Source organism: Opitutus sp. ER46 (genome assembly GCF_003054705.1).
GTDB lineage: Bacteria > Verrucomicrobiota > Verrucomicrobiia > Opitutales > Opitutaceae > ER46.
Genome location: NZ_QAYX01000023.1, coordinates 173,015 through 286,042, shown reverse-complemented (window position 1 = coordinate 286,042; position 113,028 = coordinate 173,015). Strand labels below are relative to the sequence as shown.

Below are 113,028 nucleotides of genomic sequence, written 5' to 3'. Positions count from 1 at the left end.
AGGTGGAGTCGACGGACTTCACGGCACGGGCGGAGGCCGCGTAAAGCTTCAGGTACTCGGCACGGGCGATGGGGGCGAACTCGGCCTCGGTTTTGCCCTGGGTGGTGCCCATCCAGAAGCCGGTGAGGTTGGGCTCATTCCACACCTCGAAGTACCAGCGGCGCACCTCGTCGGCGCCGTAGCGTTCGGTGACGTGCCGGACGAAGGCAGCGACGAATGCCTCCCACTTCGCGTAATCCTTCGGCGGGGTGACGTTGGCCTTGTACCAGAAGATCGTGTGCGGGCCGCTCGCCAGGGCGGACGGCATGAAGCCGAGTTCCACGAACGGCTTTATCCCGATCCGTTGGAGAAAATCGAAGAGCTCGTCGATGTACTGCCAGTTATAGATCGCGCGGCCCTGGGCGTCCTCGCGGTACACGCCCATGTCGTCGCAGAACAGCCCGTGAAAGCGGATGTAGCGAAACCCACAGTCGGCGCGCACCTGCTGGAGCTGTCGTTGCCAGTCGGCACGCAGCCCCTCGTTGGCGCGGCCCGCGCCGACGCAGAGGTTGTACATGCGGTTGAGAGGGTGCGCAGGCTGCGACACGTCCGCCTCGATCCGGCGGACAGCCGCCGGATCGGCGGCGAGGAGTGCAGCAGGGGAAAGCAGGAGCAGCAGCAGGGCGCGGAGCATGGCGGGGGGAGCGGGGTGAGGTAGCGGCGCCGGCGGGCCGAGGCCCGAGCGGACGCTGCCCCGACGAAAGCGCCCCGCCCTCCTCACGTCGAGTCACCTCACGCCGCTGTCCCTCGGTGCACTACGCCGCCACCCCGGGGGACACGTATCTCGGCACGCTACAAAACGACCGCCCCCTTTCGAGGGTGCCTCGCACCCGTCGTCACGGATGCAAGCCGCGGGTCAGACCCAAAATATGTGACGCGGTGACGCCCGTTTGCCTGAGACGGGGCGTCACGGCGTCACATCTCAGTCGGCGCTCATGTGGCCGGAGACGCCGGTGGAGCGCTCGGCTTCGCGGGCCCAGGTGTCGGAACGCTGCTCCACCGGATCGCGCGGCAGCGGCTGGTCGTTGGGCTCGCGGCTGGAGCGCTGGCGCTCGGCCACGCTCTTGCCCTTCTTCGTCGGCGGTCGCGCCACGGGCGACGCTCCCGACGCGGGCTCGCCCGGAAACGGATCGTCGCGCCGAGTGCCCAAGCCGGGGCGGGCTTCATTGGCAAGTCCAGCGTCGCCAGGTGCCTCGGTACGATGGGGAAACGTCTCCGCGGTGGGACGCGATTCGGGTTTGCCCGGCGCACGGTCGGACGAGGGAGGGCGTTGACGTGGCGATTTCATGCGCGGAGAGACCGGTGCCGCGGCCGCCAGTTCGCGCATCGGTTCGGGTGCCCGTCAGACCGGCGCAGTGCCGCGAACGATGGCGAACCGCCGGGCAAAAGGTCGGTGAACCCGAAGCACCTGCCGAAGGTTTTCCGCGACAAGCCACGAGCGCGCTCCTTCGCCCGCGCCGCGAGCGAAGCCAGCGGCGCGTTGACCGACCTTGGGACGCCGGCTTTGCTGCGCCCGTGATCCCACCCAAGCGGCACCTCTCGTATGCGAAAGGCTATCTGGAGCTTGGAATGCTGCGCGACGCCGAGGCCGAGTTGGCCAAGATCCAGGCGCCGCACACGGATGGCCTCGATTATCTTTCGCTCAAGATGGCCGTGCTGCAGGAACAGGCTGACTGGCGCGCGCTCGTGTCGGTCGCAGCCGAGTTTGTCCAACGCGCGCCCGAGGAGCCGGGCGGCTGGGTGACTTGGGCGTACGCCACGCGCCGTGCGCACACGCTCGCCGCGGCCGAGCAGATCTTGCTGGAAGCGGAAACGAGCCACCCGGAAGACGCGACGATCCAGTTCAACCTCGGCTGCTACGCCTGCGTCCGGGGCGATCTCGTCGCCGCCCGAGCGCGAGTCGCCCGCGCGATCGAACTCGATCCGAAGTTCCGCGAAGCCGCCGAAACCGACCCCGACCTCGAGGCCCTGCGGTCGGCATAAAAAGAGGCGCGGCCTTGCGGGCCGCGCCTGAAATGTGTCCTGCCGCGCTCAGCAGCGCTTCGAGAGGACCTGCTTCTCGTAGTCGCGAATCGCCTCGAGCCAGGCCGGGCCGACGGGGGCGTCTTGGCGGCGGCAATACTCGTCCCACACGGCACCGAATGGCAGCGACTTGAGCTCCTCGAGGAGCGCGAGCCGGGCGGTGTTGTCGCCGGCGTTCTCCAGCGCGCGCAGATCGTCCGTCGGCTCGAGCATCGCGAGCAGGAGGGCCTTGATCGCGTTGCGCGTGCCGATCGTCCAGGCCGCGATGCGGTTGATGGAAGCGTCGAAGTAGTCGAGGCCGATGTGCGTGCGCTCGAGGAAGTCACCGCGCACCAGTTCCTCCATGATGCCACGCAGGTGATCATCGAGCAGGACGACGTGGTCGCTGTCCCAACGGACGCCGCGGCTGACGTGGAGCAGCAGCTCGGGGACGTACATGAGCACAGAGCTGATCTTGTCGGTCAGCATTTCCGTCGGATGGAAGTGACCGGCGTCGAGGCAGATCAGCTTCTGGTTCTGCACGGCGTAGCCCAGGTAGAACTCGTGCGAACCGACGACGTAGCTCTCGGAGCCGATGCCGAACAGCTTGCTCTCGACCGCGTCGAGGTGGTGCTTCGGGTTGATCTTCTCCTTGAAGATGGCGTCGAGCGAGTCGGCCAGGCGCTCGCGCGGGGCGAGGCGATCGACGGGCACGTCCTTCATGCCGTCCGGAATCCAGATATTGGTGACGGTGGTGGAGCCGAGCTGCTTGCCCATCGCGGCGCCGATCTTGCGGCAGGCGATGCAGTGCTCGACCCAGAACTTGCGGATGGCCTTGTCCTGGTGCGCGAGCGTGAAGCCGGAGGCGGCCTTGGGATGCGCGAAGCAGGTCGGATTGAAATCGAGGCCCAGGCCGAGCGACTTGGCCCAGTCGATCCAGCTCTGGAACTGTTTCACCGTGATCTCATTTCGCTCCACCTTCTTGCCCGCGAAATCGCCGTAGATGGCGTGCAGGTTCAGCCGGTGTTTGCCGGGGATCAGACGGTACGCGAGTTCGAGATCGGACCGGAGTTCGTCGATCGTCCGCGCCTTGCCCGGGTAATTGCCGGTGGCGGCCAGGCCGCTGCCGGAGAGATCACCGGCGCTTTCGAAGCCGCCGACGTCGTCGCCCTGCCAGCAATGGAGGGAGATCGAAACCTTCGCGAGGCGCTTCATTGCGGCCTCGGTATCGACGCCGAGAGCGGAATAGACGTCCTTTGCGTATGCGTAACCAGTCGAGGGTGCCATGGTCTTGGATGATTTCGTGATGGAGAGAGCGGGGCGGGATAATGGGAGCCGAAACGACGGCGGCGGGAGCGCCGCCTTCGATCCGGCTGCGGAGAGCGATCAGTGGCCGGCCTTCAGGTAGGTGCCGTAGCCGATGATGATGGTGGAGAGAATGAGCGTGGCGATACCGAGCCCGATCAGGGTATGCGCCTTCCGGCTGGAGCCCTTCCACTCGTGGAAGATCCAGCCCCACATGGTGGAGAAGATGATGATGCTGGCCATGTGCAGCGTCCAACTGGCGAACCCGAACTTGCCCATCTGGGTTTCGCCCATCGTGTAGAAGAAGAACTGGAAGTACCACGTGGTGCCGGCCAGGGCGGAAAAGAAGAAGTTGCCAAACCGCGGCACGCGCAGGTCAGCCTCCGCTACGGCGGCGCGCGGCGTGGCGGACGAGCTGCTGGCGCCCTCGCCACCCGAAGCGGTGAGCCCGGCGTGCTCGGGGCGAACGTGCGCGGCGAGGTACTGGTAGCCGGTGCGGTTGCGAATATTGAGGATGACGCACCAGACGAAGTTGGTCGTGAAGCCGCCGAGGAGCACGACCACGAGCTTCGGCAGTCCCGTCCAGATCGGATCGGTGCCGGCTTTCAGCGAGGCCTCGCCGATCGGGTTGCCGGCAGTGAGGGCGAACGCGAAGCACGCGCTCATGATGCCCGAGAACGTCGCGACGATGATGCCCTTCTTGAAGCTGAACTCCGAGATGGCCTTCTTCTTCTCGGCCTCCGGCATCTCGCGCTCCTTGGTCAGACCCGCCAGCGCCGCGACGCCGATGCCCAGCAGGGTGACGGTCACGCCAACGAGCGTGATCTGGCCCGGCGTGGTCGACGCGATCTGGGCCAGCGTCTCCGGTACCGGAATACTCGGGATGAACGCCTTGAAGATCGGCGGCAGCAAGGTGCCGAATGCCGCGCAGTAGCCAAGCGCCACGCCCATGCCGAGCGACATGCCGAGATAGCGCATCGTGAGGCCGAAGGTCAGGCCGCCAAAGCCCCACATGGCACCGAAGAAGTAGGTCCACCACAGGGTGGTCATGCTCTGCTGACCGATCGAACCCCACAGGTCCTTGGTGAGAATGGACGCGAGCAGCGACGGGCAGATGATCCAAGAGAAGAAGCCGCCCACCAGCCAGTAGGTCTCCCAGGACCACTTTTTCACGCCCTTGTACGGGACGTAGAAGGAGCCGGACGCGAGCCCACCTAGCCAGTGGAAGACAACACCAAGGAAGGGATTCATAAGAAAGAAAGGCGTATGGAATGGAGCAAAGTTGCCGGGACCGGAACCAAATTCCGGGTGCGTGGATATGCAGTAGCCAGCGTGCGGCTCCCAAAAGCGGGAGCGACGCTGCGCGTTTGTGGACAGTCTGGCCGCCCCGGCCGCGCGACCCTCCAAGGAGCGTATGAAGGCATCGTGTTGCACCAGCTCCGGCGATCGGCGGGACGCACCCCGGCGGTGGCGCCGCAGTCGTGGCTTGCTCCGCGAGGGTGCCGCCGATGCAGTGCGGGCGATGAACTTCGCGGGCCAGGTCGTCTGGATCACCGGAGCGTCCTCCGGCATCGGCGAGGCGCTCGCGCGGGCGTTTGCCGCCGCCGGCGCGCGCCTGGTGTTGTCCAGCCGCCGCACCGAGGAACTCGAACGCGTGCGTCGCACCTGTGCGCGACCGGAAGAGCACCTGGTGCTGGCCCTCGACCTCGCCCAGCCCGCGACTTTCCCCGCGCTCACGGCCGAGGTTCTCGCCCGCTGCGGCCGGATCGACGTGCTGGTGAACAACGGTGGCGTCTCCCAGCGGGCCAGGGCCATCGACGCCTCCTTTGCGACCGAGCGAGCTTTGATGGACGTGAACTACTTCGGCCCGGTCGCGCTCACCAAGGCCGTCCTGCCCTCCATGCTCGCCCGTCGCTCCGGCCAGGTCGTCGTCGTCAGCAGTGTCATGGGTTACGTCGGCACGCCTGGACGCTCGACCTACGCGGCGGCCAAGCATGCGCTGCACGGATACTTCGACTCGCTTCGCACCGAAGTCTGGCGCGAGGGCATCCACGTGATGATCGCGTGCCCCGGCTACGTGAACACGGCCGTGACCGACAACGCGCTCGGCCCGACTGGCGAGAAGCGAGGCCGCCGTGAGGGCACGCACATCCGCGGGATCGCCCCGGAGAAATGTGCCGCCGCGATCGTGCGTGGCGTGTGGCGGCGGCGGAACGAGGTCCATGTCGGCGGCTGGGAGGTTCTTGGCATTTACCTGCAGCGCTACGTGCCGTGGCTGTACGCCCGCGTGGTGCGGAAGATTCGCTTCTCCGTCGACGACGCGCCGTAACGGGCGCGATCCCGCCGGCTCAGCACGGCAGAGGCAAGGAAAGCCCGGCGGCTTCCGCACTGGTGCGCAACGTCGCCACGGTCGCCGCGTCGCGTTCGACGCTGATCAGGCCGCCGGGAGCGAACTGGACAAGACTGGACCGGGCGGCTGCGATGCGGGGCATGCCCCAGCCGCGAACGAGTTCCCGAGACGGGCGGTGTGACCCGCCGCGGCGAATCGCGTTCTGGACGGCGGCAGCGCTAATCGTCGTCGCAGCGCTGGCCGCCTACCACAACAGCTTTCAGGTGCCGTTCGTGTTCGACGATGAACCAGCGATCCTGGCCAACCCCACGTTGCAGACGCTCCCGGGTGCGTGGGTGCCGCCGCCGGGGAGCCTGACCGTCAGCGGACGGCCACTCCTGAATTTTTCCTTCGCGCTCAACCACGCCGTCAGCGGCACGGCGGTGTGGAGTTACCACGCGCTGAACCTGCTGATTCACGCCACGGCCGGAATCACGCTGTGGTGGGTGGTGGCGCAGACGCTGCGCGGACCGCGGCTCGCGCGCCGCTACGGCGACCGCGCGGAGGGAATTGCGCTCGGTGCGGCGCTGCTCTGGGTCCTGCACCCGCTGCAGACCGAATCCGTCACCTACACGGTGCAGCGGGCGGAATCGCTCTGCGGCCTCTTCGTTCTCCTCACCCTCGCCTGCTTCATTCGCGCGACGCGCACATCGGAACCCGCCCGCGGCTGGCTGGCGGCGGCCGCGGGAAGCGCAATGCTCGGCGTGCTGACCAAGGAGGTCGCGGTCGTCGCACCGCTGCTCGTGCTGCTGTACGAGCGGACCTTCGTCGCCGGCAATTGGCGCGGCGCCTGGGCGGCGCGGCGCTGGTTCTACGCCGCGCTCCTCGCCTCCTGGGTCGTGCTCGGCGCGCTCGTCGTATCGACGCATGGACGCGACGGCACCTTCGATTTCTCGCTCGCCGCCTGGTGGCGCTATGACCTCACGCAGTTTTCCGCGCTGAGCCAGTACCTGCGTCTGGCGGTCTGGCCGGCGCCGCTGACGATCGAATACGGCACGTTCTGGGTCACGCGCGCCATCGACGTGTGGCCGCACGTCCCGGTCGCGGTGGGTTTCATCGTAGCCACCCTCGTCGCGCTGCGACGCTGGCCGATGCTCGGATTCCTTGGCGCGTGGTTTTTCGTGACCCTGGCGCCCAGCAGTCTGCCGCCGGGCACGATCCAGATGATCGTCGAGCATCGGATGTACCTGCCACTCGCAGCGGTAGCGGTGCTGGGTGTGCTCCTGCTCGACGCCGTGCTGGGCGGCCGCCGGGCGTTGTGGCTGGGGCTGGCCGTAGCGGTGGCGCTCGGCGGGCTGACCGCGCGCCGCAACCAGGACTATGCCACGCCGGTGCGGTTGTTTGAGGACACGGTGGCCAAGCGGCCGCAGAATGCGCGAGCCATGGCGCTGCTCGCGGAGTACCTGCGCGTGGAGGGCCAACGCGAGGAGGCGCGCCAGTGGCTCGAACGCTCCCTCGCGATCGATCCGAGTGTCGCCGCCGTGTGGAGCAACCTGGGAGCCGTCAGCCAGGAGCTGGGCGATGCCGCGCGGGCGGCGGAATGCTACGCGGCGGCGGTCGCGCGCAAGCCGGGCGACGCCGACCTGCTCAACAACCTGGGAACGGCACTGGTGCTCGCGGGCCGTTCGAGCGAAGGCATCCGCCGCCTCCAGGAGGCGCAGCGGATCGCGCCCGACTCGTCACGCGTGCTTTTCGGCCTCGCCCACGCGCTGGCCGACGCCGGGCGACTGACGGAGGCGGCGGAGCAGTTTGCGGCGCTGGCAAAGGTGATGCCGGGAAACGTGGCGGTGCATGCAAACCACGGCGCGGTGTTGATGGAGCTCGGACGCCCCGACGAAGCGGCCGCCGCGCTCAGCGCCGCGGTGCAGCTGGCCCCGAACGATGCCGAGCTGCACAACCGGCTGGGCATGGCGCTGGCGCAGAGCGGACATCGTCCGGAGGCGCTCGCGGCGTTTGAAGCGGCGGTGCGGATCAATCCGGCGCACGCCGAGGCCCGGGCGAATGCGCGTCGTCTGAGCGGAGGACGCCAACCCTGACAGGCAGCCGTTCGAGAAGGCCGCGGCCAAGGCGAGGCAAGACGTGCGCCCGCTACTTCGCCTCGCCGATGATCTTCACCTCGCCGATAGTGACGGTGCCCTGTTTGAGTTTCGGCAACGCCGTTTCGACCTGGTCGACATTGCGGCCCACGTAATGCACGGCGACGTCTCCCATGCTTGCCATGGCTTCGCGGAAATTCACCCCAGCCGAGCGCATGTTCAGGTGCAGAGTCCAGAGAACCCGGGGCCGACGGCCAGTCCGATGACGAAGATCGTAGGCGCGAAGCACGATAAAATACCGTTCGTTCTTGAGATCGGATCGAAGCGCCAACTCGGCCGTCGTGATAAAGGGCAGCTCGGAGAGCTGGCGAAGCTGCCGGCTGTAGCCAAGCAACAGGATGGCATTGGCATTGGCCATGTCGCCGCCTAGCTGGTCCGTCAGCCGCTCGGTCTCCTCGAACTCCATGGCGCGCACGGCGTCGTTCGGCAGGTCGGGGTAAAGCGTCAACGCGTCGTGCCCCTCCGGGAGATTGCTGGCGAACATTGCGTCTGTTTCCGAAGGCGGCCGATCAACGCCAGCGTCGGACATAGAAGCATCGAAGTGGTACGTCACCTGCCCGCGCATCTCGGAGGAGGAGATCCGCGGATCGGTGACACCCCAGTGAACCACGATCAGCAGGTCCGCACTTTTGAGGTCGGGCGCGGGGAAGTACTGCTTGCGAGCCAATTCCTGGGCAAGGGGCTCGGCGAGCTGCCGAAAGCTCATGCGTTCGAGCGAGCGGTCGACCGTGGCGCCGGGATAGTAGCGCCCAGGCATAAAGACGTAGGTCTCGCGTACCGGACGGCCGTCCTGGAACTTGCGCGCCGTATAGTCTGCCACCGCAGAGGAGCTCACGATCACGGCGGGATCGCCGAGGCCGGCGCAACCGGTATGGAGAAGCGCGCACGCACTGAACACCAGCCACGTGGCGGCGCGAAGAGTCAGGGGTCTCATCAGCCGTAACCGCATGAGTCGCAGCGACCCATCGCGGTACAGCGACCACAGCGAACGGCCCGCGGTGATGCAACCGGGGGGCCGATCGGACCGTCCGGCAACCGGCTTGCCGGTCTCGGCGAGCGACGGCCGGGCGCGGCCTTCGCTCAGCGCCCCGGCTGGTAGGCTCCGGCGGCGAGCGAGCCGGTCTCGGACCAGCCCGCGTGCTTACGCACGGCCGCAGGGGTCTCGACCGCGACAGGGAAATTTCGGCTGGGCTGCAACTGGCTGAGTTCGGGGCTCCGGAAAACGGCGCCTGCGTCCGTCACCTGAAAGCCATGCTGTTCGTAGGCGGCCTGGGCCGCGCGAAATGCGTCGAGCGAGGAATACTCAGTCGTGCAGTTCTCACCCGGCGTCGGGCTCCAGACGATGAGTGACGCGGCGGGCGAGCCGGCGCGGCGAATGTAGACATTGCCGTCGAGCTGCGTGGGCTGCGGGCGGGTGAGCCGACCGCAGAGCGGCTTGGTTTGCTCGAAGCGCAGCATGGCCTTGGTGAAGTTGGCGTCGGCCACGAGGAGGTTGCCGACGAAGATGTGGCCCTCGCGCTGGTCGACATCGGGACCGGTGGCGGGATGCCAGCCGAAGTGGTCGGCGGCGGCGCTGCGTTCGGTGCGTTCGAAGGAGGCGACGGTATTCAGCAGCGTGTTGTGGTAGGCGTGGACGTTGGAGCTGTTGAGGACGCGGATTCCCTTGTCGCAATCGACGAAGACGTTGCCGGCGCAGATGGCGCCCTTGGAAATCTCGAAGAAGAACCCGTCCTGCACTCCCTGGACCCAGTTGTTGACGAACACGCCGTCGACGTTGCCCACGTCGTACCAGATGCCGTTGGAGTGCGGATGATCGATGACGAGGTTGTCGCGGCAGACGGTGCGGTAGCACTGGTCGAAGATCTTCACCGCCGCCGGGTAGTAGCCGGTCATGGCCTCGATGTTATTGCGGCGGAAAATATTCCTTTCCAGCAGCACGTCGCCGGAGCTCAGCACGTACACGCCCTCGGTGCGGGTGTCGCTGACGAGGCAGTGGCGGATGGTGAGCTTGTCGCCGCGGAAATAGCCGGCGACGCGGGAGCAGAACGTGATGGTGACGTGCTCGAGGGTGGTGCCAACGACATCCTTGCCGAACGTGGCGGGATCGGACAGGCCCTCGGCTTCGCGGCCCTCGATCTCGATCGCGCGGTAGGCGTACTGGGTGAACGTGAGCCCACGAATCGTGGGGCCAAGGTGGTCGGACGCCCGGCCGTGGAGGTCGCCGGTGACGCGGGTGAAGGCGCTGTCGAAGGCGGTGATCTCAACGAGGCGGTGGGTCGGGTCGACGCCGATATAGACCTGTCCGGCCTCGTAATCGATGTAGTAGGAGTTCTCGTTGATAACGCCCTCCCAACCCACGGCGTGCAGGAGTTTTCCATCGACGAACACCATGTCGTTGTTGAAGCGATACAGGGGAGTCTCACGGCCGGAGCGGTCGCGCTGCCACCAGTCGGCCGGCTTCATCGGAAAGAGCGTGGGCCAGGCCGTGCGCCAGAGGCCGTTCTTCTGGGCTTTCCACTCGGTGGCAACGCGCGTGCCCTTGAGCACGGGGCGCTCGGTGCCGTAGGGCTGGAGGGTGATCCCCTGGTTCAGCTTGAGTCCGCCGATGCGATAGGTGCCGCCGCGGAGAATGATGGCGTCGCCCGTGACTGCCCGCGCGAACGCGGTGGCAAGGTCGGTGGGTTCGGCGAGGCTCGCGCCGGAGCCGTGGGCGGATGCGTCGGAGGCCACATAGATGACGTGCGCCGCGTTGGCAGGCACGGCATAATCCTGGTCGAGCGGACCATAGGGCCCGCCGGAGGGCTGGGCGTAGCCGACGGGAGCAAACAACGCGAAGCAGGTGAACGGAAGGGCGCGAAGAACGGAGCGCAGGTTCATGGGCGAGGAATACGGAACGTTGGGCCGCGGAGCAGCCGAGGGGTGGCAAGCCGACAGAACGGCCAGACGGTTCGCCGGGCCGGGAGATGCCGCAACCTGCAGCCCGTGCTAACTAAAGACGATCGCGCTGCGGGCGGAAGGGAGGTGCCGAGGGACGCGGCTTCAGCGCCCCACCCCGCCCCGCTGCCGCGCAAGTTCGCGGGCCAGGTCGAGATTGCGGCGGACCGAGGTGTCGCCGGGCCGCGCCTGGAGCACCTTTTCGTAGTTCGCGATGGCGTCGGCGAGTCGGCCGGTGACGAGCTGGCAGTTGGCAAGATTGTTGCGGGCGGCGACATGGCCCGGATCAAGCCGGAGGCACTCGAGAAATTCCTGCATGGCGGGCTCGAACTGTTGCTGGCGCGCCCGGATGTTGCCGAGGCCGTAATGAGCGGACGCGAGCGTGGCGTCGTGGCGCAGCGCCTCCCGGTAGGAATCCTCAGCGCCGGAAGCGTCGCCCCGGCCGAGCAGGAGATTGCCGAGCGCGAGATGGGCGGCGGCGAGCGTGGGCTTGAGCCGAAGGGCGGCGCGAAACTCGGCCTCGGCCACGGAGGTTTGCCGTTGGAGCTCCTCGATACGCCCCAGATGGAGATGCGCCTCGGCGAGATCCGGGGAGGCGGCGAGCGCCTCCCGCAGCAATCGGGCAGCTTCGGCGTGGAGCCCTTGGTCGATCAACAAGGCCGCGAGGTTAGTCTTCGCCTCGATGTCATCGGGATGGGTCGCGAGTTCGGCACGATACTGGCTGACGGCAGCATCGATGCGCCCGAGCTGCGTCAGCGCGACGGCCAAGTTGACGCGAACGTCAGGGAGGGCCGGGTCAGCGGCGAGCGCGCGTTCAAAGTGCTCAGCCGCCTCGGGCCAGCGCCGCTGCAGCCTGTAGCAGGCGCCGAGATTTGCCTGCGCGTAGGCGTGGTTCGGCTGCAGGCGGATCGCCTCCTTGAATGAGGCAACGGCCTCGTCGCTGCGCCCCGCCAGGAGTTGAGCCCGGCCCAGGTTATTGTGCGCACGCGGATTCAGGGGGCGCTTCGCTACCGTATCCTGCCAGAGCGCCAGCTCAGATCGGTAGGCCTGGTTGCGGGCATGGGTTAGCAGCGTGAAAGCCAGCACGAGCCCGGCGCCGCCGAACGCGAGAATCCGTTGGCCTCGACTGCCCGTCAGCGCTTCGAGGCCAAGGCCCGCCAGCACCATGACTGCGGCCAGCGGAAGATACATCCGGTGTTCGACGATCATCTGCAGCGTGCCGGGAACGAGGGACGTAGGTGCGAGCACCGCCCACGCGAGAGTCGCAATCGCCCCCACGGCAGGATGTCGCCACAAGGCATAGAGCGTCGCGCCGAGGGCGCCGGTGACGAGGAGGAGCGGCCACGCGACATCAATTGCCGAAGCGACGGAGAAGTCGCCGTACTCGAACACGAGTGGGTGCGGCCATATGGCGAGCAAGGCGTAGCGTACCAGCGCGGGCGCCTGCGTGAGGACATAACCGATCCAGCTCACACCGACATCAAACCCGGAGGTGCCACCACGATTCCCTCCCGTGCTCGCCAACAGCACCGCGAGGAACACCCATGCGGTCGCCAACCCGAGGTAGAGGCCGCGACGTGCCCGCCAGGCGCCGGCAAACGAGCCGGCGCCAAACGCGCGGTCGAACAGCAAGACGACGATCGGCGCGGAGACCATATTCTCCTTGGTGCCCATGCCGAGCCAGCAGGCGGCGATGGCTACGGTCTGCCAGACGCGGCGATGAGGTCCTTCGAGGCTGCGCGCGAACGCATAGAGCGTCGTGAGGTAGAACAGGCCCATGAGCGACTCGGCCCGCTGGACGACATACGTGACCGCCTGGGTGTTGAGCGGATGGACGGCCCAGAGCGCGGCGAGCACCGCCGGCAGGAATAGTGTCCGGCTGCGCCCGCATGACGACAGGCCGGGCAGAGCCAGCGCGCGGCGAAGGAGGCCAAACAGGGCGAGCGCTGCCAAGGCGTGGATGGCTAGGTTGGTCGCGTGATAGACGCGAACGTCGAGTCCGCCCGTGGCGTGATTGAGAGCAAATGAGAGATTGAGGACCGGGCGACCGCCGACCGTCTCGCCGCGGCCAGCAGGTGGCGAGATCCAGCGGAAGGAGCCGAAGTCGCGGATTGTCGGGTTGTCGACGATCGAACTCTGGTCATCGAGCACGAACGGGCCGGACAAGGAGTTGGCCCACGCGAGGAAAACCAGCGCAACAATCACAGCCGCGCAGAGCCACGCCTTTAGGGCGGGAGCTGGTTGGGGAAAGGCAGAGAATGACGGTCTATTCACGGGAGATCTGACCGGCGGAGACGCACGGCATAGTGCGGCCGCGCGGCGCAGCGGCGATCCAGAAACAGATCAGCCCCCGGAGAGTAACGTCGCGTCGCCGAATCGTCGCGGTGGGGCGCGCTTGGCCGGGCGCACCAAAGAAAAGCCCCCTCCGGAGGGAGGGGGCTCGAAGTGAGAGCGAACGCTTTGTTCAGCTTAGAACTCGAACGAGGCGGTCAGATTGAACTGACGCGGATCGATGATGCGGTAGCCGTACGGGGAACCGTCGAGGTTCACGCGAACGACGCGCAGTTCGCCACTTTCGAAGACATTGCTGACGTTCAGCTGGACCTTCATCCGCACGCGATCGTTGAAGATCTTGGTGCGATAGCTGACCCACAGGTCCGTGTAGAACTGGGCGTCGTCGTAGATCGGACGAGTCGTATCAGAGATATCGAGCAGGTTGGGCGTAGCGGCGATCGCACCCGAGGCCTTGCCGTAATACCCGATGATCGACTTGTCTTCCCAACGCTCGGCACCGCCCACCCCCCAGCCCTTCAGCTTGCCGCTGTCGAACGTGTAGTTGGTGAGGTAGGACCAGCGATACTTGCGCTGGCCGGGAGACGACTGGCCGTTGAGGTCACGATTCAGCGCATATTGCGGCATGACCACGACATTGTAATAGTTCTGCACGTTGGTCTGCCCGTTCGTGGCGGACGCCAGGACATTCGCGTTGAAGCCATAGCTCGTCCAGAAGTTCGTCAGGTCAACCAGCTCGCCGTTCGCACGGGTGAAGGTCTTGTACTGCTGGTACTGCGGGAGCAGGTAGTCGGCAGCCTTGGCCTTCTGCCAGATCGTGCCGCGCTGGGCATACCAGGCATCGTATTGCTTCTGCACGTTGGAGTATTTGGTGTCCTGCTTGCTGAAGGTCGCTCGCATCGTCCAGTTCCGGGACGGGTTATAGTTGAGCGAGATTTCCATACCCTTGGCCTCGGCATCCTGCGTCGCACGGATCGACTTGCCGTCGTAGTAGAGGTAATCCTGCTGCCAGATTTTTTCTGCGGCGTCCTGAACCTGATTTTCGACCGATTGGTCAAGGGTCTGGCTAAAGAACGTATCGGAGGTCGGATCCATGCCCAGGTTGATCATGGCGATCGTCCGGGCCCATCCGCGGAAGAGCGTCTGGTCCATGTTGATGACCAAGCGGTCAAGAGCCGTCTTGCCGGGCGCGAGCTCGTTCTGGTTGCTCGCCTCGAACCACGACACGCGCGCGAACAGCTTGTTGTCGAAGAGCGCGAACTGGAAGCCGTAGTCCTTGCCGTTGCCCGTGGGCTTCGGCAGCGGCGTGCCAAACGCGTCCACATAGGCACCATCCGGCGCGTTGAAGTTGTCCGACGTATTGTAGCTGAAGCCCAGATCACGAACAAACTGCCAGAAGAGGCTGCCGGAATTCGCACGGTTCTCGATGCTATCCCAGCCGCGGAACGGACGCAGCACGCCGCCAGCAGTGCTGGTGTAGCCGTTCAGGCGCGTCCAATTCTCCCAGCGATTGAAGATCACATCGGTGTTGTACTGGCCGTTAACCCACATCTGCGGGTTCGTCATCGTCGGCATCGTGCTGCCGTCCGGCTGCTTGATCGCGGCCGTGGTGGTATTCCGAAGCTTGAGCACGTCCTTGCGGTAGCCGAACGTGGTGACGAGCCGGTCATTCCAGAGGTAATTCGTGGTTGCGGCACTGACCGTGTTCAGCAGGCGCTGGTTGCGACCGGTGCCTTCACTGCGGGTGAAGTGATCGGTGGTGACGTTGACGTCCTCGAATTGGCCGGTGTCGTAATTGAACACGCGCACGTTGCCATTGTACTTCTCGGCGTTCCATTCGCCCGAGGAGCGGGTCACGGCCCCGTTCGTGGCGCCCTGCGTGCCGAGGTAGTAGAAGCGCTGCACGCCGGTGCCCTGATAGCTCCAGCCGGTCTCGGTCCCGTCGGCATTCTTGTTCTGGTTATTCAGGAAACGGTACTTGCCGGCCGCCGTGGCGGCGTCGACGTACGAGACGCGCTGGCGGTAGTTCGTGGCCATGTACTCGTCGCGCGACCACAGACCGAGAATCTGATGCCGGCCAAGCCACTTCGTCCACCCCGAGTTGCGGGTGAAATCTGGCGTGTAGGCGAGCATCGCGCGGAAGTGGTCGTTGAGCTGGGCGTTGGTGTACCGATCCGGCTCGAAGTCCATGACGTAGGGCATCAGGTACCCTGGGTTCGCGGAGCCGTCCGGCATGTACTTATTGTTGTCGATATAAAGCGTCGACGTGTACTGCTGGGCGACCGTGTAGTTCGACACCGCATCAAAGTCCTCGCGCATCCAGCCGGCAGTCAGGAACAGGTTCTTCGTGATCTCCTGTTCGAGCTCGAGGTTGAGGTTAGTGTTCCGCTCGCGGCCATAGTTGGCTTGGCTGATATTGATGTCGGTCCAGTCGTAAACCGATTGATCCGAGACACCCGCGTACTTGTTGCCGCCGATGATCGCCGCGTTGGGATTGAATGACCAACCGTTGGACTGCACGAAAGCCCGGTCCCAGACGTCCGCGTTAAGCGTGCTGGACCACACCTGGGAAGAGGCCGAGCCAGAACTCGGAATCGCCGTCGCGCTCGCCGCCGGATTGGTGCTGGTGCCCCACGCGGTGCGGTAGGTGGTGTTGTACGGAGAAGAGAACCAGTTCATGAGCTGGCCGCCGTAAATCTGCATTATGCTGCGCGCCGCGTTGGGGTAGCCAACGCCGGGCACATAAAGGATCGACGACGTGTTGGTCATCGCACCGGAGCCAAAGATCGAAACACCATTATAGGTATTCTTGCTGGCGTTCCACTTGGCGGCATCGAAGTCGGAACGCGACTTGATGTAGGCGATCACCTCGGCGGCACGCGGCGAAAGCGAGTTGCTGACGTAGGGGCCAACGACCTCGCCCGTGGAGAGCTTGGTAATCTTCTTATTGAGGGAGTCCCACACCGGTTGGCCGGCGGTCTTCCATTCCGTCACGAAGTCACGCGGGGTGATCGAGTTCGGACGGCGGTTGTCGTTGTTATAGCCCTCAACGCTCGCGCGCAGGATAGTGCGCTCGAACGGCTTGAAGGTCAGGGCGCCGTACTGGCGGCGGGTGCGGTCGTACGACGGCTTGCGCTCGAACTGGCGATCATCGTACAGCAGCGCGCCATAGACCGCCAACTTGTCCTGAATGAGGCTGCGGTTGAACGACAGGCTGGCACGATAGGAACCGTTCTGGTCCGCGCGGACATCAACTCGGTTGGTATTCCGGTTGAGCAGCGCCTGCGCGTTCGTCTGGTTCACGATGCCGGCCGGGCTGCCCATACCGAAAAGCATGGAGTTCGGACCGCGGCTGATTTCGACCGACTGGACGTTGTACGCGTCCATCGGAACCTGGCTGATTGACGGATAGTAGTTGATCGCGCGGCTCGGGGTGCCGATGCCGCGGATACGATTGGCCGTCGCGTTCGTCGAACTCGCAACCGTGCCGCCGTTGGTGCCGCCGGCAATCGTGTCGAGCATGCCGTCGCTCTTTTGCGAGGCGACCGCCGGGGTATACGTCGAGGAACCCTCGGTGTTGAGCTCGTACCGGAACACGTCGTTGATGTCGACAGACGCGGTGTCCTCGAGCTGCTGCTTGGTGATGACGGAGATCGAAGCGCCGAGGTCCGAGATGTTGGTGTTCATCCGGCTACCCGCGAGCGTGTTCTCCGCGAAGTAACCCTTGTCGCGCGAGGCGTCGACCTGGAACGGGCTGAGTTCGATGATATCGCCGGCGCCAGCCTCCGGCTTGGCAGCAGTGGTACTAGCAGCCGGTGCAGCCTGCGCGGCCCGCATGGCCGCCTGTTCGTCCGTATCCAGGACGCCATTGTGGTTGGTGTCGTACTTGGCGAGCGTCGCAGCGTCGACTCCGGGAGCCGTCTGGGCGCGAGCCGGGCTCGTCGCGATTGCCAATCCGGCAAGGGCAACGATCAGCGCCGGATTAACCGGCGGAAGCCATCGATTCGGGTTCATGCGTTGGTCAGGGTTAGGTTTGCGGTGAAAGGTTCACGCCGGGCGATGCGAGCACGTGCAGACGCACGACAGGAACGTAGGCCGGGGTGTACGTGAGGCAGGGGTTCTGAGCGGGATAAACGGATGGTAGGTTTGGCCATGCACCGGGCAAAGGTCATTGTAAACTGACAGTCCGGCGGGCGGCTGACAGAGCCGGACCGCGGTCATTACGCAGGCCCCCGGGGAGGCCTAAACGGCCCCCGTGGCCGGGCGTGAAGTCGCGGTCCGACCGAAGAGAGGACGGCCTGGAAACCGGCCACTTGAGTCGAATCGAACCGGCCGCATTCAACCCCGCGGCCGGTCGCGGCTTCCGCGCGCTTCCGTCTCCAAAAAATGGCTACAGGCGCGCGCCGCGTCCGCCGCCCGTCAGGCGTCCGCCCGCCGACGGCGGGGGGAGGGCTTGACCTGCCCGAGGCGCAGCGCCCCGAAACCGAGCGCCACAAGCGCGGCGCTCACCAGCACGAACCAGTCGCCATGGCGGGCGTAGAAGGTCTGCACGGAGTCCCAGCGCTTGTCGCGATGGACCCGCACGGTGGCCGTACCCCGGAAATAGACGGTGCCCTCGGGGGCGTCCTTGAGCTCAGTATGGATCGCGCCGTCCCGGCCCTTGGTCAGCACGGCTCGGATCGCGCCAAACTCGTCGATCCAGCCGCTCCAGCCGGCATTGCCGCAGCGGATGACCGGCCGCCGAAACTCGACGGCGCGGAGGACCGAATGGGCGGCATGCTGGTAGGCCGCCCCACCCTGCCCGAACCAGCCGTTGTTGGTCAGCACGGTCAGCGCGCTCGCGCCGGACAAGACACTCTCACGAGCCAGTTGCGGGTAAATATCTTCGTAGCAAATCAACGGGCCAAGCAGCACCGGCTGGTCGATCAGATTCACCAGCACGGGCGCGGCATCCAGCCCCGGGGTGAAGTCGTCACCGATCGGCACGACCTTGCGCAACCAGCCCAGGACAGGCTTCAGCGGTACGTATTCTCCGAAGGGCACGAGGTGACGCTTGGCGTACCAGGTTTGCTGCAATCCGAGCTCGGGCGAGACCACGAAGGCGCCGTTGTACCAGCGCGCGTCGGGCTTGCCGCCCTCCTCGATCCCGATGGAACCGAGCAGCACCGGCGCTTTGGCGTCCTTCGCCAGCGACTCCACAAAGGCCTTCATGGACTCGTCGCCGCGCACGGCCCAGGGAGTCGATGCCTCCGGCCAGACAATCAATGAAGGCAGAGTCTTCGCCGCCTGGCCGGTGGTGTCGCGGAGGACGTTGACGATCTCCGGTGCCTTTGTCGGATCCCACTTCACGTTCTGCGGGATGTCGGGCTGGACAAAGGCGATGCGGCCCAGGGTCTCGGTGTAATGGAGCCGGCCGAAGGCGTCCTGGAAGAACATCGCGAGGCAGCCCATGAGCAGGAACAATGCGAGGAAGAACTCCTGGCTGCGCTTGGCGAAGCCGGTGCTTTCCTCCCGCAGGAGGCGATGCGCGTAGGCGGCGAACCCGATGTTCACCGCGACGAGGACGAACGACACGCCGTAGCTGCCGGTGAGCGAGGCGATCTGCAGGATGCTGGGGCGCTGCCATTGGCTGGCCGCCAAGGGCAGCCAGGGGAAGCCGCCCAGGAACCAGGTACGCGTCCACTCGATCAGCACCCATGCGCCGCACAGGCCGAGCATCACCAGCAGGCGCGTCGGCGTTGCCTTGCCATGCATCCGGGGAATCGCCCACCACACCGCCAGGTACCAGGAACCAACCCAGAGTCCAACGAACGGTCCCAGCAGAAACAGTCCGACCCAGGTGACATGGTGTAGCCAGCCCAGGATCAACGTCCACGCGATCATCTGCGCGATGCCGATCGTGAGCGCAAAGGTGCGGAAGGACGGCCGGGTGTAGGCCCAGTACACCCCCGGGAGGAGCATCGCATAGGCGGCCTCCGGCGCGTTGAACGGCGGAAAGGCGACCACCGCGAACACGAGGGTCAGGACGAACACCGCCGCAGCGCCGAGCGGAGCGGAGTGGCGCTGCACAAAGGTCGGCTGCGGCGTGTAAGGGTCGAAGGACGGCGTGGGCGCCGGATCAGAAGCGGGAGGCACGGGAAGGGCTCAGGTTGGCGAAGGCGGATGGCGGACTCCCCGGCACCGCGGACTCGCGCGCCGGCGGGCGGCCGCAGCCGCGCGTCTTCGGGAGGCGGACCGGACCGCGCGTCAGGCGCCGTGGCAGTGTTTGTATTTCTTGCCGCTGCCGCAGGGGCAGGGATCGTTGCGGCCGACCTTGGGCAGCTCGCGCCGGATGGTCACCTTCGGCAACTGGATCTCGGGCTCGCTGGGCTCCGGCAGGGCGGCGGGGCCGCTGCTGGTCACGGTGGTGGTGATCTGCGGTGCCGGCGGCATGGGCGGGCGGGCGGCGGAAATGGCGGCGCTCTCCTCCGGACCGACGGTGCGCGCGCTGCGACTGAGCAGCGCGAGCATGTTCTCGAAGGACTCGAGGTTGGAGGCGGTGCGGAACAGGCCGGTGCAGATCTGCAGCCGGACGTTGTTCATGAGCTCCTCGAAATACTTGTACGCCTCGCTCTTGTACTCCACGAGCGGGTCCTTCTGGCCGTAGCTGCGCAGACCGATCGACCGCCGCAATTCCTCCATCTCGGTGAGATGCTCCTGCCAGTGGTGATCGATGGCGTTGATCACGACATAGCGCTCCATGGAACCGAGCGCCTCCGGGATCTCGACCGATTCCTTCACCGCGTAGGCTTTCCGGATCCGTTCCAGCAGGTTCGCGGCGATCGGCTCGGCATTGTTGCCGGCGAGTTCCTCCACGCGCACGCCGATCGGGAAGTGCTGGTTGACCCAGCCGATGAAGCTCTCGACCGCGACCTTGGTGGGGCCGGACTTGTCGCCAAAGCCGGCAACCTCGAGGCGGTTCAGCAGCTCCTCCTGGATCTGCTCGAAGATGATATCCTTGGGACGCTCGGCGTGGATCGCGCCATTGCGGATCCCGTACACGACCTCGCGCTGCTGGTTCAGCACGTCGTCGTACTGGAGCAGCCGCTTGCGGATCGAGTAGTTCTGCTGCTCGACCTTCTTCTGGGCGCTCTCGATGGAGCGGTTGAGCCACGGGTGCTCGAGCTCCTCGCCCTCCTTCATCGAGCCCTCCATCAGGCGCGACGCGAGGTTGCCCTGCAGGAAGAGACGCATGAGATCGTCTTCGAGCGACAGATAGAACTTGGTGACGCCCGGATCGCCCTGGCGCGAGCAGCGGCCACGCAACTGCCGGTCGATGCGGCGGGACTCGTGCCGTTCGGTGCCGAGCACGTAAAGGCCGCCGAGTTCACGTACACCCTCGCCGAGTTTGATGTCGGTGCCGCGGCCCGCCATGTTGGTGGCGATGGTGACCGCCCCACGCTGGCCGGCGCGGGCGACGATATCCGCCTCCTGCGCGTGGAACTTCGCATTCAGGACGGTGTGGACGATGCCAGTACGCCGCAGCATGCGGGAAAGCACCTCCGACGCTTCCACGCTGGTCGTGCCGACGAGGACGGGCTGGCCGCGTTTGTTGGCGACCTCGATCTCGCGCACGACGGCCGAGTACTTGTCGCGGCGCGTCTTGAAGATGGAGTCGTTCTTGTCGATACGGATGCAGGGTTTGTTCGTCGGGATCACCTGCACCGACAGCCGGTAGATGTCGTTGAACTCCGTCGCCTCCGTCTCCGCCGTGCCCGTCATACCGGCGAGCTTCTCGTACATGCGGAAGTAGTTCTGGATCGTGATCGTGGCATACGTGCGCGTCTCGCGCTCGATGCTGACGTTCTCCTTGGCCTCCACGGCCTGGTGCAGGCCGTCCGACCAGCGGCGGCCGGGCATGACGCGGCCGGTGTTCTCGTCGACGATCATGACCTTGCCGTCCGGGGTGACGACGTATTCGACGTCGCGCTCGTAAAGCGAGTACGCGCGGAGCAATTGCGAGATCGAGTGGATCTCCTCCGAGACGTCGGCGTAGGCGTTCTGGGCGGCCAGCTTCTTGGCCTCGCGCTGTTCGGGCGTGAGCGTCTGGTCCTTCTCCAAATCGCTGAACTCGGTGGCGAGATCCGGCAGCATGAAGGCGTCCGGATTGTCGGGGCGCAGCTTGTTGCGGCCGATTTCGGTAAGGTCGGCCTGGTGCTGGCGCTCGTCGATGACGTAGAGGAGCTCCTCCTTCAGGCGGTACAGCTCGTCCTTGTTCAGGTCGGAGTTGTATTCCGTCTCGGTTTTGTCGAGCAGCTTGCGCCACTCGCCATTTTCCATGAGCCGCAGCAGCTGCTTGTTCTTCGGGTGGCCCATCTTGACCTGCAGCATCTTGCGGGCGGCGAGGTCGCGGTCATCGGGCGTCAGGCCGGGCTTTTCGAGCAACGCCTTGGCCTCAGCGACGATCCGGTTGCAGAGCCGGACCTGGTCATTGACGAGTTGCTCCACGACGGGTTTGAGCCGTGTAAAGGGCTGCTCGCGCTCGATCGGCGCGGGGCCGGAAATGATCAGCGGCGTGCGGGCCTCGTCGACGAGGATGGAGTCGACCTCGTCCACGATGCAGTACCAGTAGTCGCGCTGGACCTGGTCCTCCTTGCGCGTGGCCATGCCGTTGTCGCGCAGGTAGTCGAAGCCGAACTCGCTGGCGGTGCCGTAGGTGATGTCCCGGCCGTACGCCTCGCGGCGCTCGTGCGGCGGCATCTGCTGCTGGATGCAGCCGACGGTGACGCCGAGGAAATTGTAGAGATGGCCCATCCACTCGGAGTCGCGGCGGGCAAGGTAGTCGTTGACGGTGACCAGCTGGGTATTCCGTCGGGTGAGCGCGTTGAGGTAGAGGGGCAGTGTGGCGACGAGCGTCTTGCCTTCACCGGTGGCCATTTCCGAGATGCGCCCCTGGTGGAGGGCGATGCCGCCGATGAGCTGCACGTCAAAATGCACCATGTCCCAGGTGAGCTCGTGCTCGCAGACGATGACCTTGCGCCCGACCATGCGGCGGGCCGCGTTCTTCACCGTGGCAAAGGCCTCGGGCAGGATCTCCTCCAGCGCCGCGCGCTTGTCCGCGGCGGCGGCGATGCGCTCGCGAAACTCATCCGTCTTGGCCCGGAGCTGCTCATCGGTAAGCGACTGGTACTGCTGTTCCAGTTCGTTGATGCGCGCGACCGTCGGGCGGACCTTTTCCAGGAATTTCTTATAATGCCGGCCGGAAAAGCGTTTGAGGATGAACGAGAGCATGAAGGGCGGAGACGTTACCCGCCGCCCCCCCCTTGGCAAACGACAAATGGCCGAACGCCAGCAGAGCGGCCGGAGGCGACAAATCCAGTGCCGCAACGCGCCCTCGCGCCGGCCCAAATTGCGCCCATCCCACCGGCTGCGTCGCTCGGAATGTGGATTTCAGGAGCCGGTGCCGCCAGCCGGCAACGGCCGCGCCGCGGCCGCCAAAACGCCGGCCAAGGTCACACGCGGCCGCGAAAGTAGGCGATGGTACGCCCGAGGCCCTCCTCCAGCGGCACCCGCGGTTCCCAGCCCAACACCTTGCGCGCAAGGCCGATGTCGGGTTGCCGCTGCTTCGGATCATCGGAGGGCAGCGGGCGGTGCACGATCTTCGAACGACCGCCGACCAGCTTGATCGTGAGTTCGGCGAGTTCGAGCATCGTGAACTCCCCCGGGTTGCCCAGGTTCATCGGCCCGACGGTCTCGGTCTGCGCCATGAAGCGCACGAACCCCTCGATAAGGTCGTCCACATAGCAGAACGAACGCGTCTGCTGGCCGTCGCCGTAGACGGTCAGGTCCTGGCCCTGAAGCGCCTGCACGATGAAGTTGGAGACCACGCGGCCGTCGTGCGGGTGCATGCGTGGGCCGTAAGTGTTGAAGATGCGGACGACGCGGATATCGACCTTGTTCTCGCGGTGATAGTCGAAGCACAGCGTCTCGGCGCACCGCTTGCCCTCGTCGTAGCAGGAGCGGCGCCCGATCGGGTTGACGTTGCCCCAGTAGGCCTCGGGCTGCGGATGCACGGTCGGGTCGCCGTACACCTCGCTCGTACTCGCCTGGAGGATACGCGCGCGCACGCGCTTCGCGAGGCCGAGGCAGTTGATGGCGCCCATGACCGAGGTCTTGATCGTCTTGATGGGGTTGTACTGGTAGTGCGGCGGCGAGGCCGGGCATGCCAGGTTGTAGATCTGATCCACTTCGAACTTGAAGGGGTCGATCACGTCGTGCCGGACGAATTCAAAATTCGGATGCGCGAGCAGGTGCGCGATGTTCGCCTTCTGCCCCGTGAAGAGGTTGTCGACACAGACGACTTCATGCCCTTCCCGCACGAGACGGTCGCAGAGATGGGAACCGAGAAAGCCGGCACCGCCGGTGACGAGTATGCGCATGGAGGAAAGTGGTGAGGTAGTTGCAGATCAGTTTCGAGCAAAACAGGCGGCCAACAACAAACGCGGCAAAATGTTCCATTACGACATGCAACTTTTTTTGTGGCGCAAAAGGAACGCCGCGATACCTCCGCGAGTCCCCCGATTCGTTCGGGAAACTAACAAACTATGAACCTGACTAAGAAAACGATGCTCGTCGTCGGCCTCATTGCGGCCACGGCGGGTTATGCTCAACCGGAAACGTCCAATGCCAGTGTCGCGGTGCCGTCCGGCCTTCTCGGCCAGAGCTACACCGAGCTCGGTTACGCTGCGGCGGACGTCCAGGACATGCACAAGGATGTGCACAGCGTCGGCATTGCCGCCAATGTGCCCGTCACTGCGTACCTCGACCTGGGCGCCGGCTACAGCTACAACTGGGTCCGCGGCCTGGCGCATGCCAACACGATCGGTGCGTCCGCGACGGCCTACAAGACCGTCGGCACCGTGAAGCCGTTCGTCGGCGCCGGCGTCGGCTACCGCTGGAACCACGACTCCGACAACAATGAGGACACCATTTGGATGACCTCGGTCGGCGTCGAGATTCCGATGGGCGCCTTCACGCTGACCCCCCGCGTCGTTTATAACGACGACTTCAACAACACCAAGGAAAGCTCCCAATCCTACACCTATGAGGTCGAGGGCAACTACTGGGTGACGAAGACCGCCGCGGTTTACGCCTCGGCCGGCTTCGAGAACGTCCGTAATTCGAACCAGGACGCGATCGTCTATTCGATCGGTGCGCGTCTGAAGTTCTAAGGTCGGATTAAGTCTGAAATCTAACGCCCCCGCCCGGCCCCGCCGGGCGGGTTTTTTTCTGCCCGCCTCCGGCCTGAGAGGAATCCAACTTCCCACTACGACGCCCGGCGCGCGTGCGCCCCGGCCTCATAGCGCGCAATCCACGCGAGGTGCCAGGAGGCATAGTCGCCAGCTTCGATGTGCGCCCGAGCCTGCGCCATCAGGTCGAGGAAGAAGTGGAGATTGTGGATGGTCAGGAGCGTCCCGCTCAGCATCTCGCCCGCGACGGTCAGGTGCCGCAGATAGGCGCGGGAGAAATTCCGGCAGGTGTAGTTGTCCATGCCCTCGACAATGGGGCGAGGATCGGCACGGAACTGCTCGTTGCGGAGGTTGATCGGCCCATCCGGCGTAAAGACCAGTCCGTTGCGCGCCACGCGCGTGGGCATCACGCAATCGAACATGTCGACACCAAGCGCGATCATGCGCAGGAGCTGCGGGGGCGTGCCGAGGCCCATCGTGTAGCGCGGCTTGTCGGCCGGCATGAAGGGCGTGGTGGCCCCCACCTGCTTGAGCATCTCCGGCTCGGGTTCGCCCACGCTCACCCCGCCGACCGCGTAGCCGGGAAAATCGAAGGCGGCCAGAGCCTCGGCCGCCTCGCGCCGCAGGTCATCGAAGGTGGACCCTTGGACGATCGCGAAAACGTGATGGCCGGCCGCCAGAAAGCCGCTTCCGGTCGCGATGTCGCGGCACTGCGCCGCCCAGCGGAGGCTCCGCGCCACCGCCTTGGCGCACGCGTCCCGTTCGCACGGCCAAGGTGGGCACTCGTCGAGCACCATCGCGATGTCGCTGCCAAGATCCTGCTGGATCTTCATCACCTCACGCGGGCCAAGAAAATGCCGCGCGCCATCCAAGTGGGACTGAAACGCCACGCCCGCATCGCTGATGTCGCGTAGCTTCGCCAACGAAAATACCTGGAAGCCACCGCTGTCCGTCAGAATCGGGCCGTTCCAGCCCATGAAGGCATGCAGCCCCCCCAGTTCGCGAATCAGGTCGCTGCCGGGCCGCAGGCTCAGGTGGTAGGTATTCCCGAGGATGATCTGCGCCCCAATCTCACGCAAGTGATTGGGTGTTATCGCCTTCACCGTTCCCTGGGTGCCCACGGGCATGAAGATGGGCGTCTCGATCGTGCCGTGGCGCGTCTGGAGCCGGCCCCGGCGGGCGGCGGTGTTTGTATCGGTCTTGAGCAGCTGGAAATGGGCGGCCATCGCGAGTGCCGACGATGCGGCAGAAGGGAGGAAGACAGAGAGATTTGAAGGATAAAGCCACCGGCGGCGGCGGCGTGCGGCGAATCTGCGCACGCCCTTCCGACCATCAACTGAATCGCCCGCTTTGCGAGTCTAAGCTGTACGCGCTAGATTCCGCCCGCTATCGCTCTACCCTCGTGTCTTAAACCCGGCGTCCCGCCCCACGAAACCCGTGCTGCTCGTCATCGATAACTACGACTCCTTCACCTACAACCTAGTCCAATATTTTGGCCAGTTGGGGGTGGAACAGCGGGTGTACCGAAACGACGAAATCACTCCGGAACAAGCGCTTGCGCTCAACCCCGAACGCGTGCTGATCTCCCCGGGTCCCTGTTCGCCGCGGGAGGCCGGCGTGACCCTCGATATCATCAAGGCATTTGCGGGAAAGAAACCTCTGTTCGGTGTATGCCTAGGCCATCAGTCGATCGGGCATTACTTTGGCGGCAAGGTGGTGCGGGCCGACCGCCTCATGCACGGGAAGACCTCCCCGATCCGGCACCGAGACACCGACGTCTTTCGCGGCATGCCCCAGGGATTTGCCGCCACTCGTTATCACTCGCTCCTGGTGGAGCGCGCCTCGTTCCCGGCTGAGCTCGAGATCACGGCCGAGACGGCCGAAGGCGAAATCATGGGCCTGCGCCATCGCACCCTGCCCATCTGGGGCGTGCAGTTCCACCCGGAATCCATCGCCACCGAAGGCGGCATGCGCATCCTGGAGAACTTCCTGCAGCTCAGCTGATCGGCCCCTCATTCCCACGGCACCAATCCGCCCGCTCAGCGTCTACCTGCAGAATTCCGCTTCATTTTCATGCGCTGCCCGAAATGCACATCGATTGAGGACAAGGTCATCGACTCCCGCATCAGCAAGGAGGGATCGACGATCCGCCGGCGGCGCGAATGCCTTGAGTGCGGCCATCGCTACAGCACGACCGAGACGCTGATCCGCGACGGCATCATCGTCCTGAAACGCGACGGCCGCCGCGAGGACTTTGACCGCGAGAAGCTGGTCCGCGCCGTGCGCGCGGCCTGCCACAAACGGCCGGTCGACCCCGAGCAGATCGCGATGCTGGTCGAGGACGTGATGGATGCGATGGAGGCGCAGTTCGAAAACGAGATTCCCTCCCGCGCGATCGGCGAGGGCGTCATGCAGCGCTTGCGCACCGTCGACCAGGTGGCCTACGTCCGCTTCGCCAGCGTGTATAAGGAGTTCCGTGACGTGACCGAGTTCGTGGACGAAATCAGCTCGCTCGCGAAGACCAAGAAGGAGCTTCCGTAACGCCCCCGCCCGGGCGCCCCGTCCTCCCGATTTTCCGTGGCCCAACGCACCCCCTCCCGGACGAGCGACGACCTGCGCCGGCTCCATTTCATCAACAGCCTCTTCGCCCACGCGACCGGCCACGACCTGTATCTGGCCGAGCAGATCAAGTCCGCGATCACCTTCAGCCTGGCGGAGCTCGAGGCCCAGACCACGGCGCATCCCGAGCTGGCGCAAAAATACGACGCCGCGTTCAACGCCGCGGCCGCGGAACTCCTGACCAAGGTCTTCGCCACGCACCCGCGCCACGGCTTCTATCATTGGGACGCTTCGCTCACGCTGGCTTCCGCCACGCCCCTGTTCACGCGCGCGGAGGTCATGGCCGGGCTGAAGCGGCTCGCCCCCTTCCGCGAATCCACGCTGCTCATCACGAATCTCCGGCACGCGCTGCTCCCACCGAATCGTCGGGCGACGCCGCGCCGCCGGCGTGAGTACGAGGAGGCGCTCGCCTTCATCCGCGATCTCGCCGCCGCCCGCACCGCGCGGAGCGCGAACCTGCAGTTGCTGTTTCTCTAGCCGCGCGCCGGATCGGCGGCCGGAGGCCCGGCGGCACCGCGCACCATTCGGCGTTTGCCGGCGGCAGAAACTTGCGCGTAATGCCCGTCCTGCCATGGCCAAGACCCTCTTCCAGAAAATCATCGACCGGGAGATCCCGGCCAAGATCGAGCACGAGGACGATGTCTGTGTGGTGTTGCACGACATCCAGCCCCAGGCGCCGGTCCACCTGCTGATCGTGCCGAAGCAGCCCATCCCGCGCGTGGCCGAAGCGACCCCGGCGGATCAGGCCACGCTCGGCCACCTGCTGCTGGTGGCCAGCGAAATGGCGAAGAAGCTCAAGCTCGAGCAGGGCTTCCGCCTTGTCGTCAACAACGGCCCGCACGCGTCGGAGTCCGTCCCGCATCTGCACGTACATATGCTGGCCAAGCGGCAGATGGGCTGGCCTCCGGGTTAACCGGCCGCCCGCTTGATTCGGCGCGGCGCCGGCCGGTCCGGCTGCGCCGCGCCAACCAGGCCACTACTTCAGCCAGCGCGCCAGCCAGGCGTGCACTTCGGAGAACCAGAAGCGGCTGTTCTCGCCCTTCAGGATCCAGTGGTTCTCGTCCGGGAACACGATGAGCTTGCTCGGAATCTGCAGCCGCTGGAGGTACGCCCAGTTCTCGTAGGCGTTGTTCGCCGGCACGCGGAAATCATTCTCCCCGACGCTGACGAGGATCGGCGTGATCCACCCGGTCTTCTTGAAGTGATTGCCGACGAGCCGCACGGGATTCTGCTCCCGCCAGATCGGCCCCTGCTCCCAGATGGGGCCGCCGTTGTTCAGTTCGCGATGGTAGATGCTGTCGCTGGTGGACCACTGCGTTTCCAGGTTCACCAGTCCGGCGTGCGAGATGAGGCAGCGGTAACGCGTCGTGGTGGCCTGCATCCAGTTCGCCAGGTGACCGCCATAGCTCGCCCCCGCCGCCGCCTGCCGGGTGGCGTCGATGAACGCGAAGCGGCGGATTGCCTCATCCGCACCCTGGTTGATTTCATCCGCCGGTCCGCGCAGCGGGTCCTGCTGGATCGCCTGGCCGAATGCCTCCGTATAGCCGCTCGAGCCGGAGTAGTTCGTCAAGACCAGCACGTAGCCGGGCGCGGCAAGGAGCTGGTAGTTCCAACGCAGGCCCCACTGGTCCTTGAACTGCGGCGCGGGCCCGCCGTGCATCACGACGAGCAGCGGATATTTCTTCGTCGCGTCGAAGCCGGCCGGGCGCACCAGGAGGTTGTCGATCGGGCGGCCCTGGCGGCTCCGGAAGGCGAAGCGCTCGGGCTTTCCCAGATCCAACTTGGCGAGCGCCTCGTCGTTGAAATGCGTAAGCACGCGCAGGCCGCGTGCCGGGTCGATCCGTACGATCTCTGCCGGCTGCACCGCGCTATCGTACGTGGCGACGAGCGCCTCACCACCGATGCTGAGCGCCCCGAGACACCCCTCCGGGTTCACGGCGTGCGCCTTGATGTCCCCGCCGGCCAGCGGCACGGAGAAGAGTCTCACCTGCACACCGTCTTCCGCGAGGAAGTACACGGTTGCCCCGTCGTCGCTGACGGCGAAACGCCCCGCCGAGAGATCCAGCGTTTGCGTGAGGACCTTCCGGCGCGCCGCGTCGAACGGCCACGGAAAGCTGACGATTCGATTGTGGTGGTACGTCTGGCCATCGCCTCCGGTCTCCATGTTGACGACCAAGGTCCGGCCATCGGGAGTGAACTCGACCTCGCCGTAGCTGTTCGCGTCCTGCGTGAGCGCTTGCGGTTCGCCTCCGTCCGCGGCCACCACGAACATCTGCAGCGGCACGTCGGCGTAGGCGGAACGCTCGCGGGTGGTGGTCGCGCTGAACACCACCGACCGACCGTCGGGCGCCCACGTCGCGGGCAGATCCTCGCCGGAATCGGTCTGGCGACCACCGAAGCCGGTGAGCGCCGCGAGCTTGGTGCGAGCGAGCAGGTCGCGGGCGGGCGCGCCGGCCCGCGCCTCCTGCACAAAGAGGTGGGCGACCTTCTCGTCACGCCAGTGATCCCAATGCTTGATCGGGAAGCCTTCGTAAACGCGCGCGTTGTACTTGCGCTCCTTGAGCGCCTTGGCGGCGGCCTTGTTGGCCGTATCGTCCGTCGCACCAGGATACACTTCGCTGACGAATAGGAGCCGAGTGCCATCCGGGCTCCACTCGGGAGAGCGGGCGCCCGTCGAAAGACGGGTGAGGCGTTCGGCTTCGCCTCCCTGCGCTAGGTTCAATACGTACACCTGCGGCACCTCGTCCGCATCGCGCTTCGCCACGAAGGCGAGGCGGGTGCCATCCGGGCTCCAGCGCGGGCCGGTCTCGCCGGCCTTGGTCTGCGTGAGCCGGCGCGCGGGTGACTGGCCATCGAGCGCGACGATCCAGAGATCAATGCTCAGGTCCTTCGCCTCGTACGCGGGCTGGGTCACGGAGAAGACCGCCCATTTGCCGTCCGGACTGGCGACGGGCGCTCCGACCCGCTTCAGGAGCCAGAGGTCTTCATGGGTAATGGCGCGGCGGGCCGGTTCGGCCGCCCGCACGAAACTCACCACGAGCAGGGCGCCGAGGAAGAGGATGGGGAACTTCATCCCCCGTTTCTGCGGAACCAGCCGGCCGGAATCCAGCGGCAAAACGGCGCTCCGCTCCGGCCGATGCTCACTGGGCCTCGTAGGCCCCGTCGGTCCGCTTCGCGATCAGCCGTTTCAGCTCCAGCATCATCAACGTCGCCGAGATCTGCGCGGACGAGAGGCCGGTCTGCGTTCCCAGCGCGTCCGGCGTGATGATCGCCCCACCCCGGAAACACTCGTACACCCTCGCCTCCTCGGGGTTGAGATTCGGCGGCACGCCAGCGGCAACCTCGCTGCCCTTCTGCGGAATCGGCGACGGCCTGAGACCGTCGAGGTAACTGAGCTCGGAGAGCAGGTCGTCCACGCTCGTCAGCAAGGTGGCGCCATCGCGGATGAGCTGATGGCAACCGGCGCTGGTGCTCTGGTCGATGCGGCCGGGCACGGCAAAGAGCAGGCGCCCCTGCTCACCGGCAAAGCGGGCCGTGATCATCGCGCCGCCGTCGACGTCACTCTCGACCACGATCACGGCCTCGGACATGCCCGCGACGATGCGATTGCGCATGGCGAACGACTGCCGGTCGGCGCGGCGGCCAAAGGGGAACTCCGAGAGCACCGCGCCCTCTGCTTCGATCTTCCGGTACAAGCCAAGGTTCTCCGGCGGGTAGATGATATCGATGCCGGTGCCGACGACGGCGGCGGTTTTTCCGCCCGCGGCAAGCGCGCCCTCGTGCGCCGCGGTGTCGATGCCGCGCGCCAGGCCGCTGACGATGCAGAAGCCGACCTGCGCCAGTTCGATGGCGAGCTTCCTGGCCGTGGCCTGGCCGTACAGCGTGGTGCGGCGCGAACCGATGATGGCCACACAGCGCTGGCCAAGGTCGTACCCCCCGCGGCGATAGAGACCAATCGGCGGATCGTGGATCTCCCGCAGGAGCTTCGGATAGGCCTCATCGCGGGTGGTGATGAAATCGGCGCCACTCTTCGCCATGCGGTCCTCCTCGCGGGCGAGATCAAACTGGGCCGACCAGTTCACCAGCGTGCTGGCAATCACTGCACCGACACCCTTCACGGCCTCGAGGCGCTTGCGATCAGCGGCGAGCACCGCGCGCGGATCGCCGCCCAATTCCGCGAGCAGCCGATTGAGGGTGATCGGCCCGATGTTGGGCAGCGCGTTCAGGATCAGGAACGCCTGTCGCTCGGTGAGCTCGTTGGCCATGGAAGCAAAGGTGACGCCGGCAGGAGTCGTGGCGACTATGTTTTTTTACCCACGCCCTCAATCGCGAGTCGGGTCCTCAGCGGAGCACGGCCCCCAGATAATCGAGCAACCGGGTCGTCTCCACCGCCACGGCACCCTCGGCGCGCGCGAGCGCATCCGCGGCGAGACCATGCCACACCACCGCGCGCGCCGCCGCGAGCAGGGGGTCGTCCCACGGCTGCGCCAACTGCGTGCCGATCATCCCCGCCAGAAGATCGCCACTGCCGCCGCGAGCGAGCACCGGGCCGCCGAAAAAGGAGTGATACACGGGGCCGCCCGCGCAGATCCGCGTAACGGGGCCCTTGGCGACCACCGTCAACCCGGTCTCCTCCGCAAATGTCCGCAGATCCGCCGCGCCTGCAATGCGCGCGAGTTCGCCGGCATGCGGGGTCACCACCCGCGGCGCTAGGCCGCGGCGCGCCCGGACGATCTCCGGCTGCAGCGCGTCGGCATCGATGGCCACTGGGACGGTCGCGCTGGCGACGAGCGATTGCGCCAACGCCAGGGTCTCAGGTTCACGTCCCAATCCCGGGCCGATCACCGCCGCGTCCGCCCGCTCGAGGCGTTCACGCCAGAGGTGCTCGCCCTCGAGGGCGAGGCCGCCGCCCGGCGTCTCCGGCCAGCCCACCCAGATGACCTCGGGAAGCCGGGCGGCAAAGGCCGCGGCCACGGATTCCGGCACGAACGCCGTCACCAGGCCGGCGCCACTGCGGATCGCCGCGTGCGCGCTCATCAGGATGGCCCCCGGGAAACTGCGCGAACCGCCCAGGAGAAAAACGTGGCCGTAGGTGCGCTTGTCGCTGCGCATCGGGCGAAATCGCCGCAGGGGGTCCAGCAGCGCGCCGGTGAGCACCCGATCGGAAGCGTCGGCGGCAGCGCCGCCACGGAAGAAGCCCAAGTCGAGGTAGCGGACGCGTCCCGCGGCTTCGCTCCCAAGCAGCGGCTGCTTCACGCTGCCGGTGGCGTAGGTGAAATCCGCCTGGAAGAGGTCAGCGCTGGGCAGGTCGACCGCCGCGCGCAAGGCGATGGGGAGCGCATTCACCGCCTGCAGGAGCGCGGCGACCTCGGGGGCGATCGGCGGTCGGAACTGAAATCCGAAGACGCCATCGAGGGCGACCGCATAGGCGGCGCCCTGCCTGCCGACCTCGGACGGGGACAAGGTGCCAACGCGCTCGCGGGCCGACTGGGCCAGTTCACGCCACGCGCGCACGGCGAGCGGTCGCAGTCCCCGCGGACCAAAGACAAACACGATGTCAGCCCTCGCGTCGGGGAAGCGCTGCAACAGCTCACCCGCGGCGATCAGCGCGTCGCCGCCATTGTGGCCCTTGCCGACCAGCACAAGCAGACGTACGCCAGCCCGCAGCCCACCGATTTCGCGCAGGTCCTCGACGATGCCTGCGGCCACCGCGGCGCCGGCGTGCTTCATGGCCGCCCACTCCCGAGCCTCGTCGCCGCCGAACAAATCCGACTCGAGTGCCTGCGCCGCGGCGCAGGAGAGAACCGGAGGACACGAGGCAAGGACGGACGGCATGGCGCAAATCTAGTAGCTGCCTGCGCCGGGCGTCAGCTGCGGCACGGTCCCTGTTATGTTGGGCGAAACCGGGACCGACTCCACCCGAGGCTGCACGTTCGGCGGCGTTGGGGGCGGCAACACCACCGTGGGGCGCACGCGCTCCACCGGCCGCTCGCGGCGGCCATGCTCGAGCCATTCGCGGTACTGCGCCTCGGTTTCGGTAAAGCGCAGCGGACATTCCGGCGGCGCCGGCTTTCCGTGACGGAGCGGCACGCCGGTGAGCTGGGGAATGCTTCGGAAGTAGAACGTGCCTTCGATCCGCCGCACCTCATAGAACTCGACGTAATCGCCAACCGCCGCGTTCCAAAGCGCCACCTCCGTGCGGTTGTCATCCCAGACCGCGCCTGAGGACCATTCGGCGAACACCGCCTCGATGGTGGTGAGCGAAGGCACCTCGGGCGGCCGAGCCGGCCGGGCCGGTTCGGCCACAGGCGGGGCGACCACAACCGGACGCGGCGCCGGGGCGGGGGCGCGGCGCGGTAGCGCCCAGACCACCAGTGCGCCGAGAACGAAACCAAGCATCACCCACGAAGGCGTCTTCGAGAGCTGCGCGACCGAGGGACGGGGGGAGAACTCGTCAGCCATGAAGGGAGGAATGCGAGGGTCAGGCCCGGACCAGCGCCGCCACCGCCATGGCGACCGTGTCCGTATGCGAAAGGCTGATATGCACATGCGTCGCACCCACCTGGCGCAGGAGCGCCTCGCCCTGGGCGTCGAGCCGCACGAGCGGCTGGTGGCGGGGCCCGTGATAGATGGAGACGGACCGCCAGCCGAGCTCGGCCCCGATCCCGGTCGAGAAGCACTTGGACACCGCCTCCTTCGCGGCGAAGCGCGCGGCGTAATGTTTGTGCGGGTGCGCCATCTGGGCGCAGTAAGCCCGCTCCTCAGCGGTGAACACGCGCTCGAGGAAACGCTCTCCCTGCCGTTCGAGCACGCCCCGCACGCGTTCAACCTCGATGATGTCCGTCCCGATGCCGATCAGGATGCCGCCGGGAGGAAGGTCGAGGTTCATGGGGGTCGCTGCTTCAGCGCTGTCCGCGCATGCGCGCCTGCATCTCGCGCACCGCCTCGTCGACGCCGGTGAACAGCGCGCGGCTCACGATCGAGTGGCCAATGTTGAGTTCGTGCAGGTGGGGCAGCGTGCGAATCTCGGCGATGTTGACGTAGTTGATGCCGTGGCCCGCGTTGACCGCGAGGCCGAGATCGTGCGCGCGCACCGCCCCGATGCGGAGCCGCTGCAGTTCAGCCGCCCGCCGGGGCGTCCCATACGCGTTGGCATAGGCGCCGGTGTGCAGCTCGATCCACGGCGCGCGCAAGGCGGCGCTGAGCTCAATCTGCGGCTCGTCCGGATCGATGAAGAGGCTGGTGATGATGCCCGCGGCGTTCATGGCATCGACCACGGCCGCAACGCGTTCCCGGTTGCCCACGATATCAAGGCCGCCCTCGGTCGTGACCTCACGACGGTTCTCGGGCACGAGGCAGACTGAATCCGGACGGAGCTTCAGCGCAAAGGCGGTCATCTCGGGCGTGCACGCCATCTCGAGGTTGAGGCGCGTGGCGATCGACTCGCGCAACCGCTGGACGTCGCGCTCCTGGATGTGGCGGCGATCCTCGCGCAAGTGGACAGTGATTCCGTCGGCGCCGGCGCGTTCGGCCGCGAGCGCGAACGTGACCGGATCCGGTTCGATGGCCCCCCCGCAACTGCCGACCTCACGGTAGCGGGCCTGCCGGACGGTCGCACAGTGGTCGATGTTTACGCCGAGGAGGATCATGGGACGGGCAGCATTGGCACAAATCACCGAGGCAGGGAACCCGGAAAATGAATTTGCCAAGCTTCGGAGGATCCCAGCTTGTTAGCCCAAAATCCACCACCTGTGTCGAAACCGCCACCGAAGAGAGAGAACGTCCTGCTGAACCTGCTGTGCAACATCGTCATCCCGACGGTGATCCTGATGAAGTTCAGCACGGACCGTTTCCTAGGGCCACTGTGGGGGCTGCTCGTCGCGCTCGCGTTTCCCTTCGCCTACGGCGTGTACGACCTGCTGGTCCGCCGGAAGACCAACCTGCTCTCGATCCTCGGCTTCATCAGCGTGCTGCTCTCGGGCGGGCTCGGGCTGATGAAGGTCGGCGGGTTGGGTTTCGCAATCAAGGACGCCGCGGTGCCGCTGGTGATCGGGGCGGCCGTGCTGTTGTCCCTGCGCAGCAAGAAGCCCCTGGTCCGCGAGCTGCTCCTGAACGAGCAGATCGTGGACGTGGAGAAGGTGACGGCGGCCCTTGAGGCGCGGCAGACGATGCCGGCCTTCGACCGGCTGCTGCGGAACGCCAGCCTGTGGCTGGCGTTCGCATTCGTGGGCAGCGCGATTCTCAACTTCATCCTCGCGCGCTGGATCCTGCGCAGCCCGCCGGCGACGCCGGAGTTCAACGCCGAGCTGGGCAAGATGCACATCCTCGTCTGGCCGGTGATCGTGATCCCCAGCATGGTCGTCCTCATGTACGTTTTCTGGAAACTCATGCGCGGCCTCAGCGAGCTCACCGGGCTCAGCTCCGACGAGATCTTCCATCCGGAGAAGCCGAAGAGCTGACCGAGGGCAGGAGCCGCTGACGAGAGCGCAAGTTTGCGCGCAGATCTTCGCGCCGCCCACGGCGGTCAGTAATCGCCGGTTACAGCTGAGAGCGGCGTGAACGCCGACATCGCCATCGACGAGCCTCAACTCCGGCGCTGTTCGACGGCCACGACGGCGCCACGTTCGAACGTCACCCGAATCGTGTCGTCGGCGTGAGTGCTGTAGACGTCGGTCGTGACCGGCTCGTGGACGACCATATAGCCGCGCCCGCCCCGCACCGGGATGATCACGCGCCGCCAGCCAACCCAGGCGCGCCCCTCGTATTGCTGCCAGTACGTGCGATAGATCCACAACGTCTGCTCGCCCTGCAGGGTGCGCGTCTCGCGCCGCTCGTCGGGATAGCCGAGGGCGATGTAGACCATGTCCGGCGAGTCGCCGATGCTGATCTGCCCCTGCTGCAACCGCTGCCGGGTGTCGACGGGCAGGCGTTCGTACACCTGCGCCTTTTCCCGCGCCCGGGATTCGAACGTATTGCAGCCCGCCAGTGCGAGCACGGCGGCGAGCAGGAGTCCAATTTTTCCGAAATTCTTGAGCTTCATAGATTCCCTCCTCCAGCGGGAAATTGGACACTCCGCCCGCGGGAAAGTTGCCGCCAGACCGGGGCGGGGAAATACGCAAAACGCCCGGCCCACGAGGCAGGCCGGGCGCAGCTGGACAAATCCGGGAGCGGTTACTTTTCCCCGCGGAGCGCCATGGGCACATACTCGCGCGCGAGTTTGCCCTGATAGATCTGACGTGGGCGGTAAATACGACCCTTCGGATCGGAAGCGACTTCGTGCCAGTTGGCGATGTATCCGGGCGCGCGACCGATCGCGAACATCGTCGTGAACATGCTCATCGGAATGCCGATGGCGCGCATGATGATGCCGGAGTAGAAGTCGACGTTCGGGTACAACTTGCGGGAGATGAAGTAATCGTCGCGGAGCGCGGCCTCCTCGAGGTGCTTGGCGATGGCGAGGAGCGGATCATCGATGCCGAGACGCTTCAGGAGGGTGTCGCAGGCGGCGCCAACGATCTTCGCGCGCGGGTCGAAGTTGCGGTACACCGCGTGGCCGAAACCCATCAGACGCGAGCCCTTCTTGCCCGACTTGGCGGCCTCAATGAACCGCGAGCCGTCGTCGCCATCGTCGTGGATCTGCTGCAGCATCTGCATGACGGCTACGTTCGCGCCGCCGTGGAGCGGACCGGAGAGCGCACTGATGGCCGCCGACATCGACGTGAAAAGATTGGCTTGGCTCGAAGCGACCATGCGTACCGTCGACGTCGAGCAGTTCTGTTCGTGGTCGGCGTGCAACAGGAGCACGAGATTGAGGGCCTTGGAGACCTCAGGCACCGGGATGTAGTCCTGGTAAGGTTCCGAAAACATCATGTGCAGGAAGTTGTCGCAGAACGGCAGTTCCTGCTTTGGAAAAACGAACGGCAGCCCGTGGGTGTAGCGATAGATCATCGCCACCATCGTGCGGATCTTCGAGATCGCCATGCCTGCGGCCAGATCGAAGGTCTTCAGGTCCTTCTCGAAATTGTTCGCCGCGAGTTCCGGATGGTAGGCCGGCAGCGCGGCCACCATCGCCGACAGCATGGCCATCGGGGACGCGTTGGTGGGGAAGCCCTCGAGAATCTTCTGCGCCTGCATCTCGACGGGCGCGTTGCGGCGGAGCAGCTGGCCAAATTCCTTGCGCTGCTTCGGGTTCGGCAGCTCGCCGTAGATGATCAGGTACGCGGTCTCGACGAACTCGCTGTACTGCGCGAGCTGGTCGATGGGATAGCCGCGGTGCCGCAGAATGCCTTTATCACCGTCAAGGTAGGTGATCTGGCTCTCGCAGGAGCCGGTGTTGCCGTAGCCTTGGTCGTAACTGATCAAACCGGTCGTCGCACGCAGGGTTCGCGTGTCGATGGCCTTCTCCCCCTCAGTACCTTCGATGACGGGAAAGGGGTATTCCTTGTCATCCACCTTAAGGATAGCGGACGTGGGCATAGTAGTTCCGGAACGAACTCAGAACGGGGCCACTTGCAAAGGAAAGATGCCGCCAGATCGCCTATTAGAAGAACATCAACATGGAGTTAGGCATATTGATCGGCCGCTAATAGGGCGCGCCCAGAACGCGCACGCGGCGGCCGGGGCGGCCGCGAGAACATGGGAACCGCAAGGCGGCGGGATTAGCCGCGAGTGCACGCGGCGGCGGCAAAATTGCCGTACACGCGCAGCCCGTTCGCCTGGCTCTTCTCCGGGTGGAACTGGGTGGCGAACACACGACCCCGCCCAATCGCCGCACAGAACGCGCCGCCATAGTCACACTCAGCCAATACGAGCGTCGGGTCGGCCGGCACGCAGTGGAAGCTGTGCACAAAATAGAATGAGGGGGCGGCGGGAAGTCCGGCGGCCAACGGCGAATCAGCCTGCATGAACCGCACGGTATTCCAGCCCATGTGCGGAATCTTGTACTCACGCGGGCGCTGGAATCTCACGACCTGGCCCGCGAAAACGCCGAGTCCCTTCACCCCACCCTCCTCCGAGTGCTCGAACAACGCCTGCATGCCGAGGCAAACGCCGAGGAACGGCCGGTCCGCCCGAACCCACTCGCGCACCGCGCCATCGAGCCGGCTCGCGCGTAGCGAGGCCACGCAGTCCCGCAGTGCTCCCACGCCGGGCAAGACGAGTCCGGCCGGACGTGCCTGCTCGAGCTCCGCCGGCGATTGTACGACGACGATGGCCGCGCCCACGGCCTCAAGCGCCTTGGTCACGCTGCGCAAATTGCAGATGCCGGTGTCGATCACGGCGATCCGCGGGCCGGTGCCGATCGGCATAGCGGCGGGATGGCTCGAGAGGGAGGAGGAGGCGTTCATTCGCTCGTACCTGGACGTTCAGCAATCCGCGGCGGAAGGATCGCTCCTCCCGACCGCGCGCCAACGACCGCGGCGCATCGCTAGATTTTGCCTTTTGTCGAAGGAAGCAAATCGGCCGCCCGCGGCTCGATCTGCGTGGCGACGTCGAGCGCACGGGCCAAGCACTTGAAGATCGCCTCAGCGACGTGGTGCGGCTCCTCACCGTACTCGACCTCGACGTGAAGATTGGCCCCCAGCGCGTTGCTGAACGCGCGGCAGAATTCCTTCACGAGGACGATATTGAAGTCGCGCACGAACATGGTCGGCGGCTCCGCGCGGTAGACAAGGTGGGGGCGCCCGCCCACGTCGACCACGACCCGGGCCAGCGACTCGTCCATCGGGAGAATGAAGAACCCGTAGCGCTTGAGGCCGATCTTGTCGCCAAGTGCCTCCTTGAAGGCCTGGCCCAACACGAGGCCCACGTCCTCGACCGAGTGATGGTAGTCCACCTCGACGTCGCCCTTGCAGGTCACATCGAGGTCGAACAAGCCATGCTTCGCGAAGAGCGTGAGCATGTGGTCGAAGAACGGGACGCCGGTATCGATCTTGCCCTGGCCGTGGCCGTCGAGGGCAAGCGTCAGGACAATGTCGGTCTCGGCGGTCTGCCGACGGATGGTGGCCGTCCGGGCCGGAACGCTGGCCCCGGTGGGGCGCGCCGTTTTGCTTATGACTTTTGCCATGCGTCGAGGGTTTGGCTGAGAACGCGCATCTCGGCGTCCGTGCCGACGCTGATGCGCAGGTAGGGAGCGGTCAAGGCGTGGCTCGGGAAGTACCTCACCAGCACCTTGTGCGCGTACAGGAAATCGTAGGCCGCCTTCCCCACGGCCGGTCCCGTCTCGCCGCGCGCGTTCTTCGGCTCGGTGAAAATGAAGTTCGCCTGGGAGTCGTAGGTATTCCAGCCGCGCCGGTTGAGGAGGTCGGACACGAACGCGTCACGCGTGGCCTTCACGCGGGCAATGACCCCCTCGTAGTATGGCTGATCCTCAAGCGCGGCGATGGCACCGGCCTGGGAGAGCCGGTTAACGTTGTAGCTGTCGCGCACGCGATCGAGCACGTCGATCACCGCGGGATGCGCCAGCGCGTACCCGACCCGCAGTCCGGCCAGGGCATACGCCTTGGAAAGCGTGCGCACGATCACGAGGTTGGGGTGGCGGCTCAGCAGGGCCACGGCGTTCTCGCGGGCAAAGGGCGCATACGCCTCGTCGACCACGAGCAGCCCGCGATAACCGGCGAGCACGCGCTCGATCTCCGCGTTGGTGAAACCGACGCCCGTCGGCGCATTCGGGGACGTCAGGAAAAAGGCGCGGGACGTGGACGCGACAATCCGCTCGATGGGGAGACGCAGCGAACGATCGAACTCAACCGGGACACAGCGCCCGTCCTGGATCTCAACGAGAACCGGGTACAGCGAATAGCTCGGCAACGTGAACCCCAGAGCGGCCTCCTCGCTGACGAACGCGCGGACGAGGAGATTGAGGATGTCGTCGGAGCCATTGCCCACGCAGACATGGTCCGGCACGAGCCCATGGTGACGCGCAACCACGCCGCGCAGCGCTTGGCTGGTGGGATTCGGGTAGAGCCGCAACGAGGAGCCCTCCGCGCCGATTTCACGCTGCAAGGCCGCGGCGACGCGCGGGCTGGGCGGGTACGGGCACTCGTTGGTGTTGAGCTTCACCCAGCCCGGCTCGGAGGGCTGCAGGCCGGGGGTATAGGCGTGGAGCTTCGCCACGTGCGGAAGGGCGAGAGAAGTAAGGTCAGACATGTTCGGAGCGGACACGGAGAATTGACTCAGCCGGACGCCGGGCGGCAGGGCAACCCCGGTGTGTGGCAGCGCGCGAGCCGACGCAGGGGCACAGTCGGACCGTGCTGGAGCGAGAGACGCCGGCGCGCATACCACCGGCGGGAGCGGCGCAGCCCTCAGGAAGACGTGGTTCGAATCCGCACGGACCGACCGTGGGCATCGAGCTTCTCCATCGCGGCAAAGGCGGCGACAATGGGCTCGGCCTTTTTCACGCTGGAGCGGTCGTACTGGATCACGCTGGTTCGCCGCATGAAGTCCGCCACGCGAAGGCCGCTGAAGAACCGGCCGGCGCGGGCGGTGGGAAGCACGTGACTGGGGCCGGCAACAAAGTCACCGAGCGCGGTGGGCGTATAGTTGCCAACCATGATGGCGCCGGCCGTGGTAATGGCAGAGATCAGCCGCTTGGAGGCGGACTCGGCCACGACGAGTTGCAGGTGTTCCGGGGCGACGTAGTTCGCCACCGCCGCGGCCTGCGCGAGCGATCCCACCTCGATGGCAAGGAACCCATCCGCCAGAACGCGCTGGATCTTCTCGGCGCGGGTGATCAGTTGCAGCTGGGTGCGGATCTCGGCGCTTACGGCGGCGATGATGTCCGCGGAAGTGGCGACGAGGTAGATCTTCTCGCGACCGGAGCCGTGTTCCGCCTGCGCGAGCAGGTCAGCGGCGAGATAGGAAACATTGGCGGTCTCGTCAGCGATGACCATGACCTCGCTCGGCCCCGGCAGCGAATCGATGCCGACGGTGCCGAAGACCTGCCGCTTGGCCTCGCAGACGTACGCGTTGCCCGGCCCGAAGATCTTGTCCACCGGGTTGATGGTGGTGGTGCCGAAGGCCATCGCACCGATCGCCTGGACTCCGCCCACGCGATAGACTTCCTCGATTCCGAGCAGATGGAGCGCCGCGAGCAATCCGGGTGCGACCTTGGCGTTCGCGTTGGAGGGCGTGAAAACCGCGATTTCCGGGCAACCGGCGACCTTCGCCAGGGTAGCGGTCATCAGCACCGTGGAGACCAGCGGGACCTCACCGCCGGGCACATAAAGGCCCACGCGGCGGATTGGATCGAACTTTTCGCCCACCACCGCACCGTGCTTGTTCTTGGCCGACCAGTTCTCCGGCATCGCACGGCGGTTGTAGTTGAGGATGTTGTCGCGGGCGGCGATCAGCGCACGCATTTGCTCCAGCGGGAGCGACTTGGCCGCGGCAGCGAGATCGTTGGCGCTGACGCGGAATTCGCGGGCGCGCAGTTTCGCCCCGTCGAACTTCGCCGCGTAATAGGAGACGGCCTCATCGCCACGCGTCCTGACATCCGCGAGGATGGCGGCAACGGAATCGGCAATCTCTCGCGGAACGAGGGCACTGCGACAGAACGTCGCCAAGTCCTCCGCGAAAGTCTTCGAGGCATGGTGGAGCGTGCGCATGGTGCTGGCGTTAGTCGATCTACCAAGGAGCCCGGTAACCGCGAGGCATTTTTCGCGCCCGCGGTCGAATGCGATCGCCCGCCAGCAGCGATCTATCACTCAGCGGCTCAACAGCGCCGGGACAGCAAATACCTCGGGCGCAAATGGTTCGTTCACGATCACGCGGTCAAACGTAAGTGCAACTGTCTGCGACTGACCGCTGGCATTCTTCTGCACGGTGATGATGCTCTTGGGGAAACGGATCCCGTTTGTATAGATCTCGCCCTGTTCGCGGATAGTAACGCCCGCGTCGGTCTCCGAATAAACCACGCGCCCTCCGGCGATATCGAAATACCTGTAGAATATGATGTTCGGCTGATGAATAAAGGCCACCTTGCGGCAGGCGATGCCATCCACGGTCGCGGTGCCCAAGTCTTCGACGCGCCCGCCCCGCTGCTCAAGCCCGCGGAAAAATGCCATATGCTCCCAAGTGTTGGCGCGAAGGCGCTTGATCTGGTCGGCTCCAAGAAGGGTTTGCGACCATTTGGACCGATCGGCAGTCGAAGTGGTTCGAGTCCAGGCGTCGTAGCCATCGAGCCCGGTGGCTTCGATGGCAGCCTCAGTTGTGATTGTAACTCGCTGCCGGTCGGGCTTCTCGAGCAGGATCTCCACGGCAGCACGGGTTTCCTTCTTGGGGTCGGCAGGGTCGGTCGTAACGACGGTTCCGATGTAGTGGAGCGTTCGGACGCTATTCAAGGCGGCTTCCGGGCCAAGGTACGCGCGCGCCTTGCCAATGATCGCAGGTTCGGCGCCACGCACACCCCCGGCCATCACGGCAAGCACCAGAAAACCACAAAGCCGAAGGAAGGATGGACTCATGGGTTTTGGACGAGGGGTTGAAGCAAAGGAGGCGGGAGCCGACTACTCCCACTCGATGGTCGCCGGCGGCTTCGAACTGATGTCGAAGACGACGCGGCCAACGCCCCGAACCTCGTTGGTGATCCGGCTCGAGACGCGCTGCAAAAGATCGTGCGGGAGCTTGGCCCAATCGGCGGTCATGGCGTCGGTGCTTTCCACCACGCGCAGCGCAATCACGTAGTCGTACGTGCGTTCGTCACCAAAGACACCGACCGTCTTGACCGGCAGGAAGACGCAGAACGACTGCCAGACTTTGTAGTACAGACCGGAGCGCATCATCTCATCATGCAGCACGGCATCGGCGTTGCGGAGGATCTCCAGGTTGGCCGAGGTGATCTCGCCCATGACCCGGACCCCGAGGCCCGGACCAGGGAACGGCTGGCGCCAGACCACCTCGCGCGGGAGTCCGAGCACGCTGCCGACTTGGCGAACCTCGTCCTTGAACAACTCACGCAAGGGCTCGACCAACTTGAGCTTCATGCGTTCCGGCAATCCGCCGACGTTGTGATGGGTCTTGATGAGCGAGGCCGGGTTGTTGCCGATCGAAACGCTTTCGATCACATCGGGGTACAGCGTGCCTTGCGCGAGGAACTCGGCGTGGCCGATCGACTTGAGTGAACGCTCGAATACCTCGACGAACGTGCGGCCGATGATCTTCCGCTTCTGCTCGGGCTCCGTCACGCCCTTCAGACGGCGCAGGAAGAGCCTCGACGCGTCGACGACGCGCAGATCGATGCGAAAGTGGCGGCCGTAAAGTTTCTCAACGTACTCCCGCTCGTTCTTGCGCAGCAGCCCGTTGTCAACGAACACGCAGGTGAGCTGCTTCCCGATCGCCTTGTGCAGCAGCGCGGCCGCCACTGACGAGTCGACGCCGCCCGAAAGGCCAAGGATGACGCGCCCCTTGCCGACCTGAGCGCGGATGTTCTCGACGGCGTGGGTGATGAAGTCGCGCGTCGTCCAATCCTGTTTCGCGGCGCACACGCCGACCAGGAAGTTGCGAATCATATCCACACCACGCTCGGTGTGAAACACCTCCGGGTGAAACTGAATGCCGTAGAAATTGCGCTTCGTATCCTCAATCGCGGCGAACGGCGAGTTCTCGGTGGTGCCGATAGCCCGGAAACCGGGCGGCAGCTTGGTCAGCTTGTCGCCATGCGAATTCCAGACCCGCACCTTCTTGGGCAGGCCGGCGAAGAGGCGTCCCGGCTTCTGGATCGTGAGCAGGCCGTGGCCGTATTCGCGTTCTTTGCTGTGCTCAACTTCGCCGCCAAGAAAGTGCCCCATCAACTGCACGCCGTAGCAGATGCCGAGGACCGGTACGCCGAGTTCGAAGATCGCGGGATCCGGATGGGGAGCCTTGCGCGAATAGACGCTCTGGGGACCACCGGAGAGAATGATGCCAACGACGTTCTCCTGGCGCAGCTTCTCCGCGCTCGTGGAAAAATGAAAGATCTTGGAGTAAACCTGACACTCGCGGATCCGCCGCGCGATGACCTGGGTGAGCTGCGAACCGAAATCGAGAACCGCGATGGTTTGTGGCATGACCGGAGATAAAACCGTGAGGAGAACCGAGGGAGGCACCAAGGATCAAGTAGCAATTGAGGCGGTTGCCCCACCCGCATGACACGTCCAGCCGGCTCCGACCTTTGGCTGCCCCGGAGGTGAGTGCAACGAGCGGCGGAAGTCCGCCGCGATCACGCGGCGGCGCGTCTCCCAAAACGGTCAAGTTCCTGGAAACGTCAGGACGCGGCGCAGGTGGCCCTCGCGTCGATGGCGGGGGCGAACTGGCACTCGATCCGTCGGTACAGCGACGGGATATCGAACGGCTTGCCGAGAAGCTCAAGCGCCCCGGCCTCTCGCGCCTGGCGCAAGACCTCAGGAGAACGAGCACCGGTCATCATCCATACCGCGATCCGGCGCCCGTCGGCAGCCGCCCGTTCGTGCAGGATGCGGCAGACCTCAATCCCGCTCATTCCGGGCATGTTCACATCCACCATCGCTCCGTCCACGGTGTGTTGCGCGGCCAGATCCAGCGCCTCGGGTCCATCCGCCGCGGCCAAGACGTGATACCCCCGTCGGAGGAGCAGGAACCGCAATGACTCCCGCACGGATTGGTTGTCGTCTATGACCAATAGGGTGCGGGACATGGTGTGCGAAAAAAGAGACAATGAGCGGGCCAGATTCCCCGGCGAAACGCAAGTCCCGCCCTCCCCGTGAGTCCGGCACTGGTTCGGCGTACGGCGGACTCGGGCGCAGCAGGGATATCACCGCCCCCGCAAGCGGGAATTCCGCCGACAGCGCAGGGGCCGCCCGCGGGGGTATGGAGCCAAATGAATCACCTTTCATCCCGCCCGCACAAGGAGTCCGAGTCCGACGCCTGCTTATTCCCCGGCGGGAGTCTCTGGATCAAGCGGCTCCCGCAGGGTGACGACGGTCGGGGCGCCATCGTGGTCTGAGTCGAACAATTGCTGGAGCTCCTCAGCGCCGAGCGTAACCGTGCGGTGGCGGGCCCGGGTGGTGAACATCTGCGGAAACTCGAGCTCCACCTGAACGATTGGGCGGCCCGCGTCGTCAGCCTCGACGACACGGACCGTACCGCGGAGACCTGTGGGTGGGTTGCGCTGGTCCACGGCGGAGGTTACGAGCACCACCCTGCCGTCCAGCTCCCGGAGGTCGGTTGCGTTCATGACGGTGCCGACTGACAGCCGTTCGGACGGGCAGTTCGCGGGCGTCGAGCAGGTCAGCTGCCGGTGTCCTCGCGTTCAGCACGAACGCGCGCGGCAATGGCGGCGAGCACCGCGGTGGAGGCGGAAAGCACGGGTGGAATTGCGAGCACCGTCGTCACCGACCAGCGCCCCTGCTCATCCACCCCACCCCAGGCGTAACAGCGCAGCGCTTCATCATGACCGAGCAAAGCGAACACCTCGACCCTGCCTTTCCAAAGCACCCGGCCATCAACCTCCTCGCACACCGACTCCGTCCGCGTATGGGAGGCTTCACAGCGGTGCAGTCGCCGGATCGTTTCTCGGAGTTCACGAATGTAGTCCACCATCGCGCGCAACGTGCCGCAGCCCGTCCGTTTCACAAGTCCAGCGTCCGTGGTGGGAGGCCTTTGCCGCCGGCTCACGCGCACGGTGAAGGCACGTCCGAGCTCAACTACGAGGGTATCGTGCCGGCGAAGGAAACAGTTGCCGTGGCCAACGGTGTTGCGCGATCCGAGCGGAAGCGATCTGCACTCCCTGTCCGCCGAGACCTCGGCCATCGGACGCGGAGCGCCCAAGGGCAACGTACCACAGGAACGGGAGACGAGGGCCAGAAGCTAGAACCGCAACCGGCCGTTCTCGTGGCCACAGTGCGGACAACGACACAGCTCGGTACCGGTGGGAGCGGAGTAGAGCGCATCGCAGCGAATGCAATGGAAGGTTGTCTTCCGGCGCTCGAGTTCGAACCGGCGGTGGTCGCGACGGTCGTACCACAGCCACAAACCGAGGAAGACCACGGCGGTGAGCACGCAGTAAACAACGGCGCCGATGGTGAGATCGAACATCGCAGAGAGTTGAAACAGGGCGGCAAAGCCGGGGCAACGCTGGCGTGCCCGGAATGAGGCGACAAAAAACGCGCCGAAGAAATTCTTCGGCGCGTCGAGAGTATCGGGCGAGACCTGGATTACTTGGTCTCGGACTTGGGCGCCTCGGCGGCAGGAGCAGCCTCGGGAGCGGCAGCTTCGGCCTTGGGAGCCTTGGCCGCCTTCTTGCCCTTGGCCTTCTTGGCGCCCTTGGACTTCTTGTAGCCCTGGTCGTCAGCCTTCACGAACTCGATGAGGGCCATCTCAGCGGCATCGCTGATGCGCTGCTGACCGAGCTTGTAGATGCGGGTGTAGCCGCCGCTGCGATTCACGAACTCCTTGTAGGTTTCGTTGAACAGCTTGTTGACGGCATCCTCGTTGCGGATATCGGCCATCGCGAGGCGGCGCAGATGAATCTGGTCCTTCTTGTCGGTCTTGGCCGCGGCACGCTTGGCCTTGGTAATCACCTTCTCGATGAAGGGACGAAGTGCCTTGGCCTTGGCGAGCGTGGTCTCGATGCGACCATGCTCGATCAGGGAGGCGGCCATATTGGAGAGCATCGCGGCGCGATGCTCCTTGGTGACGCCCATTCCGTGGCGGTGTGTATTGTGACGCATGTTGGTTTGGTGGTTGGCGGTCCCGATCGGCGATCCGGTCGCAGCGTTGGGCGGCAGCGGACGGCGCGAGGCCGGAAAATGATGGAGAGAGCAGAAGCGGAGGCGAGCAGCGCGTGAACGGGCGAGGATCGTACGATCCCGCGCCCGTCACGCGGCACGCGCTCCTACGGTTTAGACTTCCTTCTTGGTGTCGAGGAGGCGCTCGTCGAACTTCATGCCGAGCGAGAGGCCCAGCGCTTCGAGCTTTTCCTTGATCTCGTTGAGCGACTTCTTGCCGAAGTTGCGGTACTTGAGCATCTCCTGCTCGGTCTTCATCGCGAGCTCACCGACCGTGGTGATGTTCGCGTTGTTGAGGCAGTTCGCCGCGCGGACCGAGAGCTCGATTTCGTTGACCGACATATTGAGGAGCTTCCGGAGCTTGTTCTGCTCCTCGCTGACCTCACTCTGCTGATTCTCGAACTCGTAGGCTTCCTCGCTGACGCGATCGAACACGTCGAGGTGATGTTTGAGGATCGAGGCGGCTTGCTTCAGCGCGTCGTCCGGCGTGATGCGACCATCGGTCCAGATCTCGAGGTTGAGCTTGTCGTAATCGGTGATCTGGCCGACGCGAGTCGCCTCGACGGCGTATTTGACGAGCTTCACGGGAGAGAAGAGCGAATCGATCGGGATAACGCCGATCGCCTGCTCTTCCTTCTTGTTCGCCTCGCCGGGGAAGTAACCGCGGCCGGTCTTGATTTCGACCTCGGCGTCAAACGACTTCTTGGAGTCGAGCGTGCAGATGACCTGGTCCGGATTGATGATCTGGATGTTGGCGTCGGCCTGGATGTCGGCCGCCGTCACGGGTCCCTGCTTGTTGACCTTGATCTGAAGGGTGATCGGCTCGCGCTTTTGCGAGACGATGAGGATCTTCTTCAGATTGAGAACGATGTCCGTCACATCCTCGACAACGCCATCGATCGACTGGAACTCGTGGTTAACGCCCTCGATCTTGATGGACGAGATGGCGGCGCCCTCGATCGAACTCAGCAGCACACGACGGAGGGAGTTGCCGATGGTGTGCCCATAGCCGGCTTCGAAAGGCTCCGCGATGAACTTGGCGTACGTCGGCGTGGCTCCTTCTTCGACCTTGGTAAGCTTGTTGGGCAGTTCGAACTTTCCGAGACGTTTTGGCATGGTGCGGAAGTTGGACGAATTTTGGTTTTTAAGGGTGGGCCCAGACGAAGGGTTTAGAAGCGCGAATAGAACTCAACGATGAGCTGCTCATTCACGTCCTGCGTCATCTCTTCGCGGGTCGGCATGCGCACGACCGTGGCCTTGAACGTCTCGGCGTTCATCGAGAGCCAGCCCGGAACATTGCGGATCCGGTTTTCCTCGAGATTACGCGTGGCGAGCTGGCGGGAAGCCGGGGTGTTCTTCACCTCGATCTCGTCGCCGGGCTTCACGTTGTAGCTGGCGATGTCGACCTTGTGGCCATTCACGCGGATGTGGCCGTGGTTGACCATCTGCCGGGCGGAGGCGCGGCTCTTGGAGAGGCCGAGGAGATAGACCGTGCTGTCGAGGCGGGTCTCCAGGAGCTGGAGGAAGCGCTCGCCGGTGACGCCGCGCTCCTTCTTGGCGTTCTCAAAGACGCGACGGAACTGACGTTCAAGCAGGCCGTAGATATAGCGGAGCTTCTGCTTTTCGTTCAGGCCGACGGCGTATTCGGAGAGCTTGCGGCGCATCTTCGGGCCGTGCTGCCCCGGGGGATAGCCGCGGCGCTCGAGCGCTTTGCCCGAGCCGAGGAGGTGTTGGCCAAAACGACGACTGATGCGAGTGGTTGGGCCGGTATAACGAGCCATGACTTTGAAAAGTGAGAGTGAAAGTGAAAGTGAGGGTGGCGAAGCCGCGGGTCGAGGGACCCGCGGAGATCACGCGGCAGATGCCACGTGACCCGAGAGCCCTCGTCCCAGGCACGATTACACGCGGCGGCGCTTGCGGGGACGGCAGCCGTTGTGCGGAATCGGCGTCACGTCGACGATGGACGTGATTTCGAGACCGATCGCCTGGAGGGCGCGGATCGCGGAGTCGCGACCGAGGCCGGGGCCGGACACGCGGATGACGATATCCTTGAGCCCGTGCGCCATCGCGTTGCGGGCGGCGTCCTGCGCGACAACCTGGGCGGCGTAGGCGGTGGACTTGCGCGAACCGCGGAAGTTGCACTTGCCGGCGCTGGACCAGGCGATGACCTGACCCTTCTGGTCGGTGATCGAGACGATCGTGTTGTTGAAGGAAGCGAGGACGTTGGCGACGCCGGAGGTGACGTTCTTAGAGCCCTTGGCCTTGCGGACCTTGATTGCGCCGATCTCCTCCTTCAGGAGTTCTTCGGCCGTGGGCTGCTTGGCGACACCATGAACCATCTCGACCGGCTTCTGCTCGGCGGCGGGAGCAGCGGGCGCGCCAGCGGCGGCGGGAGCGGCGCCATCGGCGGGCTTGGCCGCCTTGTCGCCAGCGGCCTTCGGAGCCTTGGCCTTCTTTTCAGCAGGAGCAGCTGCGGCACCCTCGACGGGAGCGGTCGCGGCCTTGACGGGCTTTTCTTTCTTCGGAGCGGATTTTTCTTCGGCCATGGGCGAATGGGATTAGGCGGACGCTTCTTTGGCTTTGCTGACGCCGACGGTCTTGCGCGGGCCCTTGCGGGTGCGGGCGTTGGTGCTGGTACGCTGACCACGGACCGGGAGGCCGCGGCGGTGGCGGATGCCACGATAGCAGTTGATCGCCTGAAGGCGCTTCAGATTGCCGGCAATTTCGCGGCGGAGGTCGCCCTCGAGCACCCACTTGTGCTCGGTGATCAGGTGAAGGATCTTGTTGAGCTGTTCCTCAGTGAGATCCTGCGCCCGCATGTCGGGGTTCAGGCTCGCTTCCTGAACGAGCTGGTCAGCCCGCTGGGGGCCGATACCGAAGATGTATCGGAGGGAGAACGCGACTTTCTTCTTCGCGGGGATTTCTACGCCGAGGAGACGTGGCATGGATGGTGTCTAGTTAAGAGTTGGTGGTTAAATTTGTGGATATGGAGAGGGAAACGGGAGCGGGTTAGCGCGCCGGAAGCGGACGAGGAACAGTGAGAATTTCGGGACCGTGCTCGGTGGTCAGGACCGTGTGCTCAAAGTGGGCCGAAGGAGAGCCGTCAGCAGTGACGATCGTCCAGCCGTCGGACAAGGTCTTGGTCCGATAGCCGCCCATGTTCACCATGGGTTCGATCGCGAACGTCATGCCCGCCTTGATCCGGTCTCCGGTGCCTTTGCGACCGAAGTTCGGAATCTCTGGTGGTTCGTGCATCGCGACTCCGACGCCGTGGCCAACCATGTCTCGGACCACGGAGAATCCGTGGGCTTCGACGTAAGTCTGGATGGCATGACCGATGTCGTTCACGCGATTGCCCACCTGGGCCTGTCGAATACCGAGATCGAGGGCTTCGCGGCTGACGCGGAGCAGTTGATCCAAGTCGGGCGAGACGGCACCGACGGGAACGGTGTAGGCATTGTCGCCTACGTAGCCGTCGTGCCAGACGACGATGTCAAGGGAGACGATGTCGCCCTCGCGGAGGACGCGCTTGAAGGACGGAATCCCATGAACGACTTCCTCGTTCACCGAGATGCAGGTATGCGCGGGATAGCGGTGCGACCCGTGCTGGTAACCGTAACAGGCGCTGCGCGCGCCCAAGCGGGCGATGAGATCGCGGCCCGCTTCTTCCAAGTCCTGAGTCGTGATGCCAGGCCGGACGAGGGGCTTGAGTTGATCAAGAACCGTCGCGGCGATGGCACATGCCTCGCGCATTTTGGCGATTCCTTCCTTGTTCTTAACGGGAATAGTCATGCGAGGCAGCCTTCCGCCGATTTGGCGGTGGAAGACACGAGTGCGTCGATCTGCTGGAGCAGACCGAGCGCACGATAGTGTTCAGCGACGGCTCCATCGAGATCTGCTCCGGCAGTAAGAACGCCATCAAGCGCCTCGTGTCGGGCATCGAGCCATTCGTCAAACACCTTGGCTTGGAGCAGCGTAGCCGGGAAATCGGTCAGGACGAATCCCGCATCAGGTTTGCGCGCGAAGAACCAGCGGCGCATGAGCGCCAGGGTGGTCGCTTCCTCCGCCGAGGCCGAAGCCGGGCGGCGCGAAATCCCCAGCCCTTTCAAGTGGACCGGGGAGACGTGCTCTAGATTCAAAGAACGAACTTGGGCCAGCCATTGGCCGGCAGACCCAAGGAGAACATACTTGGCTTTGGCGATAGGGCCGAAACCAGCAAAGGGGTCGGAAATGCCACCCGTCGCCGCCACTGTAAAGAACTAATTCAGGAAGTGACGATAGGCCGCGATGCCAGTGCCGAGCAGCAGCAGGCCCAACATGGGCAACGCGATCTTCATCACCGCTTCCTGGCTGAGAGCGTCGCCGAGCATGGCCTGCTGCGGGTTCGCACTGCGGGAACGGATCCGGCCCTTCCGGAGGAAGCCGTCATAGTGACGCTGGAGAAGGAACGTTTCCACCTGGCGCATGGTGTCGAGAATGACACCGACCGTGATGAGCATGCCGGTGCCGCCGAAGAAGTAGGCGATACGCGCTGGAACCTTCATCTGGAACAGGAGCACATCGGGCGTGACGGCGATGATCGTGAGGAAGATCGCACCAGCGAGCGTGAGGCGGGTCATCACGAAATCGAGGAACTGCGCCGTCGGCTCACCGGGACGCACGCCTGGGATGTAGCCGCCGTACTTCTTGAGGTCGTCGGCGATCTGAATCGGCTTAAACATCACCGAAACCCAGAAATAGCTGAAGAACAGGATCAGGACGGCATTGAAAACGTAGTACCAGACGCTACCGCGCAGCAGTTCGTTGGAGAAGTCGGTCAGAAACTTGAGGTGCCAGGAGGCGCCCACCCACGAGAGAATCTGCTGCGGAAAAAGGAGGATGGCGCTCGCGAAGATCACGGGCATGACGCCCGAGTAGTTGACCTTGAGCGGCAGGAAGGAGCTCTGTCCGCCCATGACCTTGTTGCCGACCACGCGCTTGGCGTACTGGACCGGAATCTTTCTCTGGCCCTGCACCACCATGATGATTCCAACCGTGACGATCAGGAACAGCGCGATCATGACAACCGCCTGAGGTAGCCCAAGATCGCTGCCCGTGCCCACCGGACGGAAGAACATCCGATAGGTCTGCATGGCGGCACCGGGGATATCGGCGAGAATGCCGACCGTGATCAGGAGCGACACACCGTTGCCGATGCCGCGCTGGGTGATCTGTTCGCCGAGCCACATGAGCAGCATGGTGCCGGCGGTCATGAAGATGATCGAAGTGATGAGGAAGCCGACCTTCGGAACGATCACAATCGGGCCGTACGTCGCGACATCATAGCCGGGGAACAACTGCTGCGGGTTCTCCAGCGCGAGCAGAAGAAGGGCGCCTTGGATCACGCAGATCAGCACCGTCGCGTAACGGGTGTACTGGGTCAGCTTCTGCCGCCCCACGTCGCCTTCCTGCTGCAACCGGCTCAATGACGGCACGACAGCGGTCATCAGCTGGAAGATAATCTGAGCGCTGATGTACGGCATGATGCCGAGGGCCGCGATGGCACCCTTCATCAGGGCGCCACCGGTGAACATGTTGTAGAGGCCCATCAGCGCCCCTGCCCCACCGGCCGCCTGGTCGGCGAAGAACCGCTGGAGCGGATGCGGGTCGATGCCGGGAAGCGGGATATAAGCCGCCACGCGGGCAACGAACAGCAAGGAGAGCGTATAGAATATCCGGGAACGAAGCTCCGGAATCTTCAGGGAATTCGTGAAGGCGGAAAACACGGGGATAGAAATTTCGATTCTGGGTTTCCGATTTTCGATTGTCGAGCCCCGGGACCGGTCCGGCGCGGGGATCACGCCGGAACCAAGTCCCTAACGAAAACCGAAACAGCGTCGCCTCTTAGGCGACGATAGCCTGACCGCCAGCCTTCTCGATCTTGGCCTTGGCGGCGCCGGAAAACTTGGCGGCCGTAACCTTGAGCACACGGCTGATTTCGCCGTCGCCAAGGATCTTGACGCTGGTCTCATCGGCCCGGATCAGGCCCTGGGCGGCGAGCACGGCAGCGTTGACCTCGGTGACGCTGGCGTCGAGAGAGGCCAGATCACTGACATTCACCACGGCGTACGAGACGCGGTGATTGAAATTGTTGAAGCCGCGGTGCGGGAGCTTGCGGTACAGGGGCATCTGGCCGCCTTCAAAGCCAGGGCGGATGCTGCCGCCGGAACGGGCGGTCTGACCCTTGCCACCCTTGCCGGAGGTCTTGCCGTGGCCGCCGCCTTCGCCGCAGCCAACGCGCTTCTTGCGGTGCACTGCACCGGGGACGTTCTTCAGTTCGTGGAGCTTCATTGCTTCGTTTCCTCTTTGGCGCCCCGGCGAGGCTAGGCCTCGCCGAAACTCGGATTAAAAATGGGGAGAATCTGGACCTGCTGGGAACGGCCGAACTTCGAACCCCGATCCCGACCGCCGGGCTCAAGCGCCCATGAGGCGCGGCTCGGCGATGGGTAATCGTGATTCGAAGTTCGAGGGCCGGCTCAGGCGTTCTTGCGAACGTTGCTGATATCGTCGGCGAGCCGCAGTTTGCGGAGGCCTTCGAGGGTGGCGTGCACGACGGCGATGTGGTTCGAGGAACCCATCGACTTCGTGAGGATGTTCTTCACTCCGGCAGCCTCGAGGACGGCGCGAACGCCGCCACCCGCGATGAGGCCGGTGCCGGGCGACGCCGGCTTCAGCATGACGCGGCCGCCATCGTACTCACCGAGCACGTCGTGCGGGATCGTGTCGCCCTTGAGCTTCACGGTGACGAGGTGCTTGTGGGCGTTGGCGGTGCCCTTCTTGATCGCGTCAGGAACTTCGTTGGCCTTGCCGTAGCCGATGCCAACCTTGCCCTTGCCGTCGCCGACGACAGCGAGAGCGGCGAAGCTGAAACGACGGCCACCCTTCACCACCTTGGCGCAGCGGTTGATGAAGACGACCTTCTCAATCATCTGCGGGCCGTCGCCTTCCTGAGGCTGGCGGTCGCGATTGTCGCGGCGGGGCCCGCGATTGCCACCGGGGCCGCGGCCACCCTGGCCGCGGAAACCACCCTGGCCACGCGGCGCACGCGGTTCACGCGCTTCCGGGGCCGGCGCGGGAGCGGCGGCTTCAGGAGCGGTGGGCGTGGTGTTTTCCGGAGCGGAAATGGGATCGGTGCTCATGCGAGGTTATTAGAATTTGAGGCCACCTTCGCGCGCGGCGTCGGCGAACGTTTTGACTTTGCCGTGGTACGGGGCGCCGCTGCGGTCGAACACCACCGTTTCGATGCCAGCGGCCTTCGCCTTGGTGGCGAAAGCGACACCGAGGATCTTGGCGCTCGCGATGTTGGCCTTCAGCTTCTGCTCGCGGAGCTCGGGATCGAGACTCGAGAGGAACAGGAGCGTCTTGCCGGCATCGTCGTCGATGGCCTGGGCATAGACGTGCTTGGCGGTGAAGCGGACGCTGAGGCGCGGGCGAGCGGCAGTGCCGTTCACCTTCTTGCGGATGCGCCAGCGACGATTCTGGAGGAGGCGGGATTTGGTAATGCTCATGTGTGTTTCTCCCGGCGTTAGGCGACGGTCTTGCCTTCCTTGCGGCGAACCCGTTCGCCGACGATGCGCACGCCCTTGCCCTTGTACGGCTCCGGCGGGTAGTAGCCGCGAATTTCGGCGGTAATGGCGCCGACGAGCTGCTTGTCCGCACCCTCGACCTTCAGCTTGGTGCCGTCGGTAACGGTAATTTTGATCCCCTCGGGGATGTCCATCAGGATCGGATGCGAGTAGCCCAGCGCGAGGTCGAGCTGCTTGCCCTTCAGCGCCGCCTTGAAACCGACGCCCTGGATCTCGAGATCCTTGACGTAACCTTCGGTCACGCCCTTCACCATGCCGGCGACCACGGAACGGGCCGTGCCGTACATGGCCTTGGCGAAACGCGACTCCTCGGTGGGAGCGAAGGTGACCTTCTTGTCGGTCACGGTGACTTTGACGACGGGGGCGAAGGATTTCTGCACCTTGCCCTTGGGGCCCTCGACGAGGACGGTCTCACCGGTGACGGTGACCTTGACCTTGTCGGGGATGGAAACGGGTTGTTTGCCGATACGACTCATGGTGGCTCCTTACCAGACGTTGCAGATCAGTTCGCCGCCCGCCTTGTTGCGGCGGCAGTCGGCGTCCTTCATCAGGCCCTTTGAGGTCGACAGAATGCCGATGCCGAGGCCGTTGAGAACGCGCGGAATTTCGGTGTAGCGGTAGTACAGGCGACGGCCAGGCGTGGAAACACGCTTCAGCCCGGTAATGGCGGGGGCGCCATCGACGTACTTCATTTTCACGACGAGGGTCTTGTGGCCCTGCGCGTCGGTGCCGTTGCTGTAGTCGGCGACGTAGCCCTCAGTCTTGAGGATGCTGGCGACGTTCTCTTTCAGCATGGAGTGCGGGGCGATGCACTCGTCGAGGCGCGCCTTGCTCGCATTGCGGAGGCGCGTGAGGAAATCACTGATCGGATCGGTCATGGTGGATGCTTTCGAGTTACGGCCGCGCGGGTCATATCCGACCCCCGTGGGCCAAATTCTTTACCAGGAGGACTTGACGACGCCGGGGATCTTGCCGGCGAGCGCGAGTTCGCGGAACTGGATACGAGAGACGCCGAACTTGCGGTTGTAGGCGCGCGGACGGCCGCTCATCGAGCAGCGGTTGCGGATGCGCACCGGCGACGAGTTGCGCGGCAGCTTCTGCAGCTTCTTCTGCGCGGCGTAGAAGTCAGTGTCGGTCGTCTCGGGGTTGGCGAGGGTCGCCTTCAACTCGGCTCGCTTGGCGGCAAATTTCGCGGCGAGCTTGATGCGCTTCTTGTTGCGCTCGATGGCAGAGGTCTTGGGCATTGTCGAAAAGGTGAGTTTGATTACGCGGCCTTCGGCGCGACGGGTTCGCTGCGGCGGAACGGCATGCCCAGCAGGCGGAGCAGTTCGCGGCCCTCATCGTCCGACTTGGCGGTCGTCACGATCGTAATGTCGAGGCCGATATGCTTCTTGATGTTCTCGATCGAGATTTCCGGGAAGATGGAGTGATCCGTGACACCGAGGTTGTAGTTGCCCTGCCCATCGAGCTTCGAAGGAATGCCGCGGAAGTCGCGAATGGTCGGCAGCGCGACGGCGATCAGGCGATAGAGGAACTCCCACATCGCATCGCTACGGAGGGTGACGTGGCAGCCCACGACCTGGCCCTGCTTGAGCTTGAAGTTGGCAATGGCCTTGCGGGATTTGGCGAGCACCGGTTTCTGGCCGGCGATGGCGGCGACATCGCGCTGGACGTCGGCGATCTGGTTCTTGTCCGCCTCAGCATCGATACCGGTGTTGATCGAGATCTTCACCAGCTTCGGCACCTCGTGCTTGTTCTTGTAGCCACGGCTCTTGACGAGTTCAGGAACGACCTGCTCGACGTAAAGCTTCTTCAGGGAGGGAGTCTTCTTGCTCATGGATGGGGCCCGCGATTACCGACCGCAGGCAGACGATGGAATGGATGAAAAGGGAAAAGGGGAAGATTGCAGGGGCCAGAGTGGCGTGTGACAAGGAGCAATTGACCCGCACGGGCCAACCAAGGCGGAACACCCTGGCCGTAAACTACTTATCGCTTCATCAAACCGCCCCCAGCGAAATCAGGCCTTCGCTTCGTTCTTCTTCCGGCGCGTGGAGGCGTCGAAGTCAGCCTGGAGCATCAGGTTCGAGATGTGGACGGAACCCTCGCGCTCGGTGATGGCGCCCTGGGGGTTCTTCTCCGACTTCTTCTCGTGGCGCTTGATCATCGCGATACCCTCGATGCGGGCGCGCTCCTTGGCGGGGAGCACCTCGATGACCTTGCCCGACTTGCCCTTCTGGGAGCCGGCGATGACGACGACCGTGTCGCCGCGTTTGATGTGAAACTTCTTCATGGTTGGGACGGGATCGGTCGGTCTCAGAGGACTTCCGGAGCGAGCGAGATGATCTTCATGAAGTTCTTCGCGCGCAGTTCTCGGGCCACCGGACCGAAGATACGGGTACCCTTGGGATTGTTGGTCGCGTCGATGATGACGATCGCGTTGCTGTCGAAGCGCAGGTAGCTGCCGTCGGCACGACGGATGGGCGCCTTGGTGCGGACGACGACGGCTTTCGCGACCTCGCCCTTTTTGACGGTCGCGTCGGTCGTGCTCTCCTTGATGTGGACGGTGACGATGTCACCGACGTGAGCGTAGGGCGTGGGCTGGCCCATACGCTGAATGAGAGCGGCTTTGCGCGCGCCGGTGTTGTCGGCGACGTCGAGGATGGAGCGCAGTTGAATCATGGCAGGCCTCCTATGCGGGTATTTTGTTTAGTGGTTTCAGGCCTTCGACTCGGGCTGCACGGGAGCCTCGTTCGGCTTGGTGGTCTTCGTCGGCACGGCGGCGGCAACGTCGGTCTCGGAAATGGCTCCGGCGGCGGTGACGGCCTTCTGCAGAACCGCGACCACGCGCCAGCGCTTCAGCCGGCTCATCGGGCGGGTTTCCATGATCTCGACCTGGTCACCGACCTTGGTCTCGTTCTTTTCGTCATGGACGTGGAGGACGGTCTGGCGGTTGACGACCTTGTGATAACGGGGATGCGGCGTCTTGAAAGGGACGACGACTTTGATCGACTTGTCGCCGGAGCGACTGGAGACGACACCGACGACGGTTTTGCGCGCGCTGCGCTGGCCTGGAGTGGCGGTGGACATTGGAATTTCGGATTTCGGATTTCGGATTGCGGACTTCGGATCGGCTCGGCAGCGGGCAGCGTTTCTTTTCGCGCTCCGCAATCGCCAATCCGAAATCGTTTAGGCGGCGGCCGGAGCTTTCGCTTTCTTTTCGGTGCGGATGCTTTCGAGCCGGGCAATGTCCTTGCGGAGCGTGCGGAGCTCGTGGGTTTTCTCGACCTGGCCGGTCTGCTTGCGCAGGCGGAGCTGGAGGAGTTGCTCGCGGGTCTCGCGGAGCTTGGTCTCGATCTCGGTGACCGAGAGTTCGCGGATTTCTTTTGAAGTCATGTCGGTTCGGTTGGCTGGGTTCGACTTCAGCTGGCGGCGCCTTCCCGCGCGATGAAGCGGCAGTGGAACGGCAGTTTGGCGTCGGCGAGGCGGAACGCTTCCTTCGCCGTGTTGATGGGCACGCCAGCGAGTTCAAAGAGGACGGCGCCGGGTTTGACGACGGCGACGTAGAACTCGACCGGGCCTTTGCCCTGGCCCATGCGGACCTCAGCGGGCTTCTTGGTGACCGGCTTGTGCGGGAAAACGCGAATCCAGAGTTTGCCCTTGCGCTTGAGGTGCCGCGAGATGGTGACGCGAGCGGCCTCGATCTGCTGGCCGGTCATGGGCCCACGGGTGAGCGACTGGAGGCCGAAATCGCCGAACGCGAGCGTGTTGCCACGCTTCGCATTGCCGGCGCGGGAGCCTTTCTGCGACTTGCGATATTTTGTACGGGCGGGAGCGAGAGCCATGTTGGTAAATCGTTAAGCGTTCAGCGCCGCGCCCCAGGCCGGGGCCCGAGGCAGTTCGCTGTAGGTGTTAGCTGTTGTCGGACTCCTTTTTGCAGATCCAGCACTTGACGCCGATCTTGCCGTACACGGTGTGGGCTTCGGAGAAGCCGTAATCGATGTTCTCGCGCAGAGTATGGAGCGGCACGCGGCCCTTGCGCTGCCATTCACGACGAGCAATGTCGGCGCCACCAAGGCGACCCGAGCACTGGATACGAATGCCCTCGGCGCCGAGCGCCATTGCCATTTCGACCGCCTTCTTCATCGCGCGACGGAACGCAATGCGGCGTTCGAGCTGGAGCGCGACGTTCTCGGCGACGAGCTGCGCTTCGATCTCGGGCTTCTTGACCTCCTGGATGTCGAGGAGGATCTCCTTGCCGGTGAGCTTGGCCAGCTCGGCCTTGATATTCTCCACTTCCTGGCCCTTGCGACCGATGACGATGCCGGGGCGGGCGGTGTAGATCTTGACGCGGACGCGGTTCGAGGCGCGCTCGATAAAGATGCGCGGCACCGAGGCCTGCTTCAGCTTCTCCATGAGCTTCTCACGGATGACCTGGTCCTCGTTCAGAAGCTTCGGGAAATCCTTCTTGCTCGCGTACCAGCGGGACTGCCAGTTGCGGCGAACAGCGAGACGGAAACCGACGGGATTGGTTTTTTGGCCCATGGAAGTGATCAGGAGTTGGTTTCGCCGTCGGTGAGGACGATGCGGATGTGCGACATTTTCTTGCGGCGGGGGGCAGCGGAGCCACGAGCGGCCGCCTTGAAGCGCTTGAGGACCGGTCCGTTCTCGATCAACGCGAGCTTCACGGTGAGCGAATCAGCCGAGAGGTTGTTGTTGTTCTCGGCGTTCGCGATCGCGCTCTTCAGCGTCTTCGCGATGAGGCGGGCCGACTTGCGCGGGATCAGGGTCAAATAATCGACCGCCTCCGAGGCCTTGCGGCCTTGGATCGTGCGGGCGACTTCGCGCACCTTCTTCGGTGACATGCGCGCGTAGCGAGTGAGGGCTTGAACTTCCATGGTGATGTTGGCGATTCCGGCACGGGGAACGGCCGGCGATAGCAGCGCGGAGGACGCGCCCTACCCTTTCGATGTTTTCGTTGGTTAGGTCTGAAGTGAAACGGACAGAGAAGCGCGGACGCTTAGATCTCCTTGCGGGTCATGCCACCGTGCGCCTTGAAGGTGCGGGTCGGAGCGAACTCGCCCAGCTTATGGCCGACCATGTTCTCGGTGACGTAAACGGCGATGAACGCCTTGCCATTGTGCACGCTGAACGTCTGGCCGACGAAGTCGGGGGTGATCGTCGAGCGGCGGGACCAGGTCTGGATGGGCTTCTTGTTGCCGGCCTTCACCGATTTCTCGATCTTCTCGAGCAGGTGGTAGTCGACGTAGAAGCCTTTTTTGATGGAACGTGCCATGTCAGTAAGAGTGCAGGTGAGAGTGAGGGTGGCCTTCCATTACTTCTGGCCGCGCGGCTTGCGACCATTGTGGTGGACGATGATCTGCGCGTTCGAGGGCTTCGAACGGCGACGGGTCGGGAAGCCCTTCGCGAGCTGGCCCCACGGGGAGACGAGCTGCTGACGGCCACCACCACCCTTGGACTTACCCTGACCACCACCGTTGGGATGATCGACCGGGTTCATCGCCATACCACGAACGGTCGGGCGAATGCCCAGCCACCGCTTGCGACCGGCCTTGCCCAGCGACTGCTGGTTATGGTCGGTGTTGCCGACTTCGCCGATGGTCGCGCGGCAGTTCGGGTGGACAACCCGAAGCTCGCCGGACGGCATCTTCAGCGTCGCCTTGCCGTTCTCGACCGCGACCAGCTCCAGGCCGGCGCCAGCGGAACGCGCGATCTGAGCGCCACGACCGGGAACGAGCTCGACGCAGTGCAGGCGGGTCGACGGCGGGATGATCGCCAGCGGGAAATTGTTGCCGACGTTAAAGTCGTTGGTCGTCGCCTTGTCGGAGGCGAAGATGCTGTCGCCAACCTTCAGGCCACGGGGGGCGATGATGTAACGCTTCTCACCGTTGGCGTACGCGACGAGCGCGAGGTTGGCCGAACGATTCGGATCGTACTCCAGCGCCTGCACCTTCGCGGGCATGTCGCGAATATCGCGACGGAAGTCCACGATGCGGTACAGCTGCTTGTGGCCGCCGCCCCGGTGACGCGAGGTCACGCGGCCGTAGACGTTGCGGCCGCCCGACTTGTTCTTGTTCTCGAGGAGGGTGCGCTCCGGACGCTTGTTGGTGAGCTCCGCGGTGGTCTTGTTCAGCGAGGTGAAACGACCGGCGGGCGTAAGCGGGCGAAAAATTTTGAGTGCCATGGATGGGTTTCTCCGGGTTGGGCGGACTCGCCTTAGACGAGCTCGATCTTGTCGCCGGCCTTGAGCGTCACGATGGCCTTCTTGTAGTCGGACCCGACGCTGGGGCGGCCTTGGCGGCTGCGCTTGTTCTTGCCCCGGTAGTTTTGGACGTTCACGCGCCGAACCGTCACTTTGAACGTCTCTTCCACCGCCTGGGCGATCTGGTGCTTGTTAGCGCCGCGGTCGACTTCGAAGGTGTACTGGCCCAGCTCAGCGGAAAGCTTGTTGGACTTCTCGGAGAGACGGACGGTTCTGAGGACTTTGTCGGCTTGCATTAGTTCTTGCCTCCATTCACGCGGGCGAGGATGGCCTCGATGGCTTTGGTGCTGACAACGATCTTCGCGTATTGCGCGAGATCGAGAGTGTTGAGCGTTGCGGCCTCCTGGAGGGAGACGCGGTCGATGTTCCGCGAAGCGCGGGCGGCCTCGGCGGCGAACGGCGCATCCACGAGGAGCACGCGGCCCTTGGGGGCGATACGGCTCACGACCTGGTTGAACGCCTTGGTCTTCGTCAGCTTTGTGTCGAACGCCTCGATCACGGCGATTTCGCCGGCCGTTGCGCGATCAAACAGCGCGCGGCTGAAAGCCAGCTGTTTCACCTTGGCGTTGATCTTCTTCGAGTAGTCCCGGGGCTTCGGGCCAAACACGACACCACCGCCGCCCCAGAGGGGGGAGCGGGTCGAACCGGCGCGAGCGCGGCCGGTGCCCTTCTGGCGCCACGGCTTCTTGCCGCCGCCGCTGACCTCGCCACGGGTCTTGGTCGACGCCGTGCCTTGGCGGTTGTTCGCGTTGATGGCGACGATGACTTCCTTGACCGCCTGAAGGCCCTTGTCGCCTTCGAAGGTCGGAAAGTTGAAGTCCTTCTCGGTGCTCTTCGTGCCGTCGGGAGAGAAAACGGTGAGTTTCATTTCGTTTGATTCTCCGGGTTATTTCTTCGCGGCGGCCGATTTGGCCTCAGGCGCGGCAGCGGCCGGAGCCGTGCGCTGACCCTTGATGGCGGTGCGGACAATGACGTCGTCGCCGTTGGCGCCGGGAATCGCTCCCTTGACGAGCAGGAGGTTCTTCTCAGCGATGACCTTCACGATCTGAAGATTCTGCACGGTGCGGCAGACCTGGCCCATGTGACCAGGCATGGCTTGGTTCTTCCAGGTGCGGCCAGGCGTCTGGCGCATACCGATCGCGCCGATTCGGCGATGGAACATCGAACCGTGAGCGGCGGGACCGCCGGCAACGCGGAAACGACGAACAACGCCTTGGAAGCCCTTGCCCTTCGTGACACCGAGAACGTCAACCGTCTGGCCTTCAGTAAAGGCAGAGGCGTTCACGACATCGCCGACTTTGAGCGTAGGGGCAGAAGCAAGGCGAACTTCAGCAAGCACGCGGGGCGCGGCTTCAAGACCCGCCTTCTTGGCGTGGCCGAGCTCGGCGCTCGAGGTGTTCTTTGCCTTCTTGGAGGAGAAGCCGATCTGAACGGCGTTGTAGCCGTCGGTTTCGACGGTCTTGACCTGGACCACAGTACAGGGTCCGGCTTCAACCACGGTGACGGGCACGAGCACGTTCTGTGCATCGTAGACCTGCGTCATACCGAGTTTCCGACCTAAAATTTCGGAGATCATAGGCTAAGCGGTAGGTGGATGGTTTTCCGTTTAACGGACCTACTTTAGCGAGGCCTGGCGGTGCCGGAAGGCACACAGGCAACTGCTAACTGTAGAGGAACGAAATCCGGGTACGAAAGATAAGGAGGAGGGAGGAGAAAAGAGCATGGAGGGTGCGGCCGCAGCCGTCCCTCCACGTTCTGAAGGTTAAACGTTGATCGTGATGTCGACGCCCGACGGCAGGTTGAGCTTCTTCAGCTCGTCCACGGTCTGCGCGGTGGGTTCGATGATATCGATGAGCCGCTTGTGCGTGCGGGTCTCGAACTGCTCCATCGACTTCTTGTCGACGTGGGGCGAGCGATTGACGGAAAGCTTCTCGATGCGGGTGGGCAGCGGAATCGGTCCGGACACGCGCGCGCCGGAGCGCTTGGCGGTTTCGACGATGTCCTGAGCCGACTGATCGATCACGCGATAGTCGAAGCCCTGGAGTTTGATGCGAATTCGTTGGCCTTTCATGGCGGAAAAAGAACGAGGGATTAGGTGCGCGCGGGCGCCTTGGAGGAGGTTTCGACGATCTTGGCGAGGAGCGAATTCGGCACCTGCTCGAAGTGCGACGGCGTGATCGACGCGGACGCGCGGCCCTTGGAGAGCGAGCGGATGTCCGTGACGTAGCCGAACAACGTCTCAAGCGGAACGTGCGCCGAAATGATGCAGGCGCCGTTCTTATTTTCCATGCCCTGGATCGAGCCACGACGACGATTGATGTCTCCCATCAGATCGCCCTGATAATCTTCCGGCGTGGTCACCTCGACGCCCATGATGGGTTCGAGGAGGATCGGGTTCGCCTTCTTCATCGCTTCCTTGAGGGCGAAGATGCCAGCCATCTTGAACGCGAGTTCAGAGGAGTCGACCTCGTGGAAGGAGCCGTCGATGATGCGAACCTTGACGTCGACAACCGGATAGCCGGCCACGACGCCGTTGTTCGTGCCCTCGAGAATGCCTTCGGTGGCGGGCTTGACGAATTCCTTCGGAATCGCGCCACCAACGATCTCGTTGATGACCTCGACGCCCTTACCCTTTTCATTCGGCTCGAGCTTCACGATCACGTGACCGTACTGGCCCTTGCCGCCCGACTGACGGATGAACTTGCCCTCGCCTTCCGCCAGCTTGGTCACGGTTTCACGGTAGGCGATCTGCGGCTTGCCCGCGGTCGCCTCAACCTTGAACTCGCGCTTCATGCGGTCGCGGATGATGTCGAGGTGAAGCTCGCCCATGCCGGCGAGAATGGTTTGGCCGGTGTCGGGATCGGTCTTGACGCGCAGCGTCGGATCCTCGGCCACCAACCGCTGCAGCGCGGTCGACATCTTCTCCTGGTCGCCCTTCGAATTCGGCTCGATGGACATGGAGATGACGGGCTCGGGGAAGGACGGCGGCTCAAGACGAATGTCGAAGTCCTCGTCACAGAGGGTGTCACCAGTGATGACCTCCTTGACGCCGACCACCGCGCAAATGTCGCCCGAAAACGCGACGTCGATTTCCTCACGGTCGATCGCGCGCATCAAGACGAGGCGCGAGACGCGCTCGGAGCGGCGGGTGCGCGGGTTGTAGACCGACATGCCCTTGAGGAGCTTGCCCGTGTACACGCGGTAGAACACCAGCTTGCCGACGAACGGGTCGGTCCAGAGCTTGAACGCGAGGCCGGCCAGCTTGCTCTTGTCGTCGACGACGGCGGCAACTTCCTTGCCATCGCTGTCCTGGCCGATCATCGGCGGGACGTCGACAGGGCTCGGAAGATAGTTGACCACGCAATCGAGGAGGCGCTGCACACCCTTCTTCTTGAAGGCGGAGCCCGGGACGACGCCGGTGAACTGGAGAGAGATGGTCGCCTTGCGAATGCCGAGCATCAGCTCGTTGACCGTGATCTCCTCGCCGCTGAGATACTTTTCCGCGATCACATCGTCGAAGTCGGAAACCGCCTCGATGAGCTTGTCGCGGTACTCCTTCGTCTGGTCCTTGTACTCGGCGGGGATCTCGGACGTCACCGGGTTCATCCCGAGCGGATCCGAGGTCTCGTCGAAGAGGTAGGCGGTATTCTGGACCAGATCGATCATGCCGGAGAAATTTTCCTCCTTGCCGATCGGAATGAACAGCGGGTGCGCGTTGGCCTTCAGCTTCTCGCGCATCTCGCGGACCGCGCGGAAAAAGTCGGCGCCCGTACGATCCATCTTGTTGATGAACGCGACGCGAGGAACGCGGTACTTGTTCGCCTGCCGCCAGACCGTCTCGGATTGGGGCTGCACGCCAGCGACTGCGCAGAACACGGCGACGGCACCGTCAAGCACGCGCAAGGAACGTTCGACCTCGGCCGTGAAATCCACGTGTCCGGGAGTGTCGATGATGTTAATCCGCTGCTTGATGCCCTTCCACGGGCCACAAGAAGCATTCCAGGCGCAAGAGATGGCGGCCGCGGTGATCGTGATGCCACGTTCGCGCTCCTGTTCCATCCAGTCGGTGACGGTCGTGCCCTCGTGGACCTCGCCCATTTTGTGGACGGCGCCGGAGTAGAAAAGAATGCGCTCCGTGGTCGTGGTCTTGCCGGCGTCGATGTGCGCGGCGATGCCAATATTGCGCGTCCATTCCAGCGGGAACGGACGGTCCTTGGCGTTGGCAGGGGAAATCTTGGCCTTGTCGGTGACGACAGTGATGGCCGGTGCAGCGGTAGCAGACATGAGCAGGTGGGTCTGGACTGGTTACCAGCGCAGGTGGGCAAAGGCGCGGTTCGCCTGAGCCATCTTATGGGTATCTTCCTTCTTCTTAACGACCGTCCCCGTATTGTTGTAGGCGTCGATGATCTCAGCCGCGAGCGCGTCTTTCATCGGCACGCCCTTCCGACTCGTGGCCGCGTCGACGATCCAGCGCAGCGCGAGCGATTCCTGTCGCTCAAACGAGATTTCGACCGGCACCTGATACGTCGCACCACCAACACGGCGGCTCTTCACTTCCAGGCGCGGGCGGGCGTTCTCGAGCGCGCCCAGCATCAGATCCACCGGATCGCCCTTCTCGAGCTTCTCGGAAACCTTCTCGAACGCGCCGTAAACGATGCGCTGGGCAAGATTCTTCTTGCCGCTCTTCATGATGACATTGACGAGGTGCGCAACCAACGGGCTGTTGTAGCGGATATCCGGGACAACGTGGCGTTTCTCAGCTCTGTGACGACGTGACATGGCGAAAGGATGGAAAAGAACTCAGTTTACTTGGCGGCCTTCGGGCGCTTGACGCCGTACTTGGAACGGGAGCGGCGGCGCTTCTCGACGCCGGTGGCGTCAAGGGTACCACGAACAATGTGATAGCGAACGCCGGGCAAATCCTTCACACGGCCGCCGCGCACGAGCACGATCGAGTGCTCCTGGAGGTTGTGGCCTTCGTCCGGAATGTAGGAGATGACCTCATTGCCATTCGTCAGACGGACCTTCGCAACCTTACGGATAGCCGAGTTCGGCTTCTTCGGCGTGCGCGTCATGACCTGAACGCACACCCCGCGGCGGAACGGGTTGCCCGCCAACGCCGGAGACTTGGACTTGATGCGCATCTTGCGACGGCCTTTGCGGACGAGTTGGTTGATGGTCGGCATACGAAGAAAGAGACGGACGGAGTGAAAATTGACGAAAAGAGGCGAACGCTAGTTTTCAGCCAAAACTCGGCAAGCACTTTCTGGCGAAAACTAGAGCGTCTCGCGAAAACTCCTCGAGCGAGGGGTTTCGCGAACTGGAAGCGTTCATCGGTGTGAGCCGACAACGCGCGGTATTAAAACGAAAGGGGGTCGAGCGTTGTCGGAGCGTCCCAGAGTTCAAGCTCGTTTTTTGGCATGCTGCATTTTTGCGAGGCGCGTGGGGACCGTGTCGCCCTTCCCCTATCCCGGGCAAGGTGCGCGAACAAACGATCCACGTCCCCGAATTGCCCCCAAAAAAAACGCCCGGTCGGAAGACCGGGCGTAAAACCGAATGGAGCTAGGCTCTACATTCGGTTTTTGGCGGGAGGGACTGAGAAAGTGGGTAAACACCCCACCGATGACAAGGGTAAAGTGGTGGCAATTCGCGGCCGTCATGAGCGCGACCTAGCACGCCTCCTCTCGTTACCGGCCGGGTCATCCTCTAAAAATGGACAAAAAAGCCGCGGCCTTCGGGGCCGCGGCTTCGAAACTGTGCTCGGATGACTCCGTTTAGCTGGCGGTGACTTCCGCCGGCTTCGGCTCGTCCACGATTTGGTCCGCACCGAACGGCAGCGAGATCTTGAGTTGCTTGTACTTCGGCAGACCCGTGCCCGCCGGAATCAAGTGCCCCATGATCACGTTCTCCTTGAAGCCCTTCAAGAGATCGATCTTGCCGAGCGTCGAGGCATCCGTGAGGACGCGAGTTGTCTCCTGGAAGGAGGCGGCCGAGATGAAGCTCTCGGTCTCGAGCGACGCCTTGGTGATGCCAAGGAGGATCGGCTCGGCTTCAGCCGGCTTACCACCGGCTTCTTCGATGCGCTTGTTCTCGGAGAGGAACGCGGCCCGATCGACCTGCTCGCCCCAGAAGTACTCGCTGTCGCCCGGATCGGTGATCCGAACCTTGCGGAGCATCTGGCGGATGATGATCTCGATGTGCTTGTCGTTAATCGTGACGCCCTGGAGGCGATACACCTCCTGCACCTGGGAGATCAGGAAGTCATAGAGGGCAGACGGCCCGAGGATCTCGAGGATCTCGTGCGGATCAGCGGCACCTTCAGTGAGGTGCTGGCCCTTGTGCACCACGTCGCCCGGCTGCACGATGATGTGCTTGCCGGTGGCAATGAGGTGCTCTTCCTCCTGACCGGTCTCCTCGTTCTTCACGACGAGCTTGCGCTTGCCGCGAACAGTGCCCTCGAACGACACGATACCGTCGATACGAGACATCTCGGCGGCGTCCTTGGGACGACGCGCCTCGAAGAGTTCGGCGACGCGGGGGAGACCACCGGTAATGTCCTTCGTCTTCGACGCCTGACGCGGCGTCTTGGCGAGGAGCGCTCCAGGGGCGATGGTATCGCCCTCCTGGACCGCGATCTGCGCACCGACCGGAATCGAATACGAAGCCAGCGGCTTGTTCTTCGCATCGCGCACCTCGATCTGCGGATTCAGGTCCTCCTTGTGCTCGATGACGACGGTCGCGATGCGGCCGGAGGCCTCATCGAGTTCGCGCTTCACCGTGACGCCAGGGATCATGTCCTTGAACGCCAGCGTGCCACCCTTTTCGGAGAGCACGGGAACGTTGTATGGATCCCATTGCGCCAGGACCGCACCCTTTTCGACCTTCTCACCGTCACCGACGTGGAGGAATGAACCCACGACGATGTTGTAGACTTCGAGTTCCTTCTCGTCGGCGTCAACGATCTGGATAGTGCCCGTCTTGTTGAGGACGATCGAGCCACCGTCGGCGGTCTCGACGAGACGCAGCCCGCGATAGCGGACGACACCACTGGAGCGGACCTTGATTTCAGGCGTCTTGAAGCCGCCGGAGGCAACGCCACCGATGTGGAACGTACGCATCGTCAGCTGCGTGCCAGGCTCACCAATCGACTGGGCCGCAATGATACCGACCGAGTCTCCGATCTTGGCCACGCGATTTGTCGCCGGATTGATGCCGTAGGACTTCGCGTCGATGCCGCCCTTCGTCGTGGACGTGAGCGGGGACATGACCTTCACGCGCTCGAGTCCGGAGTCGTCGATCTTTGCACCGATTTCCTCGGTGATCAGTTCGCCGGCGCCGACCAGCAGCTGGGACGGGTCGAGCGGGTTGTAGACATCGTCGCTCGAGAAGCGGCCGATGATGCGTTCCTTCAGGCCGACGATTTCGTCGTCGCCCTCGAAGATGGCCTTCTTCCAGACACCATCGCGGGAACCGCAGTCTTCCTCGGCAATGATTACGTCCATCGCCACATCGCAGAGCTTGCGAGTGAGATAGCCGGCGTCAGCGGTCTTGAGGGCGGTGTCGGCCAGACCCTTGCGGGCGCCGTGCGTCGAGATGAAGTACTCGAGCACCGTAAGGCCCTCGCGGAACGAGGACAGAATCGGGCGCTCGATGATTTCACCCGACGGCTTGGCCATGAGGCCACGGGTACCGCACAGCTGGCGAACCTGCTGTTTGTTACCGCGCGCACCGGAGTCCATCATGATGTACACCGGGTTCACCTCGGTCCGGCCCTCGTTGGCCTCCAGCTTCGCAAAGACTTCCTTCGCGATGCGGTCGGTGGCGCTGGTCCAGATGTCGACGACCTTGTTGTAACGTTCGCCGTCGGTGATGATGCCCTTGTTGAACTGGCCCTCGACCTCGGCGATGCGCTTCCGGGAGTCGGAGACGATCTCCTTCTTGGTCTCCGGGATGATCATGTCGTCGATACCGATCGAGATGCCGGCCTGGAACGCCGTCTGAAAGCCGAGTTCCTTGAGGCGGTCGAGCGTCTCGACGGTCACCTGGTTGCCCGACGTCTTGTAGGTGTTAAGGATCAGATCACCCAACTTGGACTTCGGCACCGCGAAGTTCACGAAGCCGATCGCCTGCGGCCAGATCTGGTTGAAGATCGCGCGGCCGACCGTGGTGCGGATGACGCGTTTCTCCTTGTTGCCGTAAACGGTGTCGCGACCGAAGTCAGGATTCGGAACCTCGATCCAGTCATGCACCTTGAGGGCGCCATCCTGCTTTGCGAAGAGGACTTCCTGCACGCCGGACAGCAGCGGCACGCGCTCGCCCTTGGCGGGCTTGCGGCGCGGTTCGATCGACAGGTAGTACGCGCCGAGGACGATGTCCTGCGACGGCGTGAGAATCGGTTTGCCGGAGGAAGGCGAGAAGATGTTGTTCGTCGCCATCATCAGGAGCTTGCACTCCATGATTGCCTCGAGGGACAGCGGCACGTGCACCGCCATCTGGTCGCCGTCGAAGTCGGCATTATACGCCGTGCAGACGAGCGGATGAATGCGGATGGCCTCGCCCTCGATGAGGGTTGGCTCAAACGCCTGGATCGAGAGGCGGTGGAGCGTCGGCGCGCGGTTGAGCAGCACCGGGTGGCCCTTCGTGACTTCCTCAAGGATGTCCCAGACTTCCGGAGACTTCTTCTCGATCATCTTGCGGGCACCGCGGACGGTGTGCACGAAGCCGAGTTCCTTCAGGCGGCGAATGATGAACGGCTCGAACAGCACGAGCGCCATCTTCTTGGGCAGACCACACTGGCTGAGCTTGAGTTCGGGACCGATGACGATGACCGAGCGGCCCGAGTAGTCGACGCGCTTGCCGAGCAAGTTCTGGCGGAAGCGGCCCTGTTTGCCCTTGAGCATGTCGGACAGCGACTTCAGCGGACGATTGCCCGCGCCGGTAACCGGCCGGCCGTGACGGCCGTTGTCGAAGAGGGCGTCGACCGCCTCCTGCAGCATGCGCTTCTCGTTGTGAATGATCACATCGGGCGTCTTGAGCTGCATCAGGTTCCGCAGGCGATTATTGCGGTTGATGACGCGACGGTAGAGGTCGTTGAGGTCGGACGTGGCGAACCGGCCGCCTTCGAGCGGCACCAGCGGACGGAGGTCCGGCGGGATCACCGGGAGCACTTCGAGCACCATCCACTCCGGACGGCTCTTGGAATGGATGAAGCCCTGGATGACCTTCAGACGCTTCGAGAGCTTCTTCTTGATCTGCTTCGATTTCGTCGCGCGCATCTGCTCCTGCAGCTCGGCGACAGTGGCCTCCATGTCGATCTTGACCAGGGCATCGCGCACGGCCTCGGCGCCCATCTTCGCGACGAAGGAATCATCGCCGTACTCATCGAGGGCCTGGCGGTATTCCGTGTCGGTAAGCAGCTGGCGGGGCTCGAGCGGGGTCTTGCCCGGATCGATCACCATGTAGTTCTCGTAGTAGATCACGCGCTCAAGGGAACGCGCGGTCATGTCGAGCAGCAGGCCGAGACGGCTCGGCATCGACTTGAGGAACCAGATGTGCGCGACCGGCACGGCGAGCTCGATATGGCCCATCCGTTCACGCCGCACGCGGGCGATCGTAACCTCGACGCCGCAGCGATCGCAGACGACGTCCTTGTACTTGATGCGCTTGTACTTTCCGCAGGCGCACTCGTAGTCGCGGACCGGGCCGAAGATCTTCTGGCAGAAGAGACCACCCGGCTCGGGCTTGAAGGTGCGGTAGTTGATGGTCTCGGGATTCTTGACCTCGCCCTTCGACCACTTGCGGATGACGTCGGGCGAAGCGACCGTGATGGACACGCAATCGAAGGCGGCCTCCTCAAGGCCAAGGGCCTCGCGAGCCTGATCGCGGGTGCCGGCGGAGGCGGCGGTCTCGTTGGGTTGAATCATTTTTATGTCTCCCTGAATTGGATTGAAAACGGGTGTTCCGTCGCGGGTTCAAGGGGCGCCGGCCGGAAAGCCGGCGCCACCCGCGGCGGGATGCGGTCAGGTGCCGTAGCTCAAGGCGTCGCGCTTCTGGAGTTTGATGTCCAAGCCGAGCGACTGGATTTCCTTGATCAGCACGTTGAACGATTCGGGCGTGCCGGCCTGCAGCGTGTTGTCGCCCTTGACGAGCGACTCGTAGATCTTCGTGCGGCCCTGCACATCGTCGGACTTGACGGTGAGCAGTTCCTGGAGCGTGTGCGCCGCGCCATAGGCCTCGAGCGCCCACACTTCCATTTCGCCGAAGCGCTGACCGCCATACTGGGCCTTGCCACCCAGCGGCTGCTGCGTGACCAGCGAGTACGGACCGACCGCGCGCGCATGGATCTTGTGCGACACGAGGTGGTTCAGCTTCATCATGTAGATGTAGCCGACGACGACCTCCTGATCGATCTTCTCGCCGGTGCGACCGTCGTAGAGGGCGCTCTTGCCCGAGGAAGGCAGCTTGGCCTCCTTCAGGTACTCGCGGACCTTCTTCTCGGGGATGCCGTCGAAGACCGGCGTCGCCACCTTCAAGCCGAGCTTTTTGCAGGCCCAGCCTAGATGGGTTTCAAGCACCTGGCCCACGTTCATGCGGGAAGGCACGCCCAAGGGGTTAAGGCAGATCTCAACCGGAGTGCCGTCGGGCAGGAAGGGCATGTCTTCCTCGGGCACGATCTTGGCGACCACGCCCTTGTTACCGTGACGACCGGCCATCTTGTCGCCGACCTCGAGCTTCTGCTTGGTGGCGATGTAGACCTTGACCTGCTTGATCGCGCCGTCCGCCCCACCCTCGCCGGACTCGACCGTGCTGAGCTTGCGCTCACGGTCGGACTCGAGCTCGTCGAACTTCGTCTGATACGAGCCGATGATCTCCATGATCTTAATGCGGACCGGAGACGGGTCGATCTGGACGTGCTTCGAGACGGCTGCGAGCTTGCGCAGGAGCGTCTTGGTGATCTTGCGGTTGGCGGGGATGATGATCTCGCCGGATTCGCCGTTGATGACGTCGAGCGGGATCTTCTCACCGAGGAGGATGTTCGACAGGGCCTCGGTCAGGCCCTCGCGCAGCTTGTCCATCTGCGTCTTGTACTCCTCCTGAATCTGCTTCGCCTGGCGGCGGCGATCGGACGGCGAAAGCTTCTCCTCCTGGTTGTCGATCCGGGAGGAAACCTTCACGTCCATGATGATGCCGGTGACACCGGACGGGACGATGAGCGAGGTATCCTTAACGTCAGCGGCCTTCTCGCCGAAGATGGCGCGGAGCAGCTTCTCTTCGGGGGCGAGTTCGGTCTCGGACTTCGGGGTGATCTTGCCGACGAGGATGTCGCCGGGCTTCACCTCGGCGCCGACGCGGATCACGCCATTGTGGTCGAGGTTCTTCAGCGCTTCCTCACCGACATTCGGGATATCGCGCGTGATTTCCTCAGGCCCGAGCTTCGTGTCGCGAGCGGTGACCTCGAACTCCTGGATGTGGATCGAGGTGAAGATGTCCTCCTTGAGCACCTTCTCGGAGATGAGAATGGCGTCTTCGAAGTTGTAGCCGTTCCACGGCATGAACGCGACGAGCACGTTGCGGCCGAGAGCCATCTCGCCGCCGTCGGTCGAGGGACCGTCGGCGATGATCTGGCCGGCTTTGATCTTCTGGCCCTGCTTGACGATCGGCTTCTGGTTGAAGCAGGTGCCGGCGTTCGAGCGCATGAACTTGCGCAGCTCGTAGACGCGGACGCCGTTCTTCGGGTCGTTCTTCAGGTTGCGCGGCATCTCGCCGTCGCGGGTGATGACGACGCGCTTGGCATCCACAGAAGCGACCACGCCGGCCTCATCGGCCACCATGACGATCTTGGAGTCGCGGGCGACGCGCTCTTCGATGCCGGTGCCGACGAACGGCGCCTCGGCCTGAAGCAGCGGCACGCCCTGGCGTTGCATGTTCGCGCCCATGAGTGCGCGGTTGGCGTCGTCGTGCTCAAGGAACGGAATCATTCCCGCGGCGATCGAGATGACCTGCTTCGGGGAGACGTCCATCAGGTGCACGTCGGTCGGCTGGACTTCGATGAAGTTGCCGTCCTGGCGGGAGGTGACCTTGCCCACGAAGTGGCTCTTGTCATCGAGCTCGGCGTTCGCCTGCGCGATGATCTTGCCCTCTTCCTGGTCAGCCGTGAGGTACTCGATCTTGTCGGTGACGCGACCGTCCTTGCAAACGCGATACGGCGTCTCGATGAAGCCGAACTCGTTCACGCGGGCGTAGGTCGAAAGCGAGTTGATGAGGCCGATGTTCGGACCTTCAGGCGTTTCGATGGGGCAGATGCGGCCGTAGTGGGACGGATGCACGTCACGCACTTCGAAGCCGGCGCGCTCACGGTTGAGGCCACCCGGCCCAAGCGCGGAGAGGCGGCGCTTGTGCGTCACCTCCGCGAGAGGGTTGATCTGGTCCATGAACTGCGACAGCTGGCTGCGCGCGAAGAAGTCGCGGATGACCGTGGTGAGCGCCTTCGGGTTGATCAGCTTCTGCGGCGTGATCGAGTCGACGCTCTGGTCATACATCGTCATGCGCTCACGGACGAGGCGCTCGGTGCGGCTCAGGCCGACGCGGCACTGGTTGGCGAGGAGTTCGCCCACGGTGCGGACGCGACGGGAACCGAGGTGATCGATATCGTCGACCACGCCCACGCCCTTCTTCAGGCGGACGAGGTACTTGGTGGCGGCGACGATGTCCTGGCTCTCGAGAATGCGCTGCTCGAGGTCGGTCTTGAGGCCGAGCTTCTGGTTGACCTTGTAACGGCCGACGCGGCCGAGGTCGTAGCGCTTGGGATCGAAGAACAGGCGCTTGAGGAGGGCCTTGGCGTTCGCCGTGGTCGGCGGTTCACCGGGGCGGAGGCGCTTGTAGATTTCCTTGAGCGCCTCTTCCTCGTTGCGGGTCGGATCCTTCTTCAGCGCGCGGATGATCGCGCCCTCGTCGATCGAGGTGTCGATCACGCGCAGCGTGGTGATCTCGTGTTTCTCGAAGGTACGGACGATGGCCTTGGTCAGCGGCTCGAACGCACGGGCAAGGACGACGCCCTTCTGGGCATCGATGGCGTCTTCGACAAGGACGAGCGTGGAGACATTCTCCATGTCCAGAGCCTTGGCGACCTTCAGGTCCTTGATCTCGTAGAAGAGATTGAGGATATCGATATCCGAGCTGTAGCCGATCGAACGCAGGAGAGTCGTGATGAGGAACTTGCGGCGACGACGGCGGCGATCGAGGTAAACGTAGAGGAGGTCGTTGTTATCGAACTGAACCTCGAGCCAGGTGCCACGATCCGGGATGATGCGGAACGAGTGCAGCGGCTTGCCATTCGGGTGCGGGGTGACTTCGAACGCGATACCCGGCGAACGGTGCAATTGGGAAACCACGACGCGCTCGGCGCCGTTGATGATGAAGGAGCCGCGCTCGGTCACCATCGGGATTTCGCCCATGTAGATGTCTTCGTCCTTGATGAAGTCTTCCTCGCGCAGGCGGAGCTTCACGTACAGCGGGACGGAATAGGTGATGCCTTCGCGCAGGCACTCCAGCTCCGTGTTTTTCGGGTCACCGAGCGTGTACGACACGTACTCGAGCGTCAGGCGCTCATCGTACGAGAGAATCGGAAAAACCTCACGGAAAACGGCTTCGAGGCCCTGGGCCTTGCGCTGCTTCTCGGGGATCCCCTTTTGCAGGAAGTCGAGGTACGAACTGATCTGAATCTCGATCAGATTCGGCGGCTGGATGACTTCGCGAAGCTTGCCGAAGTTAATACGTTCAGAGTGGTTGCGGTCGGCCATGAGATTTCCCGATGAAAATTAGGAGACAGAAAAGGTCGCGGCGGCAGTGCCCTCAGTGCCCGCGCGATAGCTGGTAGCAGGGAAGGAAAGAACAAAAAGAGAAAAGGCAAAGGACAGGCCGCGGGCTAACGCGGCCTGTCCCGAAGAAATCGGAACTTTTGCGAGGAAAAGCGCCAAACGCGGCGGCCTTACTTCAGCTCGACCTTGGCGCCAGCGGCCTCGAGCTTCTTCTTGATTTCCTCGGCCTCGGCCTTCGGGGCGTTCTCCTTGACGTTCTTCGGAGCGCCTTCGACGAGGTCCTTGGCTTCCTTGAGGCCCAGGCCAGTGATGGCGCGGACTTCCTTAATGACGCCGATCTTGTTCGCACCGGCCTCCTTGAGGACGACGGTGAACTCCGTCTGCGCCTCGGCGGCCGGAGCGGCAGCGGCGGCGGCGCCAGCAGGAGCGGCGGCGACGGCGGCGGCGGCGGAAACGCCCCACTTGCCCTCGAGGTCCTTGACCAGCGCGGCGAGTTCGATGACCGACTGGCCGGAGAGCCACTCGATGACTTGATCCTTGGTGATGTTGCTCATGATAACGACTCCTTGAAGCGGGCTAGCGGTTTCGGGAATGAAACGCGTTTAAGAGACGTATCCCCTAGCCAGTTCGTTGGATTGCTGCGGGAGCGGTCTTTTCCGCGGACGGAGCAGAGTCGCTCCCGCAAAAGGTTGGTTGATTTGGTTGGGTTAGGCGGCAGGAGCAGCGGGCTGCTCCTTCTTGACCTTGGCATCGAGCACGCGAACGAAGGCCGCGGCGTTGCTGGTGAGCAGGCCCAGGAACTGGGCGCGCAGGGCCTCAAACGAGGGCAGGTCGGCGATTTTCGCCAAGTCGGCGGCCGACACCAGCTTCTTGTCCATCACGCCCACCTTGATCGCCAGCTTCTGCTTCTCCTCGAAGAACTTCTTGAGGATCTTCGCGACGCCGGCCGAATTCTTGCCGCCCACGACGATCGCCGTCGGGCCGGTCAGGGATTCGTCGACGGACGGCAGGCCAAGGGCCTTGGCCGCCACGCGCAGCGAGCTGTTCTTCACGACGTGGAACTCGGCCTTCTCGGCGGCGAGCCGCTTGCGCAGCTCGAACGCATCGGCGACCGTCACTTTCGTGAAGTTGGCGAGGATGACGTAGTCAGACTTCTTGAGGTGCGTCTCGACTTCGGAAATCAGGAATTGTTTTTCGGCTCTCATGGTCGGGCTCCTCAGTATTTGCTGAATTCGGTCGCAGCCACCTTCACAGCCGGGCTCATGCTCGACGACAGCGTCAGGCTCTTGATGAACTGGCCGCCCTTGAAGGTATTGGGCTTAGCCTTGCCGACCGCCTCGAGCACGGTCTGCGCATTCTCCAGGATCTGAGCGGGGGTGAAGGAGCGCTTGCCCACGCCGACGCCAATGTTGGCGGTCTTGTCCATCTTGAACTCAACGCGGCCGGCCTTCACGGCCTTGATGCCCGCAGCCACGTCGTCGGTAACCGTACCCGCCTTCGGGTTCGGCATGAGGCCCTTGGGACCAAGGACGCGAGCCAGCGTGCGGACCTGCTTCATGGCCTCGGTCGTCGCGATCGCGACGTCGAAGTCGAGCCAGCCGCCGTTGATCTTCTGCATCATCTCCTGCAGGCCGGCGAAGTCAGCGCCGGCAGCCAGCGCCTTCTGGGCATCGTCGGTGAAGACGAGCACGCGGACCTTCTTGCCCGAGCCGTTCGGCAGCGGTGTGGTGCCACGGACGTTCTGCTCGCCGGACGTCGCGTCGACGCCGAGGCGGAACGAAAGCTCGACCGTCTCGTCGAACTTGGCTTTCGGGAACTTGGCCAGGATCTCCACCGCTTCCTTGAGCGGATATTCCTTGGCGAGATCAGCGACTTTGATGCCGCTGGTGTAGCGTTTGCTGTGCTTCTTTGGCATTTTTGCTCCTTGCGGTGCGAACGGCCGGTGGGCCTCCCGCGGGATGGTTGCGGACGAAAACGAAAACGACCGGGCCGGCATGCAACCTCGGAAAGGGTGGAATCTGCCCACCCTTCCCCAGTTGCGCGCGGCGGCGTCAGTCGACGACCTCGATGCCCATGTTGCGGGCGGTGCCGGCGATCACCTTGATGCCTGCCTCAGGGTCCTTGGCATTCAGGTCGGCCTTCTTGATGTTATAGATTTCCAGCAGCTGCTTCTTCGTCACCTTGCCGACCTTGTCGACATTGGGCTTGCCGGAGCCGCTCGCGATATTCGCAGCCTTCTTCAGCAGCACGGACGCCGGCGGCGACTTGAGGATGAACGTGAAGCTCTTGTCGGTGTAAACCGTGATGACCACGGGCAGAATCATCCCGTTTTGGTCCTTCGTCTTGGCGTTAAATTCTTTGCAGAACGCCATGATGTTCACGCCCTGCGCACCGAGCGCGGGACCCACCGGGGGAGCCGGGTTAGCGGCACCAGCCGGCAGTTGAAGGCGAATGTAACCTTGGATCTTCTTGGCCATGTTAGAAACGGATCAGGATTATGATTGAACGATTTATGATTTGGATTTCGCGCGAGTGATTCCGATTTCGAATTTCCGAGAGGCGGCGGGAAATCATAAATCGTAAATCATATATCGTGTAATTACTCGGCGGCGCGCTGGACTTGCCAGTACTCGAGTTCAACCGGCGTGAACCGGCCGAAAATGGAAACGGAAATTTTCAGCTTGCCGCGTTCCGGATCGATCTCGTCGATCCGGCCCGTCAGCGAGGCGAAGGCCCCGTCGGTGATCTTGACCTCCTCGCCCACCGAGTACTGCACCTTCGGCACTTCCTTGCCGCTGGCCGCCTCGATGCGGGCGTAGATTTCGTCGATTTCGGACTGCCGCAGGGCGGCCGGACGATCGCCACCGACGAACCCGATCACACCCGTGGTCTCCTTCAGGAAGTACCAGGGCTTGTTGATGAGCTTGTGATTCTCGTCGTACAGCCTCGCCTGGATGAAAACGTAGCCGGGATAGAGCTTGCGGACCTTCGTCGACTTCTTGCCGCTCTTCACCTCCGAGACGACCTCGGTCGGGAGCAGGACCTCGAAGATGAAATCGTCGAGCTCCTCCGCCTTTTTGAACTTCTCGATGTAGAGCTTCACCTTGCCCTCCTGGCCGGAGAGCGTGTGCAGCGCGAACCACTGGGCCCCGGCGGGGGCGGATGTTTGGGCGGCCATCGAGGAAGAGGTTAGCTGACCCACGAGGTGAAGAGATCAACGACCTGCAGCAGCGAGAAATCGCTGACCATCGTGAAGACGCCCAGGATCGCAATGGCGACGATCACGACGACCGTCGAGTCGCGGAGTTCCGCGCGCGTCGGCCACGAGCATTTGAGCAACTCGTCTTTGGTTTCGCGGGCGAAGATACGGACTCGGCTGAACGGATTTTTCATGGATCAGAGATTTGGCAGGCGCGGAGGGACTCGAACCCCCAACCGACGGTTTTGGAGACCGCTACTCTACCAATTGAGCTACACGCCTGTGGAAAGTCGGTTTAGACGACGCAGCCGAGGCCCCGTCAAGGGCCTCGGCGGTCGACTGAAACAGGGTTCTGGGCTTATTCGACGATCTCCGTAACGCGGCCGGCACCAATGGTGCGACCACCTTCGCGGATGGCGAACTTCTGGGTCTTCTCCATCGCGATCGGCGAGATCAGCTCGATATCGACCGTGATGTTGTCACCCGGCATGATCATTTCGACGCCCTTCGGCAGATGCACAACGCCCGTCACGTCCGTCGTGCGGAAGTAGAACTGCGGACGATAGCCCGTGAAGAACGGCGTGTGGCGGCCACCCTCGTCCTTGGAGAGGACGTAGATTTCGGCCTTGGCCTTCTTGTGCGGGGTGATCGACTTCGGCGCCGCGATGACCTGACCGCGCTCGATGCCGTCCTTGTCGACGCCACGGAGGAGCAGGCCGACATTGTCACCGGCTTGGCCGCTATCGAGCAGCTTGCGGAACATTTCGATGCCGGTCACGACGGTCGTGCTGGTGTCGCGCAGGCCAACGATCTCGACCGTGTCGTTCAGCTTGACCACGCCGCGCTCGATACGACCCGTGGCAACAGTGCCGCGGCCGGTGATCGAGAAGACGTCTTCGACGGACATCAGGAACGGCTTGTCCATCTCGCGGACCGGCTCCGGGATCTCGGAATCGATCGCGTTCATCAGCTCGGCAATGGCGGCCTCGCCCTCGGGCTTGCCTTCCATCGCGGCAGTGGCGGAGCCACGGACGATCTTCGCGTTCTTGCCGTCAAACTGGTACTTGCTCAGGAGGTCGCGGATCTCTTCTTCGACGAGGTCGAGGAGGTCCTTGTCGTCGATCAGGTCGACCTTGTTCAGGAAGACGACGATCTTCGGCACACCAACCTGACGGGCGAGGAGCACGTGCTCCTTCGTCTGGGGCATCGGGCCATCCGCCGCGGAGACCACCAGGATCGCGCCGTCCATCTGCGCCGCGCCGGTGATCATGTTCTTCACGAAGTCAGCGTGTCCGGGGCAGTCGACGTGAGCGTAGTGACGCTTGTCCGACTCGTATTCCACGTGCGCCACCGCGATCGTCACCGTCTTGGTCGCATCACGCACCGTGCCACCCTTCGCGATGTCCGAATAGGACTTCAGCTCAGCGAGACCCTTGCGCGCCTGACAGGCGAGGATCGAGGCCGTCAACGTGGTCTTGCCATGATCGATGTGACCGATCGTGCCGACGTTCACGTGCGGTTTCTTGCGTTCGAATGTGCCTTTAGCCATGTGAGTTAAGACGTTTGATTGGGTGGATGGAAAATTGCCTCTCAGTTAGCGTCGGAGAAGCCGGAGCCGACGTGTTTTTGGTACCCTGGAGCCCAGAATCGGACTTGAACCGACGACCTCCCCCTTACCAAGGGGGTGCTCTACCAACTGAGCTATCTGGGCAGAGTAAGGGAGTGCCAAAAAACGAAAAAGAGCGAAGAACGTGCAGCCCCGGTTTTCCACCGTCAACAGCAAAGTCATACAAACCCTGAAAAACTAGGGCCCAACCACAATCCGGTAGAAGCCAGGGGGTAAACGATCACCAAGCCGGAATGCCTCGGCGAGAAAATTCTTAAAGTGAGCGTCAACTTCCTGCACGCCTGAGCCTCGGGTCAGAATCAGCGCACCAACCAGTCCGGTAGATTCGATCGCCGCCTGAAACTCCATGGGCTGCCACCCCGGTAGCTTTCCCGTCACTCCAGGCGGGCGGTCCTCCACGGGCACCAGCACGGAAAGCACAGGGCCATCGCTCTTTATGTCATCGCTCGCAAAGACGTCGACCATGGCGCCACGGGGCGCCTGCGCCGGCAGGTCGGCGTCGGTACGGCCGAACCCATACGCCAGCGGAACCGGCATCACGCGGAGCGCCTCGGTCGGGTTTGCCGGCACCGGCACCGATGGCGGGGGCGGCAGCGCCGGGTTATCCTCCGCAAACTTCAACCGCAACGCATCCCGATCGACAAACCCGCTGCCCGGCTCGCGCGCCCCCGACTGGCTCGCCGCCGCGCTGTAGCGCGTGGGCAGAAACAGCGGTGTCAGATCGCGCATCGCCAGTTCGTCCGCATGGCCGGGGGCCAGGACCACGGCCGGTCGCGCCGGCTTCGGCAGCGGCTGCGCCACCACGACTGGTAGGCGAAACAGCGACAACACGACCGCCAGGACCGTCGCCGCCCCCGCGGCCGCGATCAACCAGCGGCGCTTCGTACCCGACTGCGACATGTCAGCTCCCTCCGCCGGTCCGCACCGGATCCTCCGCCGCGAGCGTCACCTGGAAACCCGCCCCATGCGCCATGCCCACGATTCTCGCCAATATTGCCGCCGGCACCTCCGCGCTCGAGCGCACCAGCAGCACGGGCATCCGCCCCGTCTGCCGGCGCTCAGTTGTCGCCTGGGTGGTCAGCCACTCCTGCAGCTGCTCCATGCTCCGCAGGCCGTCGCCCACAAAGATCTGCCCGGCGTTCACCACCGAGATTACGTGCGTGGTCGGCCGCGGGTCGGCATTCGCGCCTGGCACCTCCGGCAACGCAAAGCCCACCCCCAGCCCCGGCGAAACCACAAAGCGCGAGCCGAAGAGCACGAAGTAGAATGCCAGCAGCGCCACGTTCACGTAAAACAGCACGTCGTAGCTGCGGGGCTCCGGCCGCAACCGGGTCGAGAGGTTCAGGGGCCGCGCGATCATTTCGCCTTCTCCACCCCGCCCCCGCCCGGGGACACGCCGCGGTATTCGGTCAGCAGATACTTCATGATCTCGTTACCACTCCATTCCACGTCGCGCACGATCGCCCGCACGCGGCCGGAGAGGAAGTGATATCCCAGGTGCGCCGGGATCGCCAGCATCAGGCCGCCCGCCGTCGCCAGCAGCGACTGCCACAGCCCCGCCGACAGCGCGGTGGCCGACACGTAGTTGCCACCTTTCTGGTAGGCCACGAACGTCGTCACGAACCCCAGCACCGTGCCCAGCAGGCCCACCAGCGGCGCCACCTGCCCGATCGCCGCGATCGCGTGCACCCGGCGTTCGAGCGCCGGCAGTTCCACGATCGCCGCCTCCTGCACATGGAAACGCATCGTCTCCGCGTCGTCGTCGGCATGCAGCAACGCCGCCTTCACCACCGCCGCCACCGGCCCCGGCGTCTCCTCGCAGACCGTCAGCGCCTCGATCAACCGGCGCTTGCCCAGGATGTTCTTGATGCCGTCCAGGAAGGCCTTGGTCCGGATCTGCCCGCGATGCAGGAACAGCATGCGCTCGATGAAGAGCATCAGGGCGATAAACCCGAGCACCAGGAGCACCCAGATCATCGGCCCGCCGTGGGCGAAAAGGTTGAGGTCAATGCCGGCCATGTGAGTGGAGGGGATAGCGATTGGGGCGCGCCGCGGGAAGTCCGAAGGCGCCCGGGAAACTCAAGGTTGCGCCGGCGCCGCCGGCACGCCCAGCCGCTGCAACTGCTCGCGCGCGATGCTCTCCGCGTAGCCGAGCCGGCTGTCGCGCAACAACACGTACACGCGCCGCGCCTCGTCCGTCAGCTCGCGCTGCTCCAGCAGGGCGCCCAAGTCGAGCAGCGTGCGCGCCAGCCAATAAGGCTGCGTCGCCCGCATCGCCGCCCCGGGCTCGGCATCCACCAGGAAGGGCTTGATCACGTCCCGCCACCACACGTCCCGCGCCCGGTCGAACTGCCCGCGCCGCTCGAGCAGCTTGCCGAGGTTGTAGCCGGCCTCGATCCGCACCTCCGCCGGCGCGGCGACGCGGTATAGCAGCTCCTCGAACATCGATTGCGCCAGGTCCGCATGCGAACCCGAGGGGTCCGTTGAGGACTGGGCGTTGTGACACTCGGCAAGGCGCAGCTTGGCCACCATCACGTCGGGCCGTTGCACGTACTTCGGGTTGTTGACCAGATCCTCGTAGGCGAGCTGCGCCTGCGGAAACTCATTCAGCGTGCGCAGGAGGTCGCCCTGCTTCAGCCGCGCCGCGAACACCAGCTCCGCCGGCGCCGGCGGGCTGTCCCGCTTCACGAGCGCCTCGATCCGGTCGTTCGCCTCGCGCAGATCCTTCGGCTGGCCGAGCCGCTCAAAGAGAATTGCCTGCTGGAACAGCGCGTACGGCACGTAATCACTTTGCGCATACCGCGGGTTCTCGATCAGGTCCCGCAACACGGTCTGCGCCTCCTGGATCTTGTCGCGGTCCGCGTAATACGCCGCCGCCACCAGATACGAATAGATCGCCGCGTCCGATTCCGGGAAATCGGCGCGCAGCTGCGCGAGCGTCTTCAGCGCGTCGTCACGGCGGTCGAGCCGGAACTCCGCCTCGGCCTTCAACAGCGCGGCCGTGCTCGCCATTTCGGTGCGCAGCGCCGGCGGCAGCCCCGCCGTCGCCGCCGCGAGCTTCGCCCCCAGCTGCAGCGTCAGCTCAGGCCGGTTCGCCTCGAACGCCAGGCGCGACTGCAGCCACGTCATGCGCGCCCGCAGCTCCGGCGTCAGCTCCGCGGCGTTCGCCTGCGGGGAGTCCAGCAACGCCGTGACCCGCGCCAGCGCCTCTTCCGTCCGCCGCTGCATCTTCAGGCCGCGGGCCAGGCTCCACTCCGCCTCCCAGCGGTTCTGCGCGTCAAAACGCGGATCCGCGACCAACTCGTCCACAATCCGCGCCAGGTCCGCCTTCGGGTCATCCTGGTCCGCCTTGATCGCCGCCAGCACGCGCTGGAACATCAGCTCGCCCACGGCGATCCCCGCCGGTGGATTTTGCACCGCCGCCGCATACGTGTCGCCGGCCAGCCGGAAATCGCCGGCCCGAAACCGCGCCTCCGCCTCGAGCACGCGCAATTGCGCCACCTGTTGCGTCACCACCGGCGCCTCGCGCGGCGACCGCGCCGCCGGACTCTCCGCCAGGGCCTCGCGGGCCAGCCGCGCATTGTCCGCCGCCAGCCGGTACCGGCGCTGCTCCCACGCCGAGGTTGCCAGAACCACGAACGCATGGGGCCGCAGGCTCGACCCGGGGTAGCTGTCCTTCAACTCGTTCGCCCGGCCCTCGGCGACGGCATAGTCGTTGTCTTCCAGCGCGAGGTTCGCACGCATCAGCAGGAGGCTGTCGTACACCGCCGACTTCGGCTTCGCCCGCAGCAGCGCGTCGACCTCCTGCCGGAACAATCCGCGCTCCGGCTCCCGCGTCGAATCATGCGCCAGCAACTGTAGCGCCTGTCGCTGGTAATCCGGCGTGCTCCCGGTGGCCAGCAACTGGTTCAGCGCGTTCCGGCCCGCCCCACCCCGCGCGCGGTCGCCGATCAGCCCGAGCAGCCGCCGTACTTCGTCGTTGTGCGTCCGCTCCGTCGCCGGGATCCGCATCAACAGCTCCTGCAGGAACCGCACCGCCTCGTTGCGCTCGCCCGCCGCCGTCCGCATCACCGCGTACGTCTCGCCAAACGAATACGCCTGCTGCAGCCCGCTGCGTGCCAGCCGCTCGTAATTGTCGCGCGCCTGCTGCACCTCGGCCGCCGTGTAGCTGCGCAACTGCAGCTTCACCCGCAGGCCCGCCGCCAGGAATGTCGCCCGCGCCAGGTCCGTCGGCGCCTCGGCCTGCGCCCGGTTGTACCCTTCGTTCGCCCGCGTGCTATCCGGCGGCGTCGCCGTGTCCGCCAGCACTGCCTGCAGGAACCAGAACCACGCCCGGTCCGGCCGCGTCAGCTGGTCGACGTTGATCTGGTTCACCTGCTCCGCCGCCAGCCCGAAATTCCGCTGTTGCGCCGCCGCGAGCCCCAGCCGCAGCCGCCACTCCGGTCCACGCCCCCCCGGCGCCGCCTGCAACACCCGCTCCGCCTCCGCCGCCCGCCCCGCGTCCAGCAGCGCCGACGCCAGCGGCAGGCTCAACGCCGCCCGATCCGCCCCGGGCAGCGCCACCAGTTGCTCGTAAAGGGCCACCGCGATCGACGCCAACCCGAGCTCCTGCGCCCGCTGCGCCGCCGCCAGCGACGCCATGGCATTTCCGGCCGAAACGGCCGCGGTCGCCCCCGGCCCCGCCAGCGGCACGGGCGCGTTCAACGGGGTCGCGCTGACACTCGCGCGCACCGCTGGCCGCGGCGCTTCCGCCCCGCCCGCCAGCCCCGCACCCGCCACCACCAGGACCGCCATCCAGCCCACGTATTTTCGGTAACCAGTCACCACCGCGCCACCATGCCCACGGCGCTGGAAACAATCAATCGCGTTGTAAGTGCTTCGAACTCGCGCATCATCCGTCAGCCCGCAGACTCCATCGCAATTTCGTTTCGCAAAACCACCACACCATGATGACTGCCTCCCTCATCGTCCTCGGCGTCCTTCTCGCCCTCGCGCTGGTGATCGGCCTCTGGATCGCCGGCATCTACAACCGCCTCGTCGGCCTGCGCAACCGGTTCAAAAACGCCTTCGCCCAGATCGACGTCCAGCTCAAGCGCCGCTACGACCTCATCCCCAACCTGGTCGAGGTCGCCAAGGGCTACCTGAAACACGAGCGCGAGACGCTCGAGAACGTCATCAAGGCCCGCAACATCGCCTATGCCGCGTCGCAGTCGGCCGCCGCCAATCCGGCCGACGCCAACGCGATGAAGAGCCTCGTCACCGCCGAGTCCGGCCTCGCCGGCGCCCTCTCGCGCCTCATGGTCGTCTCCGAGCAGTACCCCGACCTGAAGGCCAACCAGAACATGGCCCAGCTCACCGAAGAGCTCACCTCGACCGAGAACAAGATCGCGTTCGCCCGCCAGGCCTACAACGACAGCGTCATGACCTACAACACGGCGCGCGAAACCTTCCCGACCGTCGTCTTCGCCGGCATGTTCGGTTTCACCGCCGCCGAGCTCTTCAAGATCGAGGATCCCAGCGAGCGCAACGCCCCCAAGGTCAGCTTTTCCTGAGCGCCCCGCCGCGCTCTGTATTCAGACTCAAGTGACACCCTGCGCGGCGCGGCCCGGCCGGCCCTCCCCGGCCCCGCCACGCCCGTTTCATCCGCCAACTCCCGCCCCGTATCATGGACTCTGCCCCGCAGCCAAATCCCGCCCCGGTCCCGCCGCCCGCCGCCTCCACGCCGCTGCCCCCACCCATCCCCGTGTCCCGCCCCAGCGGCCACGACAAGGTCTGGGCCATCCTCAGCCACGTCTCCGCCTTTTTCGGCGTGCCCATTCTCCTCCCGCTCATCGTGTATCTCGCGATGAAGGATGACTCCCCGTACATCGCCGAGAACGCCAAGGAGGCGCTCAACTTCCACATCTCGCTCCTCCTCTACTCGATCGTTGCGGGCCTCCTCGTCTTCGTCGTCATCGGCATTCCCCTCCTCGTCGCGATCTACCTCGGCGGCCTCGTCCTCGCCATCATCGCGGCGGTCAAGGCGTCCGATGGCGGGTGCTACCGATATCCGCTCACGATCCGGCTGGTGAAATGACGCTGCGCCGCCGCCCGCGGCGGCGCCCTTTTCTCATGCGTTGGCTCGTCCCCCTGCTCCTGTGCCTTCACGTTGCGGCCGCCGCCCCGGCGGCCGCCCCGCAGCCCGACGCGCCACCCGTGGAGGCCCGCCAGCTCTACCGGCATCTGGAGCTCGACCAGCGCTTCCCGCGGGAGCGCGCCGCTTACCTTGCGTTCATGCGCGGTAACAACCCCACCGCCGGCGAGAACTCCCTCATTTCCGTCATCGGCGACCGGTTGCTCGTCTCCGACTTCGAAACGCACCTCGCCACCTTCATCGCCACGCGGTTCACCCGGGAGGAACTGGAGGCGATCAACGGCTACCTCGCGACCGCCATCGGCCGGCGCGAATACCAGCACATGCGCGCCCTCGAACGCGACATTGCCGCCGGCACGCTCGCCCCCGCGGACATCGACGGCCGTCGCAACGCGTTCTACGACGCCCTTCCCCCAGCGGACCGCGCCGCCTCCCTCGCGTTCAGCGCCACCGACGCCGGCCGCAAGTACTGGCAGAACCTCGCCCTCATCGATGGGTACGCCGGCAACGTCGTGCCCGCGCTCGCCACCGCCATCATCTCCGATCTCTCCCGCGGCGCCGACGCGCGGCCCGCCCCCGCCCGCTAGTCCTTCCGTTTCTGCCATGGATTTCTTCGAGGCCCAGGCCCGCGCCCGGAAGCGCTCCTCCCGGCTCGTGCTGCTCTTCATCCTCGCCGTCCTCGGCACCATCGCCGCGATGTACGTCGCGACGTGGTTCATTCTCGGCCAGACCATCGGCCACCCGCACACGTATTCGACCCGCGGTTACGAGGTCAGCTTCAGCCGCCAGGCCTCGTTCTGGCAGCCCCAGCTTTTCGTCGGCGTCTCCCTTGCCACGCTCGCCGTCGTCGGGCTCGGGTCGCTCTTCAAGTGGTCCCAGTTCTCCGCCGGCGGCCGCGCCGTCGCCGAGAGCGTCGGCGGCCGCCGGATCGATTCCGCCACCACCGACCTCAACGAGCGGCGGCTCCTCAACGTCGTCGAGGAAATGGCCATCGCCTCGGGCGTGCCCGTTCCCGCCGTCTACATCCTCGACGAGGAGCCGGCCATCAACGCGTTCGCCGCCGGCCTCACCACCTCCGACGCCGTGGTCGCCGTCACCCGCGGCACCCTCGAGAAGCTCAACCGTGACGAACTGCAGGGGGTGGTCGGCCACGAGTTCAGCCACATTCTCAACGGCGACATGCGGCTCAACCTCCGCATTGCCGCCATCATTTTCGGCATCCTCGTCCTCGGCGTCATCGGCCGGGGCGTCCTCTGGTCGATGCGCGGCAACCGGCCATCCCGCGGCAAGAACAACAACGGCGCCGCCGTCGTCCTCGCCCTGGGGCTCGCCCTCCTGATCATCGGCTATGTGGGCTATTTCTTCGGCCGGCTCATCCAAGCCGCCGTCTCCCGCCAGCGCGAATTCCTCGCCGACGCCTCCGCCGTCCAGTTCACCCGCAACCCCGCCGGCATCACCGGCGCCCTGAAGAAGATCGGCGGCTACGCCCTCGGGTCCAGCGTCCAGGCCAACGGCAGCGCCGCCATCGGCCACTTCTTCTTCGCCCAGGCGTTCCGCTCCAACTTCGGCGGGCTCTGGGCCACCCACCCGCCCCTCGATGAGCGTATCCGGGCCATCGACGCGTCGTTCGACGGCAAGTTCTTCGAACCACCCAAGGTGGTCGACGTCGGCCGCGAGTCCTTTGTCACCGCCGGGCTCGCCCCCGCGGCCCGCAGCGCCGTCCCGCCGCCGCTTACCCCCGCCAACACCCTCGCGGCCGTCGGTGCCATCGGCACCCTTTCCCCCGAACACCTGTCCGGTGCGCGCGACCTGCTCGAACGCACCCCGGAACGCCTCCGCTCCGCCGCCCACTCCCCCGCCGAGGCACGCGTCCTCCTCTACGGGCTCCTGCTCAGCGATCAACCCGCCATCCGCACCACCCAGCTGGCCGTCATCGACCAGCGCGCCGGCCCCGACGCCCGCCGGCTCCTCGAGGAACTCGACCCCGCGCTCCGCCAGGTCGAGGACGCCCACCGGCTTCCGCTCCTGCAGATCGCGCTGCCGGCCCTCCGGCAGACGCCCGCGCCCGATCTCGACACGTTCCTCGGCACGCTCGACGAACTCGTCCACGCCGATCACGAGGTCACCGCCTTCGAGTACGCCATGCAGCGGCTGCTCACCCAGACCCTCGCCCTCGGCCGCAAGCCCGCCGACGCCGTCACCCAGATCTACTCGTTCAACGCCGTCACCCGCGAGATCGCCGTCGTCCTCTCCGTCCTCGCCCGCGCCTCGACCCAGGACCCGGCCGCCGCCGCCCAGGCGTTCGCCGTCGGCGCCGCCCAGCTCAAGCTCATCCAGGCGAGCCTCGCGTTTCTCCCGGCCGACGCCGCCACGCTCCGCGAGTTCGACGCCGCCCTCGACAAGCTCGCCGGCGCCAGCCTGCCCATCAAACAGCGCACCCTCGCCGCCGCCGCCCACGTCGTCCAAGCCGACGGCCAGGTCCGGATCTGCGAGTTCGAGCTTCTCCGCGCCATCGCCGCCGCCTTCAGCGTCCCGATGCCGCCCCTGGCGTAGCCATCTCGCGTCGAGTTACCCCGGCGTAGTCGTACTGGTTGTCGTTCTCCCACGATCCCAGGGAACGAGGGCAACAATTATATCCGGATCTTGTTCGGCCACTTATCGAATAATGTCCAGATACTCGCCCGTCGTGTCGGAATAATGTCCAGATACTCAGGCTCGGCCGCAATCGCCGCCACGCCGCCCCCCTTCAGTGATTCCACTTCGTTTCCAGGTAGCGCGGGACTGAGGTCCAGACTCCGCCACAGTATCCGCCGGTCGGCTTCTTCAGCTTTCAGCGTTCAGCCTTCTACGTTCACCCCTTTCCGGCTGCCGCGCTCAGCGGCAGCCGAGCCGGACCACCTCGCCAAACATCACGTCCCGCTCGAACGCCCGCTCCAGCGGCCGGCCTTCTTCCCCGCAAAGCCAGGCGCGGATCACGCCGGCGTGGGTCACGACCACGACGTTCTCCTCCTCGGGCAGCGCCGCGCGAAACGCCGCCACCCGTTCCGCCAGCGCCGCAAAGCTCTCCCCTCCGGGCGGCGCTCCGCGCACGTAGTCCCGCGCCCATGCGTCGATCTCCGTTCGAGGCACGTCCGCCCACGCCCGGTTCTCCCATGCCCCGAAATCCAACTCCATCAGCCGCGCGTCCACCCGCACGTCCACCGCGCCCAACTCCGCCGCCAGTCGCCGACACCGCTGGCTCGGGCTGGTGAAGACCAACCGTCGCCCGCCCTCCGCGCCGTCGACTCCCGCCAGGGCCGCACGCACCGCCGCCACTTCCTCGGCGAACGTCTCCGCGACGCCGACATCCGTCCGCCCGTAACACAGCCCCGCCAGCCCGGCCACGCGGGTGTGCCGGATCAGTGTCACGCTTCTGCCACCCGCGCGGCTCACGCGGTCCGCGCCACTTTTGTGCGTCACGCCGCTCATGCCAGGGCCACCACCGTGAGGTACACCATGACTTCTGCCACCTGCTGCGTCGCGCCCAGGCAGTCGCCCGTATAACCACCGATCCGCCGCGCAAACCAGCGCCCCAGGGTCACCCGCGCCAGCACCACCGGCAAGAGCGCCCATGCCATCCGTGCCGGCAACAGCGCGAAGGGAGCCAGCCCGCACAAGCCCGCCACCACGACCGACGCCGCCGTCGGCGGATTCGCCACCGGCCGCGACTTCGAGGTGTCGTCCGCCCGCACGTACGGCAGCGTCAGCATCAGCGACATCGCCGCCGCCCGGCTCACCGCGTGCGCCGCCACGAGCACGCCCACCATCAGCGCCGCGGGCACATGCATCAGCGTCACCGCCTTCAGCCCGAGCATCAGCCCGATGCCCACCACGCCGAACGCCCCCACCCGCGAGTCCTTCATGATCACGAGCACGCGCTCGCGGTCGTACCCACCCCCGAAGCCGTCGCACACGTCCGCAAACGCGTCCTCATGAAACGCCCCCGTCACCAGCACCGTCGCCGCCATCGACAACAGCACCGCGACATCACCCGGCAGCACCCGCGCCGCCAGCCACCACACGAGCGCGCCTACCGCTCCCACCACCGCCCCGACGAGCGCGAAATATCGCGGCGAGGCCTTCAGATCCTCGCCGTCCACCGCCCCCGCCCCCGGCGCAGGCAGGCGGGTGAAAAAGGTCAGCGCGCCCCGCAGGGCCCGCAGTTCGCGCACCAGGGCGTTCATGCGCGGTTCGTAACCCCGGCCGACTCAAACGTCGCCATTTCCCGCAGGAACGCCGCGGCCGACACCACCAGCGGCCATGCCAACGCCGCGCCCGAGCCTTCGCCCAACCGCAGCCCGAGGTCGATCAGCGGCTCCGCCCCCAGCTCGCGCAACGCGCGGCCATGACCCGGCTCGGCCGACGCGTGGGCAAACACGCAATAGTCCCGCACGGCGGGCTGCAGGCTCGCCGCCACCAGCACCGCCGAGGTCACGATGTAGCCATCCACCACGATCAGCATCCGGCGGGCGGCCGCCGCCAGGATTGCGCCAGCCAGCATCGCAATCTCGCATCCGCCAAACGCCGCCAGCGCATCCAACGGCGTCGTCGCATCCGCGTGCCGCTTCCGCACCTCCTGGAGGATCGTCAGCTTCCGCGCGAGGCCCGCGTCGTCGTGGCCCGCGCCCCGCCCCACGCAGTCCGCCAGCGGCAGCCCGAGCAGCGCGCTGTGCAGCAACGCCGCCGCCGAGGTGTTGCCGATGCCCATCTCGCCCAGCAGCACCACGTTTGTCCCGCGTTCCGCGCACCGGGCGATCACCTCGCCGCCGCGCCCAAGGCACTGCAGCACCTCACCCGCCGTCAGCGCCCGCTCCCGCCGCGCGTTCCGCGTTCCGGCCCGCACTTTCATCGCGATCAGGTCGGGATGCGCCGGCAGCTCCGTCGCGACGCCCGCGTCCACCACCTTCAGCGTCAGCCCATGCTGCCGCGAAAACACGCTAATCGCCGCGCCGCCCGCCAGGAAGTTCGCCACCATCTGCGGCGTCACCTCCGGCGGAAACGGACTCACGCCGTCCGCCGCGAACCCGTGGTCGCCCGCGAAGATCAGCTCCGTCGGCGCCCGGAACTCCGGCTTCAAGGTCTGCTGAATCAACCCGATCTGCAGCGCCAGCGGCTCCAACCGTCCCAACGAGCCGATCGGCTTCGTCTTCTGGTCGATCGCGCGCCGCAGCGCGGGCTCGAGCTCTCGGGACAACGGACGGACCTCAGGGAGATTCCAGGACATAAAGTTCATTTCAGGCGCACGCCGCAGCCGGCGACCATCAGCCACGCTTCATCCGCCGCCGCGGCCGTGCGCTGCGCGAGCGACCCCGCCAGGTCGCGAAACCGCCGCAACGCCAGCTGCTCCGGCACCGGACTCCAGCCGATTTCGTTTCCAACAATCACCACCGGCCACGGACTCGCGCGGAATCGCACCAACTGTTCCTCCCAGCTCGTGAGCACCTGCTCGTCGCGCTGCCCAAAGCGGTCGCCGAGCCACAACGTGAGGCAGTCGAGCACCACCCCGCTCGGCGGCGGGTGCAGAGCCGCCAGCGCCGCGGCCACATCGACCGGCGCCTCCAGCGTCCGCCAGTTCGGCCGCTCCGCCCGGTGCCGGTGCACGCGCTCCGCCATCTCGTCGTCCGCCGGGTCCGGACGCCATGTGGCCACGAAGACGACGTCGGGCCCCCACCCCGTCGCGAGTTCCACGGCGCGACGGCTCTTTCCGCTGCGCACCGGGCCGGTGAGATAGATCAGCCGGCCCATGCGCGCGCCCCTCCCGCCAGCGCCACGGCCACCAGACACACCGCATGGTTGAGCCGCGCCACGCAACCGATCTCGCCCGCACCGAGGTCGCGCGGATTCTCGCCGATCCAGGGATGCTCGATCCGTTCCCCGTCGTAGGTGTGCGGCCCGCCGAAGCGCACGTCCAAGATTCCGGCCAGCGCCGCCTCCGGATAGCCCGAGTTCGGACTCTCGTGCGCCCGGCCGAACCGCCGCACAAAATGCCAACCGCGGCCGCTCCGCGCCACCGCCACCAACAGCAGCGCGGTCAATCGCGCCGGCCCAAAGTTCGCGACGTCGTCGATCCGCGCCGCCGCCTTGCCGAACCACTCGTAGCGCGAGTCGTGGTGCCCGATCATCGAGTCCAGCGTGTTCACCATCTTGTACGCCAGCATCGCCGGCATCCCGCCCACCGCGTACCAGCAGAGCGGTGCCACCACGCCGTCGCTCAGGTTCTCCGCCATGGTCTCGCAGACCGCCACGCGGATCTCCGCCGGGCTCAGCCGCGCCGTATCGCGGCCGACGATACGGGCCAGCTGCCGTCGCCCCGCATCCACCCCGCGCTCCAACGCCGCAAACACGGCCCGGCCTTCCGCGATGAGCGTCCGGTTGGCCAGCGCGTAAAACACGCCCACCGTCGCAACCGCCAACCCTGCCGCCGGATGCCATCGCGCCGCCGCCGCCTCGAGCGCCCGCGCCGCAGCGTAGGTCGCCACAATCAGCCCGGCCGCCAGCACCGCCCCGGCCGTGAAACGCCAGGCGCTCCCGCCGCGGTTCAACGTCCGCTCGCCCGCCGCGATCGCGCGGCCAAAGCCCACGATCGGATGCGGCAGCCACGCCGGGTCGCCCAGCAGGAGGTCGAGCAGGTAGCCGGCGGCCAACGGCACGACGGCGCTCACGAGCGCATCCATGCGGCGACTCCTTCCTCCAGCCAGCGGTTCTGCTCAAGTGTCTGCGCACACACGCGCACGTGCCGTTCATCCAGACCCGGAAAATTCGACGCGTCCCGCACCAGCAGCCCGTGGTGGCGCAACAGATACGACTTCAACTCCGCCGCGCGGCCGCGGCCGAGCTCCAGCAGGAAGAAGGAGGTCGCCGAGGGACGCACGCGGACGTGAGGGATCGCCGCCAGCGCCCGCGCGAGGCGTCGCGCCTCCACCAGTCGCGCGTCGCGGTCCGCCGCGTCCGGCCCCCGCTGCCGCAACAGATACGCCCCGGCCTCCTGCGCCAGCACGCCCACCGACCACGGGGGCAAAAGGGCCGCGAGCCGGCGCGCCACTGGGTCCGCCGCCACGATGTAGCCAAGCCGCAGCCCCGGCACGCCGAAGCGTTTCGTCAGCGAATGCACGAGGATAAGGTTGGGATGCGCCGCCAGATCACTCGCCTCGACCGGTGACTCCTCGCAGTCCGCCGCATACGCAAGGTCGAGCACGAAGGTGACGCCGGGGCTCCGCACCACGATCTCGAGGAGCGCCTCGCGCGCCAGCACTTCGCCGGTCGGGTTGTTGGGATTGCAGACCCACACGAGTTCCGCCGCGCCAAAATTCCCCGTCTGCAGCTCGGCGTGTCCGACCTGCCGCACGTCGTGCCCGTGCATCCGCGCCGCATCGGCGTACTCGGAGAACGTCGGCCCGATCACCGCCGAGTCCGCGCCGCGATACGCCTGGGCGATGAGATAGATCGCCGCCGTCGCGCCCGCGGTCACGACCACCTGCGCCGGCGCCACGCCGTGCTGCCCCGCAAGTTGCCCCGCCAGGCTTTCCGCCGCGACTTCCGGATACGCCCGCACGCGCTCGAATACGGTCTCCAGGTGCTTGCGCAACCCGGCGAGTTCCGCATCGGGCGGCACGTTGGAGCTGAAATTCGCCCGCACCGGCACGCCGTAGCGGTAGGCATCGTCTCCGTGGCCGTGCAGCATGGGGATCGTCGTCCGGGCTACAGCCCGAGATACCGGCGCACCGGCTCCAGGTTCAGATGCCGCTCAATGTGCTCCGCCATCGCGTCGTAAATCGCCAGCCGCCGCTGGGCCCATGGCACGGGATGCGCCGCATAGGACGTGATGCCGGCCAGCTCCGCCACGCGACGGCGCACCGCCGCCGCCTCGAACCAGCCGTGGAGATACGTGCCCCAGACTTTGCCGCAACGCACGCCTTCCGGCCGCACGCTCCCGTCCGCATCGCACACCTCCTGCAACGGCATCGCGCCTGCATCGATCTGCGTCCGGCCCATGTGGATCTCGTACGCCATCCAGCTCTCGCCGCCACAGGTCGCCGTGACCTGGCGCACGATCTTCTGGGACTCAAAAGTCGTCGTGGTCGGCAGGAGCCCGAGTCCGGGCACGTCACCCGCATCGCCCGCCACGCCCTGCGGATCGCTCACGCGGCGTCCAAGTATCTGGTAACCGCCGCAAATCCCGATCACCGGCACGCCCCGCTCCGCCGCCGCGACGATCGCGGCACCGAGTCCGGTCGCATGCAGCCAGTTGAGATCCGCCACCGTGTTCTTCGTCCCAGGCAGCACGATCGCCCGCGCCGCGGCGAGTTCACCGACGTTCGCCACCCAGCGGGTGCTCACTCCGGTGTCGTCCCACCAGGGCTGGCAATCCGAGAGGTTCGCCGCGTGCGGAAACCGCAGCCACGCGATCGGCGCACCTGTCCCGCGCACTTCATCGCCGGGTTTGAGGCCATCCTCCTCCTCCGGCTGCAGGTCCGGCCGCAGCGGCACGGTGCCGAGGACGTTGAAGCCCGGGGCGTGCGGCGTCAGCCACGCTTGCGGATCGGGGAACAGCGCGATGTCGCCGCGGAACCGGTTGATGATTGCACCGAGCCCCCGCGCGCGATCTTCCTGCGGCATGAGCGCCCAGGTGCCCGCCAATTGCGCGTAGATGCCGCCGCGATCGATGTCGCCCACCAGCACCCAGCGACCGTCGAGGTGCCGGACCGGACGCAGGTTCGCGAGGTCGCGGGACATCAGATTGAGCTCCACCGGACTGCCGGCGCCCTCCAGCACGAGCACGTCGCAACGGTCGCGCCAGCCATCCAGCACGCCCGCCACCACCCGCCAAAGTCGGTCGATCTCGCGGTAATACGCCTGCGCCTCGAGGTGACCGCGCGCCTGGCCGCACAGCACAAGTTGAGAGCCATGCGGCCCCGTCGGCTTCAGGAGAATTGGGTTCATCTCCGCCGTCGGCCGCAGCCCACACGCCTCCGCCTGCACCGCCTGGGCCCGCCCGATCTCGCCGCCTTCCAGCGTCACCCAGGCGTTGTTCGACATGTTCTGGGTCTTGCACGGCGCCACGCGCACGCCCTGGCGGCGCAACCACGCGCAGAGCGCAGTCGCCATCCAGCTCTTGCCCGCACTCGAAGAGGTGCCGAGGACCGAGAGTGCCTTCATGGGCGACCTCCGCAGACATCGCCGCGCGGGCGAGAGTGATTCGGCTGGGTGGGCGTGCTCATCGTTCCGTTTGTGCCTCCACCTAGAACTCGATGCCGACCTGCGCCTTCACGCCGGCGTTGAAGGGATGCTTTACCAGCCGCATCTCGGTCACGAGGTCCGCCAGCGCGACGAGTTCGGCCGGCGCGCCGCGTCCCGTGATCACCACGTGGAGCTCCGGACGCTTCGCCTGCACTGCCGCCACGACATCCTCGAGCTCGAGGTAGCCGCACATCAGCGCGATGTTCAGCTCATCCAGCAGCAGCAGCCCGAGGCCGGGATCCTGCAAATAGCGCTCTGCGAGCCGCCAGCCTTCGCGGCAGCGGGCGATGTCGGCGGCTTTGTCCTGCGTGTCCCAGGTAAAGCCTTCGCCCACCGCATGCCACGTGACGTGCGGCCCGCAGAGAAGTTTTTCGACGGCGTCCGGCGCGCTCTTGACGAACTGGATCACCGCGCAGCGACGACCGTGGGCCGCGGTCCGCGCCACCATCCCGAACGCGGCGGTCGACTTGCCCTTGCCGTCGCCGGTGTGGACGATCACCAGCCCGCGCCGGTCCCGCGCCGCCGCCATGCGGGCATCCATCTCCGCCTTCACCACGGCCATGCGCGACCGGTGCGCGGCGGGATCGGAAATCTCGGAGACGTCGTTCATGGCAGCTCCACGACGAGGCCGGGCGCGATGCGCGTGCGGACGCCAAACACATCCTCGAGCAGCGTCGGCGTGAGCACCGCCTCGGGCTTGCCGCTGGCGCGCAGCCGGCCGCCGTGCAGCACGATCACGCGGTCGAGGCGCGTCGCCGCCCGCAGGTCGTGCAGCGAGAGCACCACCGTCTTGCCGGCCTGCGCCAGCTCGCGGGCGAGTACCACGGTTTCGAGCGCGTGGCGCACGTCGAGCGCCGCCAGGGGCTCGTCCCAGAACTGCAGCGGCGCCTCGGTCACCACCGCGCGCGCCAGGAGCACGCGATGTTTTTCGCCGCCGGACAGCCGGTCGACCGGGCGGTCCGCCAGCGCCAGAAGATTGAAACGCGCCAGGACGTCCTCGACGCCATGGGCGTCATCGCCATGCGCGAACCGACCTTGCGCCACGACCGAGCGCACGGTGAAGCCGAAGCTGAACTTTGCCTCCTGCGGCACCCACGCCGCCAGCCGCCCGCGCTCGAGCATCGGAATCTCCGGCAGCGGCCGCTCGCCCCAGCGGACCTCGCCCGTGCCGGGCAGCACGCCCGCCGCGAGTTGCAGCAGCGTCGACTTGCCGGAGCCGTTCGGCCCGACCACGCCGACCAGTTCGCCGAGCGGCAGCTGCAGGCTGACGTCCGCCAGCCGGCCCGGCATCGTGACATGGCTGAGTTCGAGGGCGTTCATGGTTGGCGGCGAAGGAGCCAGAGGAAGAAGGGGCCGCCGACGAGGGCGGTGACGATGCCGACGCGCAGCCCGCCGGCGGAACGGCCGATCAGGTCGCAGGCGAGCAGGAAGGCCGCGCCGCCGATGAGAGACAACGGGACGAGCCGTCGATGCTCGGGCCCGACCAGCAGGCGAAGGAGATGCGGCACGATCAGCCCGACAAAGCCCACGGTGCCGGCCGTTGCTGTCGCGAGCGCCGTCATGATCGTCGAAAGGAAAATGAGCCGGCGGTTCAGCGCGTTGACGTCCACCCCGAGGCTCTGCGCCTCCGCCGCGCCGAGGCTGAAGAGGTCCATCGCGCGGCCCATCGGCCACAGGAACACCGCGGCGACCAGGATTGGCGCCGCCATGGCCACGTGCTCCCAGGTGCGATCTTCGAGCCCGCCCAGCAGCCAGAACAGAATCTGGGCATTGCGCTCGTAGGTCATCGTGAAGTTCGTGAGCACGTAGCTTGTCACCGCGCCGAGCAGGGCGTTCAGCGCGATGCCCGCCAGCAGGAGTCGCTCGGTGCCCGCGCCGCGCCGGGCCAGCACGAGCACCGCCGCCGTGGCGGCGAACGAGCCGATGATCGCGCACACCGGCACGACAAAGAGCGACAGCGTCGCCCAGCCGGCGCCGATCGCGACGACCGCGCCCGCCGCGCCGCCGCTGCTCACGCCGAGCAGGCCGGGACTGGCGAGGCTGTTGCGAAAATACGCCTGCATCACCAGGCCGCTGGCCGAGAGTCCCGCGCCCACCGCCATCGCCACGAGCAATCGCGGCAGCCGGATACTCCAGATGACGGTCGCCGCAAGTTCGTCCTCGTGCATCAACCCCGCCAGGATGCGGCCGGGCCCGAGCCGCACGTCGCCCACACCGAGCGAGACGGCCGCCAACACGATGAGTGCGGCGAGTGCGATCAGCCAGGCCAGCCGGCCTGACTGGTCCTTCGCGTTCGTGGTGGCGGCGGCAGCGGCGCTCATCGGAACAGTTCCGGGTGCAACTCGCGGGCGAGCCGCTCGTACGCGTCCACGCGGTGATGCGTCACCGTGCTGATCATGTGCGGCTCGATCAGCGCCACGCGGTGTGCGCGTACCGCCGCCATGGATTTGTACGGCGGCAGCGAGAGGAACGGCGCGAGCGCCGTCTCCCGCGCGGTGCCGGCGACGACGACTTTGTCCACCGGCCACGTCAGCATCTGCTCCGATGGCGGCGCCGCGTGGCCGCGCAGGTGGCCGAGCGTGGCGGCGAGATTCACCGCCCCGGCATGGTCGCAGATGTCCTGGAACGTCGTCTCCGCCCCGGGGATCACCCCGTAAACCGAGGGCGAGATGACCCGCACCGGGGGCACGCCGCGCAGCTTCTCTTCGAGCGCCGTTACGCGGCGCCGGCCGTCGGCGATGATGCGTTCGGCGCGCCCCATCGCCTCGGGCCCAAGCTCACGGGCGAGGAGGAGCAGGTTGGCGTACGCGTCCTCGAGCGAGTTGTGGTTTTCGAACACCAGCACTCTCACCCCCGCCCGCCGCACCTGCTCGACGAGCTCGATGCGGCTGTAGTTCGCCGCGAGCACAAGGGTGGGCTGGTAGCGCAGCACGGTCTCGGCGTCGCCGCGATCCAGCCGCGGATAGCGTTTTGCCTCCTCCGCCACCGCACTGAACATTGGGTCCTGCGCCAGGTGGCTCAGCGCGGCGATCTGATCCGGCGCGGCAATCGCCAGCAGGAGTTCGTCCGCGCCGACCGTCTGCGAAACGACGCGCACCGCCGGCGCCGCCGGAAGGCGGATCGCCGCCAGCATGGCGGTGAGCAGCAGGAGGGCGAAGAGGCGGGCGGTGCGCATCGGGAGAAAGGTGCCTCGATTCAGAAGCGCCACTCGACGGTGCCGTACGCCGCGCGCGGCAGGGCCGGGTACCCGTAAACTTCCTCGAACTCGCGATCGAGGGCGTTCTCGACGCGGAGCTTCAGGAGCAGGTTCTCGCGGACCGCGTAGCTGACAAACGCGCGCGCCGTCGTGTAGCCGGCAAACGGCATCGTGCCGTTGATATTGTCGCCGACGGCGTGGAGCCCGGCGCCGACCGTGCAGGGCTGGCTGACCCGAACCTGCAGTTCGGCATCCGCAGTGTGCCGGGGCCGGCGCGTGAGCCGCGCGCCCGAGCTGTCATCCTGCGCATCGAGGTACGTGTAGTTCGCCCGCAGCTTGGCCGCCTTGCAGAGTCGGACCTGCGTCGCCACCTCGACACCCTGCGTCGTGGCGCGCGCGCGGTTCACGGTCATGCCCTCCCACGTGACGTAGTTCACATACTCCCATTCGAAGAGGTTGCGGAAGCGGTTGTGGAAAAAGGTCACGTCCACCGTCACGGGCCCGAGTTCCTGCTCGATGCCGGCGTCCCAGCCGCGCGACTTCTCCGGCACGAGGTTCGGGTTCGCGATCTGCCCCCAGCTCGGCACGCCATAGCGGTCGCTGGTGCCGGGCGCGTTGAAGCCAGTGCCGTAGGTCGCGTGAAGCTTTGTGCCCGCGCGGGGCAGCCAAGCCAGGCCGACGCGGCCAGTCGTGGCACCGCCGACCGACTTGAAGTCATCGTAGCGCACGCCGCCCGTGACGGTGACGCTGCTGGTCGGACGAACCGTGGCCGAGACGTAGCCGGCGGAAAGCCGATCCTCGTCGCTGCGGCCCTCGACGATGAAGCGGGAGTTCTCGGCGTTCACGCCGGCGACAATCTCGACCGGCTGGATCGGCGACCAGGTGTTCTGCCAGTCGACAATCTCGCGGCGGTTTGACTGCGGCGCGTAGTAGCTGCCGCTGCGCCACGTGTACTGGCGGCGATGCAGTGCCAGGGTCAGGCGGGAGGTAAACTCGTCCGCCACATGCGCCTCAGCGAACACCGTGCCGAGCGTGTTGCCCGACTGGGTGGTGCCGATGGAGGGGAACACGCGGGAACCCGGTTCCTCGCGGTCGATCGAGACCGCGCGGAACGTGCCGCCCACCAGCAGCACCGGGCTGGCGACGTACTCGAGCCGGGTCGCGCCGGTCCAGCGGCGGAGGTCATTGTTTGCGAGGTCGTTGTCGGTGACGAACCGGCCAAACGACGCGCTGTAGCGCAGGCCGTCCGCCGCGCCCTTGACCGCCGCCGTGCCGCCGAACGTGCCGAACGAGCCGGCGGTGGCGGCGAGCGAACCGTGCGCCGCACCGGAGCCGCGCTCGGTGTCGATCCGGATCACCCCGCCCATCGCGGAGCTGCCGTAGAGCGTGCTTTGCGGGCCGCGCAGGACCTCGAGGCGGTCGATACCCTCGATGTCGGCGCCGCCGAGGAAATTGAGGTAGGCCGCAGAGCGGTCGTTCATGCGCACACCATCCACGAGGAACAGCGTCTGGTCGGAGTTGGCGCCGCGCATGAGCACGCTGGCCTGGCCGCCGGGCGCGCCGGTCATGGCCACGACCACGCCGGGCTGCATGCTGAGAGCCGTGGCGAGGCTCGTGACCTGCGCCGTGCGCAGGTCGACCATGCTGACGACCGTCACCGCGCTGGGCGTGTAACGGGCGTCCTGCGGCGTGCGGGAGGCCGACAGCACATAGCGGTCGAGCGGAATCGCCGCTTCGGCATCAGCCTTGGTCTGCGCGTACGCAGGAGCCAGGGCCGTGCTGAGCACGGCAGTGGAGAGAAGCCGGCGCGCCAAGCGCACCAGCAACGAGGAGGTGTCGTTCACAGTTGTCTGCTAGTCCAAAGGCAAGAGCAGACACCGGCTCGCGTTTACGACACGCGCACGGGCCAACTCTCACGCTTCATTATTGCGATGAAGTTTTCGCGGTCCGGGGTGCGCAAAGTTCACCTCGAAACGCGTGAGGCTCCCGGGGCAGATGTTCGGACTTCATGTTCCGCGCCGACGACCCACGAAACGCGCGCCGACCCGATGGCGAGTGCCAACGAGCGGTGCGACTTTCCGCGTGCCGGGCGCAACCTTCCCTCCGCCTTCATCGGTTTCCCGACTGGCTGTGCTCCCACCGAGGTGGGATGGAGAGTTGTCACATGTAACCGCAGCGCAACTGTGGCCGAATCTCACGGCCTTCCCTGCTTCCAGGAGTATCGAGAAGAGATAAAGAACGCGAACGGGCGGATTCGAAGCCCAAGGCAGTCCAAACAACAAGGACCTTTTTTGTCGCGGCCCGATTTTCTGGCCACGCAGTAGTAAACGACGCGCGCGTTATCAGCCGCGGCCCGGCTCACGCCCACCGCCACGCGTAGGGGCTCCGGCAGGGCCGGCTCACTCGAAGATTCGCGCCCGCAGGTGGCCGCAAATTTTTCGGTGAATCAACGTATCACGATCTACAGATATGAGGCTTGCCAACCCGGCACTCGGGCTTACGGTGCGCTCGCCCATGAGCTCCCCCACACCACGTGCGTCCGACTCCACCACCGCCTTGGCGGCGCTGTTCGCCTCCCGCATCGCGATCCTCGACGGCGCCATGGGCTCGATGATCCAGGGCTACCAACTCGGCGAGGCGGACTTCCGCGGCGCGCGGTTTCAGGACCATCCGCACGATCTCAAGGGCAACAACGAGGTGCTCTGCCTCACGCGGCCCGACATCATCGAGCGTATCCACGGCGAGTACTTCGCCGCCGGCGCCGACCTGGTTGAGACCAACACCTTCAGCGCCACCGCCATCGCCCAGGCCGACTACCGCACCGAGTCGCTCGTGCGGGAAATCAACCTCCTCGCCGTTGCCTGCGCCCGCCGCGCCGCGCTTCGCGCCGAGGCAGCCACCCCCGGCCGCCGCTGCTTCGTCGCCGGCGCCATCGGCCCACTCAACCGCACGCTCTCCCTCTCCCCCGACGTCCACCGCCCCGAGTACCGCGCTGTCACCTGGGACCAGGTTGTGGGCGCCTACGCCGAGCAGATCGAGGCGCTGCTCGATGCCGGCGTCGATGCCCTGCTCGTCGAGACGATCTTCGACACGCTCAACGCCAAGGCCGCCCTCTTCGCCACCGAGGACGTTTTCGCCCGCCGCGGCACCGGCTCCCGCGTGCCAGTCCTGGTCAGCGTCACCATCACCGATGCGTCCGGCCGGACCCTCTCGGGCCAGACGATCTCGGCCTTCTATCACAGCATCGCACACGCAAAGCCGTTCTCGGTGGGCATCAACTGCGCGCTCGGCGGCGCCGCCATGCGGCCGTACGTCGAGGAACTCGCCGCCCTCGCCACCTGCTACACGAGCTGCTATCCCAACGCCGGCCTGCCAAACGCGTTTGGCGGTTACGACGAAACCCCCGCCGACATGGCCGCCGTGCTCGGCGAGTTCGCCGCCAACGGCTGGGTCAATCTCGTCGGCGGCTGCTGCGGCTCCACCCCCGCGCACATCGCCGCCATCGCGGCCGCAGTCCGCGGCCTCAAGCCGCGCGCCATTCCCACCGCCGCCCCCGCGCTGCGGCTCAGTGGGCTCGAACCACTCGTCGCCTGACCCGCGCCCCGCATCGCCGCACCCTATCCTTCCCGTTCCCACCGCCTCCCGTGCCCACCGAGCTCTCCACCGCCGCCACCTCGTTCCTCGTCATCGGCGAACGTACCAACATCACCGGTTCGCCCAAGTTCGCCAAGGCCCTCAAGGCGGGTGACTGGGACGCCTGCCTCGCCATCGCGCGCCAGCAGGTCGAGAGCGGCGCCAACGTCCTCGACATCAACGTCGACGAGGCGCTGATCGACGGCGAGGCGACGATGGTGAAGTTTCTCAACCTGATCGCCGCCGAGCCCGAGATCGCCCGCGTACCGATCATGCTCGATTCCTCGAAATGGTCGGTCCTCGAGCGCGGCCTGCAGTGCCTCCAGGGCAAGGGCATCGTGAACTCGATCTCGCTCAAGGATGGCGAGGCCGAGTTTCTCCGCCGCGCCACCCTCGTGCGCCGCTACGGCGCCGCCGCGGTCGTGATGGCCTTCGACGAGAACGGGCAGGCGGCGACCCGCGACGAGAAGGTCCGCATCTGCACCCGCGCCTACCAGCTCCTCACGGAGCGCATCGGGTTCCCCGCCGAGGATATCGTTTTCGACCCGAACATCCTCACCGTCGCCACCGGCATCGAGGAGCACAACAACTACGCCGTCGATTTCTTCGAGGCGACCCGCGCCATCAAAGCCAGCCTCCCTCACGCCAAGGTCAGCGGCGGCGTGTCCAACGTCTCGTTTTCCTTCCGCGGCAACAACCCAGTCCGCGAGGCGATGCACACCGCCTTCCTCTATCACGCCGTGCGCGCCGGGCTCGACATGGCCATCGTCAACGCCGGCATGCTCGGCGTGTACGAGGAGATCCCGCGCGACCTGCTCGAGCGGATCGAGGATGTCCTCCTCAACCGCCGGCCCGACGCCACTGAGCGGCTGGTGAAGTTCGCCGACGAGCACAAGGCCCGCCATGGCGGCGACTCCAAGATCGAGCTCAAGGAGGACCTCGCCTGGCGCGACGCCGCGGTCGAGGAGCGGCTCAAGCACGCGCTCGTGAAAGGCATCGACGCCTACGTCGACGCCGACACCGAGGAGGCGCGCCAGAAGTATCCGCGGCCCCTGGACATCATCGAGGGACCGCTGATGGACGGCATGCGCGTCGTCGGCGACCTGTTCGGGGCGGGCAAGATGTTCCTGCCCCAGGTGGTGAAATCCGCCCGCGTGATGAAGAAGGCCGTGGCCTACCTCACGCCCTTCATGGAAGAGGAGAAGCGGCGGCTCGCGGCCACGGGCGCCGCCACGCGCGCCAACGGCCGCGTCGTCCTCGCGACGGTCAAGGGCGACGTCCACGACATCGGCAAGAACATCGTCGGCGTCGTGCTCGCGTGTAACAATTACGAGGTCACCGACCTCGGCGTCATGGTCCCCGCCGACAAGCTCCTCGCCGCCGCACGGGAAAAGCAGGCCGATGTCATCGGCATCTCCGGCCTGATCACGCCGTCGCTCGACGAGATGGTGCACGTCGCCCACGAAATGACGCGCCAGGGCTTCTCCGTGCCGCTGCTGATCGGCGGCGCCACCACCAGCCCGGCGCACACCGCGGTGAAGATCGCGCCCGCCTACGCTCACGGGGTCGTCCACGTGCTCGACGCCTCGCGCGTCGTCAACGTGGTCAGCGCCCTGCTTTCGCCCGCGCAGAAGCCCGCCTTCCTGGCGGACACGGCCACGCGCCAGGAACAGCAGCGCGTCGAGTTCGGCAACCGCCAGTCCCGCCGCGCCCTCATTTCGCTCGCCGACGCCCGCGCCCGCCGCCCGCGTTTCGATTGGGCGGCCGTTGACATCCCGCGTCCCGAATTTCTCGGCCGGCGCGTGTTCGAGTCGGTCGCGCTCGAGGAGATCGTGCCGTTCATCGACTGGGGTCCGTTCTTCAGCGCGTGGGAGCTGCGCGGCCGATTTCCCGACATCCTGCGCGACCCGACGGTCGGTGCCGAGGCGTCGAAGCTCTTCGCCGACGCGCAGGCGCTGCTGCAGCGGATCATCGCCGAGAAGCGCTACACCGCGCGCGCCGTCCTCGCCTACTGGCCGGCCAACGCCGACGGCGACAGCGTCGAGGTGTACGCTGACGAGCAACGGAGCCGCGTCGTGCAGCGCTTTCATTTCCTGCGCCAGCAACTCGAGAAGCCCGCGAACCAGTTCAATCACTGCCTGGCCGACTACATCGCGCCGCGCTCGTCCGGCCGCATCGACTACCTCGGCGGCTTCGCCGTCACCGCCGGGCACGGCGTGGAGGCATTCGCCGCCGAGCTGAAGGCCGCCCACGACGACTACTCCGCCATCATTGCCCAGGCGCTCGGCGACCGGCTGGCGGAGGCGCTCGCCGAGCTGATGCACAAGCGCGCGCGCGACTTTGCCGGCTTCGGCCGCGACGAGGCGCTCTCGATGGAGGACATCATTCGCGAGAAATACCGCGGTATCCGCCCGGCGCCGGGCTACCCCGCGTGTCCGGATCACACCGAGAAGCCGCCGCTGTTCGCGCTGCTCGAGGCGACGCCAGCCACCGGCATAGCACTGACGGAGAACTGCGCCATGCATCCCGCCAGCAGCGTCAGCGGCATGTATTTCAATCACCCCGAGGCGAAATACTTCGGCGTCGGCCAGATTGCCCGCGACCAACTCGAGGACTACGCCGTCCGCAAGGGCCTCTCCCTTCCCGAAGCCGAACGCTGGCTCGGCCCCTACCTCAGCGATCGCTGATGCGGCTTTCGCTCGCGCGAAGGTCTCAGCACTCGGCGGGCACCCGGCGCGGACCACTCATGATCGCGCGCCATTATTGCGACGGGACCGCGGTTCCGCCGGCCTCACACACCCGGCTTTGCCGCGGGAGGGGTCGACGCGTCCGGCACCGCCGCGGGGCTGTCCGTCTCGGCCGCCTTCGCGGCCCGCTGCTCGGCGCGTCGTTGGTTGCGCCTCGCCGACTCCAGCAACTTGCGGGCATTCGGAGCGATGCCGCTCTTCGGATATTCCTTCAGAAACTTCTCCGCCGCGGCAATGCACCCGGGCCAATCGTTGGCCGCGAAGGTCCGGCGAATCGCGTCCGCGCTCTCGCGCTCCTGCACGATCTCAAGAGCCCGGTTGAGTTCGTCGACCGAGCGTGAATCTTTGAGCACCTGGAGCCGCTGCTGAAGGCGTTGCCTGGCTTCTTTAAACCGGTTCGCTTTCGCCAGGTCCATCGCCTCGGAGCGCACCGCCGCCGTCTCCACCAATTCGGCCATGCGCGCGTACTCCTGCGCGACCTCAGGCTCGGGCTTCTCGGCCAGCCGTTGCTGCAAGAGCTCCGTGGCGTCCGCAAATCGGCGAGCCGTCATGAGCGGATTCAAGAGCGCGCGCGTCGCGTTGATCTCGCCCGCCGTGAGACGCTCCTGGACCTGCGCCTTGGCCGTGCGGGAGAGGCTGGGGTCGTTAAGAACAGAGCGAAGCTCTGCTAGGTACGACGCACGTTGCCCCAGCCGGGAATACAGCATCGCCCGGTAGTAGCGGACGGTCGCGCCGGCGTCCGGCAAGCCCGCGCCACGTCCGAGTTCCTCCACGTGCTCCGGCCCGATCTTGGGCAGCAGGTAGAGCACCCGGCCCAGCAAGCGATATGCTTCGCCGCTCGTCGGATGCAGCGCGATCGCCCGCCGCAGTTCGGCTGCCGCCACCTCGATATCGTGACCGCCTTCCCCGGCCCGGTCCACGTTGCCCAGTCCGCTTTCATCCACACGCCGCCGGGCGGAGAACAGAAAGGCTTCAGGGTTGAGCGAGCCCGCGGCGATCGCCTCCCGGTACAAGGTCGTGGCCAGTTCGACATTCTCGCTTATCAGCGCCTCCCGCGCGAGCGCCTCCTTCACCGGCGCCGAGCTGGGAGCCAGCGCCTCCGCCTTGGCGAGATACTCTCGCGCCAGCGGCCGCTTGTTCGTCGCCAGTAACAAGTCCGCAAACGCCAAGTGAACCTCCAGCTCCGGCGCCGGCTCCGGCTTCCGCTCCTTGCGCGGCGTCGCGGTGTCGAAAGCAACCTCGATGCGCTCCTTGTCCCGCCTCAGGTGCCGATCGATGTCCGCGCTCAGCTGATCCAATCCGACGCCAAGCACACTCTCCACCGCATCGGCTGCGGGCAACGTGCGCAACTTCCGGGCGAGCGCCTCGAACCGTGCGCGGCCCTCGCCCTCGGCCAGCAGCACGCGGTGCATCAGCGCCCACGCTTGAACATGAAACTCACCCGATGCCTTCCAGCCGGCATATTCCGGCGAGTCGGTGTGGATATTGAAGAAGTCTTTCCACTCGAGCCCCTGGCTCGACTGCCACCGCTGCGCCAGCCCGGCCGGTCCCTCGCCGAGTTCATATCCCGTCTTCCGTACCTGCAGCGAGGCCAGCACTTCACCCGCGCCTTGCGACATCCAGATCGGCAGCGCATAGCCCGCGCGCGCCAAACCCCAAATCGTCTGGAATTCAAACGTTCGCTCCAAGGCAGCCGCGCGATCACTGCCCACCGCCAGCACCACGAGCGGAACGCCATCAACCTCCGTGGTAAACGAGACGGTCTCGGTATCGGGTTTGTCCGACTTCGGCAGAAACTCTTCGAGCGCCGACGTCCGCCGGAAGAGGATTACCCGGGTGCGCGGGGCGCCCGGCTGGGGTCGGAAGAGCGAAACGAACGCATGCTGAAACGCGGAATACCCGACCGAGAACTCCACGATGTCCTTGGGGGAGGCGTCGGAGTAGATCACGACCTCGTCAGTCTGGAGCTTGAGCCAGGTCGCCGCCTGCAGCGAGCCGGCTCCCCACGTCAACAACAACACCCCCACCACACGGCAGCATCGGGAAAAGGAAAGCATGCCAACATGCCAGCCAGTTATGTCACCCGCGTCCAATAACAAACAGCAAAGCCTTTTCCCCAGTTTTCGCCCACGCGAAAACTGCGAGAGATAGGACCCCTCGAGCAAGGATCTGCCGCCCCCCCGAAACGGGTGCCGCCGGAGCGCTTCCTCGACCAACGGATCCGCCGGCGCCAGCGCCGCCGCACGGGCCAGATGTTCGCACGCCTGGTCCGGCTTGCCCGTCACCCAGAAAAGGAGCCCGATTCACGTTTGCACGAGCCGTCGTGACGCCCCGCGAGCCGCCCGCCAAGGCTCTTCCGAAGCCGCTCTGGCGCAAGTCCCCGTCAATCTTCGGCAGGCAAACGCCGCGACGTCTTCGGCAGCGGGTGCGGAGCGCCCGATCGGCCGCCCCCCTAATCTCTTGCCGACCGTAGCCGCGACCCCGCGCGCCCCGCGTAGCCCGTCCGCCCGGTAGCAGTCACCCCTCTCCAGCTTATTCCCGTTCCATGTTCGTCCTTCCTCCTCCGACTCGCGACACGATCCTTGAGATTGCACGCCGCCTGCCGCCTGCTGCCACCATCCTGACCAGCGTCTGTGAGCTGCTGCACGACATCAACACGGACCTCGATCAACTCGCCGACCAGATCCGCCTCGATGCCGTCCTCGCCGCCCGCGTGGTCCGCGTCGCCAACAGCGTGGTCTACGGCGGACGCGGCAGCGTCTCGTCCGTCGAGGACGCCCTCGGCCGCGTGGGCTTCTCCGAAGTGGTGCGCCTCGTCGGCACGGCATCCGTCAGCCGCATAGTCGAGCGCGATCTCAACTGCTATCACCTGAAGTCCGCCGTGCTCCGCGAGTCGCTGCTCATGCACGGCATCGCCTCCGAGGTGCTCGCCGAAATGACCGGCGTCGATCGGAACGCCGCCTACGTGGCCGGCCTCATGCGCGGCATCGGTCCCATGGTGCTCGACCGCTATGCGGCCGACAAGATGGACGTCACCCTGACCTACGATCCCGGCACCTTCGAGACGTACCGCGAGTGGGAGGACGCCCGTTTCAGCATCACCGGCGTGCGCGCCACGACCATGGCGCTCGATGACTGGCGCTTCCCCGACGACACCGTGCGGGCCATCGACTCGCATCTCGATGCGCCGCAAGGCGAGGACGAGGTGGACCGTTTTGCCTGCCTGCTGAATGTCGCTGGCGCCATCGCCGTGGACAACGGCACCGCGCTACCAGGTGAAGTGCGGTATTGGACCGTGTCGCCCGAGAAGCTCGCGTTGCTCAATCTCACCGACGACCACTACTCGGATGCGGTCCGGCACGCCGCCGACCGCTTTGCCCAACAGAAGCAGGCGCTCTAGCCAGCCGCGGCAGGGCGCCGCAAAAAACCCGGTACCCCGCCCTCCTGGGCGCCGGCACCGGGTCGTGTGCTGACGAAAGTCGCTCCGCTCAGGCCGCGAGTTGACGCGAATACTTGCGCGCGCGCGGCGTTTTCGGCGCCGTCGGCGCCGGCGTCGGCTGCGCGCTGGGCAGATCGGCGAGGACCAGGAAGCTGCCGCACTGCTCGCAGACGTGAATGTCGTCCGACTTCACCATGACGGCGGCCATGCTGGCCGGCAGACGGATGTGACACTGTGAACACACGCCGTTGCGAACCTCCGCGACACCTTTGCGATGCTGGGCGACCAGGCGCAGGAAGTGCGCGAGGACCGGGGCGGGCACCTTGGCGCGCAGCGCCTCAATAACCGGCGTGTTCGCCTTCGGGTCGGAATTGGTGAGAAGCACCTTCTGGGCTTCCAAAAGCGTCAGCATCATTTGGTTCATACCCCTTTCCTAAGGCACCCCATGTGCCAGCCCCACGTCGCTTGATTTAAGAACCTGCGCCCGAGCCAATTGCCCCTGCAAACGCCACTCGGAGCCACCTGCAAGTTGTCCCGCAAAAACGCCTCGACGCGCAGAAGTTGCACGCACGGCTGCCCGGTTGTGCAACCCGTCTCGATTGCCCCCGAGCGCCTGGCTGCGGATCGAAACCGATCCTTCGTCCTCAGCCTTCAGCATTCTGTCTTTCAGCCCTTCCCCTCACCGCGGTCTCGACACATCGAGGCTCGCGATGAGCTCCGCAAACGTCGCGGCGATCGGTGAACCCGCCAGAAAGTCCCGGGCCTGCGCCTTCGCACCGCGCGCCCGCAGGCTCGCATACACGTGCAGTTCGAACTGCAGCCGCAAGGCCTCGGCCTCCGGCTCCAACCCGAAATGCCGCAGCACGAACAGCAGCGCCTCCACCGTGGAAAAACGGTGCGCATCCGCCTGCGCGCGCAACCAGTACCGGCTCTCCCCCTGCATCGGCAGGCTCACAAGCCGGCCCCACCCCCGCACCGCCCGCACCATCCCCGAGGCCTCGCTCCAGGCGCCGTCCAGCAGCACCACCTGCACATCCTGCGCGCGCGCCGCCGCCGGTGCCGGCTCGCCCGACGGATGCAACAGCCAGACCTCGCGGCCCGGGCGACATACCTCCGCCGCCGTGGGCGGCCGGTCCGGATACCAAAGATGCTGCCGCGCCTCCGGCAGGACCCGCACGATCAGGTTGCCCGTGCTGCTCGGCCGGAAGTGCTCGCGGGGACACGCCAGGACGTCGACGGCCAGCGGACACGTCACCTCCCGGTGCGCGGGACACACGCACCAGCGGAGCGGCAGCGCGCAGCGGGGGCAGCGGGCCGCATGTTGGGATAAGCCTCCACGCATGGAATCGAGGGCAGCCGACAATGGCAGCGCGCCATCTGCGGCCGCAATCGCCGAGTACGCCTCCCGCCCCCGACGATGGCACAAAAAAGGCCCCGCCGTGCGAGGCGGAGCCCGAAGGGAAAGCGGAGTCGCGACGCCGACGCCCCGGCCGCGGATCACATGTCCTCAAACGTGAGGCCGTGATGCTCGCCGTGGCCGTTGCGAGCGGGGATGGGCTTCTCGGCCTTGGCGCGGAGTCGCGGCGCTTTCGGGGCCGTGACCGGGGGACGCGCCGGGCTGCCTGCCGGCTTGGCCGCGACACTGTCGGCCGGCGCCTCGTTTTCGCCCGCGGCGCTGCCACCGATCAACCGCCGGAGGTCGGACACCGAGCTCATCAGCATCGCAGCCTGGGCGCTGAGCTGCTGCGCGGCGCTCGCCGTTTCCTCGGCGGCGGCGGCATTGCTCTGAACGACTTTGTCCATCTGCCCAACGGCGCCGTTGATCTGCTGGACGCCCTGGCTCTGCTCGAGGCTGGCGGTCGCCACTTCGCTGACGAGGGTGTCGACGCGACGCACCTTGTCGACGATCTCGCCGAGGCTGGTCGCCACCTTGCCGCTGATCTGTACGCCCTGGGCGGTCTTGGAAATGGCGCCTTCAATCTTGGCGGCAGTTTCACGGGCCGCCTGCGCGGAACGTTGCGCCAGGTTGCGCACCTCTTCGGCCACGACGGCGAAACCCGCGCCCGCCTCGCCGGCGCGGGCGGCTTCGACGGCCGCGTTGAGCGCGAGAATGTTGGTCTGGAACGCGATCTCATCGATCGTCTTGATGATCTTCGCGATGTCGTCGCTGGACCCCTTGATGTCATTCATCGCGGAGTTCATGGCCTGAATATCCGTCGCGCTGGCGTCCGCCGACTGCCGCGCCTGGGTCGCAAACTGGTTGGCGTTGGTGGCGTTCTCGGAATTGCGCTTCGTCATGCCCGACATCTCCTCGAGCGACGCACTGGTCTCCTCGATGGAGGAGGCCTGCTCGGTGGAGCCCTGCGCCAGCGCCTGGCTGGCCTGCGAAACCTGGGCCGCGGCCGAGGAGACCTGGGTGGACGCCTCGGAGAGGCTTTGCGCCAGATTGGTCAGGTGCCGGGTGGTGGTCCGGCGGAAGATCCAGCCGTACATGACGAAGCCCGCGATCACGACGCCACAGATGCAAAGAGTGATCGTCAGCAGGCGCGCAAGGGCTTTGTCCGCCGCGACGCCTTCGGCGGCGGCCGCCTTCTCGACGTTCGCGCTATGCTCACGCACCACCGCCAGCAGCGCCTCAAAGCGCCCGGGAGCCTGGTCGATCATCACTTCGTACGCCGCGCTGTTCTCGCCGAGAAGGAACTGGTCCAAAGCCTTTTGATACGTGTCCACCAACGCGGTGAAACGCTCACCCGTCGACGGCGGCAGTCCAGTCGTGGAGGTGATCAGGCTGCGGGTTGTCGTCGCCTGCTTCTTGAAGCTTTCCACGAGCTTCTCGATCTCGTCGGGGTCCTTGAGGCGCAACGTGGCCTGCACCCCGGTCTGGAGATTCACCACGGATTCGAGTATCTGATACGCGGCGTTCTTGGCCACCAGGACACGCTCGGCGCGCGCGGCGTCGGACCGCTCCACCTGCCGCAACGCCGAGTACATGTTGGCGGTGATGCCCACGGCGATGACGACGGACGCGACGATGAAGAAGGTGAGTTTGGCGCTGAAGCTCCAGGTTTTCATGGGAGAGCAGTAAAGGGAGAGGGGCCGCGGAGAGCCGCGGCCCCGGGGAGAGAGTTACAGCTTGGCGAGGTTGAGCCCGACGATGAGCGAGCCCACGGGCTTGCCGTCTTTCAGCACCGGCACGGCCACCTGGAGCTGCTGCAGCCCGGTCGACTCGTCGACCGCGATGGTGCCCTGCCAGACCTTGCCGGCCATCGGATCGTCGTGCTTCGGATTACCGAGGTGCGACCAGTTGGACGGTTTGCCGAGGAAAGCGACTTTCTGGCCCTTGGCGTTGGAGACGAAGGCCTCGTTCACCCAGGCGGTGCGCTTGGCCTTCAACACGGCCGCCGCCTCGTTCTTCGTGAAGGAGCGGACGAGCGGGTCGAGCAGACTGAGGCTCTTCCATTTTTCCTGTGTGATCGTCGCATGCTCCGCGGGCTGCGGCGCAACGACGGCGGCAACGATGGCAGGATCGGCCGCCCACGCTTTGATTTCAGCAATGTGGGCATCGACCTTGGACTGAGTGGCGGCATCGACATCGGCAGCGCTGACAACAGCGGCCGAGCCAGCGACAACGGCAGTGAGAACCGTGGCCCGAAGGGCTCGTACGAGGGTATTCATAGGTGGTAATACGTTTTCGCCGCGATTTGGCACGGGCGCAGATCGCGTCGCGCCCGGAATATCGTCCATTTCCCGCTACGGAACAGTGTGGGAGGCGGGATTTAGTAGAACCCGGCCTGTTCCCCCTAGGGGAACTCCTTAGGCCTACGCGTTATTGGCACGGATTGGCGGCAACGCATTCGCAGGACAGCGGCGGTTTTCAGCTGGTCAGAATTCCCGCCGCGCTTTCATCTTGGCCCTTCTGGTCCAGATGAAACGTTCCGCCCGAAGTGAGCCCCGCAGCAACACCGCCAAACGCGCCCTGATCAGGAAGCTCATTGAGCAGACCGCATGGGCGAGCGCCAGCCAGCCCGAGGCAAACGAAGCTCGCCTCGCTCATCGCCACGCGCTGCATCTTCTTGGACAAGATCCGGATGGCGTCGGCGCTCCTGAAACGAACGTCATCCCATTTCCTGGCGCGGAATCCCTGAAGTCGACGCGCCAGGAATAGCTGCGGACAGAAACTCACCGGTCACGCACGGCATTACTGAATGGCCTAAACCGTAAACACTTAGGTCTTGGCCGCACACGTCGGAACATCCCCTGCCCACAAGTTATTCACATTCGTGCCCAGCGGCTTTCGGACCGGGTCTGTCCTGGGCATGAGACCAATCTGGAAGGGTTCCATCAGCTTTGGCTTGGTCACGATCCCGATCTCGGTCTTCTCGGCCACGTCGAGCGGCGAGAAGATTTCCTTCAAGATGCTGCGGCGTCGGGACCTAAGCCCCATCCGTTACAAGCGCGTGGCCGAGGTCGATGGCCAGGAAGTGTCATGGGACGACATCGTGAAGGGCTACGAGTACGAGAAGGACAAATTCGTGGTGTTTGAGGAGAAGGACTTCGATGCCGTCGAACTCGCCTCAACCGAGACGATCTCGATCCAGGACTTTGTGGAGCTCGACCAGATCGATCCCGTCTTCTTCCACACGCCTTACTATCTCGAACCAATGAAGGGCGGTGCCGGGGCTTATGCTTTGCTGCGCGACGTGCTCACCGAAACCGGCAAGGTGGGCATCGCCAAGGTTACGCTGCGCAACCGGGAGCACCTCGCAGCGGTCAAGCCCGACGGCTCGTTGCTCGTGATGGAGCTCATGCACTTCGCCAATGAGATTTCACCCGCCGAGGCCATCAAGGTCCCCGCCGAGCAGAAGCTCGGGGCACGCGAGAAGGAGATGGCCAAGGTGCTCGTCAACCAGATGAGCACCGATTGGAAGCCCGAGCGGTACCAGGACGAGTACGCCGCGGCGGTGCTGAAACTCGTCGACCAGAAGATCAAGGCCGGCGGCAAGGAACTGCCCGGCCACAAGAAACGACCCGCCGCGGCCACCAATGTCGTGGACCTCGTCAAGGTCCTGCAGGAGAGCCTTGCGGCCACCGGCAAGTCCGCGGGCAAGACCGCCAAAGCGGCCAAATCCACCCGGAAGCGCACCGCGCATCACCACAAGGCCGCGTGAGCAGATGCCCGCCCGCCCGCGCCCCTCTTCAGGGCGCGTGATCAGCGGGTCCCTCGGCCAGGCCGATTTTCAGCGCGTACTCAATCAGCTCCTTGTCGTCGGCGAGTTCCAGCTTCCGGCGCAGTTCGTTGCGGATCCGGTACACCGCCCACTTCGAGACCCCGATGTCGCCCGCAACTTCCTTGATCGCTTCCCCGCGCGCCAGCCGAGCCAGCACCTCCGTCTCGCGCACCGTCACCTTGTCTT

General features: G+C 65.4%; 109 protein-coding genes, 2 tRNA genes, 1 pseudogene and 1 riboswitch (2 of these 113 only partly in view). Of the genes and pseudogenes, 17 read left to right on the top strand and 95 right to left on the bottom strand.

Annotated elements, in window-relative coordinates:
- Together DB354_RS14170 and DB354_RS22045 are read right to left on the bottom strand one after the other, a co-directional pair.
- On the bottom strand, positions 1-673 hold the 5' portion of the coding sequence (locus tag DB354_RS14170) for a glycoside hydrolase (RefSeq protein ID WP_107836290.1). It extends 962 nt beyond the left edge of the window; the window shows 673 of its 1,635 coding nt (coding positions 1-673); the start codon lies at positions 671-673; its stop codon lies beyond the left edge, outside the window.
- Between the two features lie 288 nt (positions 674-961).
- Positions 962-1,327, bottom strand: coding sequence for a hypothetical protein (locus DB354_RS22045; RefSeq protein WP_146180260.1), 366 nt, complete (start codon positions 1,325-1,327; stop codon positions 962-964).
- A gap of 227 nt (positions 1,328-1,554) precedes the next feature.
- Here DB354_RS22045 and DB354_RS14160 point away from each other — a divergent pair, with 227 nt between their 5' ends.
- Entirely contained in the window at positions 1,555-2,022 is a 468-nt protein-coding gene (locus tag DB354_RS14160) for a hypothetical protein (RefSeq protein ID WP_107836288.1), read from the top strand.
- Between the two features lie 48 nt (positions 2,023-2,070).
- On the opposite strand, the gene DB354_RS14155 is transcribed toward DB354_RS14160, so the two are convergent.
- Both DB354_RS14155 and rhaT read right to left on the bottom strand, forming a co-directional pair.
- Positions 2,071-3,327 carry an L-rhamnose isomerase gene (locus DB354_RS14155; protein WP_107836287.1) on the bottom strand — a complete coding sequence of 419 codons (1,257 nt, stop codon included), beginning with the start codon at positions 3,325-3,327 and terminating at the stop codon, positions 2,071-2,073.
- Between the two features lie 99 nt (positions 3,328-3,426).
- Entirely contained in the window at positions 3,427-4,596 is a 1,170-nt protein-coding gene (gene rhaT, locus DB354_RS14150) for an L-rhamnose/proton symporter RhaT (protein WP_107836286.1), read from the bottom strand.
- Positions 4,597-4,867: 271 nt separating this feature from the next.
- Between rhaT and DB354_RS14145 the strand changes: the two genes are divergently transcribed.
- The gene (locus tag DB354_RS14145) at positions 4,868-5,674 is read left to right on the top strand and encodes an SDR family oxidoreductase (RefSeq protein ID WP_107836285.1); all 807 of its coding nucleotides are present in this window, start codon (positions 4,868-4,870) and stop codon (positions 5,672-5,674) included.
- A 19-nt stretch (positions 5,675-5,693) separates the two neighbouring features.
- Here DB354_RS14145 and DB354_RS22370 read toward each other — a convergent pair whose 3' ends face one another.
- Positions 5,694-5,837 carry a hypothetical protein gene (locus DB354_RS22370; RefSeq protein WP_158277538.1) on the bottom strand — a complete coding sequence of 48 codons (144 nt, stop codon included), beginning with the start codon at positions 5,835-5,837 and terminating at the stop codon, positions 5,694-5,696.
- Here DB354_RS22370 and DB354_RS14140 point away from each other — a divergent pair.
- Positions 5,836-7,770 (top strand): tetratricopeptide repeat protein, encoded by a 1,935-nt coding sequence (locus tag DB354_RS14140; protein ID WP_146180259.1) that lies wholly within the window; start codon positions 5,836-5,838, stop codon positions 7,768-7,770. The two genes, DB354_RS22370 and DB354_RS14140, sit on opposite strands and share 2 nt — an antisense overlap.
- A 52-nt stretch (positions 7,771-7,822) precedes the next feature.
- Here DB354_RS14140 and DB354_RS14135 read toward each other — a convergent pair whose 3' ends face one another.
- The 7 genes from DB354_RS14135 to DB354_RS14105 form a co-directional block, all read right to left on the bottom strand.
- On the bottom strand, positions 7,823-8,764 hold the full coding sequence (locus DB354_RS14135) for a hypothetical protein (RefSeq protein WP_146180258.1): 942 nt from the start codon (positions 8,762-8,764) through the stop codon (positions 7,823-7,825).
- Between the two features lie 146 nt (positions 8,765-8,910).
- Positions 8,911-10,707, bottom strand: a complete 1,797-nt coding sequence (locus tag DB354_RS14130; RefSeq protein WP_107836282.1) for a right-handed parallel beta-helix repeat-containing protein — start codon at positions 10,705-10,707, stop codon at positions 8,911-8,913.
- Between the two features lie 162 nt (positions 10,708-10,869).
- Positions 10,870-12,969 (bottom strand): tetratricopeptide repeat protein, encoded by a 2,100-nt coding sequence (locus DB354_RS14125; RefSeq protein WP_146180257.1) that lies wholly within the window; start codon positions 12,967-12,969, stop codon positions 10,870-10,872.
- A 264-nt stretch (positions 12,970-13,233) separates the two neighbouring features.
- On the bottom strand, positions 13,234-17,070 hold the full coding sequence (locus DB354_RS14120) for a TonB-dependent receptor plug domain-containing protein (RefSeq protein ID WP_107836280.1): 3,837 nt from the start codon (positions 17,068-17,070) through the stop codon (positions 13,234-13,236).
- 405 nt (positions 17,071-17,475) lie between these two features.
- Positions 17,476-19,191, bottom strand: coding sequence for an apolipoprotein N-acyltransferase (gene lnt / locus DB354_RS14115; RefSeq protein ID WP_107836279.1), 1,716 nt, complete (start codon positions 19,189-19,191; stop codon positions 17,476-17,478).
- Between the two features lie 111 nt (positions 19,192-19,302).
- On the bottom strand, positions 19,303-22,326 hold the full coding sequence (gene secA, locus DB354_RS14110) for a preprotein translocase subunit SecA (protein WP_107836278.1): 3,024 nt from the start codon (positions 22,324-22,326) through the stop codon (positions 19,303-19,305).
- 221 nt (positions 22,327-22,547) lie between these two features.
- Positions 22,548-23,474, bottom strand: coding sequence for a UDP-glucuronic acid decarboxylase family protein (locus DB354_RS14105; protein ID WP_107836277.1), 927 nt, complete (start codon positions 23,472-23,474; stop codon positions 22,548-22,550).
- A 165-nt stretch (positions 23,475-23,639) separates the two neighbouring features.
- Between DB354_RS14105 and DB354_RS14100 the strand changes: the two genes are divergently transcribed.
- Positions 23,640-24,266 (top strand): hypothetical protein, encoded by a 627-nt coding sequence (locus DB354_RS14100; RefSeq protein WP_107836276.1) that lies wholly within the window; start codon positions 23,640-23,642, stop codon positions 24,264-24,266.
- 95 nt (positions 24,267-24,361) lie between these two features.
- Here DB354_RS14100 and tgt read toward each other — a convergent pair whose 3' ends face one another.
- Positions 24,362-25,510: a tRNA guanosine(34) transglycosylase Tgt gene (gene tgt, locus DB354_RS14095; protein ID WP_107836275.1), complete on the bottom strand. Its 1,149-nt coding sequence runs from the start codon at positions 25,508-25,510 to the stop codon at positions 24,362-24,364.
- A gap of 211 nt (positions 25,511-25,721) precedes the next feature.
- On the opposite strand from tgt, the gene DB354_RS14090 reads away from it, so the two are divergent.
- The 4 genes from DB354_RS14090 (at position 25,722) to DB354_RS14075 (ending at position 27,816) form a co-directional block, all read left to right on the top strand.
- Entirely contained in the window at positions 25,722-26,288 is a 567-nt protein-coding gene (locus DB354_RS14090) for an aminodeoxychorismate/anthranilate synthase component II (RefSeq protein WP_107836274.1), read from the top strand.
- A gap of 69 nt (positions 26,289-26,357) precedes the next feature.
- The gene (gene nrdR / locus DB354_RS14085) at positions 26,358-26,825 is read left to right on the top strand and encodes a transcriptional regulator NrdR (protein WP_107836273.1); all 468 of its coding nucleotides are present in this window, start codon (positions 26,358-26,360) and stop codon (positions 26,823-26,825) included.
- Between the two features lie 36 nt (positions 26,826-26,861).
- Positions 26,862-27,380: a hypothetical protein gene (locus DB354_RS14080; RefSeq protein ID WP_107836272.1), complete on the top strand. Its 519-nt coding sequence runs from the start codon at positions 26,862-26,864 to the stop codon at positions 27,378-27,380.
- A gap of 94 nt (positions 27,381-27,474) precedes the next feature.
- Entirely contained in the window at positions 27,475-27,816 is a 342-nt protein-coding gene (locus DB354_RS14075; protein ID WP_107836271.1) for a histidine triad nucleotide-binding protein, read from the top strand.
- Positions 27,817-27,879: 63 nt separating this feature from the next.
- On the opposite strand, the gene DB354_RS14070 is transcribed toward DB354_RS14075, so the two are convergent.
- From DB354_RS14070 to DB354_RS14045, 6 genes are all read right to left on the bottom strand, one after another.
- Positions 27,880-29,976 carry a S9 family peptidase gene (locus DB354_RS14070; protein WP_107836270.1) on the bottom strand — a complete coding sequence of 699 codons (2,097 nt, stop codon included), beginning with the start codon at positions 29,974-29,976 and terminating at the stop codon, positions 27,880-27,882.
- A 67-nt stretch (positions 29,977-30,043) separates the two neighbouring features.
- Positions 30,044-31,168: a DNA-processing protein DprA gene (dprA, locus tag DB354_RS14065; RefSeq protein ID WP_107836269.1), complete on the bottom strand. Its 1,125-nt coding sequence runs from the start codon at positions 31,166-31,168 to the stop codon at positions 30,044-30,046.
- Between the two features lie 76 nt (positions 31,169-31,244).
- Positions 31,245-32,738 carry an NAD(P)H-hydrate dehydratase gene (locus DB354_RS14060; protein ID WP_107836268.1) on the bottom strand — a complete coding sequence of 498 codons (1,494 nt, stop codon included), beginning with the start codon at positions 32,736-32,738 and terminating at the stop codon, positions 31,245-31,247.
- 9 nt (positions 32,739-32,747) lie between these two features.
- The gene (locus DB354_RS14055; protein ID WP_107836267.1) at positions 32,748-33,365 is read right to left on the bottom strand and encodes a hypothetical protein; all 618 of its coding nucleotides are present in this window, start codon (positions 33,363-33,365) and stop codon (positions 32,748-32,750) included.
- A 19-nt stretch (positions 33,366-33,384) separates the two neighbouring features.
- Positions 33,385-33,792 carry a holo-ACP synthase gene (gene acpS, locus DB354_RS14050; protein WP_107836266.1) on the bottom strand — a complete coding sequence of 136 codons (408 nt, stop codon included), beginning with the start codon at positions 33,790-33,792 and terminating at the stop codon, positions 33,385-33,387.
- A gap of 13 nt (positions 33,793-33,805) precedes the next feature.
- Positions 33,806-34,552, bottom strand: coding sequence for a pyridoxine 5'-phosphate synthase (locus tag DB354_RS14045; protein ID WP_107836265.1), 747 nt, complete (start codon positions 34,550-34,552; stop codon positions 33,806-33,808).
- Positions 34,553-34,654: 102 nt separating this feature from the next.
- Here DB354_RS14045 and DB354_RS14040 point away from each other — a divergent pair, with 102 nt between their 5' ends.
- Positions 34,655-35,362, top strand: a complete 708-nt coding sequence (locus DB354_RS14040) for a VC0807 family protein (RefSeq protein ID WP_107836264.1) — start codon at positions 34,655-34,657, stop codon at positions 35,360-35,362.
- Between the two features lie 125 nt (positions 35,363-35,487).
- Here DB354_RS14040 and DB354_RS14035 read toward each other — a convergent pair whose 3' ends face one another.
- The 58 genes from DB354_RS14035 to DB354_RS22365 all read right to left on the bottom strand — a co-directional run bounded on the left by DB354_RS14035 (position 35,488) and on the right by DB354_RS22365 (position 84,014).
- On the bottom strand, positions 35,488-35,943 hold the full coding sequence (locus DB354_RS14035; RefSeq protein ID WP_107836263.1) for a hypothetical protein: 456 nt from the start codon (positions 35,941-35,943) through the stop codon (positions 35,488-35,490).
- Positions 35,944-36,074: 131 nt separating this feature from the next.
- Entirely contained in the window at positions 36,075-37,379 is a 1,305-nt protein-coding gene (locus DB354_RS14030) for a citrate synthase (protein ID WP_107836262.1), read from the bottom strand.
- 182 nt (positions 37,380-37,561) lie between these two features.
- Complete coding sequence (gene hisH, locus DB354_RS14025) at positions 37,562-38,209, bottom strand: imidazole glycerol phosphate synthase subunit HisH (protein WP_107836564.1); 648 nt, start codon at positions 38,207-38,209, stop codon at positions 37,562-37,564.
- 119 nt (positions 38,210-38,328) lie between these two features.
- On the bottom strand, positions 38,329-38,967 hold the full coding sequence (gene hisB, locus DB354_RS14020) for an imidazoleglycerol-phosphate dehydratase HisB (RefSeq protein ID WP_107836261.1): 639 nt from the start codon (positions 38,965-38,967) through the stop codon (positions 38,329-38,331).
- On the bottom strand, positions 38,952-40,049 hold the full coding sequence (gene hisC / locus DB354_RS14015) for a histidinol-phosphate transaminase (protein ID WP_107836260.1): 1,098 nt from the start codon (positions 40,047-40,049) through the stop codon (positions 38,952-38,954). The genes hisB and hisC overlap by 16 nt, the downstream gene beginning before the upstream one ends.
- Before the next feature lie 155 nt (positions 40,050-40,204).
- Positions 40,205-41,506: a histidinol dehydrogenase gene (hisD, locus tag DB354_RS14010; protein ID WP_107836259.1), complete on the bottom strand. Its 1,302-nt coding sequence runs from the start codon at positions 41,504-41,506 to the stop codon at positions 40,205-40,207.
- A 99-nt stretch (positions 41,507-41,605) separates the two neighbouring features.
- The gene (locus DB354_RS14005; protein ID WP_146180256.1) at positions 41,606-42,364 is read right to left on the bottom strand and encodes a hypothetical protein; all 759 of its coding nucleotides are present in this window, start codon (positions 42,362-42,364) and stop codon (positions 41,606-41,608) included.
- A gap of 42 nt (positions 42,365-42,406) precedes the next feature.
- The gene (gene guaA / locus DB354_RS14000) at positions 42,407-43,945 is read right to left on the bottom strand and encodes a glutamine-hydrolyzing GMP synthase (protein ID WP_107836257.1); all 1,539 of its coding nucleotides are present in this window, start codon (positions 43,943-43,945) and stop codon (positions 42,407-42,409) included.
- A 197-nt stretch (positions 43,946-44,142) separates the two neighbouring features.
- Positions 44,143-44,550 (bottom strand): response regulator, encoded by a 408-nt coding sequence (locus DB354_RS13995; protein WP_107836256.1) that lies wholly within the window; start codon positions 44,548-44,550, stop codon positions 44,143-44,145.
- 234 nt (positions 44,551-44,784) lie between these two features.
- Positions 44,785-45,090: a hypothetical protein gene (locus tag DB354_RS13990; protein WP_107836255.1), complete on the bottom strand. Its 306-nt coding sequence runs from the start codon at positions 45,088-45,090 to the stop codon at positions 44,785-44,787.
- A 53-nt stretch (positions 45,091-45,143) separates the two neighbouring features.
- Entirely contained in the window at positions 45,144-45,455 is a 312-nt protein-coding gene (locus tag DB354_RS22040) for a hypothetical protein (protein ID WP_146180255.1), read from the bottom strand.
- A gap of 267 nt (positions 45,456-45,722) precedes the next feature.
- Entirely contained in the window at positions 45,723-45,950 is a 228-nt protein-coding gene (locus DB354_RS13980) for a hydrogenase nickel incorporation protein HypA (protein ID WP_107836253.1), read from the bottom strand.
- Positions 45,951-46,069: 119 nt separating this feature from the next.
- Positions 46,070-46,585 (bottom strand): 50S ribosomal protein L17, encoded by a 516-nt coding sequence (gene rplQ / locus DB354_RS13975; protein ID WP_107836252.1) that lies wholly within the window; start codon positions 46,583-46,585, stop codon positions 46,070-46,072.
- A 171-nt stretch (positions 46,586-46,756) separates the two neighbouring features.
- Positions 46,757-47,758, bottom strand: a complete 1,002-nt coding sequence (locus DB354_RS13970; RefSeq protein WP_107836251.1) for a DNA-directed RNA polymerase subunit alpha — start codon at positions 47,756-47,758, stop codon at positions 46,757-46,759.
- Between the two features lie 53 nt (positions 47,759-47,811).
- Positions 47,812-48,423, bottom strand: a complete 612-nt coding sequence (gene rpsD / locus DB354_RS13965; RefSeq protein WP_107836250.1) for a 30S ribosomal protein S4 — start codon at positions 48,421-48,423, stop codon at positions 47,812-47,814.
- 117 nt (positions 48,424-48,540) lie between these two features.
- Positions 48,541-49,188: a 30S ribosomal protein S11 gene (gene rpsK, locus DB354_RS23015; protein ID WP_107836249.1), complete on the bottom strand. Its 648-nt coding sequence runs from the start codon at positions 49,186-49,188 to the stop codon at positions 48,541-48,543.
- 12 nt (positions 49,189-49,200) lie between these two features.
- Positions 49,201-49,587 (bottom strand): 30S ribosomal protein S13, encoded by a 387-nt coding sequence (gene rpsM / locus DB354_RS13955; protein WP_107836248.1) that lies wholly within the window; start codon positions 49,585-49,587, stop codon positions 49,201-49,203.
- Between the two features lie 64 nt (positions 49,588-49,651).
- Positions 49,652-50,434, bottom strand: coding sequence for a type I methionyl aminopeptidase (map, locus tag DB354_RS13950; protein ID WP_107836247.1), 783 nt, complete (start codon positions 50,432-50,434; stop codon positions 49,652-49,654).
- Entirely contained in the window at positions 50,431-50,892 is a 462-nt protein-coding gene (locus DB354_RS13945) for an adenylate kinase (protein WP_146180254.1), read from the bottom strand. The genes map and DB354_RS13945 overlap by 4 nt, the downstream gene beginning before the upstream one ends.
- Before the next feature lie 9 nt (positions 50,893-50,901).
- Positions 50,902-52,407 carry a preprotein translocase subunit SecY gene (gene secY / locus DB354_RS13940; RefSeq protein ID WP_107836245.1) on the bottom strand — a complete coding sequence of 502 codons (1,506 nt, stop codon included), beginning with the start codon at positions 52,405-52,407 and terminating at the stop codon, positions 50,902-50,904.
- 118 nt (positions 52,408-52,525) lie between these two features.
- On the bottom strand, positions 52,526-52,972 hold the full coding sequence (gene rplO, locus DB354_RS13935) for a 50S ribosomal protein L15 (RefSeq protein ID WP_107836244.1): 447 nt from the start codon (positions 52,970-52,972) through the stop codon (positions 52,526-52,528).
- 185 nt (positions 52,973-53,157) lie between these two features.
- Positions 53,158-53,820, bottom strand: a complete 663-nt coding sequence (gene rpsE, locus DB354_RS13930; protein ID WP_107836243.1) for a 30S ribosomal protein S5 — start codon at positions 53,818-53,820, stop codon at positions 53,158-53,160.
- Between the two features lie 9 nt (positions 53,821-53,829).
- Positions 53,830-54,189, bottom strand: a complete 360-nt coding sequence (gene rplR, locus DB354_RS13925; protein ID WP_107836242.1) for a 50S ribosomal protein L18 — start codon at positions 54,187-54,189, stop codon at positions 53,830-53,832.
- Positions 54,190-54,206: 17 nt separating this feature from the next.
- Complete coding sequence (gene rplF, locus DB354_RS13920) at positions 54,207-54,743, bottom strand: 50S ribosomal protein L6 (protein WP_107836241.1); 537 nt, start codon at positions 54,741-54,743, stop codon at positions 54,207-54,209.
- 9 nt (positions 54,744-54,752) lie between these two features.
- Entirely contained in the window at positions 54,753-55,145 is a 393-nt protein-coding gene (rpsH, locus tag DB354_RS13915) for a 30S ribosomal protein S8 (protein ID WP_107836240.1), read from the bottom strand.
- A 60-nt stretch (positions 55,146-55,205) separates the two neighbouring features.
- A complete protein-coding gene (rpsN, locus tag DB354_RS13910; protein WP_107836239.1) occupies positions 55,206-55,511 on the bottom strand; it encodes a 30S ribosomal protein S14 in 306 nt (101 codons plus the stop codon).
- 20 nt (positions 55,512-55,531) lie between these two features.
- Positions 55,532-56,104 carry a 50S ribosomal protein L5 gene (rplE, locus tag DB354_RS13905; RefSeq protein ID WP_107836238.1) on the bottom strand — a complete coding sequence of 191 codons (573 nt, stop codon included), beginning with the start codon at positions 56,102-56,104 and terminating at the stop codon, positions 55,532-55,534.
- A 180-nt stretch (positions 56,105-56,284) separates the two neighbouring features.
- The gene (rplX, locus tag DB354_RS13900) at positions 56,285-56,557 is read right to left on the bottom strand and encodes a 50S ribosomal protein L24 (protein ID WP_107836237.1); all 273 of its coding nucleotides are present in this window, start codon (positions 56,555-56,557) and stop codon (positions 56,285-56,287) included.
- 23 nt (positions 56,558-56,580) lie between these two features.
- Entirely contained in the window at positions 56,581-56,946 is a 366-nt protein-coding gene (gene rplN / locus DB354_RS13895; RefSeq protein ID WP_107836236.1) for a 50S ribosomal protein L14, read from the bottom strand.
- Between the two features lie 36 nt (positions 56,947-56,982).
- Positions 56,983-57,354 (bottom strand): 30S ribosomal protein S17, encoded by a 372-nt coding sequence (gene rpsQ, locus DB354_RS13890; RefSeq protein ID WP_107836235.1) that lies wholly within the window; start codon positions 57,352-57,354, stop codon positions 56,983-56,985.
- Positions 57,355-57,453: 99 nt separating this feature from the next.
- Entirely contained in the window at positions 57,454-57,660 is a 207-nt protein-coding gene (rpmC, locus tag DB354_RS13885) for a 50S ribosomal protein L29 (RefSeq protein WP_107836234.1), read from the bottom strand.
- 26 nt (positions 57,661-57,686) lie between these two features.
- Positions 57,687-58,109 carry a 50S ribosomal protein L16 gene (gene rplP, locus DB354_RS13880; RefSeq protein ID WP_107836233.1) on the bottom strand — a complete coding sequence of 141 codons (423 nt, stop codon included), beginning with the start codon at positions 58,107-58,109 and terminating at the stop codon, positions 57,687-57,689.
- A 67-nt stretch (positions 58,110-58,176) separates the two neighbouring features.
- Positions 58,177-58,809 (bottom strand): 30S ribosomal protein S3, encoded by a 633-nt coding sequence (gene rpsC, locus DB354_RS13875; protein WP_107836232.1) that lies wholly within the window; start codon positions 58,807-58,809, stop codon positions 58,177-58,179.
- Between the two features lie 8 nt (positions 58,810-58,817).
- Positions 58,818-59,162: a 50S ribosomal protein L22 gene (gene rplV, locus DB354_RS13870; RefSeq protein WP_107836231.1), complete on the bottom strand. Its 345-nt coding sequence runs from the start codon at positions 59,160-59,162 to the stop codon at positions 58,818-58,820.
- A 122-nt stretch (positions 59,163-59,284) separates the two neighbouring features.
- Positions 59,285-59,560: a 30S ribosomal protein S19 gene (gene rpsS, locus DB354_RS13865; protein WP_107836230.1), complete on the bottom strand. Its 276-nt coding sequence runs from the start codon at positions 59,558-59,560 to the stop codon at positions 59,285-59,287.
- 39 nt (positions 59,561-59,599) lie between these two features.
- Positions 59,600-60,469: a 50S ribosomal protein L2 gene (gene rplB / locus DB354_RS13860; protein ID WP_107836229.1), complete on the bottom strand. Its 870-nt coding sequence runs from the start codon at positions 60,467-60,469 to the stop codon at positions 59,600-59,602.
- A gap of 32 nt (positions 60,470-60,501) precedes the next feature.
- Positions 60,502-60,783 (bottom strand): 50S ribosomal protein L23, encoded by a 282-nt coding sequence (rplW, locus tag DB354_RS13855; RefSeq protein ID WP_107836228.1) that lies wholly within the window; start codon positions 60,781-60,783, stop codon positions 60,502-60,504.
- Positions 60,783-61,415: a 50S ribosomal protein L4 gene (rplD, locus tag DB354_RS13850; RefSeq protein WP_107836227.1), complete on the bottom strand. Its 633-nt coding sequence runs from the start codon at positions 61,413-61,415 to the stop codon at positions 60,783-60,785. Before rplD ends, rplW begins: the two co-directional genes overlap by 1 nt.
- An 18-nt stretch (positions 61,416-61,433) precedes the next feature.
- Positions 61,434-62,123 (bottom strand): 50S ribosomal protein L3, encoded by a 690-nt coding sequence (rplC, locus tag DB354_RS13845; protein ID WP_107836226.1) that lies wholly within the window; start codon positions 62,121-62,123, stop codon positions 61,434-61,436.
- A gap of 186 nt (positions 62,124-62,309) precedes the next feature.
- Positions 62,310-62,618: a 30S ribosomal protein S10 gene (gene rpsJ, locus DB354_RS13840; RefSeq protein WP_107836225.1), complete on the bottom strand. Its 309-nt coding sequence runs from the start codon at positions 62,616-62,618 to the stop codon at positions 62,310-62,312.
- A gap of 20 nt (positions 62,619-62,638) precedes the next feature.
- Complete coding sequence (fusA, locus tag DB354_RS13835; protein WP_107836224.1) at positions 62,639-64,831, bottom strand: elongation factor G; 2,193 nt, start codon at positions 64,829-64,831, stop codon at positions 62,639-62,641.
- Between the two features lie 21 nt (positions 64,832-64,852).
- Entirely contained in the window at positions 64,853-65,326 is a 474-nt protein-coding gene (gene rpsG, locus DB354_RS13830) for a 30S ribosomal protein S7 (protein WP_107836223.1), read from the bottom strand.
- 26 nt (positions 65,327-65,352) lie between these two features.
- Entirely contained in the window at positions 65,353-65,733 is a 381-nt protein-coding gene (gene rpsL / locus DB354_RS13825) for a 30S ribosomal protein S12 (RefSeq protein ID WP_107836222.1), read from the bottom strand.
- A 588-nt stretch (positions 65,734-66,321) separates the two neighbouring features.
- Positions 66,322-70,470: a DNA-directed RNA polymerase subunit beta' gene (gene rpoC / locus DB354_RS13820; protein WP_107836221.1), complete on the bottom strand. Its 4,149-nt coding sequence runs from the start codon at positions 70,468-70,470 to the stop codon at positions 66,322-66,324.
- 96 nt (positions 70,471-70,566) lie between these two features.
- Entirely contained in the window at positions 70,567-74,346 is a 3,780-nt protein-coding gene (gene rpoB / locus DB354_RS13815) for a DNA-directed RNA polymerase subunit beta (protein WP_107836220.1), read from the bottom strand.
- 188 nt (positions 74,347-74,534) lie between these two features.
- Positions 74,535-74,918 carry a 50S ribosomal protein L7/L12 gene (gene rplL / locus DB354_RS13810; protein WP_107836219.1) on the bottom strand — a complete coding sequence of 128 codons (384 nt, stop codon included), beginning with the start codon at positions 74,916-74,918 and terminating at the stop codon, positions 74,535-74,537.
- A gap of 153 nt (positions 74,919-75,071) precedes the next feature.
- The gene (gene rplJ, locus DB354_RS13805) at positions 75,072-75,569 is read right to left on the bottom strand and encodes a 50S ribosomal protein L10 (protein WP_107836218.1); all 498 of its coding nucleotides are present in this window, start codon (positions 75,567-75,569) and stop codon (positions 75,072-75,074) included.
- 11 nt (positions 75,570-75,580) lie between these two features.
- The gene (gene rplA / locus DB354_RS13800; RefSeq protein WP_107836217.1) at positions 75,581-76,279 is read right to left on the bottom strand and encodes a 50S ribosomal protein L1; all 699 of its coding nucleotides are present in this window, start codon (positions 76,277-76,279) and stop codon (positions 75,581-75,583) included.
- A gap of 136 nt (positions 76,280-76,415) precedes the next feature.
- Positions 76,416-76,841: a 50S ribosomal protein L11 gene (rplK, locus tag DB354_RS13795; protein WP_107836216.1), complete on the bottom strand. Its 426-nt coding sequence runs from the start codon at positions 76,839-76,841 to the stop codon at positions 76,416-76,418.
- Positions 76,842-76,963: 122 nt separating this feature from the next.
- Entirely contained in the window at positions 76,964-77,542 is a 579-nt protein-coding gene (gene nusG, locus DB354_RS13790; RefSeq protein WP_107836215.1) for a transcription termination/antitermination protein NusG, read from the bottom strand.
- A gap of 11 nt (positions 77,543-77,553) precedes the next feature.
- Positions 77,554-77,757, bottom strand: a complete 204-nt coding sequence (gene secE / locus DB354_RS13785) for a preprotein translocase subunit SecE (RefSeq protein WP_107836214.1) — start codon at positions 77,755-77,757, stop codon at positions 77,554-77,556.
- A gap of 12 nt (positions 77,758-77,769) precedes the next feature.
- Positions 77,770-77,845, bottom strand: a tRNA-Trp gene (locus DB354_RS13780).
- A 76-nt stretch (positions 77,846-77,921) separates the two neighbouring features.
- Positions 77,922-79,112, bottom strand: a complete 1,191-nt coding sequence (gene tuf, locus DB354_RS13775) for an elongation factor Tu (RefSeq protein ID WP_107836213.1) — start codon at positions 79,110-79,112, stop codon at positions 77,922-77,924.
- 86 nt (positions 79,113-79,198) lie between these two features.
- Positions 79,199-79,274, bottom strand: a tRNA-Thr gene (locus DB354_RS13770).
- A gap of 93 nt (positions 79,275-79,367) precedes the next feature.
- The gene (locus DB354_RS13765; protein WP_107836212.1) at positions 79,368-80,090 is read right to left on the bottom strand and encodes a hypothetical protein; all 723 of its coding nucleotides are present in this window, start codon (positions 80,088-80,090) and stop codon (positions 79,368-79,370) included.
- A gap of 1 nt (position 80,091) precedes the next feature.
- On the bottom strand, positions 80,092-80,550 hold the full coding sequence (locus DB354_RS13760) for a hypothetical protein (protein ID WP_107836211.1): 459 nt from the start codon (positions 80,548-80,550) through the stop codon (positions 80,092-80,094).
- Complete coding sequence (locus DB354_RS13755) at positions 80,547-81,209, bottom strand: MotA/TolQ/ExbB proton channel family protein (RefSeq protein ID WP_107836210.1); 663 nt, start codon at positions 81,207-81,209, stop codon at positions 80,547-80,549. Before DB354_RS13755 ends, DB354_RS13760 begins: the two co-directional genes overlap by 4 nt.
- Before the next feature lie 60 nt (positions 81,210-81,269).
- Entirely contained in the window at positions 81,270-84,014 is a 2,745-nt protein-coding gene (locus DB354_RS22365; RefSeq protein WP_158277536.1) for a hypothetical protein, read from the bottom strand.
- A 125-nt stretch (positions 84,015-84,139) separates the two neighbouring features.
- Here DB354_RS22365 and DB354_RS13745 point away from each other — a divergent pair, with 125 nt between their 5' ends.
- The 4 genes from DB354_RS13745 (at position 84,140) to DB354_RS13730 (ending at position 87,876) form a co-directional block, all read left to right on the top strand.
- Positions 84,140-84,742 (top strand): LemA family protein, encoded by a 603-nt coding sequence (locus tag DB354_RS13745; RefSeq protein ID WP_107836563.1) that lies wholly within the window; start codon positions 84,140-84,142, stop codon positions 84,740-84,742.
- A 191-nt stretch (positions 84,743-84,933) separates the two neighbouring features.
- Positions 84,934-85,266: a DUF4870 domain-containing protein gene (locus DB354_RS13740; protein WP_233256642.1), complete on the top strand. Its 333-nt coding sequence runs from the start codon at positions 84,934-84,936 to the stop codon at positions 85,264-85,266.
- 35 nt (positions 85,267-85,301) lie between these two features.
- Complete coding sequence (locus DB354_RS13735; RefSeq protein WP_107836207.1) at positions 85,302-85,910, top strand: hypothetical protein; 609 nt, start codon at positions 85,302-85,304, stop codon at positions 85,908-85,910.
- A 16-nt stretch (positions 85,911-85,926) separates the two neighbouring features.
- Positions 85,927-87,876 (top strand): M48 family metallopeptidase, encoded by a 1,950-nt coding sequence (locus tag DB354_RS13730; protein ID WP_158277535.1) that lies wholly within the window; start codon positions 85,927-85,929, stop codon positions 87,874-87,876.
- A 321-nt stretch (positions 87,877-88,197) separates the two neighbouring features.
- Here DB354_RS13730 and cobC read toward each other — a convergent pair whose 3' ends face one another.
- From cobC to DB354_RS13670, 12 genes are all read right to left on the bottom strand, one after another.
- Positions 88,198-88,731 carry an alpha-ribazole phosphatase family protein gene (gene cobC / locus DB354_RS13725; protein WP_158277534.1) on the bottom strand — a complete coding sequence of 178 codons (534 nt, stop codon included), beginning with the start codon at positions 88,729-88,731 and terminating at the stop codon, positions 88,198-88,200.
- Between the two features lie 56 nt (positions 88,732-88,787).
- Positions 88,788-89,546: an adenosylcobinamide-GDP ribazoletransferase gene (locus tag DB354_RS13720; protein ID WP_107836204.1), complete on the bottom strand. Its 759-nt coding sequence runs from the start codon at positions 89,544-89,546 to the stop codon at positions 88,788-88,790.
- Entirely contained in the window at positions 89,543-90,595 is a 1,053-nt protein-coding gene (gene cobT / locus DB354_RS13715; RefSeq protein ID WP_107836203.1) for a nicotinate-nucleotide--dimethylbenzimidazole phosphoribosyltransferase, read from the bottom strand. The genes DB354_RS13720 and cobT overlap by 4 nt, the downstream gene beginning before the upstream one ends.
- A complete protein-coding gene (locus DB354_RS13710; protein ID WP_107836202.1) occupies positions 90,592-91,107 on the bottom strand; it encodes a bifunctional adenosylcobinamide kinase/adenosylcobinamide-phosphate guanylyltransferase in 516 nt (171 codons plus the stop codon). The genes cobT and DB354_RS13710 overlap by 4 nt, the downstream gene beginning before the upstream one ends.
- Positions 91,095-92,036, bottom strand: a complete 942-nt coding sequence (gene cbiB / locus DB354_RS13705) for an adenosylcobinamide-phosphate synthase CbiB (protein WP_107836201.1) — start codon at positions 92,034-92,036, stop codon at positions 91,095-91,097. The genes DB354_RS13710 and cbiB overlap by 13 nt, the downstream gene beginning before the upstream one ends.
- Entirely contained in the window at positions 92,021-93,043 is a 1,023-nt protein-coding gene (locus DB354_RS13700; protein ID WP_107836200.1) for an aminotransferase class I/II-fold pyridoxal phosphate-dependent enzyme, read from the bottom strand. Before DB354_RS13700 ends, cbiB begins: the two co-directional genes overlap by 16 nt.
- A gap of 17 nt (positions 93,044-93,060) precedes the next feature.
- Positions 93,061-94,518, bottom strand: coding sequence for a cobyric acid synthase (locus DB354_RS13695; RefSeq protein ID WP_107836199.1), 1,458 nt, complete (start codon positions 94,516-94,518; stop codon positions 93,061-93,063).
- Between the two features lie 82 nt (positions 94,519-94,600).
- On the bottom strand, positions 94,601-95,209 hold the full coding sequence (gene cobO / locus DB354_RS13690) for a cob(I)yrinic acid a,c-diamide adenosyltransferase (protein ID WP_107836198.1): 609 nt from the start codon (positions 95,207-95,209) through the stop codon (positions 94,601-94,603).
- The gene (locus DB354_RS13685) at positions 95,206-95,919 is read right to left on the bottom strand and encodes an ABC transporter ATP-binding protein (RefSeq protein ID WP_107836197.1); all 714 of its coding nucleotides are present in this window, start codon (positions 95,917-95,919) and stop codon (positions 95,206-95,208) included. Before DB354_RS13685 ends, cobO begins: the two co-directional genes overlap by 4 nt.
- Positions 95,916-96,920 (bottom strand): iron ABC transporter permease, encoded by a 1,005-nt coding sequence (locus DB354_RS13680; protein WP_107836196.1) that lies wholly within the window; start codon positions 96,918-96,920, stop codon positions 95,916-95,918. Before DB354_RS13680 ends, DB354_RS13685 begins: the two co-directional genes overlap by 4 nt.
- Positions 96,917-97,774, bottom strand: a complete 858-nt coding sequence (locus tag DB354_RS13675; protein ID WP_107836195.1) for an ABC transporter substrate-binding protein — start codon at positions 97,772-97,774, stop codon at positions 96,917-96,919. The genes DB354_RS13680 and DB354_RS13675 overlap by 4 nt, the downstream gene beginning before the upstream one ends.
- Before the next feature lie 20 nt (positions 97,775-97,794).
- Positions 97,795-99,639, bottom strand: coding sequence for a TonB-dependent receptor (locus tag DB354_RS13670; RefSeq protein ID WP_107836194.1), 1,845 nt, complete (start codon positions 99,637-99,639; stop codon positions 97,795-97,797).
- A 128-nt stretch (positions 99,640-99,767) separates the two neighbouring features.
- Positions 99,768-100,054: riboswitch (cobalamin riboswitch) on the bottom strand.
- Between the two features lie 255 nt (positions 100,055-100,309).
- Between DB354_RS13670 and metH the strand changes: the two are divergent.
- Positions 100,310-104,115, top strand: a pseudogene (metH, locus tag DB354_RS13660) (methionine synthase).
- A 104-nt stretch (positions 104,116-104,219) separates the two neighbouring features.
- Here metH and DB354_RS13655 read toward each other — a convergent pair.
- Complete coding sequence (locus DB354_RS13655; RefSeq protein ID WP_146180253.1) at positions 104,220-106,232, bottom strand: hypothetical protein; 2,013 nt, start codon at positions 106,230-106,232, stop codon at positions 104,220-104,222.
- 488 nt (positions 106,233-106,720) lie between these two features.
- Here DB354_RS13655 and DB354_RS13650 point away from each other — a divergent pair, with 488 nt between their 5' ends.
- Entirely contained in the window at positions 106,721-107,575 is an 855-nt protein-coding gene (locus tag DB354_RS13650) for an HDOD domain-containing protein (RefSeq protein WP_107836190.1), read from the top strand.
- 88 nt (positions 107,576-107,663) lie between these two features.
- Here DB354_RS13650 and DB354_RS13645 read toward each other — a convergent pair whose 3' ends face one another.
- From DB354_RS13645 to DB354_RS13630, 4 genes are all read right to left on the bottom strand, one after another.
- Entirely contained in the window at positions 107,664-108,029 is a 366-nt protein-coding gene (locus DB354_RS13645; protein ID WP_158277533.1) for a hypothetical protein, read from the bottom strand.
- A 264-nt stretch (positions 108,030-108,293) separates the two neighbouring features.
- On the bottom strand, positions 108,294-108,956 hold the full coding sequence (locus DB354_RS13640; protein ID WP_107836188.1) for a DTW domain-containing protein: 663 nt from the start codon (positions 108,954-108,956) through the stop codon (positions 108,294-108,296).
- 155 nt (positions 108,957-109,111) lie between these two features.
- A complete protein-coding gene (locus DB354_RS13635) occupies positions 109,112-110,686 on the bottom strand; it encodes a methyl-accepting chemotaxis protein (protein ID WP_107836187.1) in 1,575 nt (524 codons plus the stop codon).
- Between the two features lie 54 nt (positions 110,687-110,740).
- Positions 110,741-111,289, bottom strand: coding sequence for a hypothetical protein (locus DB354_RS13630; protein WP_107836186.1), 549 nt, complete (start codon positions 111,287-111,289; stop codon positions 110,741-110,743).
- Positions 111,290-111,539: 250 nt separating this feature from the next.
- Here DB354_RS13630 and DB354_RS22710 point away from each other — a divergent pair, with 250 nt between their 5' ends.
- The gene (locus DB354_RS22710; protein ID WP_233256641.1) at positions 111,540-111,779 is read left to right on the top strand and encodes a hypothetical protein; all 240 of its coding nucleotides are present in this window, start codon (positions 111,540-111,542) and stop codon (positions 111,777-111,779) included.
- Between the two features lie 151 nt (positions 111,780-111,930).
- Positions 111,931-112,782 (top strand): Ku protein, encoded by an 852-nt coding sequence (locus DB354_RS13620; RefSeq protein ID WP_107836184.1) that lies wholly within the window; start codon positions 111,931-111,933, stop codon positions 112,780-112,782.
- Positions 112,783-112,810: 28 nt separating this feature from the next.
- Here DB354_RS13620 and DB354_RS13615 read toward each other — a convergent pair whose 3' ends face one another.
- A protein-coding gene (locus DB354_RS13615) for a response regulator transcription factor (protein ID WP_107836183.1) crosses the window boundary here: on the bottom strand, positions 112,811-113,028 show its 3' end. It continues 502 nt past the right edge of the window; 218 of the gene's 720 nt are visible here — the last part of the coding sequence; its start codon lies off the right edge, out of view — the gene reads right to left on this strand; the stop codon is at positions 112,811-112,813.

What these genes read in the sequence shown, in the direction of transcription:
- DB354_RS13990 (WP_107836255.1), bottom strand. Translation starts at nt 45,090, where the DNA reads ATGAACGCAACCGACCTCCGGGAGCTGGACGGCAGGGTGGTGCTCGTA.
- rpsG (WP_107836223.1), bottom strand. Translation starts at nt 65,326, where the DNA reads ATGTCACGTCGTCACAGAGCTGAGAAACGCCACGTTGTCCCGGATATC.
- hisD (WP_107836259.1), bottom strand. Translation starts at nt 41,506, where the DNA reads ATGCGCACGCTCCACCATGCCTCGAAGACTTTCGCGGAGGACTTGGCG.
- DB354_RS14145 (WP_107836285.1), top strand. Translation starts at nt 4,868, where the DNA reads ATGAACTTCGCGGGCCAGGTCGTCTGGATCACCGGAGCGTCCTCCGGC.
- fusA (WP_107836224.1), bottom strand. Translation starts at nt 64,831, where the DNA reads ATGTCTGCTACCGCTGCACCGGCCATCACTGTCGTCACCGACAAGGCC.
- rplN (WP_107836236.1), bottom strand. Translation starts at nt 56,946, where the DNA reads ATGATTCAACTGCGCTCCATCCTCGACGTCGCCGACAACACCGGCGCG.
- DB354_RS13620 (WP_107836184.1), top strand. Translation starts at nt 111,931, where the DNA reads ATGAGACCAATCTGGAAGGGTTCCATCAGCTTTGGCTTGGTCACGATC.
- rpsE (WP_107836243.1), bottom strand. Translation starts at nt 53,820, where the DNA reads ATGAGCACCGATCCCATTTCCGCTCCGGAAAACACCACGCCCACCGCT.
- DB354_RS13630 (WP_107836186.1), bottom strand. Translation starts at nt 111,289, where the DNA reads ATGAATACCCTCGTACGAGCCCTTCGGGCCACGGTTCTCACTGCCGTT.
- DB354_RS13980 (WP_107836253.1), bottom strand. Translation starts at nt 45,950, where the DNA reads ATGTTCGATCTCACCATCGGCGCCGTTGTTTACTGCGTGCTCACCGCC.
- DB354_RS13755 (WP_107836210.1), bottom strand. Translation starts at nt 81,209, where the DNA reads ATGGCCGGCATTGACCTCAACCTTTTCGCCCACGGCGGGCCGATGATC.
- DB354_RS13645 (WP_158277533.1), bottom strand. Translation starts at nt 108,029, where the DNA reads ATGATGCTGACGCTTTTGGAAGCCCAGAAGGTGCTTCTCACCAATTCC.
- secA (WP_107836278.1), bottom strand. Translation starts at nt 22,326, where the DNA reads ATGCTCTCGTTCATCCTCAAACGCTTTTCCGGCCGGCATTATAAGAAA.
- DB354_RS22370 (WP_158277538.1), bottom strand. Translation starts at nt 5,837, where the DNA reads ATGCCCCGCATCGCAGCCGCCCGGTCCAGTCTTGTCCAGTTCGCTCCC.
- hisB (WP_107836261.1), bottom strand. Translation starts at nt 38,967, where the DNA reads ATGGCAAAAGTCATAAGCAAAACGGCGCGCCCCACCGGGGCCAGCGTT.
- rpsN (WP_107836239.1), bottom strand. Translation starts at nt 55,511, where the DNA reads ATGCCCAAGACCTCTGCCATCGAGCGCAACAAGAAGCGCATCAAGCTC.
- rplR (WP_107836242.1), bottom strand. Translation starts at nt 54,189, where the DNA reads ATGAGCATTACCAAATCCCGCCTCCTCCAGAATCGTCGCTGGCGCATC.
- rplP (WP_107836233.1), bottom strand. Translation starts at nt 58,109, where the DNA reads ATGGCTCTCGCTCCCGCCCGTACAAAATATCGCAAGTCGCAGAAAGGC.
- DB354_RS14135 (WP_146180258.1), bottom strand. Translation starts at nt 8,764, where the DNA reads ATGAGACCCCTGACTCTTCGCGCCGCCACGTGGCTGGTGTTCAGTGCG.
- DB354_RS13635 (WP_107836187.1), bottom strand. Translation starts at nt 110,686, where the DNA reads ATGAAAACCTGGAGCTTCAGCGCCAAACTCACCTTCTTCATCGTCGCG.
- guaA (WP_107836257.1), bottom strand. Translation starts at nt 43,945, where the DNA reads ATGCCACAAACCATCGCGGTTCTCGATTTCGGTTCGCAGCTCACCCAG.
- rpsD (WP_107836250.1), bottom strand. Translation starts at nt 48,423, where the DNA reads ATGGCTCGTTATACCGGCCCAACCACTCGCATCAGTCGTCGTTTTGGC.
- rplD (WP_107836227.1), bottom strand. Translation starts at nt 61,415, where the DNA reads ATGAAACTCACCGTTTTCTCTCCCGACGGCACGAAGAGCACCGAGAAG.
- DB354_RS14155 (WP_107836287.1), bottom strand. Translation starts at nt 3,327, where the DNA reads ATGGCACCCTCGACTGGTTACGCATACGCAAAGGACGTCTATTCCGCT.
- rpoC (WP_107836221.1), bottom strand. Translation starts at nt 70,470, where the DNA reads ATGATTCAACCCAACGAGACCGCCGCCTCCGCCGGCACCCGCGATCAG.
- rplA (WP_107836217.1), bottom strand. Translation starts at nt 76,279, where the DNA reads ATGCCAAAGAAGCACAGCAAACGCTACACCAGCGGCATCAAAGTCGCT.
- rplC (WP_107836226.1), bottom strand. Translation starts at nt 62,123, where the DNA reads ATGATCTCCGAAATTTTAGGTCGGAAACTCGGTATGACGCAGGTCTAC.
- cobT (WP_107836203.1), bottom strand. Translation starts at nt 90,595, where the DNA reads ATGAACTTTATGTCCTGGAATCTCCCTGAGGTCCGTCCGTTGTCCCGA.
- rplF (WP_107836241.1), bottom strand. Translation starts at nt 54,743, where the DNA reads ATGAGTCGTATCGGCAAACAACCCGTTTCCATCCCCGACAAGGTCAAG.
- rplW (WP_107836228.1), bottom strand. Translation starts at nt 60,783, where the DNA reads ATGCAAGCCGACAAAGTCCTCAGAACCGTCCGTCTCTCCGAGAAGTCC.
- DB354_RS13765 (WP_107836212.1), bottom strand. Translation starts at nt 80,090, where the DNA reads ATGTCGCAGTCGGGTACGAAGCGCCGCTGGTTGATCGCGGCCGCGGGG.
- DB354_RS13995 (WP_107836256.1), bottom strand. Translation starts at nt 44,550, where the DNA reads ATGTCCCGCACCCTATTGGTCATAGACGACAACCAATCCGTGCGGGAG.
- DB354_RS14060 (WP_107836268.1), bottom strand. Translation starts at nt 32,738, where the DNA reads ATGCCGTCCGTCCTTGCCTCGTGTCCTCCGGTTCTCTCCTGCGCCGCG.
- DB354_RS14030 (WP_107836262.1), bottom strand. Translation starts at nt 37,379, where the DNA reads ATGCCCACGTCCGCTATCCTTAAGGTGGATGACAAGGAATACCCCTTT.
- rpsH (WP_107836240.1), bottom strand. Translation starts at nt 55,145, where the DNA reads ATGACCGATCCGATCAGTGATTTCCTCACGCGCCTCCGCAATGCGAGC.
- DB354_RS13640 (WP_107836188.1), bottom strand. Translation starts at nt 108,956, where the DNA reads ATGCGTGGAGGCTTATCCCAACATGCGGCCCGCTGCCCCCGCTGCGCG.
- rplX (WP_107836237.1), bottom strand. Translation starts at nt 56,557, where the DNA reads ATGAAGAAGTTTCACATCAAACGCGGCGACACGGTCGTCGTCATCGCC.
- rplB (WP_107836229.1), bottom strand. Translation starts at nt 60,469, where the DNA reads ATGGCACTCAAAATTTTTCGCCCGCTTACGCCCGCCGGTCGTTTCACC.
- tuf (WP_107836213.1), bottom strand. Translation starts at nt 79,112, where the DNA reads ATGGCTAAAGGCACATTCGAACGCAAGAAACCGCACGTGAACGTCGGC.
- rpsC (WP_107836232.1), bottom strand. Translation starts at nt 58,809, where the DNA reads ATGGGCCAAAAAACCAATCCCGTCGGTTTCCGTCTCGCTGTTCGCCGC.
- rplL (WP_107836219.1), bottom strand. Translation starts at nt 74,918, where the DNA reads ATGAGCAACATCACCAAGGATCAAGTCATCGAGTGGCTCTCCGGCCAG.
- rpsQ (WP_107836235.1), bottom strand. Translation starts at nt 57,354, where the DNA reads ATGTCCACCGCCACTCCAGGCCAGCGCAGCGCGCGCAAAACCGTCGTC.
- nusG (WP_107836215.1), bottom strand. Translation starts at nt 77,542, where the DNA reads ATGGCCGCCCAAACATCCGCCCCCGCCGGGGCCCAGTGGTTCGCGCTG.
- rpoB (WP_107836220.1), bottom strand. Translation starts at nt 74,346, where the DNA reads ATGGCCGACCGCAACCACTCTGAACGTATTAACTTCGGCAAGCTTCGC.
- rplV (WP_107836231.1), bottom strand. Translation starts at nt 59,162, where the DNA reads ATGGAAGTTCAAGCCCTCACTCGCTACGCGCGCATGTCACCGAAGAAG.
- rpsK (WP_107836249.1), bottom strand. Translation starts at nt 49,188, where the DNA reads ATGGCCGAAGAAAAATCCGCTCCGAAGAAAGAAAAGCCCGTCAAGGCC.
- rpsL (WP_107836222.1), bottom strand. Translation starts at nt 65,733, where the DNA reads ATGCCGACCATCAACCAACTCGTCCGCAAAGGCCGTCGCAAGATGCGC.
- acpS (WP_107836266.1), bottom strand. Translation starts at nt 33,792, where the DNA reads ATGAACCTCGACCTTCCTCCCGGCGGCATCCTGATCGGCATCGGGACG.
- DB354_RS13735 (WP_107836207.1), top strand. Translation starts at nt 85,302, where the DNA reads ATGCGTTGGCTCGTCCCCCTGCTCCTGTGCCTTCACGTTGCGGCCGCC.
- DB354_RS13720 (WP_107836204.1), bottom strand. Translation starts at nt 89,546, where the DNA reads ATGAACGCCCTGGTGCGCGAACTGCGGGCCCTGCGGGGCGCGCTGACC.
- rpmC (WP_107836234.1), bottom strand. Translation starts at nt 57,660, where the DNA reads ATGACTTCAAAAGAAATCCGCGAACTCTCGGTCACCGAGATCGAGACC.
- cobO (WP_107836198.1), bottom strand. Translation starts at nt 95,209, where the DNA reads ATGAACGACGTCTCCGAGATTTCCGATCCCGCCGCGCACCGGTCGCGC.
- dprA (WP_107836269.1), bottom strand. Translation starts at nt 31,168, where the DNA reads ATGGCCAACGAGCTCACCGAGCGACAGGCGTTCCTGATCCTGAACGCG.
- DB354_RS14130 (WP_107836282.1), bottom strand. Translation starts at nt 10,707, where the DNA reads ATGAACCTGCGCTCCGTTCTTCGCGCCCTTCCGTTCACCTGCTTCGCG.
- rplJ (WP_107836218.1), bottom strand. Translation starts at nt 75,569, where the DNA reads ATGAGAGCCGAAAAACAATTCCTGATTTCCGAAGTCGAGACGCACCTC.
- DB354_RS13695 (WP_107836199.1), bottom strand. Translation starts at nt 94,518, where the DNA reads ATGAAGGCACTCTCGGTCCTCGGCACCTCTTCGAGTGCGGGCAAGAGC.
- rhaT (WP_107836286.1), bottom strand. Translation starts at nt 4,596, where the DNA reads ATGAATCCCTTCCTTGGTGTTGTCTTCCACTGGCTAGGTGGGCTCGCG.
- DB354_RS13655 (WP_146180253.1), bottom strand. Translation starts at nt 106,232, where the DNA reads ATGCTTTCCTTTTCCCGATGCTGCCGTGTGGTGGGGGTGTTGTTGTTG.
- DB354_RS13675 (WP_107836195.1), bottom strand. Translation starts at nt 97,774, where the DNA reads ATGCGCACCGCCCGCCTCTTCGCCCTCCTGCTGCTCACCGCCATGCTG.
- hisC (WP_107836260.1), bottom strand. Translation starts at nt 40,049, where the DNA reads ATGTCTGACCTTACTTCTCTCGCCCTTCCGCACGTGGCGAAGCTCCAC.
- DB354_RS13710 (WP_107836202.1), bottom strand. Translation starts at nt 91,107, where the DNA reads ATGGGCCGGCTGATCTATCTCACCGGCCCGGTGCGCAGCGGAAAGAGC.
- DB354_RS14100 (WP_107836276.1), top strand. Translation starts at nt 23,640, where the DNA reads ATGAACCTGACTAAGAAAACGATGCTCGTCGTCGGCCTCATTGCGGCC.
- rplQ (WP_107836252.1), bottom strand. Translation starts at nt 46,585, where the DNA reads ATGCGTCACAATACACACCGCCACGGAATGGGCGTCACCAAGGAGCAT.
- DB354_RS14005 (WP_146180256.1), bottom strand. Translation starts at nt 42,364, where the DNA reads ATGAGTCCATCCTTCCTTCGGCTTTGTGGTTTTCTGGTGCTTGCCGTG.
- hisH (WP_107836564.1), bottom strand. Translation starts at nt 38,209, where the DNA reads ATGCCGATCGGCACCGGCCCGCGGATCGCCGTGATCGACACCGGCATC.
- DB354_RS14105 (WP_107836277.1), bottom strand. Translation starts at nt 23,474, where the DNA reads ATGCGCATACTCGTCACCGGCGGTGCCGGCTTTCTCGGTTCCCATCTC.
- DB354_RS13760 (WP_107836211.1), bottom strand. Translation starts at nt 80,550, where the DNA reads ATGATCGCGCGGCCCCTGAACCTCTCGACCCGGTTGCGGCCGGAGCCC.
- secE (WP_107836214.1), bottom strand. Translation starts at nt 77,757, where the DNA reads ATGAAAAATCCGTTCAGCCGAGTCCGTATCTTCGCCCGCGAAACCAAA.
- DB354_RS14045 (WP_107836265.1), bottom strand. Translation starts at nt 34,552, where the DNA reads ATGATCCTCCTCGGCGTAAACATCGACCACTGTGCGACCGTCCGGCAG.
- DB354_RS13730 (WP_158277535.1), top strand. Translation starts at nt 85,927, where the DNA reads ATGGATTTCTTCGAGGCCCAGGCCCGCGCCCGGAAGCGCTCCTCCCGG.
- rpsM (WP_107836248.1), bottom strand. Translation starts at nt 49,587, where the DNA reads ATGCCACGTCTCCTCGGCGTAGAAATCCCCGCGAAGAAGAAAGTCGCG.
- DB354_RS14120 (WP_107836280.1), bottom strand. Translation starts at nt 17,070, where the DNA reads ATGAACCCGAATCGATGGCTTCCGCCGGTTAATCCGGCGCTGATCGTT.
- DB354_RS13680 (WP_107836196.1), bottom strand. Translation starts at nt 96,920, where the DNA reads ATGAGCGCCGCTGCCGCCGCCACCACGAACGCGAAGGACCAGTCAGGC.
- DB354_RS14140 (WP_146180259.1), top strand. Translation starts at nt 5,836, where the DNA reads ATGCCCCAGCCGCGAACGAGTTCCCGAGACGGGCGGTGTGACCCGCCG.
- DB354_RS13685 (WP_107836197.1), bottom strand. Translation starts at nt 95,919, where the DNA reads ATGAACGCCCTCGAACTCAGCCATGTCACGATGCCGGGCCGGCTGGCG.
- DB354_RS22710 (WP_233256641.1), top strand. Translation starts at nt 111,540, where the DNA reads ATGAAACGTTCCGCCCGAAGTGAGCCCCGCAGCAACACCGCCAAACGC.
- rpsJ (WP_107836225.1), bottom strand. Translation starts at nt 62,618, where the DNA reads ATGAAAGGCCAACGAATTCGCATCAAACTCCAGGGCTTCGACTATCGC.
- DB354_RS14075 (WP_107836271.1), top strand. Translation starts at nt 27,475, where the DNA reads ATGGCCAAGACCCTCTTCCAGAAAATCATCGACCGGGAGATCCCGGCC.
- map (WP_107836247.1), bottom strand. Translation starts at nt 50,434, where the DNA reads ATGACTATTCCCGTTAAGAACAAGGAAGGAATCGCCAAAATGCGCGAG.
- rplK (WP_107836216.1), bottom strand. Translation starts at nt 76,841, where the DNA reads ATGGCCAAGAAGATCCAAGGTTACATTCGCCTTCAACTGCCGGCTGGT.
- DB354_RS14070 (WP_107836270.1), bottom strand. Translation starts at nt 29,976, where the DNA reads ATGAAGTTCCCCATCCTCTTCCTCGGCGCCCTGCTCGTGGTGAGTTTC.
- rplO (WP_107836244.1), bottom strand. Translation starts at nt 52,972, where the DNA reads ATGAAGCTCCACGAACTGAAGAACGTCCCCGGTGCAGTGCACCGCAAG.
- DB354_RS22040 (WP_146180255.1), bottom strand. Translation starts at nt 45,455, where the DNA reads ATGGTGGACTACATTCGTGAACTCCGAGAAACGATCCGGCGACTGCAC.
- nrdR (WP_107836273.1), top strand. Translation starts at nt 26,358, where the DNA reads ATGCGCTGCCCGAAATGCACATCGATTGAGGACAAGGTCATCGACTCC.
- DB354_RS13745 (WP_107836563.1), top strand. Translation starts at nt 84,140, where the DNA reads ATGACTGCCTCCCTCATCGTCCTCGGCGTCCTTCTCGCCCTCGCGCTG.
- DB354_RS13650 (WP_107836190.1), top strand. Translation starts at nt 106,721, where the DNA reads ATGTTCGTCCTTCCTCCTCCGACTCGCGACACGATCCTTGAGATTGCA.
- DB354_RS14035 (WP_107836263.1), bottom strand. Translation starts at nt 35,943, where the DNA reads ATGAAGCTCAAGAATTTCGGAAAAATTGGACTCCTGCTCGCCGCCGTG.
- DB354_RS13970 (WP_107836251.1), bottom strand. Translation starts at nt 47,758, where the DNA reads ATGCCAAAACGTCTCGGAAAGTTCGAACTGCCCAACAAGCTTACCAAG.
- DB354_RS14055 (WP_107836267.1), bottom strand. Translation starts at nt 33,365, where the DNA reads ATGGCTGACGAGTTCTCCCCCCGTCCCTCGGTCGCGCAGCTCTCGAAG.
- rpsS (WP_107836230.1), bottom strand. Translation starts at nt 59,560, where the DNA reads ATGGCACGTTCCATCAAAAAAGGCTTCTACGTCGACTACCACCTGCTC.
- tgt (WP_107836275.1), bottom strand. Translation starts at nt 25,510, where the DNA reads ATGGCCGCCCATTTCCAGCTGCTCAAGACCGATACAAACACCGCCGCC.
- cbiB (WP_107836201.1), bottom strand. Translation starts at nt 92,036, where the DNA reads ATGGATGCGCTCGTGAGCGCCGTCGTGCCGTTGGCCGCCGGCTACCTG.
- rplE (WP_107836238.1), bottom strand. Translation starts at nt 56,104, where the DNA reads ATGAGCAAGAAGACTCCCTCCCTGAAGAAGCTTTACGTCGAGCAGGTC.
- DB354_RS22045 (WP_146180260.1), bottom strand. Translation starts at nt 1,327, where the DNA reads ATGAAATCGCCACGTCAACGCCCTCCCTCGTCCGACCGTGCGCCGGGC.
- DB354_RS13700 (WP_107836200.1), bottom strand. Translation starts at nt 93,043, where the DNA reads ATGCTGCACGGCCACGGAGACGATGCCTACCGCTACGGCGTGCCGGTG.